This window comes from Aeromonas sp. ASNIH4 (assembly GCF_002934425.1).
Lineage (GTDB): Bacteria > Pseudomonadota > Gammaproteobacteria > Enterobacterales > Aeromonadaceae > Aeromonas > Aeromonas hydrophila.
On sequence record NZ_CP026217.1, the window covers coordinates 3,238,728 to 3,352,769 of the forward strand.

A 114,042-nucleotide genomic window follows, 5' to 3' on the forward strand; every position below is an offset into this window, starting at 1 on the left:
AAAAGTGGTAACGCCATCTGCCCGCCGGGAGATGGCGACCAAAGCCGTGACTCACTACGCCATATCCATCCGTCTGGCTTGCCGGATCTTCAAGGTCAGTGAAAGCTGCTATCGCTATCAGCCCGTGCTGGTCGATGAAAACCAGGAAATTGCCGATTGGCTGCTACGTATCACGGCCAGCCAGCGCAACTGGGGCTTCGGGTTATGCTTTTTGTACCTGCGCAACGTCCAAGGCTTTGGCTGGAATCACAAACGGGTATACCGGATCTATCGGGCGCTGGAGCTCAATCTGCGGATAAAACCCAGGAAACGGTTGGTTCGGGCTAAGCCAGAGCCGTTGGCGGTTCCCGACCAGCCTAATCAGTGCTGGTCGATGGACTTTATGCATGACCAGCTCAGCGATGGCCGCTCGGTGCGGCTGTTTAATGTGATCGATGACTTCAATCGTGAAGCGCTGTGCATCGAGGTGGATTTCTCCTTACCCGCCTCACGAGTCAAACGGGCGCTGGAGCAGGTGATCACGTGGCGAGGTAAGCCCGCCATTATCCGATGTGACAATGGCCCGGAATACATCAGCGAAGAGCTCAAGCGATGGGCGAAACAGGAGGGGATAACCCTGGGCTATATCCAGCCAGGAAATCCGCAGCAGAATGCCTACATCGAACGGTTTAACCGCACGGTGCGCTACGACTGGCTGGGCCATTACCTGTTTGAGTCACTGAATGAACTACAGGAGTTTGCCACGAACTGGCTGTGGGTTTATAACCATGAGCGGCCCAATATGGCGCTGGGTGGCTACACGCCGAAACAGCGTCTGGCACAGGCCGCATGACCTCTACTTTTGAATGCCCCTAAAAATGGGGGGATTACCATGTCAACCTGCTCACCGGACTGCATTGGCATACCATCAAGACCATCGACATACGCCGACTCCAAGCCAGTGTTGGCACCTTTGAACCTGGCGCTGTGCGACGGCTGGTGATGGACGAGTTCGCCCTGCATAAAGGCCATCGTTATGCCACTGTGATCATGGATGCTGAACGGACTCGTGTGTTGTGGGTGGGCCACGGTAATAGCCGGGAGGCCATTCGCCCCTTTTTCAAGCTGTTGGGCGAACAATGCCAACAGATTGAAGCCGTTGCCATGGACATGAACTCCGCCTTCGATCTGGAGGTGAAAGAGCACTGTCCGCAAGCCGAGGTGGTTTATGACTTGTTCCATGTCGTGGCGGGCTACGGTCGGAAGGTGATAGACCGTATCCGGGTGGATCAGGCCAACGCATTGCAGCATGACAAGCCAGCTCGCAAGGTGGTCAAGCAAGCGCGTTGGCTGCTGCTGCGCAATCGGGAGAACCTCAAGGAAGGGCAAGAGGTGCAATTGCAGGAACTACTGGCCGCCAATCAGCCCTTGGCCACAGCCTATGTACTCAAGGATGCCTTGAAGGAAATTTGGTACGCCCCCGACATCCGGGAAGGCTGGCGACGGTGGAGGGGCTGGACGCGGCACGCCAGGGAAAGTGGTCTGGCACCCTTGAAGGATTTTGCCAGAAACCTCCGGCGTTACATCCGAGGCATCTTAGCGAGCGCCCTCTTTCCAATGCACACCAGCCAGTTGGAGGGGGTGAATAATCGAATCAAGGTGATAAAACGCATGGCCTATGGGTTTCGGGACTCAGAATACTTTTTCCTGAAAATCAAGGCCGCCTTCCCCGGAAAGACGCGATGAACCAAAATTTATCTATCAACTGAGCCCTAGCCATGGATTTGCAGCTCAGCTCTAAACTTGCGTCTGTTTAATCGTTTCATTGCGACGTTTACCATGCTGTCTTCAAGATCATGAATCGGTGTAAACTCAAGCGGATGATTTTGCAGCCTGGGTTTCAGAGGCTGTGTTGGGCTGTATTTTACGACTTCCGATGATATGATTTTGTGCAATCAACGCATGCTGGAGAGCACGATGAACAAACAAAAAGTAAAACCATCTGCGCCTACCAAAGCGCGATTGCTCAGAGCAATTGCCAGCTCTACCGCTATTGAAACAGGCCAGTCCATCAACATGTTGGAGCTGAAGCTCAAACAACCCAACCCCAAGTTCAAATCGCTTGAGCTCGCTTAAACTAGCGCCAGATCCACAAACGTCTGCATCGGGCGATAATCGCATGCTAAACCGGCATGAATAGCGGCAATATAGTTCTGTTTTTGTTGTTCCCAGCCTGAGTAATCCAGCGGTTCATACCCTGCCTGCACCGCCATGACATCAGCCAGTAATCGAGCTAGGCGGCCATTCCCCTCCCGAAATGGGTGGATCAGGATCAATTCAACATGCACCTCGGCAATCGCAGCAATGAGCTCAGCGCGACTCATGCCAAAGCAAGGTGTCAATCGTGACATCTGGTTAGCATCCAGTTCGCTAAGCAGCTTGGGGATTCGTGGTGCTGCGGCAAAGTTAAACCCTCCTTTGCTCATATTGACGGTCCGAAGTTCCCCTGCCCACTTATAAACCTTTCCCAGCCAGCGTCTATGCCACGCCATCAGCGTTGAACTAAGAATTGCCCCCATCGGTAAACGACTGGTCAGGACTTCGTCATACAGCTTTGATAGAAGCAGTAACTCGACATCATTGATTTCATCTGGATCAACAATATCGAGCAGATTAGCAAGAACCAGCTCATTCGAACCGGGCTGGTACTCTGTCTGCTCACCGCCTACCCAATACTTGTTCACTATGACTTCCCCTCGAACCTATACGGGTGGCTATCGCTTCCCGAACTGGACTGTCACAACATTTGACGGATGTTGAGCAACCGCATTGGGATTAGCCGCAATATTTTGCGCCACAAACTCTCCCCAACGTAAAAACAGCGCTCGTAACTTTTCAGGATTACGCAGAGCCCCAGCTTGGTAGGTCCTCAGCAACTTATCGCTGATCTGGTGATTTAACATATGTTCGATTTCGAGCGGACCAGCACCCAGCTCAATACCACAACAGTTGGCAACGCTGCGCCGAAGGTCATGCACACTGAAGGATTCAAATTCAGCCATTTTTCGCTTTTGTAGCCGGTCAAGCGCTCGCATTAACGCATCCCCAGTGATGGAATGACCAAGCTTCGTGCTCGATTCAAATACGTAGGGGCTGATTGGTGAACAGATCATCCTCTGCTCCTCAATAATGGCTTGGGCCAAGGGAGACAGCGTCACCACATGAGGACGTCCACTCTTGGTCTCGGGGATAGTCCAGCGATCGCCATCCAGATGTGCCCACTGCATCGATATCACTTCACCCCGTCGAACGGCGGTCAGGATAATCATCTTGATGGCATTGGCAACACTGCCAGAAAGAACGGTACTGGCGGCAACACCGCGCCCCCCAGCAGCCAAGGCACCGCCTCCTGTAACGCCCTCCTCCAGAGCTGACCACAAGGCTTGTAGCTCCCCAATCGGCAGCCATCGCTCTCTCGGCGGGTTAGGAGTTGCATTATAAATCTTGGGCTTGAGGGCCAGAGTTGGGCTCATCTCCACCAACTGGCGTCGCATGGCCTCCTCCATCACCTGGTTCATGATCCCCATCGCTTTACGCAACCCTTCCAGGCTTACTCTTTGCAGTTTCTGGTAATGGCGATGCAAGACCGCCATGGAGATATCACAGACCCGCTGTTTACCAAGAGCTTTTTCCAAATGAGCCTGGTAGATACGACGATAATCTGATGCCGTTCTAGGACTGATCTCGGTTTGTACGCCATTACGGCGTTTAACCGTGGATTTATGGGTTAGCCATTGCTCGAACAGCTCATCCAGGATCAGCATTTGCTCATTCTTTTTCTTGGTATCAGCCACCACCTGGCGAGGGTCAATACCCTGTTTAACCAGAAGCGCAGCTTGAGAATGGGCTTCTCTGGCTTGCGCCAACCCCATTGATGGATAACTACCGAGAGTCATCTTGTGCTGTTTCTGCGCAATGTAGTAGCGATACAACCAGCTTTTGGACGCGGCCCCAGCTCTAGCCTCCAAACAGAGTCCCTTATTGCCTCCACTGGAAACAGCCATCACAACCCGGAGCTTTCCTTCTGGGGGCGCCAAGGAGCTACACTCTCTATCTGTCTTGATCATGCCATTCTCGCGTACTTGCTCGCGTACTTAAAAAGCATTGTATAGGGGCAAATCGCATCGGACAACATTGGATGAGCTCGATCGACAAACAATATAAACATCAACATCTTACACGCAGAAAATCGGACGAAACTGGACTGCATTGGATTGCAAAAACAGGGCTTCGTAATGCGAAGGTCGGGGGTTCGACTCCTCTTACCGGCACCAGATTTTATCAACTAAAACTGTGGGTTGGTTGTTGCAATTTGATGCGTTACTGAGCGTTGGAATGCAGCATTTAGCTTGTCCAGTGTGGCAAAATTGTGGCATGCCACACTGGCCTCATAGCGGCGAATGGCGCTTGCCAGTGCATGACATAGCAAAACACTGCTGGTAGACTTCATTTCGTTTCGTCACGTAACATCGGACGACAGGCACTAATTCTTTATACCCTCAAGGCTGGGTACGGTGCCGCTCAGGTCAATTACCGATTAGCTAACCGGCACAGCTATTGGATGACCCTTGCCGCCTTGATGGGTTATGACCATGAAACAAACCTCTATGTTACCACCTCCAGCGTGGTGCTTTTGACTGTTGAGCAATTGGCTCTCTGTCTGCATAAATCCGTTGCTAGCATCCGTAGTGACGCGACTCGCAACCCTTGTTCACTTCCCCCTATCTGCCGTTTACCAGGAACCAAGCGTTTGCTCTGGCGTGCTGAAGATGTTGAGCTTTGGCTTGCTGAACATGTCATTAGCCAAAGTTTGGATGACCGAGCTGTTAAATCGGCAGATATGCCTCGGCATGGCCGGCCAACCAAAGCCGAGCAGCTAGCACGACAAAAGTCACAGAATTCAAACGCTAAGAGGTAAGCCATGGCTCTTGACCTACTAGCTGCGTTTGAACAGGAGCCGCCGGCTCTTGACTTCATATGGTCTGGATTTTTGGCCGGTACCGTGGGAGCACTGATCGCACCAGGAGCAACAGGTAAAAGTTTGTGGGCATTGCAGGCCGCAATGGCTGTGGCTTGCAAAGAGTCTGATGGCGATCTGTTGCAACTACGCCCGACCCGTTCGGGCCGAGTAATCTATATGGCTGGTGAAGATCCGGCTGCAGTGCTTAGTCATCGCGTCCATGCGCTTGGCAAACATCTATCGCCCAAAGCGAGGGCCTCTATTGCCACAAACCTCGCATTGGAACCGATGATGGGTGTGAGTTGAGATCTCATGAATCCGGACTGTTTTCAGGCTCTGGTGCATAAGGTAGATGGATATCGCCTTGTTGTTCTCGACACCCTCAGCCGTATGCATCAGATGGACGAAAATAGTAACTGAGACATGTCTCAGCTGATTACCCTAGACTGACCCCATCCCAATAGACGATTCTGCCCTAGAGTTTGAGCATAGGAGGAGCGTATGGGCACACCGCGATTTACACCTGAATTTAAAGAGGAAGCGGTACGTCAGATCACTGAACGTGGTTATTCAGTGGCAGAAATATCTGACCGGCCGGATGTTTCTGCACACAGTCTCTATAAATGGTTGAGGTCCATTAAACCGGATAATAGCGAGCAGCATACCCGCGATTTACTGGAAGCCAAAAGTGAAACTGAAGCTACGGGCGCAGCTAAAACACACCCAAGAAGAGCGGGATATCCTGAAAAAGTTAGGGGCGTGATAGCCCCTTCGCATAGAGACTCATAGATATTGGAATTCAGAACATAACCTCACCATTGGTCAAATAGGCTCAGTTTTTTTAAACTCCATTAAATCACTGAGACTTCTTACAGTTTTCCAACCACATCGCCGCATCAATTTTTCCATTTTGCAGATAACGCTGCTGGCTTGCCCAATGAGTTGCAAGAAATGGTCTAAGTCCATTCAGCTTTTTGTTAATTGTCAGCATTTGATTAAAAACTGATACTTGCTCTTTAATTGGGCCCTCACCATACATGGATGCAGACTCAACCAAACCACTGGCGTAATAGCCCGTAAGCTGGCTCAGTCGTTCTTTTTGCTCATCCAGTTTGGTCTTGCGAGCTGCGCAGTTTTGATCTGCTTTATCACTGCAGAGCAGCTCATAGTTGGAGCTAAGAAAATCCAAGAATTTGCCATCATCTTGTAACTTGGTGCAAAGAAAGGCACCGAGGTTAAGGCTGGCGCGAATCGACTGTGCACGCTCTTCCTGCTGCTTTTGGTTGCTAGCCCTGAGCTGGCCTTCCAGGTTTTTCAGTTTCTGCTTGAGCGCCTTATCGTCAACCCCGGAGGCCAGTGTGTTCAGCTCGCTGACCGCATCCTTCTTATCACTGGCCTCCCCTGCCGGTTTGTTTGCTCCCAGTTGCCGCCAGCTGCTCTCGATGCTCTTGACCCGCTTGGTCGAGGTCATGGTGGGAGAAACTAGCACCAGTCGTAGTCCGGTACTCTTGCTGGTAAAGTGACGATCGTCATCGTAGTAACTCACCTCTTTGCGGGCCGCACTGCGCAAGGCGGCCTGCTCGGTAAGGTAATTTCCACCTCGTACCACATAACCACCTGCCTGACCATGCTGACGATCGAGCTTGTTGAGGTAGAAAGGTTCAAACATCATCTCGTCCACGTTGCCCAACATGTCGTGCAAGCCCAACGGGTTAGGAGCAAGCAGCCCCACTAGTTGCAAACGACCATTGGCTGACTGAGCCCCGGCAAACCATTCATGCTCTTTAAGGTCATTCATTGGATAACGAATATCACGAAACTCAGCGCTGTTGACCTTGAGCCCGCCACGAGCGGCAAATTCCCACTCGATTTCGGTCGGCAAGCGTACAAACCCCGCTTTACCATCTTCTTTAGGGATCAGGTCAGCGGCATGCTGTCGCAACCAAAGATTGTATTTATCGGTTGCCGCGACCCCATCAAACCAGCTTATGCCGCTCGCCGGCAGGCTAAGCTTCTTCGATGGTGTAGGGCAGGTATCTGCGGTAAGTGCCTGATATTGCAGCTGGCTCAGCTCATATTTAGCCATCAGGTAATAGCGGCCCTGCTCCTTAGCTGACTGAGTGAAACTACCGGCAATGAAAGCAGGATGAGTGTGCTCGACAAAGCCCCAGTCGCCGCCGTCTTGACCTACCTGAATGGGTAAGTCTTCCAGCGGGCCGCTGACTGGCACCTGCACTCGCCGAAAGGCCATGGATCCCTCGCATGGCATCGGCAGGATCACATCTTCTGCATCGGGTTTGGGATTGTAATGTTTCTCTGGCCATGGCTCAGCAAATGTACTACCGCTGGACAGGGCACATCCCATGACGATGAGCCGGGATAAGGTCTTCTTAGAGTTCACGCAGACTCTCCGCAGGTTGAATGGCAATGGCTCGTCGCGCGCCAATCATGGTCACCAGAATGGCCACTGTCAGGGCCAGAATTAGGGCCAATAAGCTATGAAATGGGGTGATCCGGCAGATCATCTGTTCGGTACTCTGGCTGCTAGCCAGCGTCCGATTAAACAATGCACTGCCGCTCAGATAGAGCAAAATGCCGCCCCCATAGGCAAGCAGCGTCAGGATCACCCCCTGAAAGATGATGTAGAGGCCCACCGCCGGGCTGGTGAAACCGAGTAGGCGCAATACTGCAATGTGCTTGCGTTTGCGATCCACGTTCGCGAGGAAAGCGCCGATCAAGGAGGCAATACAGCCGATCAGCGCGGTGCCAGCGATGACGTTGAAGATGAGGCTAAGTACCCTGTTGATACTCTTTATGTTCTCGATCTCTGCCAGCCGGCTCACTGTCTCGATGCGTTGCTGCTTGAGCCAAAGATCAAGCGCCGCCACCTGGTCAATGCTGTTTGCATAAAGGCGGGCGCGGGCAAACATCGGGGGTTTACCCGTTAACGGCTGACCTGTGCTGATCCCCAGCATAGGGATACGATAGCCATCACGAAATGACTCCAGCGCCAAGAGCAAGGGCTGCTGCACGAACAGGGCGGGACGGTTGAAATAAGTGGGTGCCAGAATCGCCCCCACGGTCAGGGTTCGCTCTCCCCATTCGCGCCGAGTATCTAGCTGGCGCATGACGCGCAAGCGGATAGTATCACCCTCACGAACGGCCAAGCGGCGCGAAGCCTCAGCACTGAGGATCACCTCATCCTCCCCCCCCAACTGCAATGCCCCAAGCAGCGGGTCACCAAAATCGGTCGGGATCACCTCTGCATTTTCAATGAAATGGCTCATATCTTTCAGCAAATCGGCTTGAGTATTGAGAGATCGGGTTTGGCCGATGGCAAAACCTACCTCCGATTTTTGCTGCAGGGCAGCGATCCATTCTGCTGAATAGTGGCCACTGCTCACCATGCGGATCTCCAGATTACGTGGATCTCTCGCAAGCTCCTGCTGCAACTGGCTTACTACCCCATAACGCAGCCCAAACATCAGGAGTAAAGGGGCGATGACGGCCACCAGCGAGGAGATAATACAAAACGATACCGAGCGATCATGCCAAAGATCCTGCATGGCCAAGCGCAGCAGTAGTCCGCGATTAGGAGAGCGCAAAATGAGTTTCTCCCCGCGTCAAATTAGCTTTGAGACAGGGCAAGCCAAACGTCTTGACCAGCCCCCAATCATGGGAGGCCACCAGCGCCGCGATGCCCCACTCTTGAACTAACTCGATAAAGAGCGCAAAAAGCAACCTAGCAGTATGGGGATCAAGCGACGCCGTAGGCTCATCGGCCAGTAGCAGCTTAGGTCGATGCGCTATCGCCCGTACAAAAGCAACTCGCTGGCGCTCCCCGATAGAAAGCTGTGCCGGTTTCTTGTGCAGCAATTCAGCTAACTTGAGGGTCTGGACGGACCGCGTGAGTAACCGTTCATCTTCTGCGATGCCTAGCAGTTGGCAGGGCAAGCGGATATTGTCTCTCACCGTCAAAAAGGGCAGCAAGCCGCCACTTTGCAACATAAAGCCTATTTTGGCTGCGCGAATAGCGGCTAATGCGGGTTGATCGTTGTTCGCCAGTAAACGGGCAATATCGACCACAGCTGGGGTAGAGTCAGTAAAGTCCATCTCGAATCGGCCTACACGGTTGGGGGTGAGTAAGAGCCCTATCACCTCAAGCAGGGTACTCTTGCCGCAGCCACTTTCCCCTGTCACTGCGACTACCTGCCCCAGAGGCAAGTTCAGTGAGGGCAAACAGACCCTGTGGGCCAGTTCACCGCTGCCCCGCACTATGCTCATCGTTTCGATACAAAGCATCAGGGCATCATTTCCAGAGGTACCGGATAGACATGATCACGGGGATCGCTATCCTTGGCCAGCGCCACCCAGCGACTGACATCCGCATTGTATCGCTGGTAATGGCGCAACTTGATCGCTAGGGTGCGGATAAACTTCTCCTGTGCCAACCCATCCCAACTCTTCCAGGTCTCCTCATCCAGATTGAGCACATCACTGCGATAAGGCAGATCGGCAAGGTATTCCCCCATCATCCCCAGATCCGTGATGCTGGTGTTATCCAACTGCTTGAGCTGATTGGGATCAGCCCCCATGGTCGCAGCTACCGAGCGCAAGCGCTCGAACATCTTGGCCGGTGAGATCATTCCTTCATTAGCCGCATCCAAAATCTGTTTCACCACATCGCTAAGATCACTAAGCTGGCCCTTGGTGAGCAACACCCTGACCTCGGTGGTCGGGAGATTCTGCTTGATCAGATCCCGGTCGCTGATCCAGGCCTCGAACACCAAGGGAGCCTGCGTTCCGCTCTTCTTGCCGAGGTAGGAAAGCTGCATGGCATGACCGATTAGCGCGGTATCTTGCAGCAATTTTTGCTCCGGGGTGAGCGAATCATCCTCCTTGGCGTTACTGGCACTGCCGATGGCAGGTTCGCCAAAATAGGAGGCTTTTACCTGCTCGGTGATGGCGGTCGCCAATGCATCAACCTTGCCACCAAACTCGTTCACATCGCCAGCATTCACCGGATAGTAAAGCGAGGTATTGGTACCACTGTAAGTCGATAACTCCTGATATTGGCTCGCAGCTTTGGCGTGATCTTTCTTGCCCGCCGCCGTTTTCAGGTGCAGGGTATATATTGCCACACCAGGGTTGGCAGCTTCCAAGCGGATTTGCTTGGCATCCAATCCTGTTGTAGATAGCTTGTTATCCCCCTCTATCGCACCTGCATCGGTGATCAGCACCACATAACGGGCTCCAAAATGGCTCCAGTCGACCTGATCTATCGCCTGCATCACTCCTGCATACGCATCCTCATTGAACAGCTTGCTCGACACAGTCGCCTGTTTGAGGTCGGCCACTTTTTTCAAAAAGTCGGCACCGTCTTTGATTTCATTAGGATCGGCATACATGCGGGTGGTGTACTCCAGACCTGGCACCGCCTTGGCGTTGGAACGAAAGGAGATCATGCCAAATTTTACCTGCTGACCCAGATTTTCCTTGTTGATCCGTTCATAGACCTTACGCACGGCCTCGCGGGTACGCTCGATATAAGGCCCCATCGAGATGGTTGAATCCACCACAAACACCACAGCGGCATTGAACTCCTTGAGCTGGCTTACCTTGGCACTGGGTTCAACACTGGCCGCATCGGCCTTGCTAACCGAGGCTACATTGAGCAAACGGGTGTAGAAACCATCCTCGGTCATGACCTCCTCACCACTGAGGATGGGTAACAGATAGAACTGTTGCTGCAGATCAACAAAGTACTCGGGTTCTTGCGCCAGCACCCCGCCAGCATTGCCCTGCTTCTTCAGCGCAGCGCGCAGCGGAGCCACCTTGGCGACCGGATCTGCCGCTTCCAGGATCTGGTTGAGTTGATCTCGCTCCTTGAAAAAGAGCAGGCGATCCCGGTTAGCCGGATTGGTAAACGCCAGAGTCAACTGCATCTTCCAATCCACGGTACACGACTTGGGTAGCCAACCGATGCTTTGACCATAGCTATCGGGACCGACCTTGACCCAACCTGCCCCCTTGGCATTGACCTGCTCATAGACATAGAAGCTGCTGAAGGCGGGTTGCAGCACCCCAGATGTCTGACCTGCCTCGGCCACCAGTTCGCAGCCAGGGGTGGTCAAAACTCGCTGATAGAGGCTTTTTTTCCCTTCCTGTAACAACGGGCGAGGCCCCGATGTCGTCTCGGTCGCCGCCACACCTGCGCTCCCCAACAGCAGCAGGAGTGTTGTCGAGTAACGCAATAACCTGGTTGTTGCCATCACTTGCTTAACTCCTCATAGCGCTGTTTGGCCTCGTCATTGTCGGGTTCAACCTGCAGTACCGTGTCATACCAATAAGCGGCCGTGGCGTTGTCAGCCTCTTTGAAACAGTCGTTCGGCTGGTGAAACTTGGGATCATATTCACGGGCATAGGCCAAGGCCACCTTACTATCCCCCCCCTGTGCACGGTTGGCATAAAGACGCTGCGCTACACCACACTGTTGAGCAGACTTGGCACGCTGGATCACTGCCAATAAGGTATCGGTTGGCGGCTGCTGTGCAATACAGGCCTGTACAAACTCCAATTCGCTATTCGTTGCCAAGTTAGCCGCACTGCAACCATCCTCCGGTGCCTCGCCGCTGGCTTCATTAACCACGGGTTCTGCCGCCACCGGTTCGGCAGCCGTTTCAGCAATAGGATCGGCCACGGGTACCGCTGCTGAGCGACTAAACCAGAAGATAAGGGCGCCAATCAGCAGCAACAGCACCACCCCACCCAGGATCAGCGGCATCTTCGATTTAGGCGCAGCCGTAGTGGCTACCGGTGAGGGGGTCACCACCAGTACTGGTTCTGGTTCGACCTCAGGTTCGGCACTGAAGGTTAGCAATTCAATCTCAACCGGCTGCTCGATGGGAGCAGGTTCTGGCACTGGGGACACATCAACCACGGGTGAGTGAATGACGCTGCTACCACCATATTCACCCACTTCTCCTCGGGCGCTGGAGGGAAATAGCGCCTCGCGCGCCATTTGCAACGTGGTATGACGGATTTCACCAGAAGCCAGCTTGACGTTGATCTGCGTGGGGCTGGCGTTGGCCAGTAAGGGATCCACGATCGCAGCCCCCACCCGAAAACCACTGCCGCTTTGTAGCGGATAACCGCCGCGGATACCGAACCAGTGGGGTGCAGGGCTCCACTGCCCCCCCTCTTGCAAATAGTTCTGTTGATTATTGAGTAGAGAAAATTCGAGCCCCTCGACCAGTTCGGCAATGCCCCGCAACCGGATCAGTAGTTGGGCTTCACCCGGCACGGCGGGGTCGGTTGCAATTATTTTGGCTAGCATGGTGCTTACTCTTGTTTTAATTGATGGATGATTTGGCCCAAACGCTGATTCTGATCGTGAGAAATATCCCGCGTGGCACTATGACCCGCGTTATCTTGGGTGATCAGAACCAGGGAAGAGAGCCAGTCCCCCAAATATGCCATGGCAGGATTGAGCGGCATCGCAGGCAGACAAGGCAACGCGTTCTGGCCTATTTCTGCGCCACGGGCAAATAGCTTGCCCTTAGCGCCCGTATAGCTGTGTGGCACCTTCTCGGGTGGCATGGCCAAATAACCAAACCAGGCCACAAAGTCACGCAAGGTGAACTGCGCCTTCATCACTTGCCGTGCCAGCTGTTGTTCTCGCCGTACCCCCGCCTGCTCCTGCCCCGCCAGGGCTCGCTTCAACGTCCCCTCCAGATCTAAACGGTTAGCGGCCGTGATCACCTCTTCGGTGAGCAAATCGATCAATTCGCTCTCGATACCGAGTTGAGCCGCCAGGTTTTTTTGAGTGGACAGATCACGCAAATGTGCGACCCAAGCCTTGAATACCTCACGGGCGAAACCATCATCCTGGCCTACCCGCTCTTTAGCCTTGATGGCGGTCTCCGCCACGGCGATATCTGCCTGATCGCAAGACGTGCTCGCAAATGGGCTGTTACCAAAGGGACTGGCACCAAAGGGCATCTGCCCAAATGGGTTGGCAGGGCTACTGCCATAAGGCGAGATAGTGGCTGCGTCCCCCCCCTCATCCTTGGGGGCATCCTCGCGGATGCTGAGGTAGATATTGCCCAGTTCTGCTGCGGGCAGTTCCAATTGACCGATCAGCTCACCCAGAGAGCCAACTCGAGCACCCAGCCCATTCCAAAGCTGATTAGCTATCTCCCGCTTTTTCGCCAACTGCCCATCACCATCTTGTTCATACCAACGCCCCAGCAGGTGCTCCGCCAGCTCTTTGCGCTTGGCATCCAGTTGCTGCTGGAGTCGATCAAGTTTGAATTCAAGATTTGCCACGCCCCTCAGCGCGTGTCCAAGCCGGGCCATACCACCATCGTTGAGCGACATCATGGCGGTCCATGCTGCGTGGGGATCAGCAACATGTTGTGCCACACCTTTTCCTGCCGCAAAAGAGCTCGCCATCTGTTGCAACATCTCAGCATATTGAGGTGCAACAGCCACTTCTCTTTCACCTTCCATGCTCAAAAAAGGGACCGGCATGCCGGGTTTGCGCACCAAGAAACAGTTGTTAAATGGATGTCCAGGTGTCCATTCCTGGATCCAGTCATACTGGCCAAAACGCTCCAGCAGGGTTTGTTGCATCAAGCCATCCGCCCCCTCCTTGAGCTGGTTCGGCGTAAACCCAAGTCCATCCTGAATCCGCTTATCGAACATGGTCAGCGCCCAAAACAGACCCGGTTTACGACTCTGTCGCTCACTGGCACTCTTGCCCTGGGTCTTTTCGACCCAGCGAGTCAGCACGGGCCCCACACTGGTCACGTCACTCTGTTTGGCGGCGCTGGCACACACCACCAAGGCATTCATCTCCTGATTGTCGGTATAACGCTCGAACAGATACGCGACCTTGCCACGCAGCAACAGCTGAGAAATCGGACTACCGCCTGCGCTGGCGGCCTCTTCCAGTTTGCTAATCGCAAGACGACCGCGGTAGCCGGGGAAATCAAGCAAATCCACCTGCTCCACCAAACTCTGCGCAGGCCCCTCGATCATCGGAAAGATCAACTCGGTGGTCAGGGCTGCCAGCTGGGCCTGGGCAATCGAGGCCGGTGAGTGCCGACCATCAGCGTCCAAGTAACAGATCTCGACGGTTCTGTCCTTGGCTGACCCCAGCAAGCCGAGGCTATCCACGTTCATAATGCTGACACTGCCATTACCTTGATTCAGCAGACAATCCAGAGGAGCATAGACAGTCTTGGCGTGGCCCAGCCGGGCAAGGCTGCTCGCCAGATTGCAATAGAGCTCGGTGAGCTCCGCTTGTTCACCCCACAACAGGGAGAACAACTCGGCCCGCTCAACGGGCGTCAGCGTGGGGGCCAGTTGCAATACCCGCGGCCAGTAGCTATGTTCAAGCTTTTCCACCGACTTTTTAAAACTGCCGTTCAAATAGTCCCACAAGGCCACCACATCATCACGGCTGACGCCGTTGTTGGCCACCGGGGTGATAGGGCACTGTTCAAATGGCTGCAGCCGCGCTGCGATACAAGTCTCATCAAGCTGATAGCTCAGTCGCTCATGGTCAAAATCGTTGAACCAGGTGTTGGCCAAGATCTTGGCCAAATCGATCTCGCTAAACAGTTGCAAGGGCACCGGGTAATTCGCCGGCGCAGCGCTCTTGGCACGGGTAAACCTAGTGACCAAACCGGTAGCCTCTTTGCCGCCGCCCACTGGGTTAACCTCTTTGATAAAGTCAACCTGACGCGCCCCATAACACCCCTCCAGCGCACCATTACCGCCAGCGGCCAAGGCTGAGATCAGATAGGATTTACCCGCTTGGGAAATGCCAAAAAAACCCACCGTCATGGGCGTACCGGCCACCCGCTTGAGGCTGCAGGCCATATTGCGAGCCCGATGCAAACTGAGGTTAAGCTTATCCGCCTCATTATCGAGACGGTGGGAGTCATGGCGCACGGCATCGACCCAGCCAAGTGCATCCAGGGCACTGTGCTCGATGGTCGCCCAGCCCTGACTTAAGATCTCCTGTTGAGGCTTCATTGTTGTTTTACACTCCCGCTATCCAACCAGTGTCTGCTATCAATGAGTCCGGCATCTGGCATGGTGTTGAGCTCCAGCTCGAGATCCCGTTTATTGAATGTTTTGTCGGTATTACTGCTCACCTCGCTGACGATCAGCTTGTCACTGATAAGCCCCAATGCCCTGGCACGGTTATCCTTGCCGATGGCCAACTTGACCTCCAGATAGGGTGAACTGCCATCCAAGGACTTGGCCTGAGTATACTTGGCTCGCCCCTCATCACTGAAATGCAAGGTATAGAAGGGGGCCGCAGTCCAGCGTTCAGCATCGAGCTGACGATAGCCCAAGCGCAAATCACCGCGCATGATCCAGACTGGGGTATCCGTCTCTTCACTCCCCACCCTGGGCAATCTGATCTGGCCCTCATACGACTGAATGTCGCGGTAGGTCACATCGTGATCGCGGATGATATTTTGCAGATCGATGATCCCCATATGGCGAATGGTGGAGTAAGGCTTGAGCGCTGCAGTGCGAAAATGGAAGTTAGGAATACGGTGATTGGCACACAACAAGGTGATCATGGCCCCCACCGAAGCGGTGCTCTTCGGATCATCAATTTGACCATTCTTGTGGAACGGATACCACGTGCCGGTGTGATAACCATGTAACGGTAAAATGCGTCCTGGTGGTAATGGCAGACACGTCCGAATGAAGGCCTGAATACCCGGTAGCAAGGAGGGGCGCCCGGTTAGCAGTAGCATGTCGCAATGGTAATGGGCCATCACCTCACACAATGCGGCCAACACCTTGCAGATGTTGAAACGACCCGACAGCAACGCCTGATGCACGCGCGCCAAATTGAAGGTAATGGGCACCTCGCGCAGCGTGAAGTCACTGCCGCCACCCGCTTTTTGCACCTCCCGCTGTACAAACGCCTCGACCGCCGCACTGATGTTATTGGCTGGCACCAAGTCGCCATAACGCAGGCTCTCACTCATGTTCGCGCCCAGGCCTTGCGGATCGTAATGTTCATACCGGCCGAGTAAAGCAAGGGCTATCGGAACAAATACCTGCAAGTTGAGCTGCTGGCGCAGCACCGCTTCCGCCGCACTCACATTATTAGCGCCACAAAGCTGCGACATCAGGGTATCAACCGAACCAACACCGCACAACTTGAACGCGCTCTCCAGCGCGGGCAGTACCCACAGCTGGATAACATCGAGCAGGACATCGTCCCCCGCTATCTTGAAGCTGTCCCGAAAGCGCTGCTGTGGCACGATATGGGCATTGACTCCGGCCCCCTGTTGCCCGCTACGATCGAGGGCATAATCGGTGATCACCAGATCCGTGGTACCGCCGCCAATATCGATGGAAGCAAGAGTAATACTTTCCCGATCCTTTCTATCGGGACGGCCCAACGCGGCAAAAAACTCCTCCGGATGACCGGCGAAGTTCTGGTTTATCTCGGTATAGAGGTAGACCAGCTGAGCACAGGAAGCCTCGTCCCATTCCACCCGGACCCGGGGCAGCGGCACTTGGAGGTGATCCCGCACCTCCCCATCTTCCTGACGACGATAAGGATCCTGTTCCCCCTGATGCCAGCGCAGCGCCTTCCACACCAACCCCACAGCCTGGTGCATCCGCTCATCAAGAATACAACGTTCGGCCATCGGCATGCCGGGCGGCACGGTGAGAATGATGTTGCGCAACTGACGCGGAATACCGGAATGCCCCTGGCGAGTGCGTTGCGCCGGGCTGTTGATCTGGGTCAGCGCCTGGGTCAATACCTCTGCCAGCATAAAGGTCATCAGGGCGCTGCGCGAGTAGCGGGGTGTAAACACCGGGATGCGATCCATCTCATCCTCTATGGTGTGCAGCGCTTCCCCTTTTTCATTGATAAGGTTTGCAAAAGGGGCCGCCGTTGCCAGCGCATGGGTATCATGCTGCTGATACGCCGAGTTGAAGCGCCAGCCCTGACCATAAAATTTTTCATCCCACAGGTAGCGCTTTGGACTAGAAAGACCCGTTGAACCTTCACTGCCGCGACGGCGGCTGGCCAAGCGACCCGCCTCGTTGCCGATCCGGGCGATGGTCGGCCATTGAAACGCATCATGGCGACCACTGCGAACCGAGCAGTGATCCTTGCCAAAGAAGGCCTGAGAAAATTCGATGCGACTCTCGAAAGGCTGGCTATATACCTGTTCAGGGGCGTTTAGATCCCGCAGTTGCAACACATAGTTGTGCATCAGGCCAGAACCGGACTGACCATGATCCTCAATCAAAATGCCGCAGGTACGAGAGTTACCCACATCGAGTACCAGATCTACCGGGATCGGCTTGATGGCATTGGTCTCGCCGTTAGCGATGATCCGAAATTGCGGGATCTCGACCCTTGGCGGCTCTTTGCTTTGCTGATCAGCGACCGGCTTCGCCAACAAGGAGAGCAGATTAAGGTAATGTGCAACTGGGTATTGTTGCTGTATCTCGCTATCCCGTTCCTCTCTATCACGTCCTTGGCTTGCATCATTAAAGACCTCAAGCAGCCACTCTTTTAGCCAAGGCTGGGTCAAATACCAACCAAGGGCATAGGTCGAGGTGGCAAGTTGGAAGGTGGCCCCTGCACTGACATCTTCTTGATTGGGCCCCAGATCAGCTGAGCCGTGCAACTTGGCCATGATCCGGGTATCAAAAGCCAGAGTCAGACGATGGGTATGACCATCCAAGTCCGGCTCTTGCAGTTTGACCAACCGAAAACGTGCCCAGTTGATGGGTCCCTCGTTGTAGAAATGGGGAGAATTAAACCGGAACAGCGGCAGCGGTAGCCAGGTCCCGTCTAGCAACTCGAGGCTGCTCTTGAGTGCGATATCATACTTCGCGCGCGCCTTTTCGATGGCGTCGGGCCCTGGCTGGAAGAAATGGAAATCCTTCTCTTCGTTGTACAGCAGACGAGTGAGCACGCCGTTGGCCAGCTCAACAAACTCACCTGCCTGCTCGCGCCCCAGCGTCAGACCGAAATCCATAAACTGGATTCCGGAATCACCCACCAGGGTGACCTGACGATCAAATGATTTTATTTCTGGCAACATGATTATCTCTTCCTGCCCTTAGGGATTTTGCTGGCGCATCTTAATGGGGAACTGCTGCTCACCCTCATTGCGGCCCACACAATCGGTACCATTGTCCGTTCCTGGCTTACATTCGATTTGAGGGATCATATAGCTGGATCCATCTGCACACCGCGCTTGCCCCAGATTATTAATACTCAATTGGCCGTCTGTAATTACGCCGCTAGCCGCGCCCCGACACACAACCCCATTGGACTGGCGCAAGCTAACTTGACCTTTACCCTCTTTGAAGCTGTATTGCAGTTGCAAAGGCTTGCCGGTCTGGGTGTCCTGAATACCCCCGTTAACTTTCCAGTCACCGTCTAAAAACTGGGCGGGTCCATTGGCAATGGTCGGCGGTATCGTCAGCTCCTTACCTTGAGATACCTGATGTGCGACATCAGTGCTAGGGGGACTTGCTGGCGGTAATGTGGGCGGCTCTAGGTCTGCAGCTGCGCTAGGCATCGAAGCTTGCGGGGAGCTTGCTGACACAGGCTCCTCACCGCTAGCCAAGGGGGCTGGTGGAGGCGTAGGCGGATCGTCTGACGCTAAAGCGGCGCTGTCCACCGTGGTATGCGACTCTGATGCTCGACTAGGTACTGTCGCTGCCACATCAGCAGGACCATGCGCAGCGGGCAGCGCTTGCCCTGATGCGGGAACAGCTACTGCACTATCCCTGAGTATTGGCAAGCCCATCGATGATACGCCAGGCAGCGAAAAGCTGGGGGCACAGGATCGCAAACCAAACAGCAATAATGCCAACAGAGCCAGCAACAACAGCGGCCAGAGCAACCAGCTCCAACGCCAGCGACTCCACCAACTCGCGCTCTGGATTGTCGGTGTTACCGGCTGGGCATACATGGGGATTGCCGGCACCGCGCCTGTTGTTGGCACTATCTCACACGCAGGTGCAAGCTCTGCGACGGGGGCACTCGCGGCTACTCCCGGCGTAGTCAAGCTCGGGCTCACAGGCTTTAGCCAGTGCATCGGGTCACGTTGTTCGTCGTTATCGTGCACAAACCCCCAAAACGTGATTACCAATACCCCATCAACCAGATAGACAAAATCCTGATCCGGAAAATTGACTACCTGTTTGAGCAAACTTGCAAAGACCCGTTTATCACCCCCCCTATCCTTGTTATCAGTGGTCAGCAGTTGCTCGCTCAGTGCCAGCACAGCTAACTTGAAGGATTCAAGCTGCGAATAAGCAGCCGCTCGCTCAGACTCCGTAGCACTGCTCCATGGGATCACATCTCCCGCAAAACTACTGTACCAATCGGTTTTATCCCCCCCTTGATGGTTTTGCGGAATGGCCAAATGGCGTGCAAGCTCCTGCCCCGTATCCAGACGACGGATGGTCTCCCGTAATTGAATGGCCATACGGTAGACAGGGAAACCGGTCTCACCGAGCGCCTTAAACGCAGAATTATGACCACTGCGCAGTAATGGACCCTGGATGGAATCCTGCATCTGTAAACCCTCAAAAAATCTAATTATGTTATTGCGAGACTCAGCCCTTGTGACAGCAGGACGGCTTAACCTTTACCCTTGGTTGAATGCCACTCCAACCCCCATCCAAACGCCTTATCGATGTTCTTTCGATCGTCAAAATACTGGTTTATCCGTTCAACTTTGATGGCGCCATCAACATTAATTAACCGAGCGATGACACTCACAGGCATGTCTTCATCCCCTTCGGTCAAGTGCGTCGTAATGGGTGACTGACCGGGAATATGTATGGTGATGGTGGCCTGAGTATTTTGCCAATTGGAGGCACCGCTATAAATGAAGGCATAAATCAGCACCTCATCGATCTGCTGCCAATGAGAGCCGTTAATTAGCAACCACTCCCCATGACTGTTGTCCCCACTACGATCATCTCCCTCCAACGCCACATAAGGCACGTTGTCATAATCACCAAACAGACGACTGAGCGCTTCAACCCCGGTTTTTTTCTGATTTTTCAGCCGAACAAACGCAGCGACATCCAGATCGATCGCATTGTCTGGGTTAGGGTTAGTCCAATTGAGATTGACCCGAATACGGCCATAATCGTGTTGCTTGACTAGGCTGACGTTGGGCTGTTCTTTGGTCAACTCGGTTAGCGGCTTGCCGCCAGAGGGGAGATCAACGGGGAATAACGCAGGCCAGCAACTCAGCAGCAGGCTCCCTAGTAGCAGCGCCAATAATATCGCAGCCAGACAGCCATAATGCCTGGCGGTAATCCGGTGCCCCTTGTGAAGCCTCGGGGTGGGTTCTTCTGGCAGAATTGGGTCTGCAGGCTGTTGCGGGATCCCCCAGTGAACCAACACCGGCTCACCATTGATGCCGTAGCACGCGAGTTGTGGTGTCTGCTTGAGCAAGTTATGCAGTCGCTCGGCAGGAACTGGCTCACCACGGCGAACAAGCTCTTCTGCCAGTTGACGGATCGCCTCTTGGCGAAGCAGACATTTCTCCTGCAGCATGGCTTGTTCTGTAGCAGGGAGCGCATTCAGCAGTACGGGTTGCCCTTCACGCTCGCTCCACCACTCCAGATTACCATCGCGGCTACGACGCGCCGTCGCAAACAGGCTGGTAATAAGGGGAGGAAAATAACGACAGAGTACTGCAAGGCTCTGCTCATAATTTTCGAGTGCTTTTTCGTCAATCGGAAAATCCGATATTATTCGCTGCATAAAGAGACTTCATATCCAAAAGCGCGCTAAAGAGTGCTTGCTAACAAACACTCTGCTACCAAGATGGCCTTAAGCTAGGTCGAAAAAATCAGCTCTAATAACCCAGACTTTGATTCAGCTCTTTAACCTTGGCTTCAAGGAGCGCAGCCTCTTCCCGTCTTGCTGCAACTTGAGCTGCATTATCATTTGAGGAAGGAGTGAACTGCTGTTCGGCCTGGGTCAGAGCACTGATTTGCTGCTGCAGCCCGACTTGGTTACCACCTTTAACTTTTAGTTGGGCAACCAGTTGACTCAATGAGGCTTTCAATGCCTGCTGATCAGCCTGCTCTTGTGCCAATGTTGTGTTTGAACGCAGCTTACGGCTTTCCATGTCGGTCAAAACTTGATGCGATAGTGCATTGAGTTCCTGGTTTCGTTGCAGCTGTTGCTCTTGGTCGTTGACCTTTTGGCGGTATCCTCCAGAGGAATCACAACTCATTTTTGTGAAGATGCTAGCGCTACGGTTGGAAGGATCACAATCCGCGGGAGTTGTGGCACAACCAGTTAATACCAGCAAGCTACTCAGATAGACGGCTCTAAATTTCATAATATTTTCCTATCAACATCCAGATAGACCCGAGATATTGACGATTCCCTTAACGACAATGATGTAATGATTGATACTTAACCAACTGTGATGGCGCTGCGCTGGTCATAAAGGCCATTAACCTCTTTCTCTAATACGGCAATCTGCTTGTTCAGCTCAAGCACTTTAGTATTGACCATTGCCAACTCAGTCTCGGTTGCCTCACTCTGCTCGCTTTTGGCCACTTGCTGATACTCAGTCGCCTTCTTACGCATATTTGTCAACTCTTTGTTGAGTTGAGCCAGATCAGCATCGACTTTGCCAAGCTGGCGCTGTGCTACCGCCTTGTCAAAGCCCGCTTTGTCTTTATCCTGAGCAATTTTGGTCAACGTTTTACTATTATCAGCAATGACCTGCTTGGCAGTATTCGTGCGAGCGACCACAACCTCGGTGTCTTTTTGAATGTCATTATTCATCGCTTGCAAGCGTTCTGTGGTATTCGCATATTCGGCACGACGAGTATCAAGATAGTAGTTAGCCCCCATCGCCACACCACATGCAGCTATGCCCGCTTTAATCGCACACTGAGTTTTTTCTTCTGACTTCAAAAGCATGCAAGCCGCAACCCCCATACCTGCCGCAACAGCACATGCCTGAAATCCAGACGCACTAAAAAATTCAGCCTCTTGGCCATTAGTGAGCCTTGAATCTGTTACCGGTTGATTCCCTATCGCCGAGCTCCCAGTACTAGCACAACCAGAGAGAGTAAAACTGATGGAAACCATTAAACAAATAGCAGTGCGTCTAGCAGTGATTATCATCTTCAGAACCCCGAAAAGTTGTACAAAAAAATGAATCTACGCTTCTGAAACCCAGTACTAACTCCGTTTGGCACCAGATTCTATAGGAGCTCAATACTACTACAGCTGCACACTTTCCAACACACCTCAATTCAGCTTTGACAAACGAAAAACTTGAGTATGATCAAATTCCTAGATGGATAGGACCAAGCTTGTTAGTGAAGTAAACTGTGTTACACCGTATGAATGAACGCCTCTGCATTATAATGGTGGGTTACAATTTGTAGTGGTCTAGTTATCCCGGACTGTTTCACTCCGACCAGGGCAGCCAATAAGTCGGGTATTTCGGCAGCTGCTGTGGTGCTATTGTATGACCCAGAGCATGAGCCGGCGTGGCAACTGCTGGGATAACGCGCCGATGGAGCGGTTGTTCAGGAGCTTGAAGACGGAGTGGCTTCCGGCAACGGGTTACATGAGCCTTCGAGAAGCGAAGCGGGATATCAGCTACTACCTGATGAATTACTACAACTGGCGGCGTCCGCATCAACACAATGACGGGATACCGCCAGCAAAAGCCGAGGATCGGCCTAACCAAGTGTCCGGATTTAGTTGAGCATTACACACCAATCCTATAAACAACAACGCCGCATGTCTTATGCAGCGTTGTTGTTTATAGGATCTCCGGGCTCTGCTGCATTGGGCTGGCAGGCTTGAACCGGCTCAAGCCTGCCAACCTCTCGGTTCATAGCAGCAACAGATTCTCCTGTTGACGGGAGGCGGTCACCAGCACCGGGATGGACTTGGAGGTGGGGGTGAACGAGCCTGCCCCTATGCTGTCGATGGGCACCAGCGGGTTGGTTTCCGGATAGTAGGCCGCGATGTTGCCACGCGGGATCTCGTAGATCACCACCACAAAACCGGTCACGCTACGCTCGCGCCCATCGTTGCAGATGGCCGCCATGTCGACCCGATCCCCTTCGGCAAAGCCAAGCTGGCGGGCATCCGCCTCGTTCATGAACACCACGTTGCGCTGGCCCTTGATGCCGCGATAGCGGTCATCCATGCCGTAGATGGTGGTGTTGTACTGATCGTGAGAGCGCAGGCTCTGCAGCAACAACACCGGCTGATCGCTCATCTGCTCGGCATGGCGGGTACACTCCGGCAACACTGATTGCGGCAGGGTGCTGGCACGAAACTCGGCCTGGCCGCTGGCGGTATTCCAGGTCAGCAGCGCCGCGGAGTTATCGAGATGAAAGCCGCACGGCTGTTGGATGCGGGCATTGAAATCGGCAAAGCCGGCAATGGTCTGTTCGATGAGATCGCGGATGCGGCCATAGTCATCGCGCAGGGCCAGCCAATCGACCCGCTCGCTGCCCACGGTGGCATGAGCCATCCGCGCAACTATGTCGGTCTCGGAGAGGCAGAGGGGCGATACCGGCTCGGCCGCACCGGTCGAGGCGTGCACCATGCTGAAGGTGTCCTCCACCGTGATCTTCTGGTTGCCGCTGCGCTGGATATCGAGCTCGGTGCGGCCGAGACAGGGCAGGATCAGCGCCGCCTTGCCCACCTGCAGATGGCTGCGGTTGAGCTTGGTGCTGATCTGCACGTTGAGCTCGGCTTTTTTCATCGCCCCGTAGGTGAAGTCGGTATCGGGTGCCGCTGCCGCCAGGTTGCCACCCAGGCAGATGAGCACCTTGCTCTTGCCCTCGTCCAGCGCCTTGAGCGCTTCGTAAACATTGTGACCACGGGCCCGTGGCAGGCTCACCTGCAGGTGACGCTCAAACCGCTCGATAAAGGCGGCGGTCGGCTTTTCGTTGATCCCCATGGTGCGGTTGCCCTGCACGTTGCTGTGGCCCCGCACCGGGCAAAGCCCCGCCCCCGGCTTGCCAATCTGGCCGCGCATCAGGTGCAGGTTGACGATTTCGCGAATGGTATCGACCGAGTGCAGATGCTGGGTCACCCCCATGGCCCAGCAGCTGATGATGCGCTGGCTTGCGGTAAACACCCGGGCAGCCTGCACGATGTCGGCGCGGGTCAGGCCGGATTGCTGCTCGATCGCCGCCCAGTCGGTGGCATGCACCTGCACCTCGTACTCGGCAAAGTGGCGGGTGTGGCGGGCGATGAAGTCGCGATCCACCGCCTCTGGCGCCTCTTCCAAAATGTACTTGGCCATGCCACGCATGGCGGCCATGTCGCCACCCAGTTTCGGCGTCAGGTACTGGTGGCTGATGGTGGTGGCCGCCGGGGTCAGCAGCTCCAGCGGGCTCTGCGGGCTGGCAAAACGCTCCAGCGCCACCTCTTTCAAGTTGTTGAAGCTGACGATCTTGCAGCCGCCGCGCGCCGCCTGGCGCAGGGCATTCATCATGCGTGGGTGGTTGGTGCCCGGATTCTGGCCATAGACAAACACCGCATCGGCCTGGTCGAAGTCATCCAGCACCACAGTCCCCTTGCCGATGCCGACCGACTGGATCAGCGCTACCCCGCTCGCCTCATGGCACATGTTGGAGCAGTCGGGGAAGTTGTTGGTGCCAAACAGGCGGCCAAACAGCTGATAAAGGTAAGACGCTTCGTTGCTGGCACGCCCCGAGGTGTAGAACTCCACCTCGTCCGGGCTATTCAGCCCCTTGAGGGTGTCGGCAATCAGGGCGAAGGCGTCGTCCCAGCTTATCGGCTCATAGTGATCGGTCGCCGGGTTGTAGCGCATCGGCTCGGTCAGCCGCCCCTGATACTCGAGCCAGTAGTCACTCTGGGTGGCCAGCTGGCGCACCGAGTGGGCGGCGAAGAACTCGGCCCCCACCGTCTTGCCGGTGGATTCCCAGGCCACCGCCTTGGCGCCGTTCTCACAGAACTGGAAGGTGCCGTGGTCGTTGTCACCCCAGGCACAGCCCGGGCAGTCGAAGCCGTCGGTCTGGTTGACCCGCAGCAGGTTCTTGATGTTCTGACGGGTCTTCTGGCTGCGCAGCACCTGTTTCATGGTGGATTGCAGGGACGAAAAACCGCCGGCTTTGGCGGGCTTTTCAATATGACTCATGGCACTCTCCGATGGGATCCGCCGGGCGATAGCTCGAATAGCTGACCGGGGCATCAAACTTGGGAATATGAACGACGTTGAGGTTGTATTTGAGGGCCAACCTGACCGCCAGCTGACTGGGCGATGCCAGACAGATGAGGTGACGGGCACCGAAACGGGCGGCTTTTTGCACCAGCTCGCTGCCGCAGCGGCTGGTCACCACCAGGGTGTCACACGCACTGTGCCGGCGCAGCAGCAGGCCAATCAGCTTGTCGAGGGCATTGTGGCGCCCGATATCTTCCCGGCAGTGCAGGATCCGGCCCTCGGCATCCAGCGCCAGCGCCGCATGCAGGGCGCCATGCTGCTGCCCCTTGAGCTGCCACTGGGCAATCTGCGCACGCAGCCCCGCCAGCAAGGCCCCATCCAGCGGCGGCGTCAGTGGCAACACCGGCAGTGCGGGCAGCGCCTGCTCCACCGCCGCCACGCCGCAGATGCCGCAACCGGTCGCCCCGGTCAGCCGGCGTTTGAGCTGGGCCAGAGCAGCCAGGGAACGGTTGGCGATGGTGATGTCCAGCACCATCCCCTGCTCGGCCGGCGCAATCTGGATGTCGTGGACCTCGTGGTTGTGCCGGATGATCCCCTCGCCAAACAGAAAGCCGACGGCAAAGTCGTCGAGATCGTCCGGGGTCGCCATCATCACCGCATGGTTGATGCCATTGATGTTGATGGCGACGGCTACCTCCTCCACCAGATGATCCAGTGCGGGCGAGGCAGGCAAATTGACGGGGATGTCGACGGGCGTGTAGGCAGGCATGCAGGTTGGCCTAAAAATGCAAACTGCATTCAAGTTTAGAGAGGCGGCAGACGCAAAACCAATGAAATAAATCTATATGGCAATAGAGTTGTTCTATTGACGGCGTTTTTTCAATTGATTAATTTTTAGGTTCATCCTCGCCTCCCGAATGATCATGAACATCAAGCAGCTGCACTATTTCCACGAACTGGCCAAACACCAGCATTTTGCCAGGGCGGCCAAGGCCTGTCACATCACCCAGCCGACCCTCTCGGCCAGCATCACGGCACTGGAGAAGAACCTCGGCACCGATCTGGTGGTGCGTACCAGCCAGTTCGTCGCCCTCACCGAAGCGGGCGAGCTGGTGCGCCAGTATGCCGAGCGGATGCTGCTGGAGCAGGAGGCACTCAAGCAGGAGCTGGCGCTGTTTCATGGCGAGCTCTCCGGCACCCTGCGCATCGGCATCGTGCCCCAGTCCAATGTCGACATCATGCCGCTCATCGCCCGCTGCAAGCAGCGCTACCCCGACATCGTCATCCGTCTCTCGGTGCTCAGCAACGAAGCCCTGCTGTCACAGCTGGAGCTGCACCAGTGCGATATCGGGCTGGGGTTTGACGAGCCGCTCACCGGCGCCGCCAGACAGACCTTCCACCTCTATCCCCAGGGGCACAACCAGATGGCGGTGCTGATGAACCGCGACGAGGCGGATCAGCTCCTCTCCGGCGACGAGCTGACCCTGACGGCACTGCAGCAGCGGCCGCTGGTACTGCCCAGCCGCACCATGCAGTTTCGCAAGTACCTGGACCGCGCCGCCGAGCGGGCCGGCATCCGGCTTGACGTGGTGCTGGAAACCGACTCCCTGTTTCACCTGGTGAGCGCCGTGCGCCACCGGCTGGGCTGGGCCATCGTCAGTGCCGGCCTCGCCCGCTCCGCCAGCAAGCTCTCGGATCTGGTCTGCCTGCCGCTGGCGCCGCAACGCGACATCGGCCATACCGCCTTCATCACCCGCCAGCACAGCGTCACCCCCGTCATGCGCGCCTTCCTCGAGCTGGTGAGGGAAAGTGAGCAAATCAGTACATGGGGCTGAGCACTGGCGAACGCAAATGCCGCTGGGATTTATCCACCATTGTCTATTTAAAACGGCTCACACAAATCCAATCCAAAGTTAGGATGCTGACCGTGTTGAGGAGATGAGGAGCAAGCTGCGCTAGGTATCCCTATAATGCAAGAGGCCCAAGCTGGCTGGCAGCTTTGGCCTTGAAGATGGCGGAGAGACAGGGATTCGAACCCTGGGTGGCATTGCTGCCACAATTGATTTCGAGTCAATCCCGTTCGGCCACTCCGGCATCTCTCCACGGGGCATCATTGTTACCGGAGCCGCCTCTGGAAATCAACTTGAATCTCTTTAAAGATCAAACGACTGCACATAAAACCAGCAGATGAGCGCGCCCGGTGGCGAGATGTTCTCTGCTATCGTGCCTGCTGTCGATACACTACCGACGCCGAGACACGCCCCTGCATGGGTGCCGCCGGCGCTACTCACCACTCATCCCCTCTCCCACCACCCGCCAGGCATGCTGTTCATTGCAGGTTATGCTGCCTTGCATTAAAAACGGGCAAGAAACGGTCAAAATGATGGATTGCCATGTCGGGACCCGGCTGTAACCCTGGCTGACCAAGCTGGCAATCGTCACCCGTTTGACTGACAATTTCCCCCTTTTACCCAGGGCGGTCGCCTCGCGGCCCCCTCATCTCAATCAGACAGGAAGTACATGTTAATAGCACGAACCCTCTCATTGCTGGCGCTGGCCGCCAGCCTGCTGACGGCTCCGGTCCTCGCCACCACCTATCCGCTGCCTCCGGCAGGCAGCCGCCTGATCGGCGAGCTGGAGGACTACATAGTCCAGCCAGATGAACATCTTGAGCTCATCGGCAAGCACACCCAGATTGGTTTTCTGGCGCTGCTCGAAGCCAATCCAGGGGTCGATCCCTATTTGCCCAAGCCGGGCACCCGGCTGACCCTGCCGACCCAGATGCTGCTGCCGGACGTGCCTCGCGAGGGCATCGTCATCAATCTGCCGGAACTGCGCCTCTACTACTTCCCGAAAGGCAAAAACGAGGTGATGGTGCTGCCCATCGGGATCGGTGACATAGGGCGAGAGACGCCGGAGATGACCACCACGGTGATCGCCAAGAATCCCAATCCGACCTGGGTGCCCGGCCCCATGGTGCGCAAGTCCTGGCTCGAGCAAAAGGGGATCACCCTGCCGGCGGTGGTGCCGCCCGGTCCCGACAATCCCCTCGGCAAGTTCGCCATGCGCCTCGGGTATGGCAAGCAGGACTACCTCATCCACGGCACCAACAAGGACTTTGGCGTCGGTCTGCGGGTCAGCGCCGGCTGCATTCGGCTGCGCCCCGACGACATCGAGGCCCTGTTCAAGATTGTCCCCATCGGCACTCAGGTGCGGGTCATCAACCAGCCGGTCAAAACCGCCATCGAGCCTGATGGCCGCCACTGGCTGGAGGTGCACTCACCGCTATCTCGCACCGAACTGGAGCTGGAGCAGGGCGCCCCGCTGATCCTCTCCCCTGAGGTGGAAGCCTTCATCGCCAAACCGGAAGTCGATGGTGACAAAGCCGCCAGCGTGCTAAACAGCAAGAACGGTATCCCCCGTCCCGTCAGCGGCTGATGGCCAACCATGTTCACGAGGATCTTCATGAGCTACCGCATTTTTTGTCTGCTGGCCCTGCTGCTGAGCCCGGCGGTATCGGCCGACATCCTCTGGATGGACAACGGGGACCGGCTGACCGGCACCATAGAGGAGATAGGTGACCAGCAGGTGCGCATCGCACTCCCTTACAGCGCCCCCGTCACCGTCAAGCGCGAGGCGGTCAAGCGCTGGCGCATCGAGAAGCAAGACAAACCCAAACCGACCGTCAAGACTGGCATTACCCTGCTGGCCCTGACGCCGGATGACCAGAAAGCCTGGTTGTGGAGCGGCAGCAGCGATCTGAACGTCAAGCTCAAACACAGCGACAAGCAGACCAACAACGTCAACCTGAAAGCCTCCACCGAGGTGGCCAACCTCGACTGGCGCTATACGCTGGATGGGGAGTACATCTACGAGACCGCCAACAACGTCACCAACAGCCATGAGTACCGACTCAAGCCCATGCTGGACTTCTTCTTCGATCAGCGCTGGTTTCTACGCTCCGCCGTCGACTTTGAATACCAGATGCTGAGCCCCGAATACATGGATGTGGGTTATGTGGCAGGACCCGGTTACCGGTTCTGGAACGACAAGCGGCGACGGCTGGAGCTGATCAGCCAGGCCGGACTGGAGCGTTCCTACGTCAGGCCGGGTTATTGGGACGACTTCATCATCCCCGATATTTTCAACGACAGGATCATCAGCTATCCCTTGATGGGCCTTGGCTGGGACTACCGCCAACCCATCGAGCTCTGGTCGGAGCAACTGGAGCTGTTCAGCAAGGGCACCTACAAGCGCTATCTGGACCAGCCATCCCCCTACATCACCCGGGCGCAGGCCGTAAAAGGCAGCCTGGGGATGCGCTACTACTTCAATGACCACCTGCGCCTCTCCTGGACGAGCGAACTCGACTGGGAAGATGCCAGATTGGACTATCAAGGTGTGCAGACACCCTTATCAGACAAAGAGTGGCGCCACCTGATAAGCCTGGGGGCCAGCTTCTAGCACTCAGGGCAAGCCATGGATCCGTGAGTGGCGCCTACATAGAGGCAACATAGGCAAGTGCAACAAACGCCATCAACAAAACAGGCTCACCGAGGTGAGCCTGTTTTTTTCAATACGGTTCATGCCAGCGGGTGACACCGTCACCCCGTCAGAAGTAGATACGGGTGACCGATTCAATGACGCAGCCTGGGCGACGAATGCCTTCGATCTCGACCTTGATCTCCTTGAGCAGCTCCAGCCCGCCCTTGATCGGGGTAACCCGAGCCAGCTTGGTGCGGGCGCGGATGTTGCTGTCCACCTTGATGGGATACGGGAAACGCACCTGATCCAGGCCGAAGTTCACCACCATGCGGGCGGTCGGAAACTCGGGGGCGGCCTCGTTGATGCTACCCGTCAACCGCGGCAACAACGCCAGGGTCAGGAAGCCATGGGCAATGGTGGTCTTGAACGGTGACTCGGCCGCTGCGCGCTCCGGATCGGTGTGGATCCACTGGTTGTCACCGGTCACGGCGGCAAACTCGTTGATCATCTGCTGGTTGACCAGCAGCCACTCACCGACATGGGTCTCTTCGCCGATGCGCTCCTGCAAGGTGGCAAACAAGGCTGCAGCCTCGCCGCTGAGTTCGACGGCAGGAGTATCCAGCAGCATAGGCTGGCCGTTGACGGCTTGCGCCGCGCCCTGCTGTTGCTGCGTGGACTGGCTATCGCTCTGCAAATCCAGCACCCGGCCCAGCAGAGGGTGGAGGTGTGCCTTTTGCTGAAACTCACGCCAGTAGTCGCGGATCGCCGGAGAGAGCCAATCCTTGAGCTCAAAGGGGTGCTGCGCCAGTATTTCGCGCTTGCGCTTCAGAAAATCGACAACTTTCATGTACCGATCCCTATTCGATTCAAAGCATGTAAAGAGGTCTAACCAGTCCTATTTTATGAAAGTTTCAACTGCAAGTGCAAAAAAATCTCAGCGTACAACTGTACCGAGGATGAAAGTGATCACTAACATGCAGGCGCCAGCCCATATGCCACAAGGGGAAAAACGATTGTCATGGGTGCCGGGTATCGACCCAGACTGGCCACTGGCGCTCCCCAAAAAACAAGGGGCATACCATCGGCATGCCCCTTGTCGTTGTCCCGCTTCAGCCGGCTCAGGTGTTATCGTGCGCCATTGGCGACCACCACTGCCTGCTGGCAGCATCGTCTTGGAAAGACCAGGCCAGGACCCGGCTGATCTTGTTGCCCTGGGTCATTTCGAGCACCCGCACCTGACGGGCCCCGACCCGGCTCAGCCCCTGCTTCGCCGCCGGCAAGTTCTCTTTTTTTGAGACCAACGAGCTGAACCAGAGGCACTGGCTGGCGAATGCTTTGCTCTGAGTGATCATGTTGGCCAGAAAGGCGGCCTCCCCCCCTTCGCACCAGAGCTCGGCCTTCTGACCGCCGAAATTGAGCACCGGCTTGGCCGTCGCCGCCTTGCCCAGGTTGCGTAGCTTGCGCTCCGTTCCCTTGCTTGCCTCTGCCAGTGAAGCATGAAAGGGAGGATTGCAGAGGGTTAGCGCAAAACGCTCGCGCGGCGCCACAATCCCCTGAAAGATGTCGCCAGCCTTGCCCTGCAGACGGCATTCGATCTGGCTGCCCAGCCCGTTGCTCTTGGCCAGCAGGGTAGCGGCCTTGATCGACACCGGATCGATGTCGGAGCCGACGAAGCGCCAGCCATATTCGCGGGCCCCCAGCAGCGGATAGATGCAGTTCGCACCGACCCCGATATCCAGCACCCGCACGCTCTTGCCGGTCGGCACCTTGCCGGCACTCTCGGCCAGCAGATCGGCCACCCGATGCAGATAGTCCACCCGTCCCGGAATGGGTGGGCAGAGATAGTCGGCCGGCAGATCCCAATGCGCAATGCCATAGTGCAGCGCCAGCAACGCCTTGTTCAGCGCCTTGACGGCGGCCGGATCGGCAAAGTCCAGGGTCTGGGTGCCGTGCTCGTTGACGAACACGAAGGGTTGCAGCTCGGGGGTACGCTGGCAGAGCGCATCGAAATCATAGGGAGCCTGATGGCGATTGCGTGGATGCAATCCGGGTTTGCGGTCGGAATGGGTCTTCATGCTGAGCCTGCCGAGGAAAACGGGCCCACACTATAGTGACTTGGCCCCGGAAAGTCTAAATGACGGCCATAAAAAACCGGGCTGTCGAGCCCGGTTTAAGTGAGGTTGGAAAAACAGTCCGTACTGCGAGCCGTTTGTCCAGCCTGACTCAGATGTCGATCCGGCGTGCCTGCCAGAATTTGCTGCGCCAGTAGGAGCTGTCGAGCTTGGAGCGCGTCACCCCGGCGCGGGTGGAGGCGTGAATGAATTCACCATTGCCCACATAGATGCCGACATGATTGAGACGGCGATTGATCTTGAAGAAGACCAGGTCACCTTCGACCAGATCCTGCTTGGAAACACGGGTGCCTTCATGGACTTGGGAGCGGGTATCACGGGGAAGTTCGATGCCGACGGCGTTGCGGAACACTTCACGGGCGAAGGCGGAACAATCGATGCCGCGCTGGCTGCTGCCACCCATGCGGTAAGGAACACCGCGCCACTCTTTGTATACTGTCAGGATTTCGTTTACATCTGGGGTTTGCGAAGCTTCCGGTTCAATAACGGGTTCCATCATGGAAACTTCGATCTTGCTCGCGACCTCGGGCTGGGGTGCCGAGGCACAACCCACCATTCCGAGCGCGACCAGCAGTAGCATCAGGTGGCGCAATCCTTTATCCCCGCAAAATAGTAAAACTTGTTAAAATACGGCCCGAACGGGCAATTTATAAGGCAACAGCACCCGACTATATCCAAGAATTCTATCGAGGCAAGCGAAAATCCCTATCGACATCACATTTTTGCAAGGAAATGCATTATTTTTCCTGATTAATGTGATCGTGGCCAAACAATATACAATCTCGAAAGGGGCCACCCAGGCCGGATCAAACTGACTTTTATCGCTGTTTCAGCATGCTTTTTAAGTGAAAAATTATGATCTCTGTGGATCTCTATTTGTTAAAACCGGCAAACACGGACGCCGACCAGCTGAGCCTGCTGCAAACTCTGCTCTCCCCCGAAGAACGGCAGACATGGCAGGCCATCGGTCAGCCGGCACGCCGCCAGGAGTACCTGCTCAGCCGTGGCTTGCTGCGACGGCTGCTGGCCGAGCGCCTGCAGTGCCGGCCCGATGCGCTGCAGTTTTGCAGCAACCCGCATGGCAAGCCGGCGCTGAGCGACGGGCGCTGGCAGTTCAACCTCAGCCACAGCGGTGACTGGCTGGCGATCGCCCTCTGTGCCGCCGGCCCGCTCGGAGTGGATATAGAGATGGGTCAGCGGCGCCGCCAGATTCTGCCACTGGCCCGCCGTTTTTATGCGCAGAGTGAATATGAGTGGCTGCTCGCCCTGCCCGAGGCGGAGCAAGAATCGGCCTTCTATCGGTTCTGGTCGCGCAAGGAGGCGGTATTGAAGGCCCACGGCGCCGGCATCGCCGCCGGCCTCGACAAGGTGCGCTTCGTGCCAGAGGCAGCGTGGCGGCTCGACAACCAACTCGATGAACAGGATTACCAGATACAGGATTGGCCCATCGGCCGGGGCTGGCTCAGCCTGGCCGCACCGACCCTCGCCGTCAACGGCTGGCAGCTCGACAGCAGCTTGAATTCTGTGCCCATCAACCCCATGTTAACTCACACCATTTTCCAAGAGTCAGCCTCATGATCGTCGACATCCATCCCCAGAATTTCCAAAGCGCCCTGATCGATGCTTCCATGAAAAAGCCGATCGTCATCTATTTCCACGCCCCCCAGATGCCGGAGTGTCAAACCATGACCCCGCAGGTGGAAGCGCTGGTCGGCCCGGCCAATCCCCAGGTGACCCTGGCCAGGGTGGACATGAACGATCCGCAGCTGCAACCGCTGGCTGGCCAGCTCGGCCTGCGCGCCCTGCCGGCGCTGGTGCTGTTCCACCAGGGCCGCCCTGACGAGCAGGCCATTCTGGAAGGCCCGCAGGACGAAGCCACCCTGCGCCACTACTTTGCCGCCTTCGCCCCCAAGGAGGAGGAGTTGCTGTTCGAACAGGGACAGCAGGCGCTGGCGGAGGGTCAGGCTGACCTTGCCTATGCCCATCTCGGCAAGGCCCATCAGCTGGCACCGGAGCGCCACGACATCAGCCTGTGGCTCATTCAGGCGGCGCTCGATCTCAATCTGCTGGACGAAGCACAGGAACGACTGGGCAAAATCCCGATGATCGCCCAGGACGATCACTACCAGACCCTGACATCCCGGCTGGCACTGGCCCAGCAGGCCGCCGACAGCCCGGAGCTGCGGGCGCTGGAAGCCCGTCACCAGCAGGAGCCGGACAACTTTGCTCTGGCCCAGGAGCTGGCGGTGCAATACAGCCAGGCTGGCCGGCAGGAAGAGGCGCTCACCCTGCTGTTTACCATCCTCAAGCGGGATCTCGCCTTCGGCGATGCCAAGAAGACCTACCTCGACATCCTGACCACCATGGGCAGCAACCCGGCGGCGCAGAGCTACCGTCGCAAGCTCTACAGCCTGCTCTACTGATCGATGCGGAAATGAAAAACGGGGTGATGCCGAGTGTTCGGCATTGCCTTGTCAGGCGGGTATCAGAGGGGAAAACGCGGGAATTTGACGAATTTCAGGCAAAAAAAAATGGCGCATAACTGCGCCATTTTTTTCGCATGGATTACTTCTTGTAGGAAGTAGCCATGTTGTCGATGCGCTGGTTAGCACGCATAGCTTCTTGCTTGGCTTCTGCAACATCAGCAGCGATCTTGGATTGATCAGCACGAACAGCGCTAACATCTTGAGCCAGTTGGTCAACTTTGTTAGACAGATTCTGAACGGAAGTTTCCAGTTCGCTGGTGTTTGCACAACCGCCCAGCAGAGCGGACAGACCAACAACACCTACCAACAACATTTTTTTCATTTTAAAAGCTCCCTTTAACTCGCCAGACGTTTAGCAAGCGGCGTGATTATGGCACAAAAAAATCATAGTTTGGATAGGCCCCATCACAGATAAATGCATTAAAACCCTCATTTTTTTTTAAACGTACACTTTTTGTGCAAAGTTAAGCCAAAAATGAGGGTCTCTGGATGAGGTTCGCACAAAGCGTAACCAAATTTTGGGCTTATTACAATTTCGTATGAGGCTCAGGCTGAACGTTCTGACAGCAATTGACGATATTGCACCAGATCCTCGATGGTCAGCACCGGCATCTGATGCTGGCGACCGAATGCCACCAGATCCGGCAGCCGCGCCATGGAACCATCTTCCTTGGTCAGTTCGCACAACACCCCGAACGGTTTGAGTCCGGCCAGCTGCATCAGATCGACCGTGGCTTCGGTGTGGCCACGACGGGTCAACACCCCGCCGGTGCGGGCCCGCAGCGGGAAGACGTGGCCCGGGCGGTGCAGGTCGGACGGTCTGGCGCCGTCGGCGATGGCGGCCCGAATGGTGGTGATGCGATCGGCCGCCGACACGCCGGTGGTCACCCCCTGCGCCGCTTCGATGGTCACGGTGAAGGCGGTCTGATAATGGCTGGAGTTGGCCTCCACCATCATCGGCAGTTCGAGCTGGCGTACCCGCTCGTCGGTCAGGCAGAGGCAGACGATGCCGGAACACTCGCGGATCATCATCGCCATCTGTTCGTTGGTCATGGATTCGGCGGCGAAGATGAGATCCCCTTCGTTCTCCCGATCTTCATCGTCGGCCACCAGCACGCCGCGACCGGCACGCAGAGCTGCCAGCGCCGCTTCGACACGGGCAATGGGATCACCAAATTCACTGAGAAGAGACTGATTCATGGTAAGACTCCTAAACAAGACAAGGACCAGAATCAGGGCATGGAAAGGCAGACAGAGATAGGTATGCAGCGGCCGGCCCATGGGGCTTGCCTGCAATATCTGTCTTATCCTCTTTCATCCGGACTATTACCGTCGGCTCCGGCATCTCACCGGATCTGCTGACCCCGTCCCGGTGCAATACCGGGTCGGGCGCTCGCGGGCTCCCCGAGTCACATCGGGATACCGCCGGTGGGGAATTTCACCCCGCCCTGAGAATAAGCGCAGACAGCGTAAAGAAAAAAAACGCCGGATACCAGCCCAAAACCCATCAAAGATGAATAGCGTACCGCTTGTGGCCGCATTGCATCAGGGCGCACGGCGCACTGTCTTTTCTGATTTTGTTTGTGGCATAGTGCCTGAAAAAACGCGCAGCCTGCGCAGACTCAGGCGCCAACAACACAAACGGAATCATGACAGAGATGGAAAAGAAAATACTGCTGACGGACTGTCCGGACGCCAAGGGCCTCATCGCCAAGATCACCAACATCTGCTACAAGCACCAGCTCAACATCAACAAGAACGACGAGTTCGTGGATCACGAAAACGGCCGCTTCTTCATGCGCACCGAGCTGGAGGGACGCTTCAACGACGAGACCCTGCTGGCCGACCTCGATGATGCCCTGCCCGCCGGTGCCCAGCGCCGCCTGGTCAAGGCCGGCAAGAAGCGCATCGTCATCCTGGTAACCAAGGAGACCCACTGCCTCGGCGACATCCTGATGAAGAACTACGCCGGTGCGCTGGACATGGACATAGTCGCGGTGATCGGCAACTACGACACCCTCGCCGAGCTGACCGGCAAGTTCGACATTCCGTTCCACACCGTCAGCCATGAGGATCTGAGCCGCACCGAGCACGAAGAGCAGGTGCGCGCCATCATCGACGGCTACCAGCCCGACTACGTGGTGCTGGCCAAGTACATGCGGGTGCTGACCCCGAGTTTCGTCGAGGCCTATCCGCGCAAGATCATCAACATCCACCACTCCTTCCTGCCCGCCTTCATCGGTGCCCGCCCCTATCGCCAGGCCTTCGATCGCGGGGTCAAGCTGATCGGCGCCACCGCCCACTTCGTCACCGACGATCTGGATGAGGGCCCCATCGTCGAGCAGGACGTGATCCACGTCGATCACACCTTCAGCGCCGACGACATGGCCAAGGCTGGCCGCGACGTGGAGAAATCGGTGCTGAGCCGGGCACTGGAGCTGGTGCTGAACGAGCGGGTGTTCGTCTACGGCAACAAGACGGTGGTATTCAAGTAATCCCGGCCACTGAAAACAACAAAGGCTCCCGCGGGAGCCTTTGTTGTATGTGCACGAAAGCAACGTCAATCAGAGCGGCAGACCATTGACGGTCATGGCACCCTTGTCGAGCTTCAGCTCGGCCGTCAGCTGCTCCTTGTCCGCCTTGAGGTAACCCATGGCGGCGAACTGATCCAGCATGGGCGCCAGCTGCGGCACCGCCTTGCCCAGCTTGCCGCTCAGGTTGGCGTGCAGCAGGCCGGAGAGGGCGTGCATCCCCTCTTCGCTGTTGAACAGCTGCTCGAGCGAGGTGGCCGCCAGCTTGATGTCGCCCTTCATGGCCACCGGCTCGCCATTGAGGTGGGAGCTCAAGTCCACCAGCTCCAGCGTGGCGCCACGCTTGAGCATCTTGTCCAGCGCCTGCTGGATCGCCTCCTCTTCCACGCCCTGGCCGCTGGAGGCCTGCAGCGCCTGATAGCCTTCCAGATCCAGCCCCTTCAGATTGAGGGCCAGCTTGCTCTGGGTCAGCGCCAGGTTGTCGGTCTCGTTCTCCAGATTGAGGGTGTCCACCTTCATCTGGTAGCTGCTGGAGAGGGTCTGGGCATCATCCCCCGCCAGCTGGGTTTCGGTGGTCAGCCCCTGCAGGGAGACCTTGACGCTGTCAGGCAGCTGTACCGACAGTGCGGAGAGGGTCATGTCGCTGCGGGGAGAGAGCCAGATGCCGCTGATCTCGGCCATGTCGGCACTGCCCTTGAGCTCGGCCAGCACCATGTCCATCTTGTTCTGCTCTTCGTGCACCGTCATGCCCTGCCAGTGGAAGGTGACGTGACCGTTGCCTTCCAGATCGCCGTGATAGTCGCCCTTCATCGGCAGGAAGTTGAACTCGTCGAGCCCCTGCTTGATCTTGAACTCGTTGGCCCAGAAGCGGCTGCTGTTGCTGGCGGTCCACAGGCTGCTGACCGACTCGATGCCGAACTGCCACTGCTCCATCTTGAAGGCGTTGAACACCGGCGCCAGCGAACCCTGCTTGGTGTCGAGCAGCATGTGGCTCTTGATGTAGAGCGGCAGGATGCGGCTGTTGACGATGAACTGCGCCTCGACCGGCTCGCTCCCCTCCAGCTGACCATCCAGGCTGGCCAGGGTCTGCGGGGTGACGACCACCTTCAGCACGCCATCGCGGGCGAACAGGTGGCTCGAGCTCGGCTGCCAGCTCAGTTCGACGCCGCTCTCCTGTTTCACCTTGGCGATCTGCTCGGCCATGATGCGATCGAACGTGTTGCCCGTGTACCAGCAGGCACCCAGCCCACCCACCACCAAGGCCGCCGTGACGGCCAGCGCTACTCGCTTCTTCATCTTCTTCTGTTTCTCCAGGGAGTGATTGCCGCACTCTACGGGGCCAGCTTGGGGCTAGGCAAGCGCAATTCGGCGCCTGCCGCAATTAAGTGATGTCACAACAAGGGGCTGAACAGGTAGAACATGTTCTCCATCACCTTCTTGTACCAGGGGCGTGCCCGCCACTTGGCCAGCGACATGGGGGTCGCCTCTATCATGTAGCCCTGCACCAGCTGGGTCATCTCGGCGACGAACACCGGGTTGTCGATGAGCAGGGTCACCTCGAAGTTGAGCCAGAGGCTGCGCCGGTCCAGGTTGACCGTGCCCACCAGGGCGAAGTCGTCATCCACCAGCACGCTCTTGGTGTGCAGCAGGCCGGCGTCGTAGCGATAGACCTCCACCCCCGCCTCCAGCAGCTCCTCCATGAAGGCGTTGCAGGCGTAATTGGCCATCAGGGAGTCGTTGCGCGCCGGCAGCACCAGCTGCACCTGCACGCCGCGGGCCGCCGCCGAGGAGAGCGCCGCCGCCAGCGGATCGTCCGGCACGAAGTAGGGGGTGGTCAGCACCAGATGGTGGCGAGCCTGGTAGATGGCCAGCAGCAGGCTCTGCTGGATGCAGTCGCCGCCGACGAAGGGACCGGATGGAATGAGCTGGGCCCGGTAGTTGCTCTGGGGCCAGGCCTCCGGCTCGTGCTGCAGGCTGTCGAGCAGCCGCTCGCCGGTCTCCATCTCCCAGTCCCAGACGAAGATGGACCACATCAGCGGCACCATGGGCCCCTGCACCCGGATCATGATGTCGACCCACTGGCCGACCCCGGCGTTCTGCTTGAAGAAGCGGGGATCCACCATGTTCATGGAGCCGGTGTAACCGACCCGGTCGTCGATCACCACCAGCTTGCGGTGCATGCGCAGGTCCTGGCGCTGGAACGGGATGCGCCAGGCCCCGACCGGCAGCACCTCCACCAGCTTGACCCCGGCCTTGCGCAGCTTTTTCGGCCAGGACGAGCGGAAGAAGGTCTTGCTGCCCATGGAATCGAGCAGCAAGCGACAATCCACGCCGCGCGCCGCCACTTCCATCAAGGCTTCACACACCTCGTCGGTGTCACCGCCCGGATGCCAGATGTAGAACTCCAGGTAGCAGGACTGGGAGGATTGGCGGATGTCGCGCACTATCTCGCGCAGGATGGCTTCCGGCTTGCTCAGCAGCGTCATCCGGTTGCCGGAGAGCATGGGCATGGCCAGCCGGCCCTGGATCAGATCGTGCAGCGGCTGGGCCTTCTCCCCCACCTCGCAGCAGTGCTGGGGGAAGAGCCGGGCCAGCTGGCGGATCCAGATGGCATAAGGGCGGTACATGGCCTGCGCCCGCTCGGCGCGGCGCCGGCCGAGGCGGATCTCGCCGAACAACACATAGAAACCGACCCCGGCAAACGGGATGGCATAGATGAGGGCCAGCCAGGCCAGCGAGACCCCGATGGGGCGCCGCTTCATCACCACTCGAAATGAGACCCCCGCCACGATCACGGTGTGAAACAGCAGCAGCAACCAGCCGAGGAACTGGGAAAACAGCAGTTGGATGTCGTGCTCCAGACCGTTGATCACGAGAACTCCTTTTACAGACGAGTGAAATGCGGTGGGCAGATCCCGCGAAGCCAGGATGGTATGCTGTAAAACACACCCATTCTATCAGGTCGTTAGCATGATCCTGCAATCTATGCTGCTCAGTCTGGCCATGCTAGGTCAAGGCTCATATGACATCAATGAGCAACAGATAAACCAGTACCTGCAATCCCAGGTGCAAGTGAACAAACAGCTGGAGCTGCCCGGCATCATCAAGGCCCATGTGCAGCTCGAACAGAGCGATGTCCAGATCGGGCGCCAGAGCCCGGACACCGCCCGGGTCTATGGCAAGGGCAAGCTCAAGATCGCCCTGCCGGATCAGACCGAGTACGACGCGCGGTTGAACATGACCTATGAGGCGAGACCGCGCTACGACAAGGCGCAGAGCGCGCTGTTCCTCGACAACATGAAGTTGATTGAATACAAGCTGGAGCCGGAGGCGGCGCAGCAGAAGTTCGGCTTCATGCTCGGCATGCTGCTGCAGAGCATGGAGAAGCGGCTGGAGACCCAGCCGGTCTATCGACTCAACGACAAGGATCCGAACCAGGCATGGCTGAAGGAGAATCTGTTGGGGCTGGAGCTGTCACCGGGCAAGATCCACCTGTTGACCAAGCCCCAGTGAGTCGTCAGTTGTAGACCGGGGCCTTGGCCTGGCGCACCAGCAGCTCGATCTGGTAACCCTGTTCGCGCTGCTGGTCATACAGCGAGAAGAGCGGCCCCTCCAGTTCATGCAGGGGCAGGTCGGCGAAGCCGGCCTTGAGGTAGAACGGCTTTTCAAACGGCAAGGCCTGACACACCACAGGTTTGTCCTGCAGATCGTTGCAGGCGTGCTGCAACAGGCGCGAACCCAGCCCCAGCGACTGGTAGTGGGGCAGCAGACGAAAACCGCACAGGTGGTAGTAATCTTGTTCGTCGCGCAGGCGCACGGCTCCCACCAGCCAGTGGGCGTCGCGTACCACGAAGATCCGCTCGGCCAGATCCGGCACATAGTGGGAGAAAGTGGTTTCGTAGTAATCCCTGATCAGGGAAAGGTCTGCATCACAGTACTCTTCGAACGTGAGTTCCATCGCCCGCTTGCCTATCACACCCGTTCCATCCATGGCCATTCGGCCCGGTCCTCATACATTGATGTCGGTCGCAGAGATCCGACCAGATTGACGATATCACGGCTTTTAATAACAAAAAAGCCAATAACCACACCGGGTTGCATAATTTTTAACATGCCGTCAGCCGGTCTGGCCAGCGGCGATCCTATCACGGCAAGCCAGTGGCAGACACTGTTTGCGCCTCTTCCCCGCCCTTTACGGCAGCCCGCCATTTCATGGCCCGCAACTCACTGATTTGGCTCTACAAACCCTTTTCGTAAACATTTGTTAACAAACAAATGCCGCTATCCTTCCGCATAAAAAGCCCCATTTGAATAGCAACTTTGGCATTTGCCCCTATGGTGAAGCCTTGGCATAGCCTCGCGCTGTTGTTGCCCGCGTGGGTCCATCCCCACACCGACACCTCACCACTTTGCCAAGGAGTTATCATGTCCAGACCGATCCCCTCCCTGCTGATGCTGGCCCTGCTTCCCGCCGCCGGCTGGGCCGGCGACATCCATGCCCCGCTTGCCCCCTATCACTTCACGGCGCAGCAGCTTGTCGCCAGTCAAGCCCCTGTCCTCCCACTGGATGAGGCCCACTTCGTGTTCGGCGAGGCGGCCATGGCCTTCGATCTGCACGACTTTTTGCAGCAACAGGCGCCCCACCTGCTGCCCAAGGAGGAGGTGATCCTGCACTGGAGCGGTATCACCAGCCTCAACCCCCAGTTGCTGCTGGTCCTGATGGAGGCGAGCAGCCAGCTCATCTCGGCTCCCTCCGAGCAGGCCATGGCGGCGCCGTTCGCCAGGCTGGTCAAGGCCAGGGGCTTTGACAACCAGCTGGAGCTGATGGCGCGCCAGCTCTCCGAGCGCTTCTATCAGGCCCGCGCCCAGCAACAACTCATGCAGCGCAGCGCCCCCGCCCTGGCACCGCAGGCTGCGCACCAGGCTGCCCTCGCCAGTCTGCTGAGCGTGTCAGTGCAGCGCCAGCTCGGTGAGCAGTGGCGGACCCTGTTCGGCCAGGACGCCATGACATCCCCCAGGGGCGGCGCAATCGCCCCCGCCGCACCGCTGGCTGGCGGTCAGTTCCAGCTGCCGTGGCGCCAGGGCTACAGCTGGAAGGCCAATGGCGCCCACTCCCATACCGGCTCCGGCTACCCCTACTCCTCCATCGATGTCTCCTACGACTGGCCGGGCTGGGGCGGCGCCACCTACACGGTCACCGCCGCCAACAGCGGCACCGTCACCGTCTTCTCCCGCTGCCAGGTGCGCGTCACCGCCCCCAACGGCTGGGCCACCAACTACTACCACATGAGCGGGATCTCGGTGCGAAGCGGCGACTACGTGGCCGCCGACACTCCCATCGGCACCTATGCCGGCAACCGCAACGAGGCGCTGTGCGAGGGCGGCTCCTCCACCGGCCCGCACCTGCACTTTTCCCTGCTCTACAACGGGGTGTTCCAGTCCCTGCAGGGGCAGCGGCTGAGCAGCTATGCCGTCAACGTCGGCGCCAGCAACTACGACGACAACTGCAACCGCTTCTGGCTCTACAACCAGCGCAGTGGCCAGCGCTACTGCGCCTGGCAGCCACTCTACAACAACGGGATTGACTGAGCCGAAAACAGCCCGGTGAAGTGATTGAAAAGTCAGTAATGGCGCGGCCTGCGCGGTTTTTTGCAAGCCGTCACAGATCCGCACAGTCCGCTTTGAAAGTGCTCACAAAATCGCCGCCCGGTGATTGCTGGCAAGACAGGCCGGTGTGAGGCTCTGGGTGCCCATCTGGGCACCCAAAACAAGGACTGACAATAATGAAACACACAGCGGGAATCTGGGCGATCGCAGGCATGCTGATCGCTCCTTTGGCACATGCCGACGTCATACTGCACGCCTTCAACTGGAAATACAGTGAAGTCACCGCCAAGGCCGATCTCATCAAGGCCGCCGGCTACAAACAGGTGCTCATCTCGCCGCCCCTCAAGTCATCGGGCAACGAGTGGTGGGCACGCTACCAGCCGCAGGATCTGCGCCTCATCGACACCCCCCTTGGCAACAAGCAGGATCTGGAGCAGCTGATCACCGCCCTGCAGGCGCGGGGCATCGCCGTCTATGCGGACGTGGTGCTCAACCACATGGCCAACGAGAGCTGGAAGCGCAGCGATCTCAACTACCCCGGCAGCGAGCTGCTGCAAAGCTATGCCGCCAACCCCGGCTACTTCGAGCGGCAGAAGCTGTTTGGCGATCTGGGCCAGAACTTGCTCGCCGGCCAAGACTTCCACCCGGAAGGGTGCATCAGCGACTGGAACGATCCGGGCAACGTGCAGTACTGGCGGCTGTGCGGCGGCGCGGGCGACAAGGGGCTGCCGGACCTTGACCCCAACAACTGGGTGGTGAGCCAGCAGCAGGCCTACCTCAAGGCGCTCAAGGGGATGGGGATCAAGGGCTTTCGGGTCGATGCGGTCAAGCACATGAGCGATTACCAGATCAACGCCGTGTTCACCCCCGAGATAAAGCAGGGGATGCACGTGTTCGGCGAGGTGATCACCACCGGCGGCGCCGGCAGCAACGATTACGAGCGCTTCCTCAAGCCCTATCTCGACAGCAGCGGTCAGGGGGCCTATGACTTCCCGCTGTTTGCCTCCCTGCGCGGGGCGCTCGGCTATGGCGGCAGCATGAACCAGCTGGCGGATCCGGGGGCCTACGGCCAGGCGCTGCCGGGCAGCCGGGCGGTCACCTTCGCCATCACCCACGACATTCCTACCAACGACGGCTTTCGCTACCAGATCCTGAACCCGACCGACGAGAAGCTGGCCTATGCCTACCTGCTCGGCCGCGACGGTGGCTCGCCGCTGGTCTATTCGGATCACGGCGAGACCCAGGCCAAGGACGGGCTGCGCTGGCAAGATTACTACCTGCGCAGCGACCTCAAGGGGATGATCCGCTTCCACAACGCGGTGCAGGGCCAACCCATGCAGCTGGTCGGCAGCGGCGACTGCTTCGTGCTGTTCAAGCGCGGCAAGCAGGGGCTGGTCGGCATCAACAAGTGCGACTACGAGCAGGAGTACTGGCTCGATACCGCCAAGTTCGAGATGAACTGGTATCGCAACTACCGGGACGTGCTCGACCAAAACGCCGTGGTCAACGTGCAGAGCCAGTGGGTGCGGGTCGCCATTCCCGCCCGCAGTGCCCGCCTCTGGCTGCAGGAGTAAACCGGCAGTCGCCGCGCGAGGCCGCCACCGGACGGCCTCTCTATTTGGTCTGCTGCTGCTATTTTCTCGGCCGAGTGCACGGGTCGGTCAGGGCGGGCTTGTTCTGCCCGCGCCGTGATGCTTTACTCAACAAGGCTAACGAGGCTGAAGGAGCAAGCCGTTGAAAGCATGGATGTTGATGGGATTGATCCCGCTGTTCTCCTCACCCGGCTGGAGCCAGACACCCGTCCCGGCCGAGGTGGTGATCCTCACCGCCGAGCCACCGGCACCGCCCCCCGCGGCGCCCCCCGTCACCCTGCACACCCCGGGCGTGCTGCCTCCCCCCGAGCCGGCCAGCCCCCCGCTGCCACCCGGCACCCGCCAGATCCAGGTCTACAAGTCAGTGCAGAAAAACGGCGTGGTGCGCTACTCCGACATGATGCCGGAGCAGGGTCACTACGAGCTGCTGCTGTTCAACGACTGCTACGCCTGCGACCCCGACTCCAAGGTCAACTGGCACACCACGGGGCTGTTTCTCTATGACTACGCCAGCACCATCCAGGCGGCGGCCAAGGCCTATCAGGTGGAGCCGGCCCTCATCCGGGCGCTGATCCACGCCGAGTCCGCCTTCAACCCGCTGGCTGTGTCCCGCAAGGGGGCCATGGGGCTGACCCAGTTGATGCCGGCCACGGCGCGGGAGCTGGGGGTGGGCAACGCCCTGCTGGCGGAGCAGAACATCTTCGGCGGGGTGAAATACCTGGCGGGGCTGCTCAAGCAGTATGGTGGCAACGTGGCGCTGGCCACCGCGGCCTACAACGCCGGTGCCGGCGCGGTGCAAAAGCATGGGGGTATTCCCCCTTATGCTGAGACTCGTGCCTATGTGGAGCGGGTGCAGCTGCTGCGCCAGCGCTACAAAGACATGCTGAGCGCCAAGGGGTTGTAAGCCTCTCCCCTCTTGCCGGCGACCAAGTTACCCTGCGGGCCCTTGCGGCCCGTTTTCGTGCCCGCCAGAAACAAAAAAACACGCCCGGGGGCGTGTCGATACCACACTTTGTTGCCCTGACGGATCAGGCTTTGGTCGCGATCGCGCGATAGGCCAATGCACCCAGAATGGCACCGACGATGGGCGCAACCCAGAACAGCCACAGCTGGCCCAGTGCCCAGTCCCCTACGAAGAAGGCCACGCCCGTACTGCGCGCCGGGTTGACCGAGGTGTTGGTCACCGGAATGCTGATGAGGTGAATGAGGGTCAGGCACAGGCCGATGGCGATGGGGGCAAAACCGGCCGGGGCCCGGCTGTCGGTGGCGCCCATGATGACGAACAGGAAGAAACCGGTCATCACCACTTCACACACCAGCGCTGCCAGCATGCTGTAGCCGCCCGGGGAGTGCTCGCCATAGCCGTTGGAGGCAAAACCCGCCGCCAGATCGAAACCGGCCTGACCGCTGGCAATCACATAGAGCACCGCCGCTGCCGCAATCCCGCCCAATACCTGAGCGACCATGTAGGGCAGCACGCCGGAGGCCGGGAAACGACCGCCGGCCCACAGACCAACGGTCACGGCCGGGTTCAGGTGACAACCCGAAATATGGCCGATGGCGTAGGCCATGGTCAGCACGGTCAGGCCGAACGCCAGCGCCACGCCGAGCAGGCCGATGCCGACGTTCGGAAAGGCGGCGGCCAGCACGGCGCTGCCGCAGCCCCCCAGCACCAGCCAGAAGGTGCCCATGAATTCAGCTGCAAAAGGTTTCACTTCTCAACTCTCCCAATGATGGATGAAGCGGGAGCCTGCGGCTCACCGGGCCGCACCACGCGGCCGGCGCACATTATGGGAGTCCCGATCGGGCAAACGAAGGGAAGCGATGAAGGCCTAAAAACGTGACTTGCATCACAAGCTGTTGATTAACTGAGAAGATTATCGTTAGCGCCCGGACGAGCTGCACCTTGCGGCAGGCAGGCAGTGCGACAGCTTGTGACTCTGTTGAGGCTTTTGCCGACAGCCGCCGCTGCCAGAGGGGCAACCAGCCGGCACATGGCCGCTTGCCTGAGATTGCCGGTATCAGACCGGCAATCTCAGCTCAGCGGTAACGACCGCGCACCGATCCCGTGCTGCGCCCGGCCATCTTGATCAGGATCTGGCGGGTATGGAAGTGACAGAGCGCCACCCCGAGGGCATCTGCCGCATCCGCCTGGGGGGTGGCCGAGAGCTTGAGCAGATGGGTCACCATGTGCTGCACCTGCTCCTTGGCGGCGCCGCCGGTACCCACCACCGCCTGCTTGATCTGGGTGGCCGAGTATTCGCTCACCGGCAGCAGGGCATTGACCGCCGCCACGATGGCGCTGCCGCGAGCCTGACCCAGCTTCAAGGCAGAATCGGCATTGCGTGCCATAAAGACCCGCTCGATGGCGAACTCGTCCGGCTTGAACTGGGTGATGATCTCGCTCACCCCGTCATAGACCTGCTTGAGGCGCGACGGCAGCTCGCCCAAGTCGGTGCGGATGCAGCCCGAGCCCAGGTACTCCGCCTTGCCCGCCACGATGCGAATGACCCCGTAACCTGTGATGCGCGAACCCGGGTCTATCCCCAAAATGATGCTCATGGACGGGCCACCCTGGCCATCATGGCGGGGATCTGCTCCCGTTTGGCAAAGGCAGCCAGCCGGCCACCCCGTTTCAATAGCTGGTTCATCACACTCTGTCGCTCTGCTGGCAGTTCATGGCCGCCAAGATAGCAAACAAGCGCCCGCTTGGCTTGCCCGGCAGCGCCCCCGCCAATCAACTGCGCAGGGATGCGCCATCTCATACAGTGGTCCGGCGATTTTTTCGCCCGCGGCTCCGCCCATGGCCCGGGCAAACCGGCGCGGTGATCACCCTCACTCCCCCGCCAGGGCCACCAGTTGCTCTGCCAGCCGGTGGCCGTGCAGGTAACTCTCAATCAGCGCCCCGTCGGCCCGTCCCGTCTCAATCTGCTGATACCAGTGGGCCAGCATGGCAACGAAGCCCCGGCTCGCCAGCACCGACTGCCAGTCGCCCGGCGCCAGGGTCTGCACGGTTTTATCGCGGGCCATCGTGCCCCGGGTGCAGTTTTCGATATGCAGGGAGAGGTTGTCGCCATAAGCATCGATACGCTCCTCGGTGAGGCCGGCGCTGCGGTTCATGCTGCCGCTCACCGCCACCTGCCCGCTCTGCCAGGCCACGCTCACCCCGGCCAGCAGCGCCGGCTGGCGGGTACAGCGCCGCAACACCGCATGCAGATCTCCATCAGGCGCGCCGCCGTAGTAGCAGAGGCTGTCGAGCACATGGATGAAGTCGTCAAACAGAAACGAGCGCGGCGCCCCCGGCAGGGCGTGGCGGTGCTTTTGCCAGTTGAGCTCGGTAAGCAGCTGGCCGCGGGCCGCGCTCATGGCGGGCAGATAGCGGCGGTTGAAGCCAACAAACAGCGGACGGTTCTGCGCCAGCGCCAGGTTGGCGAGCTCCTCTACCCCGGCAAAAGTGTCACACAGCGGCTTGTCGACAAAGGTGGGGATGCCGGCGCGCAGGCACTGGGCAGCAAGCTCAAGGTGCACCGCGGTGGCGGCGTGTATCATCACCGCATCCGGGTGGCTTGCCAGCAAGTCGCCCAGCTCGGTGAAGCTCTCGGCGATCCGGTACTGGCGGGCCAGCTTATCCAATACCGCTGGATTGCGGGTACAGAGCAGCGGGGTGACTCGCTCATCACTGGCAAGCAGCGGCAGATAGGCTTTCTGGGCGATATCACCAAGACCTACGAGGGCAATGCGCATGGGGACTCCTTGTGGCGGCGGGTTATGGGCGCCGTTTTATCCGGCAACGGCTGACAGGGTAGCATCCCCGCCGACCCGGACACAGCCGGTGGCTGGCCCAGCCCCTCCCTCTTCCCGGGGAGTGTTCTTTTTGGCTCCATCTGGCTAAGATGCCCGCTTTTGGACATAAGAAACGCCAAGGAGTGCCATGCCAAGCTCAACCCTGCTCTCGCTGTTTCGCTACAAGGCCTGGGCCGATGGCGAACTGCTCGACGCCCTCGCCACCCTGGATGCCGCGCAAGATGGCGAGGCCCACCACACGGCCCTGCGCATCTTCAACCATATCCATGTGGTCGATGCCATCTTCAAGGCCAATCTGCTGGGGGAAAGCCACGGCTTTAGCGCCACCAATACCCCGGAGACGCCGACCCTGGCGATGCTGCGCAGCGCCATTGGCAAGCTGGATGCCTGGTATCTGGATTACGTTGCCGACCTGAGCCAGGCAGATGGCGAGGCCGTGCTCTCGTTCAACTTCGTGGATGGCGACAAGGGACAGATGAGCCGCGCCGAGATGCTGCTGCACCTGGTGACCCACGGCGGCTATCACAGGGGGGCGATTGGGCGGATCCTGGTGCAGTGCGGCATCACGCCGCCGCGCGATACCCTGACCACCTTTTTGCATCGCAGCGAACCCGGGCGGCGGGGCGATGCCACCCTTGCAGATGACAAGGCCCGCCCATGAAGCGCGCCTGTCTGCGGCTCATACCGCTGCTGCTGATCGGGCTGCTAAGCGGCTGCGCCGCCGCCATCGATCACTACTCGGGGCGCTTTCGCAACACCCTGGCAGCGGGGGAGACCCGCACGACCATTCGCGCCGAGCTGGGCGATCCCCAGCTTTGCCAGCAGGCCGCCTTTCTGACCGAGGACAAGGTGCAGGGCTGCGATCGCTTTACCGTGCTCGGCAAGATCCACAAGCGCGCTGACGGCAATGGCCAGGCTACGGCGAGCGCCGTGACTATGGGGCTAGGGGAGCTGATCCTGATACCCATGACAGTGGCCGGCGTGGCGGCGGATTACACCCAGCGCCACACCCTCACCGTCTATTACAACCGGGACGATCACTATCTGTTCCACACCCTGCTCAATGCCAAGGGGCAGGAAGTGTGGCAATAAGGGGCAATAAAGTGGAACGCTTTGCTGCCCCCTGGCCAGGTGACAGCCGTTTACCTGATGACTCGGGAGATCCCGTCAAGTCTGCTCTCTGCGATCCAGCCACTTGCCCACTCTGGCCCCCAGCTCGGAGCAGACCAGCGCCGTCACGGCGGCCCAGAGCATCTGGTTGCCATCAAAGCCCGCCTGCTTTTCAAACAAGAAAGGCACCAGCAGATTGAAGCCGATGATCCCGAGCAGCAGCCCAAGGCCGCTGCCAATCTTCTCTCTTCTGGATCGGACTTTCACCGCCATCTGATTACTCCTGATTCGGGGACGCTGCAATATCTATAGGGAGAGACCGCTATGCCTCCCCTACTCTGTTACCAGCCGCCAAGATAGCAAAACCATCCCCGCCTGACTGCTTTGCTCGCCTACTCCCAAGCGCTTTGATGATGTAGCTCAAAAAACGATAACTTTCTGATGCTTGTGTCAGTGCTGATGCTCGCCTTAGCAGTCTCGTTTGGCTTACCATGACCATCAGAACCTGTTGAGCTGCGATGGGTTGCTGCCCTCGTCGGTCAATGGAGCATATTGGAAGCTGTAATCCACGGGCGGTAGCGTGGGATTTTGTGGTCTGACGTCTCACACCGAAAGGTGGGTGTCCCAGTTTCCCCAATTAATTTTATTACTTAGATGTATCCCTTAATTATTTGAGCGAGTTTATTCAATGAATTTCATTCAAGAACCTTCATCAGAAGAGCCATTATCTCAAGGAGATATAATTTTATGGCGTGATAGTAGCGCATCTTTTGAAAAATTAGGTATTGTTGTAACCGCAGATTGTGATTTGGTTAGGAATAAGCATTGGGGACGGGTAAGTGTCGTGCCAGTTCTCTCAATAGATAAATACTTCTCAGATTTGTTCATTCCAAACCAACTGGGAATTTTAGAAAGAAAGTTAATTGAAAAGTTCAAAGAGCATATAAAACATGCAATTAATGAAAATGGTGAAGAGCCAGACGAGAGCCTTATATCATCATTAATAGGATTAGATGCCCTGCCAGAAAAAATCCTGACCAAGGGTAATGGAAAGCTTCAGGAACTACACGAGGTAATAAGAGAATCTCAAGATCTATCTAAATGCAATGATATTATGAAAACTTATGAAAAGGCACTGAAAAACTCAAACCCAAATGCCAGTTCAATTGATAGAATATCTTCTTTCTTAAATTCCCCTCCTGGAGATTGCATGATACTCCCTCCTTTTTCTGGTCTAGAATCAGTCCCACATGTGGCATATATTAGAATGCTACGCGAAATCGATGAGACAAACATAGCATTAAAAAATAGTGATTCATCCACCGAAAAAGGCCAGCGAATAGGCCGCCTCATGCCAGAAATAAAATATCGCCTAACACAGATGCTGGCTCAGGTATTCTCTGACATTGGATTACCAGAAGAATATGAAGATTTATTAAAAAAAGAGAGTAAGATGTTCATAGATAAAGCAAAAGAGAGCAAGCAAGTTATATTGGTGGGGGAGTCATGATTAAGTATTATCTTGTTTCAGAAAATGCAGCAGAGAAATTAGCTTTATGTGCAAATAGTCTTTTGGTAGAGACTCTATGTGTCCCCCCCCCCGCTGAAATATACAGCCACACAAAGGAAAACATAAGATACATCTGTTCACTCAAAGATGATATAAACTCTAGATTTGCTATACTATCTGCCAGCTCATTGAGTCTCTTTAATGATGGCATTGAAATGTCTGAGGTTTTTGCACGTATTTTCAGGGCAATTAAGGCCTCTGAAAAATTCCCCATTAGACTCCCAGTTTCATGGTGTGAATATCATTATAAGTCACTGCTTTCATTTTTTGCAGTTAAGGATTCTACTGTATATTACAGATGGATTGTGGAAGTAAATGCGCAACAGAGAGCACTTATTTTTCATGAGCTAACATCATCTGAAAAAATATTAACTTTAGAAACCTTCAAAACGCCAAAAACACCTAACTTCAGAACTTGCTTCGATGAAATAATAACCTCTCATCAAAGTAAATATAATGTGAGCATCAATGATTTTAAAGGAGTAGTTGATTTTGACTCAATAGGTTCGGTAGCTATTTCAGCGATGAAAACCTATGAGGAATGGCTGCCTCTCCTCCACAGCAGACAGAATGATGTGTTAGAACTCCCCCAAAATACCAGTGTAAGTATTGTTGGGCCCGCCGGTAGTGGGAAAACACTGACCCTGTGCTTGAGAGCACTGCAAGAGATTAAGTCTGCAGAAAAAGAAGGCCGAAGTGTAAGAGTATTATTTGCTACTCACAGTTGGGCTATGGCAGAGAGAATTGATGACACAATAATTGCATTAAATGCGGGTCAACCCGTTAATGGAATTACAGTATATCCATTATTGCAGATATTAAATGATATCCTTGGTGGATCCATGCTCCAAGGATTAAAACTGCTCGGTGCTGATTCAACAGAAGGACGGAACTTACAGGTTTCATATTTAGAAGAGTCATTGCATTCAATAAGTGAGATAGACAAAGAAATTATTAGAACGCAAAAAATCTCCTCATATATTGAGAAAGCGCTTCAGGGAGAAACTGCAGAAAAAAATGAGCTCATTGAGAACATATATGAAGAAATAAATGGCATATTGTTGGCAGAAAATATAATGCCAGGGGACAGAAGAAAAGAAGACGAGTATTTATCAAGATATAGAGGCGATGATTTACCCCCCTTTGAATTCAGAGGTGATCGGTGCTTAGTTTTACTTATTTACAAAAAATTCCTGTACCGTTTGATTGAAAGGCAATATATAACAACAGATCAACTTGTTAGTGATGCAACAAAAATTCTTGAGACCTTCTCTTGGGGACTAAAGCGAGAGAGTGAGGGTTATGACATAATCGTTGTTGATGAACTTCAATTATTCGATGCACAAGAACGGTTCTCTTTATCTCTGTTATCATCCTCTTTGGATACTACCACATTTATAACTGCTGAGGATCCTAGCCAAGGATTATTCTCTAACATAATGCCTAATTGGAGAAATGGCATACCATCATATCGTAGTGATAGAAAAAGCATCAGACTAAATAAGTCTGTTCGATTCACCCCCAGCATATTGCAACTTATATATAAATTGTATTCCGCATTCCCATTAAACGCAGAAAAACTAGAAATAGATGAAGAAATTAATCCCAACACAGATAAGCCCTTCATTGCATTGGAAGCCTCGCCAGAAGCAGCCATAGAAAAATCTTGTTCAATAGTGAGTGAACTTAGTGGTCAGCTAGATCCAGAGTCGCGTCTAGCCGTTATAACCCTGAATAATTCATTAGATGAAGTTATCCTAAAAATGAAGAATAAAGGTATACAGAACATAACTAGAATTTCAGGGCTTGATGATGTAGAAAAGTTAACTTACTCAAAGAGAACTATAGTTGTAGGTGAATGGCAGTATTTAGGAGGAACACAGTTCACACATGTCTTGATTGTTGCACCTGAGGGGACTACAGCTTCTAGTGCTTTTGCTAAAATTAGAGAGTTGACTGCACTTTATGTAGCAGCAAGTAGAGCATCTAGATGGCTCAGAATAGTTATTTCTGGAGAAATACATCAGGAATTAAAAAGTGCGATAAAAGATGGTATAGCACTATGTCCTAACTATGAAATATCCTATTGATGACATGCTAAAATATTATTATCTAAACTTCTCATAAAAAAGGCGACCATCCGGTCGCCTTTTCTATTTCTATCGTCTTCCAATCAGAAAATATTACCGCGCCGGTCGCTTGGCTCCATTGCCTTTGGCCGCAGGCTTGCCGCCCTGAGTGGCAGGTTTAGCCCCCGGCTTGGCGGAGCCGGCGCGGGTCGGCGCCTTGCCTTTGTGAGCGGGTTTCCCCTGCCCTGCCGGTTTACCCTGACTTGCGCCCTGTCCAGCACCCTGTGCGGCAGACTTGCCGTTGCCAACCCCTTTCTGGAGCTGAGAGCCCACCGGTTTGCCATTGCCCGCCTTGCCGCCGTTTCTGCTGGCCGCCGGAGCATTGGCTGCACCAGCCTCGCTGCGGGCGGCCTTGTTGCCCGTCCCGTTGCTGCGCTGATGGGTGATGGCACTGTGGCGGGTCAACGCGGGCTTGAGGCCCTTGCTGCGGCTGCGTTCGGCCTTGGCTTCGCCACGGCCTTCCGGCGGCACCAGGCAGTCAGGGCCGTTGCCAATCAGGTGACCCTTGCCCATCTCCAGCAGGGCCTCGCGGATCATCGGCCAACCGGCCGGATCGTGATAGCGCAGCAGCGCCTTGTGCAGGCGACGGCGACGCTCCCCTTTCACCACGAACACGTCCCCGCCCTGGCGGCTCACCTTGTTGAGCGGGTTTTTCTCGGTGTAATACATGGTGGTGGCGTTGGCGAGCGGCGACGGGTAGAAGTTCTGCACCTGATCGAGCTTGAAGCGGTTGGACTTGATCCAGAGCGCCATGTTCACCATGTCTTCATCCGTGGTGCCCGGGTGGGCCGAGATGAAGTAGGGGATCAAGTACTGCTGCTTGCCCGCCTCTTTGGAATACTTGTCAAACAGCTCCTTGAAGCTGTAGTAGCTGCCCATGCCCGGCTTCATCATCTTGGAGAGCGGGCCCTCTTCGGTGTGCTCCGGCGCGATCTTGAGGTAACCGCCGACGTGGTACTTGGCCAGCTCCTTGATGTAGCGCGGATCTTCCACCGCGATGTCGTAGCGCACGCCGGAGGCGATCAGGATCTTCTTGATGCCCTTGAGGTCGCGCGCCTTGCGATAGAGGTTGATGGTCGGGCTGTGGTCGGTGTCCATGTGCGGGCAGATGGTCGGCCAGACGCAGGAGGCGCGCCGACAGGTCTGCTCGGCCTTGGGGCTCTTGCAGCGCAACTTGTACATGTTGGCGGTGGGGCCGCCCAGATCCGAGATGACGCCGGTAAAGCCCGGTACCTTGTCGCGGATCTCTTCGATTTCTTTCAAGATCGACTCTTCCGAGCGGCTCTGGATGATGCGCCCCTCGTGCTCGGTGATGGAGCAGAAGGAGCAGCCGCCGAAGCAGCCGCGCATGATGTTAACCGAGGTCTTGATCATGTCGTAGGCCGGGATCTTCTCGTTGCCATAGGCCGGGTGCGGCACCCGCTGGTAAGGCAGGCCGAATACCCCGTCCATCTCGTCGGTTTCGAGCGGGAAGGCGGGCGGGTTGACCCAGATGATGCGATCGCCGTGCGCCTGCGACAGGGCGCGGGCGCAGCCCGGGTTGGTCTCGTGGTGCAGGATGCGGGACGCATGGGCGTAGAGCACCTTGTCTTCCTTCACCCGCTCGAAGGCCGGCAGCTTGACGTAGGTCTGCTCCCACGGCTTTTGCTTGGCCGGCTGTACCAGGATGGGCTTGGCCTCCTGCTCCACCGGCGCGGTGCCTTCGTCATCGCTGCAGGGCGCCCCTTCCATATAGGGGTTGGGAATGGGATCGATGCGGCCAATCTGGTCGAGCTTGCTCGAATCCACCCCGCGCCAGCCCGGCAGCGGCTCCTTGCGGATCACCGCAGTGCCGCGAATGTCCTGCATGGTGTCGATGGTCTCGCCACCTGCGATGCGGTGCGCTACCTCGATCAGCGGCCGCTCGGCGTTGCCGTAGATGAGGATGTCGGCCTTGGCGTCGATCAGGATCGAGCGACGGATGGTCTCGGACCAGTAGTCGTAGTGGGCGATGCGGCGCAGGGATGCCTCGATGCCACCGATGACCACCGGGACCTCTTTATAGGCCTCTTTGCAGCGCTGGGTATAGACCAGGGTGGCGCGGTCCGGCCGCTTGCCACCCACATCCCCCGGGGTATAGGCGTCGTCGTGGCGCAATTTTTTGTCGGCGGTGTAGCGGTTGATCATGGAGTCCATGTTGCCCGCCGTCACCCCGTAGAAGAGGTTCGGCTTGCCCAGGCGCATGAAGTCATCTTTCGATGACCAGTCCGGCTGGGCGATGATGCCGATCCGAAAGCCCTGGGATTCGAGCATGCGGCCAATGACCGCCATGCCGAAGCTCGGGTGATCCACGTAGGCGTCGCCTGTCACCAGCACGATGTCGCAGCTGTCCCAGCCGAGCTTGTCCATCTCCGCGCGGGACATGGGCAGGAAGGGCGCAGTGCCGTAGCACTCGGCCCAGTAACGGGGATAGGAGAAGAGGTTGGTAACCGGCTGCATTTTGACCACCTGGAACAATTCGGGTCGCGCATTATACCGGCAGAGCAAGGCGGGGGCGACGGCTTTTTGCCCCTACGATAGATGCGGAAAAGGCGAGCCATCGGGGCTCGCCTGAAAAGTGCGGGTCAATTGTTGGCTCAGGCCAGGACGCGGGCCAGCACGATGCGATTGTAGTGGCGCTGCAGCAACTGATAGCCGCCCAGCAGGCACCAGACCAGGGCGGGCGCCAGGAAGACCGGGTGGGTGGCCAGGCGCAGCATCAGCAGGCCCAGCAGGATCAGCGCGAACGGCCGGCTCTCGTAGAGCCACAGCGGCCAGCCCTGCTTTCGCAGTTGCTGCTTGTCGGGCCGGCGATAGGCGCCGCGTCGAAACCAGGCCAGCGAACCGGCCAGATAGAATGCCAACCCAGCCAGCAACAGCCCCGGCTGATCGGCAATCCCCAACAACAGCAAACCGCTGCCCATGTAGGCAAAGGGCAGCGGTTCATAAATGGCTGATGGCAACATAGCTCACCTCAACATTAAACTGGCTATATATTAACCCGCTTACCCGAGGATGCCATCAGCTTGCAGTGCTTTTCACCTATATGGGTGTAGGCATCAGGCCGCCGGTTTGTCCTGCTGCGAGGCGGCCTCGCTGGCCGCCAGCGCCTCGTCCACCAGCTGATCCCGTGCCCCGGTCATGCCGGCCCGCTTGGCCAGCAGATGGTAGATGGCGGGCACCAGCAGCAGGGTCACCAGAGTCGCCAAAGAGAGGCCGAAGAAGACCACGGTGCCCACCGACATCCGGCTCTCATAGCCCGCCCCCATGGAGAGCATCAGCGGCACGGCCCCTATGATGGCGGTGAGCGAGGTCATCAGGATCGGGCGCAAGCGGCGCACCGAGCCTGCGATGATCGCCTCGTCGAACCCCTCGCCGCGCTGGCGCAACTGGTTGATGAACTCGACGATGAGGATGCCGTTCTTGGTCACCATGCCGATCAGCATGATCATGCCGATCTGGCTGTAGATGCTCATCTCCTGCCCCGTCAGCCAGAGGCCGAGCAGACCGCCAAAGATGCCGAGCGGCACCGTCACCATCACCACCGCCGGGGTCAGCATGCTCTCGAACTGGGCCACCAGCACCAGATAGACCACCAGCAGGGCCAGAGCGAACACCATCACCATCTCGCCCTGGTTGTCGCGATAATCCTTGGACTCGCCGGCATAATCCACCGTCATGCCGCTTGGCAGGTTGGCGCTGGCCCAGCCGTCGAGGTAATCCAGCGCCTCGCCCAGGGTGTGGCCCGGCGCCAGATCCGCGGTTAGGGTCACTGCCTTCTGACGCTGGTAGTGGTTGAGCCGCTGCGGGCTCGCCACCTGCTTGACGGTAGCCAGGGTCGAGAGGGTCACCATCTCGCCGTTGGCCGCCTTGAGGTAGATGCGGCTCAAGTCGGAGACGCCGTTGAAGTCGCGCTGGTTGGCGCGCAGGTAGACGTCGTACTCCTCCCCTCTGTCGACATAGGTGGTCTGGCTGATGCCGCCGAGCAGGGCCTGCAGGGAGCTCGCGACGGTGGAGACCGGGATGCCGAGCTGGTTGGCCCGATCCCGCTCTATGGTCACCTGCAGCTCCGGGGTCTTCTCGGCATAGTCGAGATCCGGCGTTTCCATCAGGCCACTCTGGGCTGCCGCCTCTTTCAGGGCCAGCCCTTGCTGATAGAGCTCGGCGTAATCGGAGCCCTGCAGCACGAACTGCACCGACGCGGTGGAGCCGCCGCGAAAGCCCGGCTGGAAGGTGCGGATCATCACGTCCGGAATGCCGGCCAGCCGCCCGCTCAGGGATTTGGCGAACTCGGTGGCGGTCTCATCCCGCTCGGCCCAGTCGGTGAGCTGGATGATCGCCATGCCGGTCTGATCGCCGCCGCGGCCGAAGGCCGGGGTGCTGAAGCTCATGGCCTGCACCACCCCCTTGCCGAGCAGCGGCATGATGGCCGCCTCCACCTGCTGCATGTTGCGCTTCATCCGCTCGATGCTGGTGCCCTCGGCCCCCTTGACGAACACGTAGAGCACGCCCCGGTCCTCGGTCGGGGTCAGGCTGGTGGGCAGCTGGGCAAACAGGGCGCCGATGCCGCCAAGGCAGAGCACCAGCACCAGCGGGGTCCAGCGCGAGTGGTGCAGCATCCAGCCGAGCAGCCGGCGGTAGTGGGCCTCCACCCAGCCGAGGCCGCGATCGAGCGCCGCCGTCAACCGATTGGGCCGATCCACCGAGCGCATCAACCAGGAGCCCATGGCCGGGGTCAGGGTGAGCGCGATCAGTGACGAGAAGAGCACCGCCAGCGACAGCAGGATAGCGAACTCGGTAAAGAGCCGGCCCACCATGCCATCCATAAAGGCGATGGGCACGAACACCATCACCAGCACGGCGGTGGTGGCGATCACCGCAAAGCCCACCTCGCGAGTGCCGTGCCAGGCCGCCAGCAGGGGGGGTTCACCCCGTTGCAGATGGTGGTGAATGTTCTCCACCACCACGATGGCGTCATCCACCACCAGACCGATGGCGAGAATGAGCGCCAACAGGGTAATGAGGTTGATGGAAAAACCGAGATACCAGGCCCCGATAAAGGCGGAGATGAGGGAGACCGGCACCGTGATGGCCGGAATGAGGGTGGTACGCCCCTGCCCCAGAAACAGGTAGAGCACGGCCACTACCAGCACGGCGCAGATGGCGAGCGTTTCGTACACCTCGTCGATGGCCTGCTTGATGAAGATGGTGGAGTCGTAGTCGACCTCCAGCGTTGCCCCCTCCGGCAGGAAGCGCTGCATCTCGGCCATCTTCTGCTCGACCCCCTGCGCCACCGCCAGCGGGTTGGCGGTGGACTGGGCAACGATGCCGATCCCCAGGCTCTCGCGGCCGTTGCGCTGGTAGGCGCTGTCTTCGTTCTTGGCCCCCACCTCGACGTCGGCGATGTCGGCCAGATAGATGCTCTGGCCGTTGGCGGCGGTGCGCACCTGCAGCGCCTGGAAATCGGCGGCGGTGTGATAGAGCCGGGCAATCTGCACCGCCATGGTCATGCTGTTGTTGCGGATCTCGCCGCCCGGCAGCTCGATGTTCTCGCGCTTGAGGGCATCCTGCACATCCGCCACCGTGACGCCGCGCGCCGCCATGTCGGCTGGGCGCAGTCGCACGTACATGACCTGGGTCAGATCGCCGGAGAGCGACACCTCGCTCACCCCGTCCACCAGGCTCAAGGGATCCACCAGTACCCGGTTGGCGTAGTCGGTCATGGCGGTGCGGTCCATCTGGGTGCTGCTGAAGTTGAGCCAGACCGCCACGTCACCGTTGCCGTTGTCCTTGGTGACCAGGGGTTCATCCACCTCGTCCGGCAGCTTGGGGCGGGCGCGGGAGATGGCGTCGCGCACATCGGAGATCCCCTCCACCATGTTCCAGCCGAGCTTGAACTCCACCGTGATGACAGAGCGCCCCTTGCGGGTCACCGAGTTGATGTTCTTGATGCCGCTGATGCCGGAGAGCTGATCCTCGATGGGCTTGGTGACCTGGCTCTCCATGACGGCGGGGGCGGCCCCCTCGTACATGGTGGTGATGGAGACGGACGGCGTCTGCACGTCCGGCATCTCCCGCACCGTCAGCTTGGAAAACGCCACCAGACCGAACACGGTGAGCAGCGCGCTCAGTACCACCGCCACCAGCGGGCGGCGCACGGAAATATCGGAGAGCCACATCAGCCTTTGACCTCCGCCAGATCGTGCACGCTGACGCCATCACGCAGGTTGACCAGCCCCTCGACCACGATGCGATCGCCTACCTTGAGCCCTTCGGTCACCCACACCTCTTCGCCATGGGTATCCCCCAGCACCACCGGCACCCGCTTGACCTTGCCATTGGGTTCGAGACGATAGACGAAGCGCTGCTCGCCGGCATACTCCACCGACTGGGCCGGGATCAGGGTCATCTTCTGTGGCGGCAGGGAGAGCTCGACGTTGAGCAGCATGCCGGGGCGCAGCTGGCCGTCAGGATTGGGGATGATCACCCGCGCCTTGATGTTCTGGGTATCGTTGGAGACGCGGCTGTCCAGCGTCTCCAGCACACCGCGGAAAGATTGATCCGGCCAGGCCGAACTGGTCGCCGTCACCGCCATGCCGGGGCGCAGCAGCGAGAGGTAGCGCTCAGGCACCGCCAGATCGAGCCGCAGCTTGGCCAGTTCGTCCAGGTGGAGCAGGGTATCGCCGCTGTTGACCAGGGCCCCTTCGCTCAGATCGATGAGGCTGACCGAGCCGTCGAACGGCGCCAGCAGGGTGCGCAGGGAGAGCTCGTACTTGGCGGCATCGGCGCGGGCCTGAGCCTGGGCGACCGTGGCCTCCTGCCCCTCCAGCTCCGAGGTGGTGATGGCACCGCGCGCCACCAGCCGGCGCATGTCCCGCAGCTTGCGGCTCTCGTCGCGCACGCTGGCGCTCTGCTCGGCCAGCTCCGCCTGCTGCTTGCCGGCGTCGAGGGCGATCAGCACATCCCCCTGCTTGACCTGCTGGCCGGAGCGCACCGCGATCTTGACGATGCGGCCGGTTACCTCCGGGCTTATCACCACGGAGCGGTTGGCGGCCAGCTTGCTCACCAGCTTGATGGAGGGCTCGGCCAGGCTCTGGCTGACCGTCTGCGCCCTGATGTTGACCTGACGTGGCTGGGGTTTGCCGGCAGGGGCGGAGTGGCGGTAATACCAGCCGGCGGAAATCAGCAGAGAGAGGCAGGCAAGCACCAGCCATATACGCATTTTCATCAAGCAATCCATGAAATTAAGAGAAAAGAGGGCACTTCATCAATGATGGTCACCATGTTACCCCCTGACTATGCCGTGACTATGTATAAATGTGACAAAACGTAACAGAAACGGCGATATTTGATTGAAATAGCAGTAGCAGAAGACGGGCTTCACGATTGTGCCCTAAACTGATGCTCCGAACCTGTCCGGATCCCGCCTAACGCCTATGCCTGAACCCAGATCTCATTTTGTTACCTGTCGTCTGCAATGGCTGCTCTGCGCCTTCGTCGCCCTGCTGCTGGCCATCACTCTCAAGCTGACCCTGACCCAGGTCACCGACCATTATCAGAGCGACACCCTCAGCACTGCCTCCCGTCTGAAATCCCAGTTTCAGCAGATGGAAACCTTTCTCGAGGCCATGCGCGGTCAGGCAGAGGAGCGGCTGCGCAGCAACCCGCAATCCGCCCTCACCCAGCAGCTCTACGGCGCCCTGCGGGAGAATGGCGACCAGGGCTTTGCGCTGGATCGGGTGCCCGCCAACCTGCCCAAGGGGCTGAGCGGCAACCTGACCGGACTGGGGCCACTGCCGGCCCCCGGCAGCCCACGCGCCGCCAGGCTGCACCTGGCGCTGAGCCTCTCCCCCCTGCTCTCCACCGCCAGCAAGCTGCTGGGGGACAAGGTCGGCTGGCTCTACTTTACCGGAGTCGATGATTTCGTCTATCTCTACCCCTGGGTCCCCGCCAGCCAGTTTCACTTTCGGCGCAACATCTATCTCAAGTCCTACTGGCAGGATGCCCTCAAGCAGAAGGAGAAGAGCCTGCACGCCACCGTCTCGCGCCCCTACGAGGACTTTGCCGGCGCGGGCCAGATGATCACCCTGTCACAGCCCATCGTGAAGGATCAGGTGCTGGTGGGCGTCATCAGCATCGATGTGCTGCTCTCCCGGCTGGAGCAGCTGCTGCGCGAGTCCACCCCCGGCATAGGCACCCTGTTTCTGGTCAACCAGCATCAGCAGATCCTCGCCAGCAGCAATCAGGAGGTCGACTTCGTCCCAAAGCCGTCAAAGACTCGGGATGGCTACCGCTGGCAGCAGGGGGCGTTTCAGTTCCAGTACGCCATTCCTGACACCGAGCTCACCCTGCTCCACCGCATCCCCCTGCCCTCCCTGCTGTGGGCCCTGCTCTGTCAGTCCGCCCCGACCCTGATCGCCCTGTTCTTCATGGCCTGGGCCGTGCTTGCCAATCTCAAGTCCCGTCGCCTGAACCGGCAGCTGGACTATCTCTCTCGCCACGATGCCCTGACCGGCGCCTTCAACCGCCACTACTTCGACGAGTTTGAGCGCCGCCATCAGCAGCGCGGGGGCAGCCTCGGGGTGATCATGTTCGACTGCGATCACTTCAAGCAGGTCAACGACCGCTTTGGCCACGAGGTGGGCGATCAGGTGCTGATCCAGCTGGTGCGCCTGTGCCAACAGCACCTGCGGCGGGAAGACGCCCTGATCCGCTGGGGCGGCGAGGAGTTTCTGCTGCTGGCGGCCAAAGGGGGCGAACCACTCGACCAGCTGGCCGAACAGCTGCGTCTGCGCATCGCCCGCCACCCCTGGCAGGAGCTGGCGCCGGCCCTGGCGGTGACCGTCAGCCTGGGTTACCACCACAGCACCACCGATACCCAGTTGCAGGAGGCCATTCGGCGGGCCGACGTGGCGCTCTATCAGGCCAAGGCCAACGGCCGCAATCGCAGCGAACGCTGGCAGGATGACGGCGCCGGCAACTGCGGGTAAGCTGGCTTTCTCACTCACTCCTGGAGAGACAAAGTGGCACGAAAACCCCGTGTGGGACTGGCTCTTGGCAGCGGCGCGGCCCGTGGATGGGCACACATCGGCATCATACGGGCGCTGGAGCGGCTCGGCGTCAAACCGGATCTGGTGGCGGGTTGCTCCATCGGCAGCTTTGTCGGCGCCGCCTATGCCGCCGGTGAACTGGACAAGCTGGAGAGCTGGGTACGCGGCTTCAGCCGCTTGCAGGTGGTCAGCCTGCTCGATCCTGCCCTCTCCGGCGGCCTGTTTCGCGGCGAGAAGGTGTTCGGCATCGCCGCCAACCACCTAGGCGATCCCGCCATCGAAACGCTGCCGCTGCCCTTTGCCTGCGTCGCTACCGAGCTCGACACCGGCCGCGAGATCTGGCTGCAGCAGGGGCCGCTGCGCCAGTGCGTGCGCGCCTCCTGCGGCATGCCCGGCATCCTGACCCCGACCCGGGTCGAGGATCGCTGGCTGGTGGACGGCGCCGTGGTCAACCCGGTGCCCATCTCGCTGGCCCGCGCCATGGGCGCCGAGGTGGTGCTCGCCGTCAACCTCAACGCCGACATGCACCAGCCCTGGACTGACGAGCCGGATGAACCGAGCGGCGGCAACCGCTTCAGCCAGTGGTTCAACCGGGGCGACAGCCCCAACACGCCGGGCATGTGGAGCGTGATGACCGGCTCCATCAACATCATGCAGGAACGCATTACCCGCGCCCGGATGGCCGGCGACCCGCCCGAGATCCAGCTCTGCCCGCGCCTTGGCAGCTTCTCCATCATGGATTTCCACCGCGCCAGCGACGCCATCAACGAGGGCGAGGCCTGCGTCGAGCGCAACCTCGACCAGCTCAAGGATGAACTCGGCCGCCTCGGTGTGCTCTAGCGCGGTTCACCATCTGCAAGACGGGACATCCCCAATAAAAAGAGCGCCTTGCGGCGCTCTTTTGCTGTGGGAACTGTGGGCCCAGCACGGCTGGCTAGAACAGCCCCAACCCTTTGAGCATCACGATCAGGATCAGCAGCGGCGACACGTAACGGATGATGAAGAACAGCGGCTTGAGGATCGCCAGCTCCAGCTCACCGCCGTTGGTCAGCGCCTCCTTCATCCGCTCGAAGCCCCACACCCAGCCCACGAACAGGCAGAGGAAGATGCCGCCAAGAGGCATCAATACGTTGGAGGAGACGAAATCGAACAAGTCGAAGAAAGTCTTGCCGGCGATATGAACGTCCGCCAGCGAGCTGTTGGAGAGCGCACAGGTCGACCCCACCGCACCCAGCACCAGCAGGTTGAGCAGGGTCGCTTTGGGGCGGCTCATGCCAAATCGCTCTGACACCACCGAGACCGGCACTTCCAGAATGGAGAGCATGGCGCCGGTGGCGGCGATGGCGGAGAGCACGAAGAACAGCACCATGAACAGGTGGCCGAACGGAATGCTGGCGAAGACCGCCGGAATGGTGATGAACAGCAGGGAGGGACCGGCAGTGGGCTCAAAACCGAAGGCGAATACCGCCGGGAAGATGGCGATGCCGGCCAGCATGGAGACGAACAGGTCGGCGCACATCACCCGGAAAGTGGTCAGCGGGATGTTCTGATCATCCCGAAAGTAGCTGCCATAGGTCATCATGCAGCCCATGCCGATGGAGAGCTTGAAGAAGGCCAACCCCATGGCGGTCAGCACCACCCCGGCCGTTATCTTGGAAAAATCCGGTGAGAACAGAAAATGCAGCCCCTGGCTCGCACCCGGCAGGGTCAGACTGCGGATGCCGATAACGAGCAGCAGGATGAAGAGTACCGGCATCAGCTTCTTGGTCACCGCCTCGATCCCCTTGGAGACCCCCATCAGCAGGATGCCGCCCATCAGAGCCAGCACCAGCCACTGCCAGAGCAGGCTCTGCAGCGGGTCGCTTATCAGCGCCCCGAAGGCCGCCCCGGTCACCTTGGGATCGGTCGACAGGATGGAGCCGTCAACGGCCTTGAAGATGTAGGCAAAGACCCAGGCCGCCACTTCGGAATAGAAGGACATGATAAGGAAGGCGGCCAGCACCCCCATGGCCGCGATCAACCACCAGGGCTGCCCCTTGGGAGCCAGCTTGCTGAGGGTGGTGACGGCATCGGACTTGCCTTTGCGCCCCAGCATGATCTCGGAGATCATCACCGGCAGCCCGACCAGCAGCGTCGCGATGACATAGACCAGCAGGAAACCGGCGCCGCCGTTTTCGCCCGTCAGGTAGGGAAACTTCCAGATATTTCCCAGCCCGACGGCTGAGCCCAGGGTGGCGGCAAGGACGCCGAATTTGCTGGTAAAGCCATCTCTGGCCTTGGGGGTGATTTGACTCATGCTTGTCTCACTGTGCGCATCATGCGAGGGATACCGCTAATTTTAGCGGTCAGAATTTTCTGAGGATTAATCCGGCTTGCCAAGGTATTTTCGTGAAAAGCCTTGGTGAGAGCACAATTAGCCAAATTTAATTAATTTCGTGGGTTATTTGATGGATAAAAAAAGGTTCTTCGCGCAAGCGTGGGGAAAGGTAAGTTGACAGACAGGGATCGGGTAAACTGGTAGTCGCCAAACAAACCGGTTCCTTCACCCTGCTGTCACTATGCATGATATTAATTTTGCCTCGTTCTGGCCAGGCTACGACGTTTCTGTCCATAGCCGCTGTGCCACACAAATTACTTTCGCTCTTGAACCTCGTTCTAACCACCTGCCTCTTTGTGGCAAGTGTCATCAGCCCTGCCCATTGGTCCACGATCGTCGCACCCGCCTAGTCCGTGACCGCGATCTGTTTGAACTGCGGGTTCGCCTGCAAGTCCCCATCCGTCGCGTTGACTGCCTGCACTGCGGCCGGGTGTCTGAACATATCGCGTGGTTGCCTCCCAGTTCACGCATCACACAACGATTGCAGAGCTGGGTTGAGGCCTTGCTTGAGTTGATGCCCATCAGTCATGTCAACCTGCTCACCGGACTGCATTGGCATACCATCAAGACCATCGACATACGCCGACTCCAAGCCAGTGTTGGCACCTTTGAACCTGGCGCTGTGCGACGGCTGGTGATGGACGAGTTCGCCCTGCATAAAGGCCATCGTTATGCCACTGTGATCATGGATGCTGAACGGACTCGTGTGTTGTGGGTGGGCCACGGTAATAGCCGGGAGGCCATTCGCCCCTTTTTCAAGCTGTTGGGCGAACAATGCCAACAGATTGAAGCCGTTGCCATGGACATGAACTCCGCCTTCGATCTGGAGGTGAAAGAGCACTGTCCGCAAGCCGAGGTGGTTTATGACTTGTTCCATGTCGTGGCGGGCTACGGTCGGAAGGTGATAGACCGTATCCGGGTGGATCAGGCCAACGCATTGCAGCATGACAAGCCAGCTCGCAAGGTGGTCAAGCAAGCGCGTTGGCTGCTGCTGCGCAATCGGGAGAACCTCAAGGAAGGGCAAGAGGTGCAATTGCAGGAACTACTGGCCGCCAATCAGCCCTTGGCCACAGCCTATGTACTCAAGGATGCCTTGAAGGAAATTTGGTACGCCCCCGACATCCGGGAAGGCTGGCGACGGTGGAGGGGCTGGACGCGGCACGCCAGGGAAAGTGGTCTGGCACCCTTGAAGGATTTTGCCAGAAACCTCCGGCGTTACATCCGAGGCATCTTAGCGAGCGCCCTCTTTCCAATGCACACCAGCCAGTTGGAGGGGGTGAATAATCGAATCAAGGTGATAAAACGCATGGCCTATGGGTTTCGGGACTCAGAATACTTTTTCCTGAAAATCAAGGCCGCCTTCCCCGGAAAGACGCGATGAACCTAAAAAAATGCCGCCTCGATGGCGGCATTTTTGTCAAAGCTCAATCAAATCAAGCCTTGGCAATATCGTCCGGGCCGATCTGACCGATTTCGGCGACTTTTTTGTCAGCCAGCAGCCAGAGGGTGAACTTGTGCAGTTCCGGGTGATGAGCCAGTGCCACCAGGAAGGCGCCACCAACTTCACGATAACCCAGTTCGTAGTTCTTCAGGGTGGTCGGGGGAACGCCCAGCAGATCTGCAAACTTGGGACGGCTCAGGCCGACCGCTTCACGGATCTGACGGATCTTCTTGCCAACAGTTACGATATTTGAATTCATGTGTTCCATACTCCGTACGGCGGATTGACTCCACCTTTATTTTTCGCGACGACTCGTAGTCAAGTGTATCAGTTTTGAACGGACTCGTTATGGTCGAGCCTCTATCTTTAATCAGCGTCTTTCGACGACAACCCTTGCAAACATCGGGGATGGTAATCGCTCAACCGCCTCAGGTAAACAGTCTCGAAAAGAAACCTTTATTGTTGCCACAGGAATAACTCGTATAATTCGCCGGCTATCCCTTAGGAGTAAGAACTCATGGCGCTTCCCGGCATAATCTCCTGTTTACACCCAGTCACCTCCCCCGCAGAACTCGCTCGTCAACTGCAGCAAGGCCAGCAGACTCGTGCCGAAGCCTTCTGGTTGCCCACAGCGCTGCACGATCAGGCGACAGCAGTTTTGGCTGCGCTCGATGACAAAAGCAGCCTGTTTCTTGAGCGGCTCGCAACCGGGCTGCCATTGCGCACTCACGACGGCGTCATGCAGGAAGATGGCACCCTGCTGCTTGGCAATGGTCAGCACCTGGCACTGGCCAAAGAGCCGGGCGATGGCGGCCTGGTCCCCGTCAACGGGCTGGCCGAGATGGCCGACTGGCTCGAAGCAGGCCACCTGCATTTCTGCTGTTCAGCTGCAGTACAGCCTGTGGCGCGGGCCATCCTCAACATCTGGCCGCTCGATCCCTACCTGGCCCGTCATTTTTTGTGCAGTTTTACACCCTTACTGTGCGAAGCAACCGAGGCCGATTACCTGGCCGTGTTCCAGGCGAGGGAATTTCCCGCCATGGCGCAATCTGACTGGGTTCAGGCCTATATGAAACTCGAGAAGAGACTGCACCGAGCCTATTTGGATCACTAATTAATTTGGATAAACAGCCAGTTATCCACACGACACAATTTGCCATATGGATTATGTGTGAGCTTGATCATGTTTTGAAATCGGCATAGAGTGCGCCACGTCATCGGAATGACATCGGCTGTTCGTGAAGGGTTGAAGGCATTGCTTACGCTGCCACCCGCTCGCTTGTGCACCAGGAATGTGTGCCTCCCGGATGGATCCGGGATCCCTGCCAGACTCAACGCTGTTGTTCGGCAGAGCCTGCAGCTTACATAAATTAAAAAGTGCGAAGCACGTGAACAACGTGCCATCTCAACGAGGATTTTTTTATGATGAAAATGGCTCCTTCCCTGATCGCCATCGCCATGGCTGCCATGGGTGCAACTGCAGCTCACGCCGCTGACGACATCTACTTCGGTGCCGGTGCAGGTGCTGCCCACTTCAACGGTCTGAACAAGATCGGTGGTGGCGGTTACGCTGGTACTGAAGACGCTGCTGCTGCCAACGCCTTCGTCGGTTACAACTTCACCGAAAACTTCGGTACCGAGTTCGGCTACCAGTACGCTGGTCGCGGCAACACCGACGGTCTGCGTTACGAGAACCAGGGTGCCACCCTGTCCGGTATCGCTCGTCTGCCGCTGGGCGGCGACTTCTCTGCCTTCGCTGAAGGCGGCGCCTACTGGGCTCACACCGATGGTCTGGGCACCAGCGACACCAAAGTATCCCCGCTGGCCGGCCTGGGCGTGACCTACAAGGTTAACGACGCGCTGGATCTGCAAGCTCGTTACCGCTACATGTGGGACGTGGCTGACCTGCACGCAGGCGATGCCCCGGACGACGTACGCTACAAGTCCAACCAGAGCGTTGCGACCCTGGAAGCCGTTTACCACCCGTTCCGCACTTCCTATGTAGCCCCGGCTCCGGCCCCGGTTGTTGAAGAAGCGCCGGCTCCGGCTCCGCAAGTTGTCGAGAAGAGCTTCGCCCTGAACTCCGACGTGCTGTTTGCCTTCGGCAAAGACAGCCTGAAGCCGGAAGGCGTTGCTGCCCTGAACGGTCTGTACCAGCAAATCGTTGAATTCCAGCCGAAAGATGGCAACGCTGTTGTCGTTGGTTACACCGACCGCATCGGTTCCGACGCTTACAACCAGAAGCTGTCCGAAGCCCGCGCTCGCACTGTTGCCAACTTCCTGGTCAGCAAAGGCATGGCCGCCAGCAAAGTTGCTGTTGAAGGTCGTGGTGAAGCCAACCCGGTTACCGGCACCAAGTGCAACGGCGTGAAAGCCAAAGCTCAGCTGATCTCCTGCCTGGCTCCGGACCGTCGCGTTGAAGTTCGCGTATCCGGCGTACAAGAAGTTCAGAAGTAATCTGACTCCGTTCAGATAATGCGAAAAGGGGATGCCACGGCATCCCCTTTTGTTTGTCTCCCCGCCACCAACTGACCAAAAACAGAGCAAGGCGCGTCACTTTCTGTCAAATCATTTCCCTCTTCCGGCTTTCTGCTACTTCGTGCAGAGCCGCGCCAGCGCTGGATATCTGTACAGAAACTTGATCAACACGAGTCAAAAGAATACAGTAACTCCGCTTGTAAGGCATTGGATGAACTATTAAAAGTGCTTCCGGCCCGGTTAGTTGTCCATGGAGCCAAGGCTTCGTGAGTATCCAGGATCCATCTCTTTTTTCATTCAGGCCAACCGTGGTTCACCATGGAGGTCACAGCTGAATTGTCACTTGTGACCGGTATAACTGAAGAGTGCGCAGTACGCCCTAGCACGGCAAACTCAACGAGGATAAAACGATGAAAATGAAAATGGCACCCGCCCTGATTGCTCTGGCCATCGCGGCCATGGGGACTTCCACCGCTCAGGCTGCCAACGACTGGTACACAGGTATCGGTGCTGGTTGGGCTTATGGCCACGACCTGAACGACTTTGGCAAAGATGCCGACAAGGATGCCACCGCGCTCTCCCTGTTTGGCGGCTACAACTTCAACGATAACTTCGGCGCCGAGCTGGGTTATCTCTACGCCGGCAAGGGTGGCGTCGATGGCGTTGACTTCAAGACCCAGGGCGCAACCCTGTCCGGTCTGGCTCGTCTGCCGCTCGGCGACATCTTCTCCGTGTTTGCAGAAGGCGGCGCCTACTTCAACCACGTCAACGGCAACGGCAGCAGCGACAACGGTACCGCGCCGCTGGCCGGTCTGGGCGTGACCGCCAAGCTCTCTGATCTCATCGATCTGCAGGCCCGTTACCGCTACATGTGGAACCTGGGTGACGAGCAGAAGACCTGGGAAACCAACATGAGCGTGGCCACCCTGGAACTGGTGATGCACCCGAACCGCTCCACTTACGTGGCACCGGTAGCAGCCCCGGCTCCCGAGCCGGTTCCTGAGCCGGTCGTGGTCGACAAGAACTTCGCCCTGAGTTCAGACGTGCTGTTTGCCTTCGGCAAATCCACCCTGAAACCGGAAGGCGTGGCTGCCCTGAACACCCTGTATCAGCAGATCGTCGACGTACAGCCGAAAGATGGCAGCGCCGTGGTCGTCGGTTACACCGACCGCATCGGCTCCGATGCCTACAACCTGAAGCTGTCTGAAGCCCGCGCCCGCACCGTGGCAGACTTCCTGGTCGGCAAGGGTCTGCCTGCCGGCAAGGTAGCCATCGAAGGTCGTGGCGAAGCCAACCCGGTCACCGGCACCCAGTGCAACGGCATCAAGGCCAAGGCCCAGCTGATCGCCTGCCTGGCCCCGGATCGTCGCGTAGAAGTGCGCGTCACTGGCGTACAACAAGTCACCCAGTAAGTCACCTTGGTGACCGAAAAGGAGGCCATCCGGCCTCCTTTTTTATTGCCTGGCGCTCACCCTGAGTACCTCGGCTAACCAGCAGATCCCCGCTCATTGCCATCCTCGATACCACCTAAGTGGTTAAAAACCCTGCATCGCCTATAAATAGTGGTGGTTGTACACAACAGGGCTTGCGCCCTACTACACCAGACATCGACGAGGATACGCGATGAACATAAGAGTAAAACCTGTTTGGATTGCATTGGCACTGGCAGCCACGGGCGTACAGGCGGCGCCGGACAACGACTGGTACGCCGGGGTGGGAGGTGGCTGGGCCATCGCTCACGATCTGGGTGACTTTGGCAAGGATGCGAGCAAGGACGCCACCGCGCTCTCCCTGTTCGGCGGCTACAACTTCACCGAGAATCTGGGGGCTGAGCTCGGCTACCTGTCCACCGGTGACTGGGACGTGCAGGGCAACGACTTCAGCAGCCAGGGCGCCACCCTGTCGGTGATTGGTCGGTTGCCACTGGGGGATATCTTCTCGGTGTTCGCCGAGGGCGGCGGTTATGTCTACCACGTCAAGTCCATCAACGGCGGCGACAACAACCTGGCTCCGCTGGCCGGTCTCGGCCTCACCGCCAAGCTGCACGACTGGGTCGATATCCAGGCCCGCTACCGCTACATGGTCCGGGTCGGCGACGATCCCGACAATGACAAGGTGGGCAGCGGCACCCAGCGCTGGGTCAGCGACATCAGCACCGCCACCCTGGAGCTGGTGATCCACCCCAACCGCAGCAAACCGGTCGAACCGGCCCCCGCCCCCATGGTCGTTCCCCCGCCACCGCCCGCTCCCGAGCCGGTGGATCAGACCTTCAACCTGAGTTCGGACGTGCTGTTTGCGTTTGGCAAGGCGGAGCTGAAACCGGAGGGGATGCAGGCGCTGGAGTCGCTCTATCAGCAGATAGCCGACGTCAAGCCCAAGGATGGCAATGCCGTGGTGATGGGCTACACCGACCGCATCGGGTCGGATGCCAACAACCAGGCGCTGTCGGAGGCCCGCGCCAGCACGGTCGCCAACTTCCTGATCGGCAAGGGGCTGCCCGCCGACAAGGTGAGCATCCAGGGCAATGGCGAGAGCAACCCGGTCACCGGCAGCCAGTGTGATGCCATCAAGGCCAGGGCCGCCCTCATCGACTGCCTGGCACCGGATCGCCGGGTAGAAGTCAGGGTCACCGGCACTCAGGGTACCCCTGAGGCAGCCGCCGCCCCGGCCGAGCAGTAATTCCAGCTACGAAGAGAGCACAGCGCCAGACGTGTGAAGAGGTGCAGATAACAACAGGTGGTGAGCAAGCCCACCCACAACGCGATGCACAAAAAAGGGATGCCGAGGCATCCCTTTTGCTTTGCGCCTTCCTGCAGAAATCAGAAGGAGGTGCGGCGATAGCGACGATACTCGGGGCGCCAGAAGTTGGCCTCGATGGATTGATCGATCACCTCGTCCGGGGTCTGTACCGCCTTGCCCTGCAGCATGGCGGTCTTGGCCACCATCTTGGCGATGTAGCGGGAGACCTGGTGAATGTCCGCCAGATCCGGCAGCAAGGAGCCCTCCTCCCCTTTCACCAGCGGCGAGCACTCTGCCAGCGCGCGGCTGGCCGACATCAGCATGGCATCGGTCACCCGGGTGGCACCGGCGGCGATGACGCCAAGGCCGATCCCCGGGAAGATGAAGGAGTTGTTGCACTGGGCGATGACGTAGCGCTTGCCCTTGTACTCCACCGGTGCAAACGGGCTGCCGGTTGCCACCAGCGCCTGGCCGTCGGTCCAGCGGATCAGATCTGCCGGCGTCGCCTCTACCCGGGAGGTGGGGTTGGAGAGCGGGAAGATGATGGGACGGGCACAGTGCTTGTGCATGGTCTTGACCACCTCTTCGGTGAACAGCCCCGGCTGGCCGGAGACCCCGATCAGGATGTCCGGGCGACCGTGCTCCATCACCTCCAGCAGGGAGATGTTGTCCCCCACCGGCCAGTCGGCAATGCGCTCCACCGGCTGGGAGAGACGGCGCTGGAAGTCGAGCTGGTTGGGGATCTTGTCGGTGATGAGGCCGAATCTGTCCACCATGAAGACCCGGCTGCGGGCCTGGGCATCGGTCAGCCCCTCGGCTTTCATCTGCGCCACGATCTGCTCGGCGATGCCACAACCGGCGCTGCCCGCGCCGAGGAAGGCGACCCGCTTCTCGGAGAGCTTGGTGCCGGAGGCCTTGCAGGCGGCGATGAGGCTGCCCAGGGTCACGGCGGCGGTACCCTGAATGTCGTCATTGAAGCAGCAGAGCTCGTTCTTGTAGCGATTGAGCAGCGGCATGGCGTTGTTCTGGGCGAAGTCCTCGAACTGCAGCAGGATGTCGGGCCAGCGGCGCTTGACCGCCTGAATGAAGGCGTCGACGAACTCGGCATACTCTTCACCCGAGATGCGCGGATTGCGCCAACCCATGTAGAAGGGGTCATTCAGCAGCTGCTGGTTGTTGGTGCCCACGTCCAGCACCACCGGCAGGCAGTAGGCCGGCGAGATGCCACCACAGGCGGTGTAGAGCGACAGTTTGCCGATGGGAATGCCCATGCCGCCGATGCCTTGATCGCCGAGGCCCAGGATCCGCTCACCGTCGGTGACCACGATCACCTTGACGTTCTGCTTGGTGGCGTTCTGCAGCATGTCATCGATCCTGTCCTTGTCCGGATAGGAGATGAACAGGCCACGGGCGCGGCGGTAGATGTTGGAAAACTCCTCGCACGCCTTGCCGACGGTCGGGGTGTAGATGACCGGCAGCATCTCGGTCAGGTGGTTGGTCAGCAGCCGGTAGAACAGCGTCTCGTTGGTGTCCTGGATGTTGCGCAGGTAGATGTGCTTGTCCATGTCGTTGCCGAACGCCATGAACTGACGGTAGGCCCGCTCGGCCTGCTCTTCGATGGTCTCGATATTCTGGGGCAGCAAACCTTCGAGGTTGAAGTTGCTGCGCTCTTCGCTGGTGAAGGCGCTGCCCTTGTTGAGCAGCGGGGTCTCCAGCAGGGCCGGACCGGCATAGGGGATGTAGAGGGGACGTTTCTGGTTATTATCTTCAAACATGGATCGGGTACCTAAACGATGACCTGGACGAAGGAGTCCGCCGATCCTATGGGCTTGCGCCATTAATTTCAAAGAGTTTGCACATCCGTTGCAAAAGGTTTGCGACCCAGGCGACGAAAGGCGCCGGGGGTCAGACCAGTGAGCCGGCGAAAGCGGTTGGCAAAGTTGGCGCCGTCGCTGTAACCGACCCGGCTGGCCAGCTCGCCGAGGGGCCAGTTGGTGTAGAGCAGCAGCTGGCGCGCCTTGTTCATTCTGAGTTCGGTCACCTTCGCCATGGGCCCCATGCCGAACGCCTGCTGGCAGAGCCGATGCAGATGGGGCACCGAGCAGGCCATCTGATCGGCCAGCAACGCCACGCTCCATGGCTCGTCGAGGCGTGCCTCCACCCGCCGAAACAGCGCCTGCAACCTGAGCTCCGGGGTGCCACGCACCTCTCCTTGCAGGGGGCGCTCCAAGAGCGCCAGCAGCAGGCTCAGCAACTGGGGCTGCAGCGGTGAACGCGTGCCCTCCCCCTGCATCAGGCTGAGCAGGTAGTAGAGCTGCTCCCCCTCCTCCCCCTGCCAGATGCGGTGGCCGAGCCGGTGCAGGTGCTGCCAGCGCGGCACGTCATCCAGCAGGATCCAGCTGGTGCGCCACTGCGCCCCCACCAGCTTGAGACCACCGGGCACTGCCGCCGGCAGGAAGATGAGCGAACCGGCCGGGATGAGCTGCTCGCCGCCATCGGTGAGCAGGGCGCCCCCCTCGTCGTGACTCACCATCAGGATGTGGAACTCCGGCCGGTTGCGACGGATCAGGTAGTGATCGCGGATGCTCGAGAGCCCGGTCAGGAAGATGCCCGCCTCGCCGAGCAGCGGCAACCCTTCACGCCCCAGCATCCGCTCCTCACAGGCCGGGGCGATTTCCAGACACTCGCTGACAAACGGCATAACACCTCAACAGGATAGTTTTACACAAGAAAGCCGAGAGAGGCTCACAGTGAAGCCGCCCGCCACTCCTCCTATCATACCCATGACAAACCTTGCTTTTTATCTACCCGGTTAACATAAATGAATTATTGGCAAGCGATTTTAAAACAAACCACCGATCGTGAGTTCATGACCCGATTGTGGCGGCTGGCCCTGCCGGTCTCGCTGCAATCCATGATGTTCTCCCTGCTCGGCCTCATCGACATCATGATGGTGAGCCAGCTTGGCACCACGGCTGTGGCGGCGGTCGGCTTGGGTAACCGGGTCTTCTTCTTCAATCTGCTGGTGATAGCGGGACTCTCGGGCGGGGTCTCGGTGTTGGCGGCACAGTATTACGGTCGTGGCGAGATGGCCGGGGTGCGCCGCTCGCTGGCGCTGGCGCTGGTGGGGGCCCTGCTGGTGAGCCTGCCGTTTGCCCTCGTCTACGTGCTCTCACCGGGCAGCGTGCTCGGCTTTGCCAGCCAGGAGCCCGCGCTGCGCGCCCTCGCCGATCAGTTTCTGATGATCACCGGCGCCACCATCCTCTGCACCGCCGTGGTGGTGCCGCTGGAGTCGGCGCTGCGCTCGGTCGGCAATGCCGCCGCCCCCACCCGCATCGGCATCATCGCCATCATCGCCAACGTCATCCTCAACTACGCCCTCATCTTCGGCCATTTCGGTTTCGAGGCGATGGGGGTGGCCGGCTCGGCCTGGGGCACCACCCTTTCACGGCTGCTGCAAACGACCCTGCTGCTGCTCTACGTGAGACGCTACGAGGCGCGCCTGATCCCGCGAAAAGATGACTGGCTGGCCGCCTTCAAGCGCAAGGAGGTGGTGCGCTTCACCCTGATCGCCCTGCCGCTCTTGTTCCACGACGGGCTCTGGGCCTTCGGCATGCTGCTCTACGGCTTTCTTTACGCCCACCTTGGCACCGATTCGCTGGCCATCATGACCACCCTCGGCACACTGGAAAGCATCCTCATCTCCCTCTTCTTCGGGCTGGCGGTGGCCTGCTCCACCCTGCTCGGCCACCGACTCGGGGCGGAAGAGTACGAGGTTGCCTGGCAGCACTCCCAGCTCTTCCTGCTGCTCGCCCCCATCGGTGCCCTGCTGGTGGGGATCGCGGTCTGGCTGCTGCAGACCCACCTGCTGCAGTGGGTCGGCAACCTGCCGGGCGAGCTGATGACGGAGGCCGGCCAGGTGCTCGCCATCATGTGTCTGGGCATGCTGCTCAAGGTGTTCAACATGGTGGGCATCATAGGGGTGCTGCGCTCGGGCGGGGATGTGAACTACAGCATCTTCATCGACATCGTCGGCATGTGGTGCATCGGCCTGCCGCTCGCCTGGGGCGCAGTCAACCTGCTCGGCTGGCCCCTCTCCTGGGTGGTGGCGGTGGTGTTGCTGGAAGAGCTCAGCAAGGTGTTGCTGGTGCAACGCCGCATTCGCCAGCGCCGCTGGCTCAGAAATCTGGTGCTGGGATAAGGGAAGAGAGCAAAGCGGGAAAATGCGGGGTCATATCAATGACAGAAAATCCCTGTTTGCAGTATGCTGGCCCCCTCTTCAATCAGAGGCAGGGCGCACCGCGTGCACCGACATTATGCCCCTGCCCAGTAGTCGTTTAAGGAGACGAGCATGCAACCACAAAAAGAGCTGATCACCGAGACTGCCCTGCTGGAGATGGCCAACAAGATCATCAAGGAACACGAAGACTTCATCCACGGCATGCGTGCCGATTCGGTGGAGCAGAAGGGGGAGATCCTGGTGTTCAAGGGGGAGTTCTTCCTGGCCGAAGATGGCACTCCGACCGGCAAGACCATGGCGGTGTTCAACATGTTCAAGCTGCTGGCCCAGCAGCTCTCCGGCAAGTACCAGCTGGGCTGAGCCCGCTCAATCCCGCTCAAGCAAGATGCCGCCCTCAGGCGGCATCTGTCTGTATGGCGGCAGGCAGAGCCTGCTTGCCACCCAGCTCCCCCACCACGCAGTTGCGCCCGGCCATCTTGGCCATGTAGAGGCACTCGTCGGCCCGATTGAGCAGATCCTCCACCCCCTCGCCGCGCAGGGCCAGAGTCAGGCCGATACTCACCGTCACTTCCAGCAATTCGTCGGAGGTGGGGCTCTTCACCAGCCGCGCCTCCACCGCCACCCGCAGCCGCTCGGCCACCCGCTTGGCCTGGGCCAGCTCGGCGCAGTTGGGCAGCAGGATGGCAAACTCCTCGCCGCCGTAGCGGCCCAGCACCATGCCGGGCTCCAGCTGCTCCGCCAGGGTAGCCGCCACCTCCTTGAGCACCGCATCCCCCGCCAGATGGCCGAAGGTGTCGTTGATGCGCTTGAAGCGGTCCAGATCCAGCAGCAGCACCGCGAACGGCGCCTGCTTGCGGATCATGCTCATTCTCGCCTTCTCCAGCTGTTTCATCAGCAGGCGGCGGTTCATCATGCCGGTCAGCTCGTCGGTGGTGGACTCCCGGTAGAGCTGCAGCAACATGTTGAGCTGGCCGCACTGCACCCAGCTGCTGGCCAGGGCGAACAGCCCCAGCAGCCAGATCTGGTTGAGGGTCTGCACGCTCCAGAGTGGCTGCCCCACCAGCAGCCAGTTGCCGGCCAGCATGGTGACCAGAATGCCCCCCGCCAGTTGCAGGCCGAGGGAGAGCGGAATGGGGAAGATGGCGAACAGGCTGATGAGCAGGTAGGGGAAGGCCATGTATCCCGCCTGCAGCTCCTGATCCGCGCCGAAGCTGTGCAGGCAAATGAGGGAGAAGAGCATCATCACCGCCATCAGGTAGCCGAGCGCCAGCTTCATGCGTTCACGTCTGAAATGGATGAGGTAGGAGAAGGGGATGAGCGGGGAGAGGGCGAGCAGGCAGAAGATCCGGGCCTGAAACAGTTCATCGAACTGGGCGGAGGGCAAGGTCAACCAGTCCACCACCGCCCAGGCAGGCAAGCCTACCATCAACAGACAGGTGAGCAGCCGAAGACGCACCGTCATAAAGCCCATGCGGGTCAGGGTAAAATCTTCGGAGTGGGCACGGGCACTCCAGAACTCCGACAGCTTCAGCATCCAGAGCCTCCAAATCGCAACAGAGGGCTCATTCTACGCCGTGCGGCGGCAAAATCCTATGCAACCGGCGCCATTTCCGGGCGAGCGCCGTCACACAAACCGGCGGATCATAATCGCCATGCGCAAACGTTTCAACCCATCAAAAAATAAACCCGTTGCAACCCGAATTAGCGCTGGTCAGCCCGTTCTCAATCACTAAAATAGCGCCCAATTTTCTGCCCCCTCCCCCACACATTCGAGGTATTTATGGAACAGGCTGCCGCCGTACGCGCAACCCGAGAGGCCCATCCCCCCAGGCGAGCCCATAGCGAACTGGTCTATGGCATAGAGGATGTCCCGCCCCTGCCCCAGACCCTGTTCGCCGCCCTGCAGCATATGCTCGCCATGTTTGTCGCCATCATCACTCCGCCCCTCATCATCGCCAACGCCCTCGGCCTCCCTGCCGCCGACACCCGCTATATCGTCTCCATGTCGCTGGTCATGTCCGGCATCGCCTCCTTCATCCAGACCCGCCGCTTCGGCCCCCTCGGTTCCGGCCTGCTCTCGGTACAGGGCACCAGCTTCAACTTCCTCGGCCCCATCATCGCCTCCGGTCTCGCCCTCAAGCAGGCGGCCATGCCCACCGAGGATCTGCTGGGCGCCCTGTTCGGCACCATGCTGGCGGCAGCTCTCACCATAGTGGTGATGAGCCGCTTCCTGCACCTGGTCAAACGGATCATCACCCCGCTGGTGACCGGCATCGTGGTGCTGCTGATCGGCCTGACCCTCATCAAGGTGGGCCTCATCAGCATGGGGGGGGGCTACGGCGCCCTGGCGGACGGCAGCTTCGCCAGCCACACCAACCTCTTCCTCTCCCTGCTGGTGCTCGGCCTCATCGTGCTGCTGCAGCGTAGCCGCAACCCCTGGCTGCGCCTCTCCGCCATCATGATCGCCATGCTGGTGGGCTATGCGGTGGCGCTGCTGCTGGGCAAGGTCAACGCCCCCACCTTCGACGGCCCGCTGCTGATGGTGCCTATTCCGCTCCACTACGGGCTCGGCTTTGACTGGCAGCTGTTCGTGCCGCTCGCCATAATCTTCGTGGTGACGGCGCTCGAGGCCATCGGCGACATGACCGCCACCTCCGACATCTCCGGCGAGCCGCTGGAAGGGCCCGTCTACATGGAGCGGATCAAGGGCGGCGTGCTGGCCGATGGTGCCAACTCCATGCTGGCGGCGGTCTTCTCCACCTTCCCCATGTCCACCTTCGCCCAGAACAACGGCGTCATCCAGCTGACCGGGGTGGCCAGCCGTCACGTCGGCCTGTTCATCGCCGCCATGCTCGCGCTGCTCGGCCTATTCCCGGCGGTGGCGAGCCTGGTGCAGCAGATCCCCGAGCCCGTGCTGGGGGGCGCCACCATCGTCATGTTTGGCACCATCGCCGCCGCCGGCGTGCGCATCATCTCCCGTGAGGAGCTCGACCGCCGCGCCCTGATGATCCTGGCGGTATCGCTAGCCATGGGCCTCGGGGTGGCACAGGTGCCGGAAGTGCTGCAGCACCTGCCGGATCTGGCCAAGAGCGTGCTCTCCTACGGCGTCGCCACCGGCGGTCTTACCGCCATCATCATGAACCTGCTGCTGCCCAAGCGCGCCGCTGCACAGGCCTGACACTCCGCCATCCTTGTACCAAAGCCCCGCCATGCGGGGCTTTACCTTGTTTGCCCCCGCGCGTACTGTGCTTGGCAGCCTCTGCCAAAGGATGCCTTTCATGCCTTATACCCTGCTGCCCCCGCCAGCCGCCCACCAGACACCCGACCAGATCCTGGCCGAGGAGCAGCGCTGGCTGCGAGAGTGTGCCCATGACCGCCAGCCCCGCGCCCACCTCTGGCAGGCGCCCCAATGCCTCATCGTCACCCGCAAGGATACCCATTTGCCCCGCTTCCAGGTCGCCTGCGATCAGCTTGCCGCCGAGGGCTGGCCCGTGCATGTGCGCGACAGCGGCGGCACCGCCGTGCCCCATGGCGCCGGCATCCTCAATTTGTCGCTCATGCTGCCTCGCACCACCACGGATCTGGCTCACTACTACCGGCTGCTGGGGGCTCCGCTGCTCGCCCTGCTGGGGGAGTACGGTCTCCCGGGCAGCTATGACTTCGTGCCCGGCTCGTTTTGCGATGGCCAGTACAATCTGGTGATCGGGGGTCGCAAGGTAACCGGCACCGCCCAGCGCTGGCTGGCGCCGGGTCAGGATCACGGTGGTGCCGTGCTGGCCCAGGCCATGCTGCTGGTGGCCGGCAATGTGGACCAAGGCACCCGGATGGCGAGTCGCTTCTACGAGCTGGCGGGCGGCGAGCTGCGCTTTCTCCCGGGTACCTCCACCACCCTGGCGCAAGCCATAAACTGGCAAGGGAGCGAGGACGAACTGGTGGAGAGGGTGCGAACTCGGCTCACCGCGCTGCTGACCCAGGAGTGAGCCCAGCGCCCTGCTGCCGGGCACCACAACCTGCCCCTCATCAAAAACGCCCACAAAAAAAGCCACGACCCGGGTCGTGGCTTTTCGTTGGAATGGATGATCGCAGCGTCAGGCCGTCTGCGGCTCGGGCTCGGACTCCGTATCCCGGTCCCGGCTGAAGTAGGCACGGGTCTCGGCGATCACCACGTGGCGCAGGCCGATGAGACCGATGAGGTTGGGCACCGCCATCAGGCCGTTGACGATGTCGGCCAGCAGCCAGATCAGGTCCAGATGCAGGAAGGCACCGCTCGCCACCAGCACCAGATAGATGAGGCGGTAGGGTTTGATCGCCTTCACCCCGAACAGGTACTCGGTGCAGCGCTCGCCGTAGTAGTTCCAACCAAGGATGGTGGTAAAGGCGAAGAACAACAGGCCGATGCTCACCAGGTACTGGCCGACATGGGCATCGAGCCCCTGGGCAAAGGCCAGACTGGTCATGGCCGCGCCGCTCACATCGCCGCTCCACACCCCGGTGACCACCAGGGTCAGGCCGGTCATGGTGCAGATGATGATGGTGTCGATGAAGGTACCGGTCATGGAGACCAGCCCCTGCTCCACACAGGAGTCGGTCTTGGCCGCCGCCGCCGCGATGGGCGCAGAACCCAGTCCCGACTCGTTGGAGAAGACCCCGCGCGCCACCCCGGACTGGATCGCCAGCATGATGCCGGCGCCGACGAAGCCACCGGTGGCAGCATGGCCGGTGAAGGCGCTCCCGATCACCAGGGCGATCGCCTCCGGCAGGGCACTGGCATTGTTCACCAGCACACCGAGGCAGGCGACGATGTAGAAGATGGCCATGAAGGGCACCACCTTGCTCGACACGCTGGAGATGGACTGGATGCCCCCCAGGGTCACCAGCGCCACGATCAGGGTCAGCACCACGGCGGTCACTTCACGGGGTACCGAGAAGGAGAGGCTCATGGCGTCACTGATGGCGTTGACCTGCGGGAAGGTGCCGATGCCAAAAAACGCCACGCCGATGCCGAACAGGGCAAACAGCTTGGCCAGCGGCCTGGAGCCGAGCCCCTTCTCCAGATAGTACATGGGGCCGCCGGCCATCTGTCCGTTGGCGTCCTGCTGGCGATATTTCACCGCCAGCAGGCACTCGGCGTACTTGGTGGCCATGCCGAACAGGGCGGCCATCCACATCCAGAACAGGGCGCCGGGGCCCCCCAGCTTGATGGCGGTGGCCACACCGACGATGTTGCCGGTACCTATGGTGGCGGAGAGGGCGGTGCAGAGCGCGCCGAAGCTGGAGACATCCCCCTGCTTGCCCTGACCCTGATCGCGGCCAAAGACCAGCCGCAGGGCAAGCGGCAAGCGCACCACCTGAAGCAGACCCAGACGCAGGGTAAGATAGATACCGGTCCCGACCAGCAGGATCAACAGGGGTGGACCCCAGATAAAGCTATCGATGGCGGCGAGCGCCGATTGAATTGATGACATGCATCCTCCTTAAGAAACAGAAATTAAGGAGGAGAAGGATGATCTTCCCATAGGTGTCGCGATCGGCCAAAGGCGATCGGATGCGGGCCAAGAACCTGTTCACACTCTTGCTGCGAGGTCGTGATCAAGGCTCATGCGCGGCTCGGAAGCCTCATGTATTTACATACACTCCGGTTCCTGCGCTGCTCTTTACCTTGCTGACGACCTCTCGTTACCGATCGTGAACAGTTCCAAGCTCAGGTACAACCATCCCATCCCCTCTGTCCTTTTGCCTGAGAGTTTCCGGCGCCAGATTGCGATGCAATCACGGTGCCTTGCTCCTTCGGCGCCCGATTCAACGGGTCTCTCCAGAGTATCGTCCAGTAGCAGTCCACACCGGTTGCCCGGTACCTGAAAGATTCACTTCTTCGGTGGATGGTTGCCCATCGCTCTCCTGCTACCTTCATCCGAACTAGTTTGGATTAGGAAGCGGGCATGGTAATCCAAAAAGTGTGAGCTGTCTCCCACTCAGCCACCCCGGCCGCCGTTTTTTTTCGCACCGAACCATCTGTTATTTGTTCGTTAACTATCAATAAGTTATTCCCACTTGCCACAGATGACCCAGCTTCACTAGCCGATACGGCCGCCATATCAAGATGATATTTCGTCTCGACCAGAAAAACTTGCCGACATATCCAATCAAAAGGGTTGCACACAAACGCAATAAGCCGATAATTCCGCGCATAACTAAGCACTTTGCAATGGAGTTATGCAATGTGCCTGGTTGGTCCCTCCGGACCGCTCGCCTGAGCCGGCCGTCGCCGGTTCAACCCCATATGGCTTGGGCATATCACGCCCCCTAAGGATGACCAAAAGAGAATGAACGAGACCCTGGTAGCACAAGATTACCGTCAGCTGGTTGAACAGTTCGGCTCCCCCCTGCTGCTGCTCGACAAGGCAGCCGTCCGCAAACAGTATCGGGCCCTGGCGGCCGCCCTGCCCGATGTACGATTGCACTATGCACTCAAGCCCCTGCCCCACGAGGCTGTGGTCTCTGTCTTGAAGGAAGAGGGGGCCTGTTTCGACCTGGCCACCAATGGCGAAGTGGATCTGGTGCGCAGTCAGGGTGTCCGCCCGGGACGCTGCATTCATACCCATCCCATCAAGCGCGACAGCGACATTCGCTATGCGCTGGAGTACGGCTGCACCGTGTTTGTCTACGACAACCCGCTGGAGCTGGAGAAGTTCATCCCCTACAAGGATGAAGTGAAATTGCTGCTGCGGGTCAGCTTCCCCAACCCCGAGACCAAAGTCGACCTTTCCAAGAAGTTCGGCTGTACCCCGGAGCAGGCGCTGCCGCTGCTGCAACTGGCCCACGCCAAGGGGATCAAGGTGATGGGGCTGTCATTCCACGTCGGCTCCCAGGTGCCCCACGCCCGCCGCCACGTGCAGGCCATCGACGCCTGCCGCGAGATCATGGAGCAGGCCTGGGAGCTCGGCCTCAAGCCCTGGGTACTGGATATCGGCGGTGGCTTCCCGGTGGATTATGAGGGCGGTGAGTTCGACATCGACGGCTTCTGCGCGCCGATCCGCGAGGCGCTGGCCAAGCTGCCGGCCACGGTGCAGAAGATTGCCGAGCCGGGCCGCTTCATCAGCGCGCCGGCCATGACCTCGGTCTCCAGCGTGATGGGCAAGGCCCATCGCGGCGACAAGATCTGGTACTACCTGGATGACGGTCTCTACGGCAGCTACAACGGTCAGCTCTACGATCACGTCACCTACCCGGTGAGCACCCCGCTGGTTCGCGGCGAGCTGCACAACTCGGTGCTCTCAGGCCCCACCTGCGACAGCGTGGACGTGATCCGTGACGGCATCATGCTGCCGGACCTGGCCATCGGCGAGCTGGTGGTGGGCCGGGTGATGGGGGCCTACACCTGGGCCTCGGCCTCCACCTTCAACTTCTTCCCCAAGGCGAGCATCCTGATTCTGGACAGCAGCCAGAAAGGGCAGAAGCTGGTGGCGGTCGCCTGACAACAGGCCGGATGCAAAGAGGGGAAGCCGCGGCTTCCCCTCTTTCGTTTCATCCAGCACAAACGGCTAGATGAACTGGCTGGCCAGCAACCAGCCGGTGTAGCCGACGAAGCAGGCGAGCAGCAGGCCCCCCTCCAGCCGGTTGATCCGCCCCTGCCCCTTGCGGCCCAGGCACATCAACAGCAGCAACAGGGTCAGCCCCATCATCACGCTCCAGTCGCGGGAGAGCACTTCCGGTGCCACCTCGAGCGGGTGGATCCCCGCCGCGATCCCCACCACCGCCAGGGTGTTGAACAGGTTGGAGCCGAGCACGTTGCCAAGGGCCAGATCGTGCTCGTTCTTGCGAATGGCGATGAGGGATGAGGCGAGCTCCGGCAACGAGGTGCCGACGGCGACGATGGTGAGGCCAATCACCAGATCGCTGATGCCAAGCGCCTGGGCGATGGTCACCGCCCCCCACACCAGCAGGCGGGAGGCCGCAATCAGCAGCACCAGCCCGACGATGAGCCAGCCGATGGCCGCCTTGAGGGACATCCCCTCGCTGTCGATGCTCTCCTCGGTTTCCGCATCCAGCGCATCCCCCTTGCCGCGCATGCCGGCCCGGATCGACCAGCCCATCAGGCCAACGAACACCACGCCGAGGATGACGGCATCCGTGCGGTCCAGATGACCGTCCAGCAGCAGGGCGCCGGAGAGCAGGGTGATGCCGAGCAGGATGGGGATCTCCTTGCGCACCACCTGAGAGGCCACCGCGATGGGGCTGATCAGGGCGGTCAACCCCAGGATCAGGGCGATATTGGTGATGTTGGAGCCATAGGCGTTGCCGAGCGCAAGGCCGGGGTTGCCCTGGGAGGCCGCCAGCGCGGAGACCACCATCTCGGGGACCGAGGTGCCAAAGCCGATGATCACCATGCCGATCAGCAGCGGCGGCATGCCGGCGTAACGGGCAGTGGCGGCGGCGCCATCGACAAACTTGTCCGCACTCCAGACCAGCAGTGCCAGTCCGGCAATCAGGGCAACAAAAGCCAGGGTCATAACATCTCCATTCCATCGCCAGCAAACGCAAGAGCCAGGCGATGGCCCGGCTCTTTGCAGAAGTGGGCCCAGTGTAGCGGGCCGACTTTCCATTTCAAGGGAAAATCAAACGACGATTGATATTTTACAGCGCCGCCAGCAGGCTCTGGGCATCCGACACCTCGAACTTGCCGGGCGCCTCCACGAACAGCTGCTCGACCACGCCATCGTTGGCGATGAGTGCAAAGCGCTGGGCGCGCACGCCACCAAAGGCTCCGGTCTCCTTCGCCAGACCCAGTGCCCGAGTCCAGCTGCCGTCGCCGTCGGCCAGCATGGTGATGGCCTCGGCGTTCTGGGCATCCTGCCACGCCTTCATCACGAAGGCGTCGTTGACCGACAGACAGCAGATGGCATCGACGTCCTTGGCCTTGAACTCGTCCGCCAACACCACATAACCCGGCAGGTGGGCGTTGGAACAGGTGGGGGTAAAGGCGCCGGGCACCGCAAACAGCACCACCCGCTTGCCGCCAAACAGGCTTTGGCTATCCCGCTGCTGCTTGCCCTCGGCGGTGATGAAGGTGAATTCGCCCGCGGGCAGGGCTTGGCCAATCGCTATCATGATCTCTCGTCCTCAACTGGATGGCAGGGGCTCCAGTCTACCCCACTCCCGTCATGTGACACAGACCCCGATCCCGTTCACCTTTTGGGCTAACCTTGAGCAGGATCAGCCGACCAAGGAGGCCTCATGCAGCACTATTACGATGGACTGGAAATTCGCCCCTCCGCCTTGCGAGAGCAGCAACAACTGGATCAACTCAATCACCTGCTTACCCATGTCGGCCAGTACTGCGCCGGTTATTCCAGTGCCTACCGCCAGCGCCGCCTGCAGGATCTGGGCGAGCTGACCAGCCTGCCCCTGCTCAACGCCAGCGAATTGTTCGCCGCCCAGCAGGCTCATCCGCCCTTTGCCGGCCTCACCGGCCGCCCCGCCAGCCAGGCGCTGCGGGTCTTCGCCTGCCCGGGCCAGCTGGCTATTCCCGAGTACGCCGGTGCCGACTGGTGGGGGGCGGCGCGCGCCCTGTTCGCCGCCGGTTTCAAGGCCGGGGAGGTATTGCTCAACGGTCACGACTACCACATCAGCCCCACCGCCTTCATCTTCGACAACGGCGCCCGCCAGCTGGGTGCGCCCGTGGTGCCCTGCGGCCCCCACGATACCGGGCGCCAGCTGGAGGCACTGCAGCGCTATGAACCGACCGGGTTCGTCGGGCCGCTGGCGGTGCTGCTGGATCTGCTGGAGGCGGCGGAACGGGCCGACGTGCCTAGCGACAGCCTGCGCTGCGCCCTGCTGTGCGAATCCTCCCACCCCGATACCCGGCCGCTGCAGGCGGTGCACGGCATCCGGGCGCTCAACTGCCTGCTGCTGCAGGATGCGGGGGTGATCGCCTATGAGAGCCAGCCCGGCCACGGCTTCATCGTCAACGAAAGCTGCCTCATCGAGATCATCGATCTGGCCAGCGGCGAGCCGGTCATCGGCGATGGCGTTGGTCAGCTGGTGGTGACCCGGCTCGATCTGGAATACCCGCTGCTGCGTCTGGTCACCGAGTGGCAGGGCCACTGGCTCGCCGGCGCCAGTCCGTGCGGGCGCACCAACCGCCGGCTCAGGCTGGTCTAACATCCCCCGCCCCGAAACAAAACGGGCAGCCAGTGGCTGCCCGTTTTGCATGCTGGGTGTGCGTCAGCGCCGCGCCTGCCAGGTGGCGATGGCGAGCAGGGAGTCGGGGGTAAATTCGGCGGCCCGCGCGGCGATCTCCGCCTGGCTCATCCAGCACACCTCGCTCACCTCTTCGACCTGCAGTTGCAGCGGTCCCTGATAGCGGCAGCTGAAGAGACCGCCCCAGACCCGATACCCCTCCCCTTCGGCATAGAAGTCACCGAATGCCTCGAGCGGCACATCGCAGATCCCCAGCTCCTCGGCCAGTTCGCGGCGGGCGGAGGGCTCCATCTGCTCGCCCGTGGTGACCACGCCACCGGCGCAGGCATCCAGCATACCGGGGCAGAAGTCCTTGCTGAGGGTGCGGCGCTGCACCAGGATGCGGTCAGCCTCGTCGAGCACCAAGATATAGCTGGCGCGGTGGCAGAGGTTCTCCCGCCGCACCTTGGCACGCTCGGCAACCCCGACCACCTGATTGTTTCCATCCACCACATCCACCCATTCCACACGCAGACCCTTCTTGTTCATGGCGTTAAACTGCCCGCAGTATATCGGGGTAACGGCTTGTCATGGCAGCCTTTTTTCACTCCCACTCCACATGGACGGCCAATGCGGGTAGAGGACAAGCCGGATTCATACAAACCTCTACAAACTGTCACATCCGTGTCACCTGGCAACGCCATAGTGTGCCCTGTCCACGCAACAGGTGTTTTGTGATGAAGGTGTTCAAGAACTTGTCTCCCCGCCAGATTGCCCGCTACATCAAGAGCTTCCATCACGGCAGCTTCATGGTGGAGGCCCACGGGCGGTTCGAGTTCAGCGGCGGTGAGATCAATCTGGAGAGCCTGACCTGCCGTCAGACCCTGAGTCTGGCCCGGCAGATCAATCTGGAGGTTCGCGGCCTGCGTCACACCACCCTGCTGTTGGGGTAACTTCCATAGTCCTTTCTGTTTTGTAGTCTGCGTCCATGCACGTCTTTGCCCGCCGGCTACTCGCCGCGCGGGCCGTTTTCGATGTCGGTGATCACCCCGTTGCGCACGGTGACGAAGCGCATGAACTCGTTCTTGCCGAAGTTGTAGGTCCAGCGCTCCCCATACTTCACCTGCATCAGGTTGCCGAATTGATTCTCCTCGTTGCGGGTCAGCTCCTCGCGCAGCATGGGTTCGCCGCACTTGAGCAGCATCTCGGCGGTGCTGTCCCCTTCGGTGATCAGCGCATTCTTGCAGCGCATGGCGCCGGCACTGGCCGGCAGACTCAACAGCAGGGCCAGCAGGGCCCCGCCAACCAGCTGTAGTGACTTCATCGGTGGCTCCATTTGAACAGGGCACTGCCCAGGGTGATGCAGCAGAGCGTAAACAGCAGGACCCAGCCCAGTGGCGCCGCCACCTCGGCCCAGCCTGCTCCTTCCAGCATGACGGCGCGGGCCGCCGCGATGATCTGGCTGAGCGGCAGCCAGGCCGCCAGCTGCTGCAGCCAGGCGGGGGCCCCTTCCAGCGAGAACCAGACGCCGGAGAGAAACATCATCGGCATGCTGATGACGTTGAGCAGCCCGCTCGCCAGCTCCTCGTTCTGGATGCGGGCCGCCACCAGCAGGCCGAGAGACGCCATGGACGCCCCGCCCAGCAGGGCGATCAACAGCAGCAGCCAGCCCGAGCCCAGCAGCGGCACTCCGAGCAAGAAGTAAGCCACCAAAAACACCAGCAGGCTCACCACCAGGGTGATCAGGATGCGCGACAGCAGCTGGGCACAGAGAAACTCGGCGGCCGAGAGCGGGGTGGCCCGCAGCCGCTTGAGCACCCCGTTCTTGCGGTAACGAACGATGACGAAGCCCACCCCGAACAGGCCGGAGAACATCAGGTTCATGCCGATCACCCCGGGCAGCAGCCAGTCGCCGTAGCGAATGGCCCGCCCGCTCAGGGTCTCTCGTGTGAGCTGCGCCGGCACGGCCTGGCGCAGCAGATACTCGGCCATGGCTCCCTGGGGGGCGTCCGGGTTGATCCAGTAACGGCCCGTGCCGGGCGAGAGCAGCAGATCCAGCTGATGGTGGCGCACCTTGAGTCGGCCCTTCTCCTCCTCGTCATAAGGGATGAGCTTGAGCAGCGGCACGGCGCGCAGCGGGGCATAGGCTGCGGGCAGCTCCCCCACCACCCCCATCTGCACCAGCGGCTTGGGCGGGCCGGAGAAGATGAGGGTGAACCCCAGCACCAGCAACAGCGGAAAGGCCAGGTTCCAGACAAGCGCCGCCCGATCCCGCACGAACTCCAGGTTGCGGGCATAGAAGAGCGCCCCGATGCGCTTGAGGGATCCGGTCATCTGGTGCTCCTTGGGCTGGCAGGCTGGGGCGACATGCCGGCAGATACCGCTGCGGGGTACCACGGGGCCGCCTTCATGCGCCGCTCCGCAGGCTGTGGCCGGTCAGGTGGAGGAAGAGATCCTCCAGATTGGGGGAGCGCACCTGCATGCCGGTCAGTGGCACGCCCAGGCTCAGCAGCCGTGGCAGCAAGTCCGCCACGTCAGGACAGCTCAGCTCCACCTGCTCGCCAAGCGGGCGCAGGGGATAGCCGAGACTGGCGAGGGCCGGATGAGCCGCAAGGCGCACCAGCACGCCGTCAAAATGCTGGGCCAGCAGGGCGACCGGGGTATCCAGGCTGAGCAGATGGCCGTGATCGACGATGGCAATCTGATCGCACAGCTGCTGGGCCTCGTCCATGTAGTGGGTGGTGAGCACCACCGTCTTGCCCTGCGCCTTGATCGCCTCGATGCGCTGCCAGAAGTGATGGCGGGCCTGGGGATCGAGCCCCGTGGTGGGCTCGTCCAGAAACAAAAGCTCTGGGTCGCCGAGCAGCGCCAGCGCCAGCAGCAGCCGTTGCCGCTGACCGCCGGAGAGCTTGCGACTGTCCCGATCGATAAATTCCCCCAAGGCACACAGCTCGATGAGCTGGGCCTGGGGCAAGGGGGCCGGGTAGAGGCTGGCAAACAGGCGCAGGGTATCGCGCACCGTCAGGAAATCCTGCAGCGCCGTGTGCTGGAACTGGATGCCGATGCGGGAGCGATAGTCGGGGCCGCGGGGGGCACCGTGGAACAGGATCTGGCCGCTGTCCGGGGTGAGGATCCCCTCCAGCAGTTCGATGGTGGTGGTCTTGCCTGCCCCGTTCGGGCCGAGCAGGCCGAAACAGCTGCCGGCAGGAATGGCAAAGCTGAGCCCATCCACCGCTTTCACGCCGGGGAAGTGCTTGACGAGATCGACGACTTCAATGATGGCAGCCATGGGCGCTCTCCCAGCAGGAGCCATGACTATATCCAAAAGCGCAGGCGCTGCCCATGCCCCGCCGTGCGCGGCGCAAAAAAACGGTTCTTCGCGGGATCTTGGGGAAGTGGAAGTTGACAGACAGGGTGCTGGTAAACTGGCTGTCTCCAAACACACCACCACCATCACCCTGCTGTCGCCGTGCATCATATTGATATTGCCTCCTTCTGGCCAGGTTATACCGTCATCGCCCAAGCGCTTTCTGCCAACCATCACACCCTGTTTACCCTTGAGCCTCGCGCCGACTTCTTGCCCCGTTGTCGCCGATGCCTGCAACCCACGCCATTGATCCACGACCAACGTATCCGCCGGGTGCGTGAGCGAGACCTATTTGACCGACAAGTCTGGTTACAACTGCCTGTTCGCCGCGTCGACTGTCTGCGCTGTGGTCGCGTCAGTGAACATATCGACTGGCTCCCCTCTGGCTCCCGCCTCACCCGGCGCATGCAGTGCTGGATTGAAGCGCTCGTTCAGTACCTCCCCATCCGCCATGTCAGCCAGCTCACCGGGGTCGGTTGGCACACCATCAAGGAGATCGACAAGCGCCGTTTGCAGACCAGTGTGGGCACCATCGAACTTGGGGAGGTGCGGCGGCTGGTGATGGATGAGTTTGCCCTGCACAAGGGACACCGCTATGCCACCGTGATCATGGATGCCGAGCGAACCCGCGTCCTGTGGGTGGGGCACGGCAACAGCCGGGCCGCTATCCGTCCCTTCTTCGAGCAGCTCGGCGAGCGATGCCAGCAGATTGAAGCGGTGGCGATGGACATGAACACGGCGTTCGACCTGGAGGTGAAGCAACACTGCCCGCAGGCGGAGGTGGTCTACGACCTGTTCCACGTGGTGGCTCGCTATGGCCGAGAGGTGGTGGACCGGGTGCGAGTGGAGCAGGCGAATGCACTGAAAAGCGATAAACCGGCGCGAAAAGTGGTCAAAAGTGCGCGTTGGTTGCTGCTACGTAATCGGGCGAAGTTGAGTGAAAAACAGGATGTGAAGTTGCAGGAGCTGTTGGCGGCGAATCAACCGCTGGCGATGGTGTACGTGCTGAAAGAGGGGTTGAAGGGCATCTGGTATGCGCCGAGCGTGTGGGAAGGATGGCGACGATGGCGGAGCTGGATGCGGCAGGTGAAGGAAAGCGGGCTAGCGCCGCTGCAACGATTTGGTCGAAATTTATCGAAATATATGCGGGGGATCCTGGCGAGTGCAAACTACCCGATGCACACGAGTGTGCTGGAAGGGGTGAACAACAAGATCAAAGTGATAAAGCGTATGGCATATGGATTTAGGGACTCAGAATACTTTTTTCTGAAAATCAAGGCGGCCTTCCCCGGAAAGCCGCGATGAACCAAAAAAACAGACGGCGACCCGAGGGTCGCCGTCCGTATCAATCAAGCCAGCCGGATCACAGGATGTCCAGCAGCTCCACTTCGAATACCAGCGCGGAGTACGGCGGGATGGAACCGGCACCGCGTGCGCCGTAGGCCAGATCCTGCGGAATGTAGAGCTTCCACTTGGAACCAACCGGCATCAGTTGCAGCGCTTCTACCCAGCCGGCGATCACGCCAGTTACCGGGAATTCGGCCGGCTGGCCGCGGGCGACGGAGCTGTCGAACACACCACCGTGGGTGAAAGTACCGTGGTAGTGCACACGGACGGACTGACCGGCTACCGGTACGGCACCGTTGCCTTCCACCAGCACTTCGTACTGCAGACCGGACTCGGTGGTCTTCACTTCGGCGCGCTTGGCGTTGTCGGCCAGGAAGGCTTCGCCTTCGGCGGCGGCAGCCTTGGCAACGGCTTCCTGCTCTTCCTGCATACGGGCAGTGATGACCTGGAAGGCATCGTTGATATCGTCACGGCTGACCGCGAACTCCAGACCATTCAGGGCATCTGCCAGACCTTGCTGCAGGGCCGGGATATCCAGACCGGCGAAGGCTTGCTGCGCCAGTTGATCACCCATGTTGCGGCCGATGCCATAGCTGGCCTTCTGTTCGATAGAGTCGTATTGGGACATTGAGAAGTTGCTCCGGGTCCTGAGGGTAAAAGAGACGGGATAATATCAGACTTTTGCGCCGGGTGCTGCCGGCCTGGCGCCTGATTTCCCCCACCGTGGGAGAGAGTTCACACTAGCCGGCAGAGGGGCGCCGACACGCGGCGCCCTTCTGTTTCGTAGGATTATCTCCTTCGCCGAGCCGGTATCAGGCCCTGTCCAGCAGAGCCCGTACCGCGGCAACTTTGGCGCCGTCGGTAATATTGACCCGGCCATCGTCCGAAGTGCCCATGTTGATGCCCCATGACGAGACATCCTGTCGCCGCTCGGTCCGTATCAGGCCTTGTCCAGCAGAGCCCGCACCGCCGCCACCTTGGCGCCGTCGGTAATATTGACCCGGCCATCGTCCGAGGTGCCCATGTTGACGCCATGGGGCACCATGCCGCCGCGCCAGCCCATACCGGACATGTGTACCTCGTTCACCCCGGTGAACTCCACTATGGTGCGCACGTTGTCGGTATTGACCCCGGCGCCCGGCATCAGGCTGGCCCGCCCCGCCAGCGCCTGCTGCATCGCCTGCAGGGTCTCCAGCCCCGCCAGCGCGGTCGGCGCATGGCCCGAGCTCAGAATGCGCTCGCAGCCGGCGGCGACTATGGTCTCCAAGTCGAGGCGCCAGTCGGAGGAGAGGTCGATGGCGCGGTGGAAGGTAACGCCAAGAGGCCCTGCCGCCTCCACCAGCTGGATGAGTTTGGCGGCAGGTACCCGTCCCTGCTCGTCCAGCAGACCGACCACCACCCCTTGCAGGCCGGCGGCGCGGGCCGCCGCGATATCCTGCAGCATCATCTCGAACTCCCCGTCGCCAAAGCAGAAGTCGCCGGCCCGGGGCCGGATCATGGCGTAGACGGGAACGGTGGCATGGCGCGCCGCCAGCTGCATGAAGCCATAGGAGGGAGTCAGGCCGCCCAGCCCCAGCGCAGAGCAGAGCTCGATGCGATTCGCGCCAGCCTCCTGGGCGGTAAACAGGGATTCCAGATTGTCGATACAGATTTCAAGAGAGGTCATGATGGACTCCTTTATTGGGGAGATCAGACCCCGGATCTGATCTCATAAATTGAGCAAGGCGGCCCCGCGCACCCCGCCGGCGCCGCCGAAACGGGCCTCGCGGATCTCGGGCAGGGCGACCCCGGGCAGCAGATGGCCAGGCAGGCGCAGCGGCAGCTGTTCGTAGAGCGCCGGCAGGCCGCTCAGGCCGCCCCCCAGCACCACCACGTCGGGGTCGACCACCGAGATGGCGGTGGCCAGCCCGGCAGCCATGATCTCGAGCCAGCAGTCGACCGTGGCCACCGCATGGGGCTCATGCGCCTCGAAGCGCCCCACTATCTGGTGGCCGCTGGCACGCTGACCGTGGAAGTGATGGTAGAGCCGCTCCAGCCCGGTGCCGGAGGCATAGGTTTCAAAACAGACCAGACGGCCGCAGCCGCAACGGGGACGAGGCAGGTCGGGGTACTTCATCAGCATGGTGGCCGGCAGCGGGTAGTGGCCTATCTCCCCCGCCAGCCAGTTGCGGCCCTGGATGAGCTTGCCCGCCAGATAGACGGCGCCACCGATGCCGGTGCCGATGGTAACGCCGAGGGCGCTGTCGGCCCCTGCCGCCGCCCCCTGATGTACCTCGGACCAGAGGAAGCAGTTGGCATCGTTGTCCACCTTGACCGGGCGCTCCAGCAGTTCGGCCAGATCGGCGCCCAGGTGGCGACCATTGATGGAAGGCAGATTGGCCGCCACTATGCTGTGATCGTGCCGGTTGAGAATGCCGGGGAAGCCGATACCCACCGCACCACGGGCGCCGAAACGGGCATCCGCCTGTTCGACCCGCGCGCGGATCAGCTGCTGCAGCCCTTCGTAATCATTGCCGGGAGTGCTCATGCGCTCCTCGTGACAGAGATTCAAGGCGCCGTCATACACAGCGAACGCTATCTTGGTGCCACCAATATCAAAGCCGTAATACATGCCACACTCCCTTGTCGATGAGTCGCCTCACCTCAGCCTGTCCAGAGGGGGACATTGTATTAATTCGCAAAAAAAATAAAGTGACCAGAGGCGAAAAACGGGAGAGAGATCAAAGCAAACGAAACATTTGTCGCTGCAGGCAGGGCTGGCCGAGGCTCATCAGGGTGCGCTCCTGACCATCGAACATGAAGCCGCGGCGCAGGTAGAACCCCTCGCCGATGTGGTTGCCATCGAGCAGCCACAATCTGACGCCTTCACAGCCGGCGCGCCGCATCTGCATCGCCACCGCCTGCCATAGCCGCTTGCCGTGGCCCTGACGCCAGTGGTCGGGGTGCAGGTAAAAAGCGCGGATCCAGGCGGTGGGGTACTCCCCCGTCGTCTCCGGCTGCCAGTAGAGCAGGCCGATCACCACTTCGTCCTGACACAGCAGCATGGGCCTTGGGCCTGTCTCCGCCAGCCGGCGCTGCCAGATCTGTAGATGCTCGGTCACCGCCAGCTGGGCCAGCATGTCGGCACCGAGCACGCCGCCGTATGCGGCGAGCCAGCTGGCCCGCTGCATCACCGTCATGGCGGCGGCGTCATCGGGCCACGCCATGCGCAGGCTTATGCCTTGCATTGGGGTACCAGCCCGGAGGCGCGGGCCTGCTCGTAGAGCGGCACGGCTTCAGCCTGCTGGGTCTGCAGCTCGGCGATCCGGTTCTCGTTGCTGGGGTGGGTGGAGAGCAGCTGGGGCGGTGCATTGCCGCCCGCGGCCGCGCTCATGTTCTGCCACAGGGGAATGGCTTCGGCGGGATTGAAACCGGCGCGGGCCATCAGATCCAGCCCCAGCCTGTCCGCCTCGCTCTCCTGCTCGCGGCCATAGGGCAGCATGACGCCGACCTCCACCCCGAGCCCCAGCGCCGCCATGGTGGCACCGCGGTATTCGCTGCTGCCCATGGCGATGTCGGCCGCCGCCAGGCCAAGGCCGGTCAGCTGGCTGCGGGAGAGCCGCTCGTTGGAGTGCTGGGCCAGCACGTGGGTCAGCTCGTGGCCGATGACGGTGGCGAGCTGATCCTGGTTCTTGGCTACCTTGAGCAGGCCGCTGTAGACCCCGATCTTGCCGCCGGGCAGGGCGAAGGCGTTGACCTGCTTGGAGTCAAACACCACCACTTCCCAGCTGGTGATGCCGTACTGGCTCGGCACCTGGGCGGTCACCGCCTTGGCCACGCAGGAGACATAGGCGTTCATCTTCGCATCCGTGCTCACCTTCTCCTGCTTCTTCATCTCTTCGAAGGAGTCGGCCCCCAGCTTGCTCATCTGCTGGGGCGAGAACAGCAGCATCTGGCTGCGGCCGGTGGGAGACTGGGCACAGCTGGCGAGCAGGGTGGAACAGAGTGCCGCCAGGCCAAGCTTGAACAGGGGAGATGTCATGGAGGTGTCCTTCACCATAAAGATGCCCTATTTTCGGAAATGCGGGCGTCCGGTGCAAGTCGACAAATCACCCGGTCTGGCGAAAGCGGTCACATACCGCAATCGGACTGCAACCAAAAAACAAAACGGGCCCCGCAGGGCCCGTCTGGCAAAGGAAACCGGCTTACATGATGCCCAGTTTCTTCAGGTCGGCTTCGACCACCTTGGCCGGTACCGGTACGTAGCCATCTTTGGCAACGATGTTCTGGCCCGCCTTGGAGAGCACCATCTTCAGGAACTCTTGCTCCATCGGAGAGAGCGGCTTGTTCGGGTGCTTGTTCACGTAGACGTACAGGAAGCGCGACAGCGGGTATTTGCCGGTGATGGCGTTGTCAGAGGTCGCTTCGATGAAGGTCTTGCCATCCTTGGAGAGCGGTACGGCGCGCACGCCGGAGGTGACGTAACCGATACCGGAGTAGCCGATGCCGTTCAGGGAGGAGGAGACGGACTGCACCACGGAGGCAGAACCCGGCTGCTCGTTCACGCCGCTCTTGAAGTCACCGTTGCACAGGGCGTGTTCCTTGAAGTAACCGTAGGTACCGGACACCGAGTTGCGACCGAACAGTTGCAGATCCTTGGAAGACCAGTTGCCGTCCAGACCCAGATCAGCCCACTTGGTGGCGGCCTTGGCTTCGCCGCACTTGAGGGTGCTGGAGAAGATGGCGTCCAGTTGCGGCATGGTCAGCCCCTTGATGGGGTTGTCCTTGTTGACGAACACCGCCAGGGCATCGACCGCGACGCGGATGGCGGTCGGCTTGTAACCGTAGCGCTTCTCGAAGGCCTCTTCCTCGCCGGATTTCATGGCGCGGCTCATGGGGCCGAACTGGGCAACGCCTTCGGTCAGTGCGGTCGGCGCGGTGGAGGAACCGGCGGCCTGGATCTGCACGTTGACGTTGGGGTACATGCGCTTAAATTCTTCGGCCCACAGGGTCATCATGTTGGCCAGGGTGTCCGAGCCGACAGAGGACAGGTTGCCCGAGATGCCGCTGGTCGGAGTGTAATCCGGCAGGTTTTTATCCACACCGGCAGCCAAGGTGCTGACGGAAAACAGGGTAGCTGCGGTGAATCCGATTACACCAGCCAGTTTGTTGAGTTTCATCCAATCTCTCCAAGGTTGCAGAACGCAGTCCATCAAAACACGGGTTAACTTGGCTCACCGCCGGCCACGCCGGACGATGCGCTGAGTGTCATTTCCTGCCCTCTTCCCCCAGTCCTGTGGTGGCAGAAGGCAAGCGTCAATCTGAGGCCGAAAGTGGTCACATCCCGAGCACTGCGATCGGCTGGTCGCGTTTCGTACTCTCCCTGCGCCAAACCGGCGACAGGTCCGTTCTCAAGACGGCGCCAGTATCTGACCTGGCAGTGACAAATTTATGGATTTAATGTGACACTTTAATGACATGGCGGGCTTGTTTAACAAATGAAAAAAGGGCCGCCATCGCCGCCCTCTTTTGATGCCAACCCCTTGCCGGAAAAGACTATTTCACCACCACCATGCGGCCGGGGATGAGAAAGCTGAAGCGGCTGCCGAGGCCAACCCGGCTCTCGATGTCGAGCTGGCAGTCGTGGTGACTCAGGGCATGCTTGACGATAGCAAGCCCCAGCCCCGAGCCGCCGGTATGGCGGGAGCGGGCCTTGTCGACCCGATAGAAGCGCTCGGTGAGCCGCGCCAGGTGCTCGGGCGGGATCCCCTCCCCCTCATCCTGCACCGCAAACAATGCCATCGCCCCCTGCTTGCGCCACTCCACCGTGATCTTGCGCCCCGCCGGAGTGTAGTGGATGGCGTTGTAGACCAGGTTGGAGACGGCGCTGCGCAGCTGATCCTGATCGCCACGCACCAACAGATTGGGCTGCACCATGAACTCGATCTGGTGGGCCCGCTCACCGGAGAGCGCCCGCGCCTCCTGCTCCAGCAACCCCAGCATGGCGGGCATGTCCACCAGGTGGGAGAGATCCACGCTCGGCGCCGCCTCGATGCGCGACAGGGTGAGCAGCTGATTGACCAGATTGTCCATGCGGATGGTCTGCTCCATCATCACCTTGTGCGCCTTGGCCCACATGGCGGGCGGCGGCGGCTCCTCGGTCATCTCCAGATAGCCCTTGAGCACGGTGAGCGGGGTGCGCAGCTCGTGGGAGACATTGGAGACGAAGTGCTTGCGGGTCTTCTCCAGGCTGCGCAGCCGGGTCACGTCCCGCACCACCAGCATGGCCTGATCCTCGGCGTAGGGCATGATGCGAAACTCGAGAAACTTCTCCTCGTTGATGGGCGAGGTCATCTCGAACGGTTCGTCATACTGCCCCTTGCCGAGGTAGGCGCCGAAGGCGGGATTGCGAATGAGGTTGCCGATATGCTGACCGGCATCTTCCGGCCAGCGAAAACCGAGCAGCTGCTCGGCCAGCCGGTTGCACCAGAGGATGCTGCCGTCGGTGCGAAACACCACGGCCGCGTCGGGCAGTGCCTCCGCCCCTTCCCGAAAGCGGCGGATCAGCCCCGCCAGCTCGCGGCGGCGGGCCCGGTGGCGCTGCTGCAACTTGTAGATGCCGTTGAAGATGTACTCCCAGCTGCCGCTGCCGTTGGGGGGCACCAGGCTGCGATCGTGCCACAGCCAGTCCGACAGCCGCTTCTGGAAGCGATAGTGCCAGCCCAGGTGCAGCACGGTGGCCGCCAGCAGGCAGAGGGCGAGGGTATTCGTCAACCAGCCGACCAAGGCGAAGGGCGCATAGAAGAACGCCATTCGCCACAACTGGCGCCGCCAGGCATAAGGTTGCAACATAACTTCCTCTACAGACGGGTTGAGAAGCGATAGCCTGCGCCGCGCACCGTCTGGATCAAGCGATCGTGCCCCGTCTCTTCAATGGCCTTGCGCAGGCGACGGATGTGCACATCCACGGTTCTGTCCTCGACGTACACATTGGTACCCCAGACATTGTTGAGCAGCTGCTCGCGGCTGTAGACCCGCTCCGGGTGGGTCATGAAGAAGTGCAGCAGCTTGAATTCGGTCGGCCCCATGTCGAGCGCCTTCTCCTCGGCGCTGACCCGGTGGGAGACGGGGTCCAGCTTGAGCCCCTGCACCTCGATCACCTCGTCCACCGAGGTAGGGGAGACGCGACGCATCACCGCATGCAGGCGGGCGGTGAGCTCCTTGGGCGAGAACGGCTTGGTGATGTAGTCATCGGCCCCCGCCTCCAGCCCGCGCACCTTGTCCTCTTCCTCGCCGCGGGCGGTCAGCATCACCACCGGGATCTGGCGGGTCACCTCATCCTGCTTGAGCTGCTTGATGAACTGGATGCCGCTGCCGCCTGGCATCATCCAGTCCAGCACGATGAGTTCAGGGTAGGGTTCGCGCACCTTCGCCAATCCGTCGGCAAAATCTTCAGCTTCTACTGTTTCATATCCCTTCTGCTCGAGCACGAAGCAGAGCATTTCGCGGATCGGTGCTTCGTCCTCGACCACCAGAATTCGCTTAGCCATATCCCTTCTCTCTCCTCTGTGAAGATGGGTGCGCCAATTATTAGAACTTTCTGTGACACTTTTATGACTTTATGACAGGCGGGATGATAAACGTTTTCAGATTCAGTTGGCAGCAGCGAGTTGCAGCAGATCCCAGCGGTTGCCACTGATGTCCTCGAACACCACCACGGTGCCGTAAGCCTCGATACGCGGCTGTTCACAAAAGTGGACACCGTACGCCTGCATGCGCTGGTAATCATCCCAGAAGTCGTCGGTCTCGAGGAACAGGAAGACCCGGCCGCCCCCCTGCTGGCCGATGGCGGCCCGCTGCTCCGGAGTGGCGGCCCGCGCCAGCAACAGCGCGGAACCCGGGACCCCCTTGGGGGCAACCCGCACCCAGCGCTTGCCCGGTTTGCCCGGCTCGTCGAGGGGCGTGTCTTCCAGCAACTCGAACCCCAGTCCCTGGGTAAAGAAGGCGATGGCCTGGTCGTAATCGGCCACCAGCAGGGCCAGGGCGCCAATGTGTTGTGCCATGGGAAGTTCCTCAACAGATGAATGGACGGGGCGCATCATAGCGGGGGACGGCCCCGGGCTCCAGCACCGGGGCAGATGAGAGGACATAAGGGTAGAAGGGGGGAGCATCCTACCGGACAGGCGCGACTTCCCCGCCTAAAGCAACCGGTTCAGCCCTGCCCGAGCCAGTCGCGCAGCACGCTATCCCGGTCCCCGTCCAGCGCCGGCGAGGCGCGCCCGTAGCGCACCGGGGTGGCCGACAGATGCAGCGGATTGGCCAGGGTGGGCAAGGGCTGCTCGCCGCGCTGCACCTGCTGCACCCAGCCGCGCACCGCCCCCTGCTCGAGGGCAAACAGGGCATCCAGAGTAAGGATGGGGCCGCCCGGCACCCCGGCCGCCTCCAGCATGGCACTCCACTCGGCGCTGCTGCGCGCCAGCAGCCGCTCGGCAATCAGGGCATTGAGCCGATGGCGCTGGCGCACCCGGGCGCTGTTGCTGGCAAAGTCCGGGTCCGTCACCCAGCCGGGTTCCCCCAGCAGGGCCGCCAGCGCGGCAAACTGGCCATCGTTGCCCACCGCGAGGATCAGATGGCCATCCCGGGTGGGGTAGACGTCGTAGGGGACGATATTGGGGTGGCCGTTGCCAAGGCGTCCTGGCGCCTGACCAGTGGCGAGATAGTTCATCGCCTGGTTGGCCAGCACCGCCACCGACACGTCGAGCAGGGCCAGATCGATCTGCTGCCCCTCCCCGGTTCGCTCCCGGTGGCGCAGGGCCGCCTGGATGCCGATGGTGGCATAGAGGCCGGTGAGGATGTCGACGAGCGCCACCCCCACCTTGACCGGCCCGCCGCCGGGGGCCTCGTCCGGCTGGCCGGTGATGCTCATCAAGCCGCCCAGCCCCTGGATCAGCAGATCGTAACCGGGTCGCTGGGCCCAGGGACCGTCCTGGCCAAAACCTGTGATGGAGCAGTAGATGAGCCCCGGGCGGCGGGCCTTGAGGCTTGGGTAATCGAGGCCGTAGCGCGCCAGTCCCCCCACCTTGAAGTTCTCGATCACCACGTCGGCACAGTCCACCAATGCCAGCAGGGTGTCTCTGTCGCGCGCTAGATCCAGGGCGATGGAGCGCTTGCCCCGGTTGGCGGCATGAAAGTAGGCCGCCTCCCCCGCCACCAGCTCGGGCGGGCCCCAGTGGCGGGTGTCGTCACCGCGCCCGGGGGCCTCCACCTTGACCACGTCGGCGCCGAGATCGGCAAGCAGCTGGCTGGCCCAGGGGCCGGCCAGCACGCGGCTGAGATCCAGCACGCGCACGCCGGCAAGGGGCCCCATCACTCAAACGCCTGCAGGTCGGTCTGGGCCCGCCCCAGGATCAGGGCGTGGATGTCGTGGGTCCCCTCGTAGGTATTGACCGCCTCCAGGTTCATCACGTGGCGAATGACGTGAAACTCGTCGCTGATGCCGTTGCCGCCGTGCATGTCGCGGGCGACACGGGCTATCTCCAGCGCCTTGCCACAGCTGTTGCGCTTGATGAGCGACACCAGCTCCACCGGGCAGCGCCCTTCGTCCATCAGGCGCCCGGCCTGCAGGCAGCCCTGCAGGCCGAGGGCAATTTCGGTCTGCATGTTGGCCAGCTTGAGCTGAAACAGCTGGGTGGCGGCCAGCGGGCGGCCGAACTGCTGGCGATCCAGCCCGTACTGGCGGGCGGCGTGCCAGCAGAACTCGGCGGCGCCGAGCGCCCCCCAGGCGATGCCGTAGCGCGCCTTGTTGAGGCAGCCGAACGGCCCCTTGAGGCCGCTCACCCCCGCCAGCCGGTTCGCTTCTGGCACGAAGACCCGCTCCATCACTATCTCGCCGGTGATGGAGGCGCGCAGGGAGAACTTGCCCTCGATCTTGGGGGCAGAGAGCCCGGCCATCCCCTTCTCCAGCACGAAGCCGGTGATCTCGCCATCCAGCTTGGCCCACACCACGAACAGATCGGCGATGGGGGAGTTGGTGATCCACATCTTGTTGCCGCTCAGCAGATAGCCGCCGTCAACCCGCTCGGCCCGGCTCTTCATGGAGCCAGGATCGGAGCCCGCATCCGGCTCGGTGAGGCCGAAGCAGCCCACCAGCTCGCCCCGGGCCAGCCCCGGCAACCAGCGTTGGCGCTGAGCCTCGTCGCCATAGGCGTGGATCGGGTGCATCACCAGGGACGACTGCACGCTCATGGCCGAGCGGTAGCCACTGTCGACCCGCTCCACCTCCCGGGCGATGAGGCCGTAGGCCACGTGATTGACCCCGGCGCAGCCGTACTGCTCCGGCAGGGTGGCGCCGAGCAGCCCCAGCTCCCCCAGCTCGTTCATGATGGTGCGGTCAAACTGCTCGCGGCGGTTCGCCTCCAGCACCCTGGGCATCAGCCGTGCCTGGCAGTAATCGCGGGCGGCGTCGCGGATGAGCCGCTCCTCTTCGCCGAGCTGGCCGTCGAGAAAGAAGGGGTCTTGCCAATCAAATCGGGTACGCGTCATAAAGCACTCCATGCCATGCAAAAGAATCATCAAAGGGTCTCTTGTGGACCCATCTTAACCACGAAAAAGCTCAGGCAACAAACCCCTCAGCCTGCCTCCCGCAGCGCCCGATAGAGGGTGGTGCGGCTGATGCCGAGCCGGCGCGCCGCCTCGCTCACGTTGCCATCGCACTCTGTCAGGGTCTGCTGTACCCGTTGCCGGTTCTGCTCGCGCAATGTACTGCCCGCCACCGCCGTGGTGGCGGCCGGCGCCACGGCCACGGTCGGCAGATGCAGGTGGGCAGGCTCAATCCAGCCCTGCCCCTCCGCCAGCACGCAGGCCACTTCCAGTGCCTGCTTGAGCTGGCGCACGTTGCCGGGCAGCGGGTGGGCCAGCAAGTGGCGCTCGGCCTCATCGGTCAGGCGCAGGGCAGGATCCATCTCGGCCAGCAGCAGCCGGACCAGCGCCTGCCGCTCGCGGGTCGGCCAGTCGCGCAGCGGCGCCAGCAGTTGCCGCCAGCCGCAGATACGGTAGTAGAGATCCTCGCGAAAGGTGCCAGCCGCCACCATGGCCGCCAGATCCCGGTGGCTGGCGCTGACCAGCCAGAAATCCACCGCCTCAGGCTTGTGGCTGCCGACCGGGGTAACGGCGCGCTCCTGCAACACCCGCAGCAAACGGGTCTGGGCCAGCAGCGGCAGCTCACCGATCTCGTCCAGCATCAGGATGCCGCCGTGGGCGGCGCGCACATACCCCTGGCTGCCCTGGCTGCGGGCACCGCTGAAGGCCCCGCCGACATAGCCAAACAGCTCGGCCTCCACCAGCTCCGCCGGCAGGGCGCCGCAGTTGACGCACACCAGCGGTTGCGCTCGCCGGTTCGACTGCCCGTGCAGTTCGCGCACCAGGTACTCCTTGCCGCTGCCGGTCTCCCCCTCGATGAGCAGCGAGATGCCACGCTCCAGCATCTTGAGCGGCACCTGCTGGCCGAGCGAGCCGCCAGCATCGGTCGGCAGACTGGGCTGGGTCGCCACGGGAAGAACCTCCGGCACCAGCCGCAGTCCGCGCCGATCCCGCAGCAGCTGCTTGCCGTCGAAGGGGTGCTGGCCAAGCCAGAGCCGACCGGCCCGGTTGGCCCCGAGCAGCTCGCCCTCCTCCCCCAGCAGCAGACGGGCGGACCAGAGACTCTGGGGCTCGAGATCCACCAGCCAGCCCGGCTGGCGCGCCAGCAGCGCGTTTTCCAGGGTCATGGCCAACAGCCGCACCGTGCCCAGCATGTCGCCATCGTGATGGGCCGCGTCGGTGGAGATGTCGAGCACCCCGAGCAGTTGCCCGTCTGGCCCGAGCAGCGGGCAGGCGCTGCAGCTGAGAAAGCTGTGCTGGGCGAAGAAGTGCTGATTGCCGAGCACCTGCACCTCGCTCTGCTCGGCCAGCGCGGTGCCGATGGCGTTGGTGCCCTTGCTCGCCTCCCCCCAGCGGGCGCCGCTGCGCAAAAAAATGCGCTCGGCGTGGCGGGCGAAGCCGTCGTCACCGCTGGCGGCCAGGATGGCGCCCTCACCGTCGCACAGCAGCAACCGACAGGGGCGCCCTGCCAGCAACTGGCCAAACAGCGGCAACACGAAGCGCTGGAAGCTGGCGATCAGCACCCTGTGCTGCTCCTGACGGGCCGACAGCTCCCCCTGGGGCAGCAAGTCCAGCTCGGCGCTCTGCCGGCGGCTCAGCCCCTGATGCAGACAGCGCTGCCAGGAACGCTCGATCGGGCTGGCACTCGATTGAGATAATTCGCTCATCACGCCTCCTGTTCACAAACAGCACGACTGTCACGGTCACTGTCCAGAATCGGCACAGCTTCCTCACCTTCGCCCTGGTCATTGGTTAACCAAGATACGCTGCCGCACCCCGTTTGATAACGTTTTTGTAACTTTTACTGTGCTGGTCGGACCCTCTGGCACGTCCCTTGCGATACACAGCAGCAACCGGGTTGCCCGCCAGCCCGGTCAGGACCACACACATAAAGGATGATGAGATGATTTATACCGCTCCCGGTCAGGCAGGTGCCCTGGTCAGCTTCAAGTCCCGTTACGACAACTTCATCGGTGGTGAGTGGGTGGCGCCGCGCGCCGGCCGCTACTTTGAGAACATCTCGCCGGTGGATGGCAAGGTGTTCTGCGAGGTGGCCCGCTCCGACGCCGCCGACATCGAGCTGGCGCTGGACGCCGCCCACAAGGCATTCGCCAGCTGGAGCAAGACCAGCGTCACCGAGCGCAGCAACCTGCTGCTGCGCATCGCCGATCGCATCGAACAGAACATCGAGGTGCTCGCCATCGCCGAGACCTGGGAGAACGGCAAGGCGGTGCGCGAGACCCTGGCCGCCGACCTGCCGCTGGTGGTGGATCACTTCCGCTACTTCGCCGGCTGCATCCGCGCCCAGGAGGGCTCGGCCGCCGAGCTGGATCAGAACACCGTCAGCTACCACTTCAAGGAGCCCATCGGGGTGGTCGGCCAGATCATCCCGTGGAACTTCCCGCTGCTGATGGCGGCCTGGAAGCTGGCCCCGGTGCTGGCGGCCGGCTGCTGCAGCGTGCTCAAGCCCGCCGAGCAGACCCCGGTCACCATCATGCTGATGATGGATCTCATCAAGGACATCCTGCCTGCCGGGGTGGTCAACGTGGTCAACGGCTTCGGCGCCGAGGCGGGCCAGGCGCTCGCCACCAGCAACCGGATCCAGAAGCTCGCCTTCACCGGCTCCACCGAGGTGGGCGCCCATATCCTGCGCTGCGCCGCCGACAAGCTGATCCCCTCCACCGTGGAGCTGGGCGGCAAGTCCCCCAACATCTACTTCGCCGACGTGATGCAGCACGAGAGCAGCTACATCGACAAGGCGGTGGAAGGGATGCTGATGACCTTCTTCAACCAGGGCGAGGTGTGCACCTGCCCCTCCCGCGCCCTGGTGCAGGCCAGCATCTATGACGACTTCATGGACAAGGTGCTGGCCCGCGCCCGCACTATCGTCCAGGGCAACCCCCTCGACACCGCCACCCAGGTCGGTGCCCAGGCGTCGCGCGAGCAGTTCGACAAGATCCTGAGCTACATGGAGATCGGTCGCGGCGAAGGGGCCAAGATGCTGATCGGCGGCGGCCCGGCCAGGGTGAGCGGGCTGGAGGGGGGCTTCTACATCCAGCCCACCATCTTCTCGGGTCAGAACAAGATGCGGGTGTTCCAGGAGGAGATCTTCGGGCCGGCGCTCGGGGTCACCACCTTCAAGGACGAGGCGGAGGCGCTGGCGATTGCCAACGACACCCAGTACGGGCTGGGGGCGGGCCTGTGGACCCGCGACAGCAACCTGGCCTGGCGCATGGGGCGCGGTATCCAGGCCGGCCGGGTCTGGGTCAACTGCTACCACGCCTACCCGGCGCACGCGGCCTTTGGCGGCTACAAGAAGTCAGGGATCGGCCGCGAGACCCACAAGATGATGCTGGACCACTACCAGAACACCAAGAACCTGCTGGTGAGTCACGACATCAATCCCCTCGGCTTCTTCTAAACCCCTCCCGTGATCAACAAGGGCGCCTGCGGGCGCCCTTTTCATTGCTTAGAGTGGTCGCAGCTAGAGCGCTGCCTGCCCGGCACCTATGCCCAGCTGCTGGCGATAGCGCTGGGGCGAACAGCCCAGCTCCCGGTTGAACATGGCGATGAAGGCCGAGGTGGAGCCGTAACCGAGCCGCCAGCCAATCTCCTGCACCGGCAGCTCCCCCTTGAGCCAGGCCAGCGCCTTGAGCAGCTTGAGCCGGGCCCGCCACTGGCCGAAGTTCATCCCCAATTCCCGTACGCAGCGCCGGGCCAGGGTGCGCTCGGTGGTGTGCAACTGCTCGGCCCACTGGGCCAGGGTGCGCGGGTCGGCGGGGTCGCTGTAGAGCGCCGCCAGCATGGGGGCCAGCAGCTTGTCCTGGCTCATGGGCAGGTAGCTGTCCTGGCAGCGGGTGCGGGTCAGCTTCTCCACCAGCAGCTCGGCCTGGCGCACGTCCCACTCATCCGCCATGTGGCCCAGCTTGCGATCGCAAAAATCGGCCAGGATGGCGCGGATCAGCGGGGTCATCTGCAGCAGCCTGGGTTCGGCCGGCAGCCGCGCCGCCAGGGCGTGATTGACGTAGATGGAGGTGTAGTCGAGGGCCTGCTGGTTGTAGGAGGCGTGCTCCAGATCCGCCGGCACCCAGATGAGGTAGTCAGCCGGCGCCACCAGCCGGTGATCGTCCAGCACTATCTCCATCACCCCCAGGCTGATGAGGCTGAGCTGGCCCCAGGGGTGGCTGTGGGGCGCACATGCGCTCTCGGCCTGGATCTGCTGGTAGCGCAGATAGAGCGGATTGGGCTCTGGCAGATGCAGGTCCGTCGGATGGTAGTGACGTATGGCCATGGCGGGCGGATTGTCCTTTGCGCGGGATGATTTGTCAGTTTTACGTTACTTGATAACAGAAAGACAAGGGTAGACTGATCACCTCGATAATAAGGAGTCTTTGATGCGTATCTTCTACCCGCTGATGTTTCCGCTGCTCGCCGTGCTGATCTGGGCCACCAATACCGTGGTGTCCAAGGCCGCCGCCGACGTGCTGGATCCCGCGGCCATCTCCTTCTACCGCTGGGTGATCGCCGCTCTGGCACTGACCCCCTTCTGCCTGCCGCAACTGTGGCGCCGTCGTGGCGAGATCCGCCCCTGGCTCGGCAAGCTGCTGTTACTGGCGGCCCTTGGTATGGTGCTCTACCAGTGCCTCGCCTACTACGCCGCCCACACCACCTCGGCCACCAACATGGGGGTCATCGGCTCCCTTATCCCGCTGCTAACCCTGCTGCAGAGTGCCCTCTTCTTCGGCCAGCGGCCGGGCAAACAGGCGCTGATCGGCATGAGTATCTCCCTGTTCGGGGTGTTCTGGCTGCTGAGCCTGGGTCAGCCGCTGGCGCTGCTGCACGACGGCATCAATCAAGGCGACGGCCTGATGCTGCTCGGCTCCGCCAGCTACGCCCTCTATGGCCTGCTGATCCGCCGCTGGCAACTGCCGTTCGGCCCCTGGCTCAACCTCTACCTGCAGATCCTGCTGGCGGTCTTGCTGCTGATCCCGGTGGCCCTCTGCGCCGAGTCGCTGGCGGTGCCGGCCGAAGGCTGGGGCCTGGTGCTGTTTGCCGGCATCGCCTCCTCCCTCTTCGCCGCCTACTGCTGGATGCGCGGCCTCGCCTGCATGGGGGCCGAGCGCACCTCGGTGTTCATGAACCTGATGCCGCTGTGCACGGCGCTGATCGCCGTCATCAGCCTGGGGGAGCCGATACACGGCTACCACCTGCTGGGGGGTGGTCTCATCCTGGCGGGGGTCATGCTCTCCCAGTTCAAGCCGAAGGCCCGCCCGGCCCTGCTGGAAGAGGCCTGAGCGGCCGGCAGCACCGTTTTTTGCACTCAAATGGCAACAAAAAGGGAGCGCAAGCTCCCTTAACTGTATCTTAAGGATACCGAAGTAGATTCAAGAACAATAAACGGACACTTAACCATCAGCAGGTGCTTTATGGGTACAAACACCGTCAACTTGCTCAACAAAGTGCCAGAGGTCACCTTGACATTCTGGTTGATCAAAATGATGTCGACGACTGTTGGGGAAACAGCTGCAGACTTCTTGATCTTTAACCTGCATCTGGGTTTAACGGTTACCTCCTTGCTGATGGGGGTCCTCCTCATCGCGACACTCTTGATACAAGTTCGAGCAACTAGCTATACCCCCTGGAAATATTGGCTAGCTGTTGTGCTCGTGAGTATTTTCGGCACCTTGGTGACGGATAATCTGACCGACCAAGTTGGAGTACCGTTGGCGATCTCAACCAGTGTGTTTACGGTTGTGCTATTGGCCACCTTCCGGGTTTGGTATGCACAAGAAAAAACCTTGTCCATCCGTTCTATCGATACCCGCAAACGCGAACTATTTTACTGGGCAGCCATTCTCGTAACCTTCGCATTGGGCACAGCTGCAGGCGACTGGGTATCAGAGGGACTGAACATGGGGTATATGAATGCCACATTGCTTTTCGGATCGCTGATCGCAGTCATCGCAATCGCTCATTATTGGTTCAGAATGAATACCGTGTTAGCATTTTGGATCGTTTATGTACTGACTCGTCCACTTGGTGCTTCAATAGGTGACTGGCTATCACAATCTGAAAAGCATGGAGGCCTGGGATTTGGTGTCACTAGTACCAGTTTGGTTTTTTTTGCCTGCATCATCATGCTGGTTATTTATCAGTCACTGCCGCAGCGAATGCCTAAAGGTGGTTGAAAGATGCGATGTGAATAAATTCATGCCATAACCCAGTTCATCAATAATATATTTTAGGATGCCATCAGCACATCACTACCAGGGGCCTTTGGCCCCTTCATCTTGATAGGAGGATTGGATGGGGTATGGGGACGTGGCAATTAAGGCTGTGTTGATGTGTAAATCAGATGACCAATATAATCCCTGTGACGCCTGGGTACTTGCGGCACAAGAGCACTATCCCTCAAGCCAGTCAGCTCAGTTAAAGGGGTGTCCAAAAGGGGCATTCTTGGGATTGTGCAGTGAAGGCCTGGTAAGAGGCATATCGAGACAGCGTTATTCACGTGCGATTCAAAGTGGAAGCTATGCTGTCAAAGCAATACGTGTTCTTCAACACTATGAAGCTCAACATACTGAATTACTTAGCGCAGTACAACTTTGGGATGTGGTAATGAGGAAAGTTGGAAAAGAGATTGTGCACAATGGCCAGATGGATGTGGTTTTAGCTCTTTGGAAAAAAGAGCTGATAATAAAAAAGACTGTTGATTCCATATAGGCAAAAACAAAATCAACCCATAAAATTGGAGGCCGAAGCCTCCAATATCGAACAAGGTCATAAATGACCTGTCTTATGCCGTCGTATCAACCATGTATCCGCTACCAGGGGATTCTTGAGGCAACTTGCTTTCCAGTGAACTCAAAAAATCCTGAAGTGATACCTTGTTACCATTTTGGCCTGCACCACTGCCAACAATCGAATTGAATTGATCCTGCAGTGTATTTAAAACAGGGTCAGAGCTGTTGCCGTTGCTCAATGTTGATATCAGTGTATCAAGCCCCTGCTTCATAGAATTACTGCCACTACTCGATTGCAAAGAGACTGCTTGTGCTTGGCCACTTTCGTCGCCGTCATTATCATTACCGTCCTCTTTTCCAGAGGCACCTCGTACAGCCCCCATCAAATTGTGCATGAAAGATGATAACGCTGACTTTGTATCGCTATTAGAGGTATCGACGTTCACTCCTAGCGATGACAATGCAGACTTTACATCCCCCATCATTTTATCACCCCCACCCTCTCGATCATGGTGATGGTGGTGTTTTGCTGGTTGAGCACTGGCGGAAGACGCTGCGTTATTGTACGAGGCAGAGAGAGAAGAGCTACCGATTGAACTGACATCCGATGACATACGATGTTCCTTTCAAGGTTGAATAAACCCAGTGGCACTCATTGCCACTTTGACCATAGTGCATATACCTTGCCACTGTTTATCCATGAGAAAGATGCAGATAACTTATTGATATAGTTACATCGTTTAATGACACACGGTGAATTAGCCTCGGCAAAAATCAACCTGTGGCAACCTGGTATTGCCACAGGTTGCCAGGCCGACGAACAAATCGGTTCCAACAACGATCCTGTTTAGGATTGAGTTGCAAATTCAGACACAAAAAGCGCCTTCAACGGAGCTTTTTGGAAGAGCCATGATGACAGATGCGGCTCAACTGCCCCGCCGCCAGTGGTAGCGGCGCTCGGGCCGGCCGCGCTGGCCGTAGTTGAGATCCACGTCCACCCTGTCCTCCGACTCCAGATACTCCAGATAGCGGCGCGCCGTGGTGCGGCTGAGGGACAGGCGCAGCGCCACCGTGTCGGTGGAGAAGGCGCTGTCCGGCTCGCCCGCCAGCAGCTCCAGCACCTGGCGCAGGGTGATGGCGTCGATCCCCTTGGGGGTATCACGTACCTCGCGCCCCTGGGGTCTCACCTTGCCCATCAACCGGTCCAGGTCGCTCTGCTCGAGGGAGCCGCGCTCGCAGATGCGCCGGTGCAGGGTGAGGATCTCGTCCAGGCTCTGCTGGATGCGAAACAGCCGCAGCGGCTTGATGATGTAATCCTGTACCCCCTGATTGAGGGCCTGCTGGATAGTTTCCACGTCGCAGGAGGCGGTCACCATGATGACGTAGGCTTCGCGGTTGTGGCTGCGCAGCCGGTTCACCCACTCCAGGCCTGAGCCATCGGGCAGCGAGATGTCCACCAGCAGCAGTTGCGGCTGGGCCGCGCGCATCATGAGATCGGCCTGGGTCAGGCTCTCGGCCCGACCCAGCAGGGAAAATCCGGGGGTGGAGGAGACCAGCTCGGCCAGAATGGATCCTATCCGTTCGTCATCCTCGATCACCAGAGTGAAAATGGGCTCCATAGATCACACCAATTGGTTTTTATTCAAGTAGATACCGAACAGCGTCGTCTGTTCGGCGGTGCGGCGCCATTCTATCACACCCCCTCGCCTGGCCACCGTCTCCTTGACCAGGAACAGACCGACACCGTGATCGCCGGTCTGGCGACTGATGCCGTAATCAAACAGATGATCCGCCAGCGCCTCGTCCACCCCCTCACCGCTGTCCTCCACCTCGATCACCAGCCGGCGCCCGAAGTCATTGAGGGAGATGAGCACCCGTGGCGGACACTGCTTGCGCCGGGCCCAGGCGGCGCGGATGCCGTTGTCCAGCAGGTTGCCGATGAGGGTGATGAGATCCGCCGACACCGCCGCCGGGTACTCGCCCAGCGCCGAATCGGGATCCAGCACCAGCTCCACCCCGAGCTCGCGGGCCCGGCTGAACTTGCCGAGGATGAGCCCGGCCACCGGCTTGTCCTCGATGGCCCGTAGCAGATCGTGCAGCATGGTCTGGCACGCTTCGCTCTCCTGCTGGATCAGCTCCACCGCCTGCTCCACGTGACCCAGCTGCAGCAGGCCGGAGAGGCTGCTGAGCTTGTTGGCGAACTCATGGGTCTGCATCCGCAGCATCTCGGCATACTGGCGCAGGTGAGTCACCTGCATGCCGAGGCTGCCGGTCACCTCGGGGCGGCTGAAGATCAGCAGCCGACCGGGGATCTTGCCCTCCACCGCCTGCCAGCGCCCGATGAACGACTCGCCGTGCACGGTGAAGCCGAGCTCGGTCTCTAGCTGGGTCAGGGCGGGGGCGAGCGGCGGCGACAACTCCGCCAGTGGCTGGCCGAGCAGGGAGTGGCGGCCGGTGCCGGGCAGGCGCAGCTGGTAAAAGGCGGCGCTGTTGAGCATGCGGATGTGGCCCTGGCTGTCGAGGGCGATCACCCCCTCCGAGATGTGCTCCAGCACCAGCTCCTGCAGCACGAAGCGGTTGACGATGGTCTCCGGCTCCAGATCCAGCAGGGTGCGCCGCAGCCGATGCTGGATCCAGAGCGCCAGCAGCAGGCCGCAACCCAGCACGGCGCCGATGGCGCTGATGAGCAGGGCGATCCGATCCAGATAGATGCCCTCTACCGTCTGCATCAGATAGCCCACCACCACGGCGCCGATGGCGCGCCCGTCCGCCCCGATCACCGGGGCGAAGCAGCGAATGGCCGGCCCCAGGGTGCCCACGTCCTTGGAGCAGTAGCTGCTGCGCTCGTTGAGGGAGGGCCAGATATCCTCGCCGCGAAACAGGCCGCCCACCAGCTCCGGGGAGGGGTGGCTCAGCCGGCGGGCGTGCTCGTCGGTCACCACCATGTAGGCGGCGTCGGTGCGGCTGCAGATCCCCTGCACATAGTCACGCAGACCCGGATCGCTGCCCCACTCCAGCGCCTGCACCACCCGCTGGTCTGCTGCCAGCACCCGCGCCAGATCCCCCCCCTTCTCCTCCAGGTTCACTTCCAGCAGGTGGCGGATAAAGAGCGCCAGCAGGCTGCCCAGGATGACGATCAGGAGCAGTGACAGGCCCAGGGAGAGGGTGACCAGTTGGTGACGCAGTTTCATCGATTAGCCTTGCAACATCAGGACGCGGACCAATAGTGCGGGCGCCACCAGGTCTGGTCAATCAAAGGTGCGGGATCGCCGGCAAAATCGGCCAGCCCCTCGGCACGGGCACAGAGTGCCACCGCCCTCGCCACGGCGCGGGCCACCTCCCCCACCTGCTCGATGGGGGGCAGCAGCCGCCCTTCGGCCAGCGGATAGGCGCCCACCGCCTGCACCGCCGCCCGCAGCATGCCGTCGCTGATGCGCCGCGCCTTGACCGCGCAGGCCCCGAGGCCAATGCCCGGAAACACATAGACGTTGTTGCACTGGGAGACCACCCGCGCCGCCCCGTCCACCGTCACCGGCGGGAAGGGGCTGCCGGTGGCGAGCAAGGCGCGCCCGCCGGTCGCCTGCCACACCAGGGTTGGGGTCGCCTCGGCGCTGCGGGTGGGGTTGGAGAGCGGCAGGATCACCGGCCGCTCGCACACCTCCCCCATGGCCGTCAGCTCCGCCTCGTCAAACAGGCCGCCCTGACCGCTTACCCCGATCAACACCCCGGGGCGCAGCCGCTCGATGAGCGCGGCCAGGGAGTGGCACGCCTCCGCCGCCGGGCGGGCAAACGGCTGCTGGGCCGGGGTGAGCCCGGCGCGGTCCTGGCAGACCAGGCCATCCTGATCGAACAGCTGCACCCGCTCCGTGCCGCCTGCCAGCTGGGCCAGCATGGCGGCAATGCCACAGCCGGCCGAGCCGGCCCCGACGATCAGCACCGGGGTATCGGCCAGTGTACTGCCCGCCTGCTGCAGTCCCGCCAGCACGCAGGCCGATGCCACCGCCGCCGTGCCCTGGATGTCGTCGTTGAACATGCACAGCTCATCGCGGTAGCGGGCCAGCAGATTGGCGGCATGCTTGCCGGCAAAGTCTTCAAACTGCAGCACCACCTCTGGCCAGCGTTTGCGAATGGCGGCCACCACCTTGTCCATGAACTGGTAATAGGGCTCGCCATCCACCCGCGGCGCCTGCCAGCCGAGGTAGGAGTCATCTTCCAGCAGCTCGGAGTTGTTGGTGCCCACATCGACACACAGCGGCAGGGTGCGCGCCGGGTTGATGCCGCCGGCGGCGGAGTAGAGCGCCAGCTTGCCGATGCAGATCCCCATGCCGCCGATGCCGAGATCGCCTAGCCCCAGCACCCGCTCGCCATCGGAGATGACGATGACGTCCACCTCCTGCTCCACCGCCGCGAAGATGTCATCCAGCTCGTCCCGGTCGTGCCAGGAGAGGTAGAGGCCGTGGCTGCGCAGATAAAGGTCGCTGTGGCGCTGGCACGCCTCCCCCACCACCGGGGTGTAGATGATGGGCAACAGCTCGGGCAGATGGTGGCGCACCAGCTCGTAAAACAGTACCGGGTTGTCCTCCTGCAGCTGGCGCAGCAGCAGGTGCTGATCAAACGGGCTCTGCATGGCCGAAACCAGCCGGTAGATGCGGCGCCGCTGCTGGGCCAGCGACTCCTCCTTGTGGGGCATGCGCCCCATCAATCCCTGTCGCTTGCGTTCGGCATAGGGCAGGCTGGTGCCCATCATGATGTCGTTCATTATCTTGTTCCTTATGCCAGCAGCGAGATGAGCAGGGTGGCCAGGATCAACATGACGGCGCCCCCGAGACGAGAAGAGATCTGGGCAAACGGCATCAGGGTCATGCGCTGGGCCGCCGAGAGCACGGCCACATCGCCGGTGCCCCCCATGTTGGCCATGCACAGGCCGCCGGTGATGGCCGCCTCGATGGGGTAGAAGCCGATCATTCGCCCCACCAGCGCCGCCCCCAGGGCACCGCCAACCACGGTCACCAGCACCAGCACGAAGTAGCTGACGGAGAAGGCGCTGATGAGCTCGGGAATGCTGGTGTAGGCGACACCGATTCCCACCAGCAGGGAGGGAGTCAGGTTGCTGACCACGAACTGGTACCAGTCGGCCGCCGCCTGCTCGTAGCGACGGGGCAGCAGGCCGCTCACCTTGATGACGGCCACCGCCAGGATCATCAGGGCGAAAGGGTGCATGGGGATGAAGTTGCCGAGCAATGAGCCCAGCACGAACATGCTGGAGCTGATGAAGAGCCCAAGGCCAAGGCTCTCCAGCGTCGGCGCCTGCACCTTCTCTTCGGCCACGTCAGCGGCACTCTCTTTTATCATCAGCTTGCCGTTGCCGGTCAGGGAGGGGTAGCGGCGACCGAGGCGGGCCAGCAAGGTCCCCACCAGGATGGCCAGGGTGTTGGCGATCACCACCGCCGGCACCATCCGCGAGAGCAGATCGGCGCTCGACATCTGCAGCGGTCCGGAGAGGATCTCCACCAGCGGCACGGCGCCGGCCCCCATGCCGCCCCCCATGATGGGCAGGCCGATCAGCAGCACCGCATTCTTGAAGCCATACCCCATCAGGGCGCCCACCAGACCGACGCTGAGCAGCGCCAGCGCGACGCCCCCCAGGATCACCGGCAGGTAGCGCATGGCGGCGTTTTTCAGCAGGGCGCCGCTCATGCCGAACACCGAGCCGGTCACCAGGCTGGCGATGAAGAAGTTGAGAAAGCCCCCCTCCTTCATGAAGCCGATGATCACCTGGCCCGCCTCGACAGGCAGGATCCGGTATTCAAACAGGGCGGCGCCACCGAAGATGGCGAGGATGGTGCCACCACCCAGGTATTCGCGGATGGGAGTGATGCGCTCGCCCAGCTCGGTCAGCAGGGTGCCGAGCACGAACATCAAGGCCAGCGCGCCGACCATGCCGAGTGGCAGAGAGCCGTTCCAGCCCGAGAAGAGTACGCAGGTGGCAAGCCCGAGGAAGATCATCATGGGCATGCCGGCAATCTGTCGGTCGCCAAACAACGCGATCCGGGTCTGTGGGGTAGAGAGGTTTTTCATTGTTATGCTCCAGCGTGTGGTGTGGCGCCACTCTAGCCATCTCTCTCGCCCCTGTCGGTTAGCCTGTCTGCAAAGGCATATAAAAACATTAAATTCTTAAACGTTATGGCTGGCAGAGGATGTCGCCCAGCCTGTCATTGGTATTATTCAGGCGCACTATTGTGCCGTGCCAATCAAACCGGTGGGCACTCATCTCTCAATGCCATCAGGCTCTTGATGGGGCCATTATCAAATAACGATTAAATAACAGTCGGCATGCTTCTCAATAATGGGAAACCATGCTTGCCCCGCTCGATGCTATTTTGATTGATCACCGGCAAGGATTGAGTGGCGATCTCAAGATCAGTAAATCCCAATCGAACAAACTGCCGCAGACTGGAAGAGACACCAGAAGGATTACGGACAGGCGATCACGCCGAGGCCCGCAAAGAGGAGCTGCCCATGGCAGGTCGTGCCTGCCTCAGGGGAGCGTTTGAGCCGATACAAACGGGCCCTGCAACAGACCGTCAGATGATGATGACGGCCTCATGACACCAACCGAAAAACTATTCGGCTAATAACAGTGGAATATTGGCAGGGTCAAATTCATGACAGGTTTCGGTACTTTCCAGGCTGAGCCCATAATGGCCATCGGCAACATATTCCGCCTCCACCAACAGGCTCTCGATGGAGAAATGGGGGTCACCCGATTCATATCGTTC

98 protein-coding genes, 1 tRNA gene, 4 pseudogenes and 2 riboswitches (2 of these 105 running past the window's edge) are annotated in these 114,042 nt (G+C 59.9%); of the genes and pseudogenes, 39 read left to right on the top strand and 64 right to left on the bottom strand.

Annotated features, from left to right (window positions below; translation table 11 throughout):
- The 3 genes and pseudogenes from C2U40_RS14865 to C2U40_RS26550 form a co-directional block, all read left to right on the top strand.
- Positions 1 to 832 (top strand): IS3-like element ISKpn10 family transposase gene (locus C2U40_RS14865; protein ID WP_099368947.1) (it extends 256 nt beyond the left edge of the window). Within the gene, positions 1 to 832 belong to an annotated coding region that runs on past the window's edge; the region does not span the whole gene.
- Positions 833 to 870: 38 nt separating this feature from the next.
- Positions 871 to 1,725: pseudogene (locus C2U40_RS14870) on the top strand (ISL3 family transposase); the annotation flags it as partial.
- A 231-nt stretch (positions 1,726 to 1,956) separates the two neighbouring features.
- Positions 1,957 to 2,115 carry a hypothetical protein gene (locus C2U40_RS26550; RefSeq protein ID WP_181014913.1) on the top strand — a complete coding sequence of 53 codons (159 nt, stop codon included), beginning with the start codon at positions 1,957 to 1,959 and terminating at the stop codon, positions 2,113 to 2,115.
- Here the strand turns inward: C2U40_RS26550 and C2U40_RS14875 are convergent.
- Together C2U40_RS14875 and C2U40_RS14880 are read right to left on the bottom strand one after the other, a co-directional pair.
- Complete coding sequence (locus C2U40_RS14875; protein ID WP_103828668.1) at positions 2,112 to 2,723, bottom strand: Fic/DOC family protein; 612 nt, start codon at positions 2,721 to 2,723, stop codon at positions 2,112 to 2,114. The two genes, C2U40_RS26550 and C2U40_RS14875, sit on opposite strands and share 4 nt — an antisense overlap.
- A gap of 30 nt (positions 2,724 to 2,753) precedes the next feature.
- The gene (locus tag C2U40_RS14880; RefSeq protein WP_103828669.1) at positions 2,754 to 4,106 is read right to left on the bottom strand and encodes a tyrosine-type recombinase/integrase; all 1,353 of its coding nucleotides are present in this window, start codon (positions 4,104 to 4,106) and stop codon (positions 2,754 to 2,756) included.
- 854 nt (positions 4,107 to 4,960) lie between these two features.
- On the opposite strand from C2U40_RS14880, the gene C2U40_RS14890 reads away from it, so the two are divergent.
- The gene (locus tag C2U40_RS14890) at positions 4,961 to 5,305 is read left to right on the top strand and encodes an AAA family ATPase (protein ID WP_103828670.1); all 345 of its coding nucleotides are present in this window, start codon (positions 4,961 to 4,963) and stop codon (positions 5,303 to 5,305) included.
- Positions 5,306 to 5,500: 195 nt separating this feature from the next.
- A pseudogene (locus C2U40_RS14900) lies at positions 5,501 to 5,750 on the top strand (transposase); the annotation flags it as partial.
- A gap of 105 nt (positions 5,751 to 5,855) precedes the next feature.
- Here C2U40_RS14900 and C2U40_RS14905 read toward each other — a convergent pair.
- From C2U40_RS14905 to C2U40_RS14960, 11 genes are all read right to left on the bottom strand, one after another.
- Positions 5,856 to 7,400, bottom strand: coding sequence for a formylglycine-generating enzyme family protein (locus tag C2U40_RS14905; protein WP_103828671.1), 1,545 nt, complete (start codon positions 7,398 to 7,400; stop codon positions 5,856 to 5,858).
- A complete protein-coding gene (locus tag C2U40_RS14910) occupies positions 7,390 to 8,565 on the bottom strand; it encodes an ABC transporter permease (protein ID WP_103828672.1) in 1,176 nt (391 codons plus the stop codon). Before C2U40_RS14910 ends, C2U40_RS14905 begins: the two co-directional genes overlap by 11 nt.
- Before the next feature lie 25 nt (positions 8,566 to 8,590).
- Positions 8,591 to 9,301, bottom strand: coding sequence for an ABC transporter ATP-binding protein (locus tag C2U40_RS14915; protein ID WP_103828673.1), 711 nt, complete (start codon positions 9,299 to 9,301; stop codon positions 8,591 to 8,593).
- On the bottom strand, positions 9,301 to 11,271 hold the full coding sequence (locus C2U40_RS14920; protein ID WP_181014917.1) for a vWA domain-containing protein: 1,971 nt from the start codon (positions 11,269 to 11,271) through the stop codon (positions 9,301 to 9,303). Before C2U40_RS14920 ends, C2U40_RS14915 begins: the two co-directional genes overlap by 1 nt.
- Complete coding sequence (locus tag C2U40_RS14925) at positions 11,271 to 12,335, bottom strand: hypothetical protein (protein ID WP_103828675.1); 1,065 nt, start codon at positions 12,333 to 12,335, stop codon at positions 11,271 to 11,273. The genes C2U40_RS14920 and C2U40_RS14925 overlap by 1 nt, the downstream gene beginning before the upstream one ends.
- A 5-nt stretch (positions 12,336 to 12,340) precedes the next feature.
- The gene (locus C2U40_RS14930) at positions 12,341 to 15,043 is read right to left on the bottom strand and encodes a putative virulence factor (protein ID WP_103828676.1); all 2,703 of its coding nucleotides are present in this window, start codon (positions 15,041 to 15,043) and stop codon (positions 12,341 to 12,343) included.
- Positions 15,040 to 18,108: a virulence factor SrfB gene (locus C2U40_RS14935; RefSeq protein WP_103828677.1), complete on the bottom strand. Its 3,069-nt coding sequence runs from the start codon at positions 18,106 to 18,108 to the stop codon at positions 15,040 to 15,042. Before C2U40_RS14935 ends, C2U40_RS14930 begins: the two co-directional genes overlap by 4 nt.
- 18 nt (positions 18,109 to 18,126) lie before the next feature.
- Positions 18,127 to 19,596: an SrfA family protein gene (locus C2U40_RS14940; protein WP_103828678.1), complete on the bottom strand. Its 1,470-nt coding sequence runs from the start codon at positions 19,594 to 19,596 to the stop codon at positions 18,127 to 18,129.
- Between the two features lie 65 nt (positions 19,597 to 19,661).
- The gene (locus C2U40_RS26135) at positions 19,662 to 20,801 is read right to left on the bottom strand and encodes a tellurite resistance domain protein (protein ID WP_146054383.1); all 1,140 of its coding nucleotides are present in this window, start codon (positions 20,799 to 20,801) and stop codon (positions 19,662 to 19,664) included.
- A 94-nt stretch (positions 20,802 to 20,895) separates the two neighbouring features.
- Positions 20,896 to 21,387: a hypothetical protein gene (locus tag C2U40_RS26140; RefSeq protein ID WP_146054384.1), complete on the bottom strand. Its 492-nt coding sequence runs from the start codon at positions 21,385 to 21,387 to the stop codon at positions 20,896 to 20,898.
- A gap of 77 nt (positions 21,388 to 21,464) precedes the next feature.
- Entirely contained in the window at positions 21,465 to 22,187 is a 723-nt protein-coding gene (locus C2U40_RS14960) for a hypothetical protein (protein WP_103828680.1), read from the bottom strand.
- A 284-nt stretch (positions 22,188 to 22,471) separates the two neighbouring features.
- Between C2U40_RS14960 and C2U40_RS14965 the strand changes: the two are divergent.
- Positions 22,472 to 22,779 (top strand): annotated as a pseudogene (locus C2U40_RS14965) (integrase core domain-containing protein); the annotation flags it as partial.
- A 129-nt stretch (positions 22,780 to 22,908) separates the two neighbouring features.
- Here the strand turns inward: C2U40_RS14965 and C2U40_RS14970 are convergent.
- Positions 22,909 to 25,197 carry an FdhF/YdeP family oxidoreductase gene (locus tag C2U40_RS14970; RefSeq protein WP_103828681.1) on the bottom strand — a complete coding sequence of 763 codons (2,289 nt, stop codon included), beginning with the start codon at positions 25,195 to 25,197 and terminating at the stop codon, positions 22,909 to 22,911.
- A complete protein-coding gene (gene fdhD, locus C2U40_RS14975; RefSeq protein ID WP_181014914.1) occupies positions 25,184 to 25,990 on the bottom strand; it encodes a formate dehydrogenase accessory sulfurtransferase FdhD in 807 nt (268 codons plus the stop codon). The genes C2U40_RS14970 and fdhD overlap by 14 nt, the downstream gene beginning before the upstream one ends.
- A gap of 148 nt (positions 25,991 to 26,138) precedes the next feature.
- On the opposite strand from fdhD, the gene C2U40_RS14980 reads away from it, so the two are divergent.
- Positions 26,139 to 27,056, top strand: coding sequence for a LysR family transcriptional regulator (locus C2U40_RS14980; RefSeq protein ID WP_103828683.1), 918 nt, complete (start codon positions 26,139 to 26,141; stop codon positions 27,054 to 27,056).
- 177 nt (positions 27,057 to 27,233) lie between these two features.
- Here the strand turns inward: C2U40_RS14980 and C2U40_RS14985 are convergent.
- Positions 27,234 to 27,323, bottom strand: a tRNA-Ser gene (locus C2U40_RS14985).
- 418 nt (positions 27,324 to 27,741) lie between these two features.
- On the opposite strand from C2U40_RS14985, the gene C2U40_RS14990 reads away from it, so the two are divergent.
- Together C2U40_RS14990 and C2U40_RS14995 are read left to right on the top strand one after the other, a co-directional pair.
- On the top strand, positions 27,742 to 28,659 hold the full coding sequence (locus C2U40_RS14990) for a L,D-transpeptidase family protein (RefSeq protein ID WP_103828684.1): 918 nt from the start codon (positions 27,742 to 27,744) through the stop codon (positions 28,657 to 28,659).
- Between the two features lie 27 nt (positions 28,660 to 28,686).
- Positions 28,687 to 29,685 carry a DUF481 domain-containing protein gene (locus C2U40_RS14995; RefSeq protein WP_103828685.1) on the top strand — a complete coding sequence of 333 codons (999 nt, stop codon included), beginning with the start codon at positions 28,687 to 28,689 and terminating at the stop codon, positions 29,683 to 29,685.
- 148 nt (positions 29,686 to 29,833) lie between these two features.
- Here C2U40_RS14995 and C2U40_RS15000 read toward each other — a convergent pair whose 3' ends face one another.
- From C2U40_RS15000 to C2U40_RS15010, 3 genes are all read right to left on the bottom strand, one after another.
- Positions 29,834 to 30,553, bottom strand: a complete 720-nt coding sequence (locus C2U40_RS15000) for a MaoC family dehydratase (RefSeq protein WP_103828686.1) — start codon at positions 30,551 to 30,553, stop codon at positions 29,834 to 29,836.
- 271 nt (positions 30,554 to 30,824) lie between these two features.
- Complete coding sequence (gene rlmF / locus C2U40_RS15005) at positions 30,825 to 31,781, bottom strand: 23S rRNA (adenine(1618)-N(6))-methyltransferase RlmF (RefSeq protein ID WP_103828687.1); 957 nt, start codon at positions 31,779 to 31,781, stop codon at positions 30,825 to 30,827.
- A 148-nt stretch (positions 31,782 to 31,929) separates the two neighbouring features.
- A complete protein-coding gene (locus tag C2U40_RS15010) occupies positions 31,930 to 32,418 on the bottom strand; it encodes a C40 family peptidase (protein ID WP_005298673.1) in 489 nt (162 codons plus the stop codon).
- Positions 32,419 to 32,693: 275 nt separating this feature from the next.
- Here C2U40_RS15010 and C2U40_RS15015 point away from each other — a divergent pair, with 275 nt between their 5' ends.
- Both C2U40_RS15015 and C2U40_RS15020 read left to right on the top strand, forming a co-directional pair.
- Entirely contained in the window at positions 32,694 to 33,416 is a 723-nt protein-coding gene (locus C2U40_RS15015) for a 4'-phosphopantetheinyl transferase family protein (protein WP_103828688.1), read from the top strand.
- Positions 33,413 to 34,261, top strand: coding sequence for a tetratricopeptide repeat protein (locus tag C2U40_RS15020; protein ID WP_103828689.1), 849 nt, complete (start codon positions 33,413 to 33,415; stop codon positions 34,259 to 34,261). Before C2U40_RS15015 ends, C2U40_RS15020 begins: the two co-directional genes overlap by 4 nt.
- A 142-nt stretch (positions 34,262 to 34,403) precedes the next feature.
- On the opposite strand, the gene C2U40_RS15025 is transcribed toward C2U40_RS15020, so the two are convergent.
- Together C2U40_RS15025 and ribB are read right to left on the bottom strand one after the other, a co-directional pair.
- On the bottom strand, positions 34,404 to 34,646 hold the full coding sequence (locus tag C2U40_RS15025) for an Lpp/OprI family alanine-zipper lipoprotein (protein WP_010634682.1): 243 nt from the start codon (positions 34,644 to 34,646) through the stop codon (positions 34,404 to 34,406).
- A 224-nt stretch (positions 34,647 to 34,870) separates the two neighbouring features.
- Positions 34,871 to 35,524: a 3,4-dihydroxy-2-butanone-4-phosphate synthase gene (gene ribB / locus C2U40_RS15030; RefSeq protein WP_011705223.1), complete on the bottom strand. Its 654-nt coding sequence runs from the start codon at positions 35,522 to 35,524 to the stop codon at positions 34,871 to 34,873.
- 102 nt (positions 35,525 to 35,626) lie between these two features.
- A riboswitch (FMN riboswitch) is annotated at positions 35,627 to 35,784 on the bottom strand.
- A 198-nt stretch (positions 35,785 to 35,982) separates the two neighbouring features.
- Here ribB and purU point away from each other — a divergent pair.
- Complete coding sequence (purU, locus tag C2U40_RS15035; RefSeq protein ID WP_011705222.1) at positions 35,983 to 36,819, top strand: formyltetrahydrofolate deformylase; 837 nt, start codon at positions 35,983 to 35,985, stop codon at positions 36,817 to 36,819.
- Positions 36,820 to 36,888: 69 nt separating this feature from the next.
- Here purU and C2U40_RS15040 read toward each other — a convergent pair whose 3' ends face one another.
- On the bottom strand, positions 36,889 to 38,151 hold the full coding sequence (locus C2U40_RS15040) for a DUF945 family protein (RefSeq protein ID WP_103828690.1): 1,263 nt from the start codon (positions 38,149 to 38,151) through the stop codon (positions 36,889 to 36,891).
- Positions 38,152 to 38,246: 95 nt separating this feature from the next.
- Positions 38,247 to 39,728, bottom strand: a complete 1,482-nt coding sequence (gene cls, locus C2U40_RS15045; protein WP_011705220.1) for a cardiolipin synthase — start codon at positions 39,726 to 39,728, stop codon at positions 38,247 to 38,249.
- 97 nt (positions 39,729 to 39,825) lie between these two features.
- Between cls and C2U40_RS15050 the strand changes: the two genes are divergently transcribed.
- The gene (locus C2U40_RS15050) at positions 39,826 to 40,368 is read left to right on the top strand and encodes a DUF1439 domain-containing protein (RefSeq protein WP_026080151.1); all 543 of its coding nucleotides are present in this window, start codon (positions 39,826 to 39,828) and stop codon (positions 40,366 to 40,368) included.
- A gap of 4 nt (positions 40,369 to 40,372) precedes the next feature.
- Here the strand turns inward: C2U40_RS15050 and C2U40_RS15055 are convergent, their stop codons facing one another.
- Positions 40,373 to 40,852: a GNAT family N-acetyltransferase gene (locus C2U40_RS15055; protein ID WP_011705218.1), complete on the bottom strand. Its 480-nt coding sequence runs from the start codon at positions 40,850 to 40,852 to the stop codon at positions 40,373 to 40,375.
- Between the two features lie 428 nt (positions 40,853 to 41,280).
- Between C2U40_RS15055 and C2U40_RS15060 the strand changes: the two genes are divergently transcribed.
- The 3 genes from C2U40_RS15060 to C2U40_RS15070 all read left to right on the top strand — a co-directional run bounded on the left by C2U40_RS15060 (position 41,281) and on the right by C2U40_RS15070 (position 44,958).
- A complete protein-coding gene (locus C2U40_RS15060; RefSeq protein WP_103828691.1) occupies positions 41,281 to 42,444 on the top strand; it encodes a M23 family metallopeptidase in 1,164 nt (387 codons plus the stop codon).
- A 194-nt stretch (positions 42,445 to 42,638) separates the two neighbouring features.
- Positions 42,639 to 44,036 carry an alpha-amylase family protein gene (locus C2U40_RS15065; RefSeq protein WP_181014915.1) on the top strand — a complete coding sequence of 466 codons (1,398 nt, stop codon included), beginning with the start codon at positions 42,639 to 42,641 and terminating at the stop codon, positions 44,034 to 44,036.
- Between the two features lie 172 nt (positions 44,037 to 44,208).
- Positions 44,209 to 44,958 carry a lytic transglycosylase domain-containing protein gene (locus tag C2U40_RS15070; RefSeq protein ID WP_199773247.1) on the top strand — a complete coding sequence of 250 codons (750 nt, stop codon included), beginning with the start codon at positions 44,209 to 44,211 and terminating at the stop codon, positions 44,956 to 44,958.
- Positions 44,959 to 45,082: 124 nt separating this feature from the next.
- Here C2U40_RS15070 and aqpZ read toward each other — a convergent pair whose 3' ends face one another.
- The 3 genes from aqpZ to C2U40_RS15090 form a co-directional block, all read right to left on the bottom strand.
- A complete protein-coding gene (gene aqpZ / locus C2U40_RS15075; RefSeq protein WP_103829146.1) occupies positions 45,083 to 45,769 on the bottom strand; it encodes an aquaporin Z in 687 nt (228 codons plus the stop codon).
- Between the two features lie 325 nt (positions 45,770 to 46,094).
- Complete coding sequence (gene ruvC, locus C2U40_RS15080) at positions 46,095 to 46,616, bottom strand: crossover junction endodeoxyribonuclease RuvC (protein ID WP_005298649.1); 522 nt, start codon at positions 46,614 to 46,616, stop codon at positions 46,095 to 46,097.
- Between the two features lie 273 nt (positions 46,617 to 46,889).
- Positions 46,890 to 47,798: a Gfo/Idh/MocA family protein gene (locus tag C2U40_RS15090; protein WP_103829148.1), complete on the bottom strand. Its 909-nt coding sequence runs from the start codon at positions 47,796 to 47,798 to the stop codon at positions 46,890 to 46,892.
- 187 nt (positions 47,799 to 47,985) lie between these two features.
- On the opposite strand from C2U40_RS15090, the gene C2U40_RS15095 reads away from it, so the two are divergent.
- Positions 47,986 to 48,519 carry a DinB family protein gene (locus C2U40_RS15095; protein ID WP_103829149.1) on the top strand — a complete coding sequence of 178 codons (534 nt, stop codon included), beginning with the start codon at positions 47,986 to 47,988 and terminating at the stop codon, positions 48,517 to 48,519.
- Positions 48,516 to 48,950 carry a hypothetical protein gene (locus C2U40_RS15100; protein ID WP_039215533.1) on the top strand — a complete coding sequence of 145 codons (435 nt, stop codon included), beginning with the start codon at positions 48,516 to 48,518 and terminating at the stop codon, positions 48,948 to 48,950. Before C2U40_RS15095 ends, C2U40_RS15100 begins: the two co-directional genes overlap by 4 nt.
- Positions 48,951 to 49,025: 75 nt before the next feature.
- Here C2U40_RS15100 and C2U40_RS15105 read toward each other — a convergent pair whose 3' ends face one another.
- The gene (locus tag C2U40_RS15105; protein WP_103829150.1) at positions 49,026 to 49,241 is read right to left on the bottom strand and encodes a hypothetical protein; all 216 of its coding nucleotides are present in this window, start codon (positions 49,239 to 49,241) and stop codon (positions 49,026 to 49,028) included.
- 415 nt (positions 49,242 to 49,656) lie between these two features.
- Between C2U40_RS15105 and C2U40_RS26145 the strand changes: the two genes are divergently transcribed.
- Positions 49,657 to 50,478 carry a hypothetical protein gene (locus C2U40_RS26145; protein WP_146054385.1) on the top strand — a complete coding sequence of 274 codons (822 nt, stop codon included), beginning with the start codon at positions 49,657 to 49,659 and terminating at the stop codon, positions 50,476 to 50,478.
- Positions 50,475 to 52,628 (top strand): UvrD-helicase domain-containing protein, encoded by a 2,154-nt coding sequence (locus tag C2U40_RS15115; RefSeq protein WP_103829152.1) that lies wholly within the window; start codon positions 50,475 to 50,477, stop codon positions 52,626 to 52,628. Before C2U40_RS26145 ends, C2U40_RS15115 begins: the two co-directional genes overlap by 4 nt.
- Before the next feature lie 93 nt (positions 52,629 to 52,721).
- Here C2U40_RS15115 and C2U40_RS15120 read toward each other — a convergent pair whose 3' ends face one another.
- The 4 genes from C2U40_RS15120 to C2U40_RS15135 all read right to left on the bottom strand — a co-directional run bounded on the left by C2U40_RS15120 (position 52,722) and on the right by C2U40_RS15135 (position 59,913).
- On the bottom strand, positions 52,722 to 55,145 hold the full coding sequence (locus C2U40_RS15120; protein WP_103829153.1) for a YgiQ family radical SAM protein: 2,424 nt from the start codon (positions 55,143 to 55,145) through the stop codon (positions 52,722 to 52,724).
- A gap of 137 nt (positions 55,146 to 55,282) precedes the next feature.
- Entirely contained in the window at positions 55,283 to 55,651 is a 369-nt protein-coding gene (locus C2U40_RS15125) for a hypothetical protein (RefSeq protein WP_011705202.1), read from the bottom strand.
- 93 nt (positions 55,652 to 55,744) lie between these two features.
- Entirely contained in the window at positions 55,745 to 58,864 is a 3,120-nt protein-coding gene (locus C2U40_RS15130) for an efflux RND transporter permease subunit (protein ID WP_103829154.1), read from the bottom strand.
- Entirely contained in the window at positions 58,864 to 59,913 is a 1,050-nt protein-coding gene (locus C2U40_RS15135; protein ID WP_024944721.1) for an efflux RND transporter periplasmic adaptor subunit, read from the bottom strand. Before C2U40_RS15135 ends, C2U40_RS15130 begins: the two co-directional genes overlap by 1 nt.
- Positions 59,914 to 60,121: 208 nt before the next feature.
- Between C2U40_RS15135 and C2U40_RS15140 the strand changes: the two genes are divergently transcribed.
- Positions 60,122 to 61,675: a sensor domain-containing diguanylate cyclase gene (locus C2U40_RS15140; RefSeq protein ID WP_103829155.1), complete on the top strand. Its 1,554-nt coding sequence runs from the start codon at positions 60,122 to 60,124 to the stop codon at positions 61,673 to 61,675.
- Positions 61,676 to 61,708: 33 nt separating this feature from the next.
- A complete protein-coding gene (locus C2U40_RS15145; RefSeq protein WP_103829156.1) occupies positions 61,709 to 62,575 on the top strand; it encodes a patatin-like phospholipase family protein in 867 nt (288 codons plus the stop codon).
- Positions 62,576 to 62,669: 94 nt separating this feature from the next.
- Here the strand turns inward: C2U40_RS15145 and C2U40_RS15150 are convergent, their stop codons facing one another.
- Positions 62,670 to 64,031 (bottom strand): sodium-dependent transporter, encoded by a 1,362-nt coding sequence (locus C2U40_RS15150; RefSeq protein ID WP_011705197.1) that lies wholly within the window; start codon positions 64,029 to 64,031, stop codon positions 62,670 to 62,672.
- 262 nt (positions 64,032 to 64,293) lie between these two features.
- Between C2U40_RS15150 and C2U40_RS15155 the strand changes: the two genes are divergently transcribed.
- Complete coding sequence (locus tag C2U40_RS15155; RefSeq protein WP_158656423.1) at positions 64,294 to 65,493, top strand: ISL3 family transposase; 1,200 nt, start codon at positions 64,294 to 64,296, stop codon at positions 65,491 to 65,493.
- A 52-nt stretch (positions 65,494 to 65,545) separates the two neighbouring features.
- Here the strand turns inward: C2U40_RS15155 and C2U40_RS15160 are convergent, their stop codons facing one another.
- Entirely contained in the window at positions 65,546 to 65,812 is a 267-nt protein-coding gene (locus C2U40_RS15160; RefSeq protein WP_005298604.1) for a helix-turn-helix domain-containing protein, read from the bottom strand.
- Between the two features lie 258 nt (positions 65,813 to 66,070).
- On the opposite strand from C2U40_RS15160, the gene C2U40_RS15165 reads away from it, so the two are divergent.
- The 4 genes from C2U40_RS15165 to C2U40_RS15180 all read left to right on the top strand — a co-directional run bounded on the left by C2U40_RS15165 (position 66,071) and on the right by C2U40_RS15180 (position 70,710).
- Entirely contained in the window at positions 66,071 to 66,667 is a 597-nt protein-coding gene (locus tag C2U40_RS15165; protein WP_103829328.1) for a hypothetical protein, read from the top strand.
- Positions 66,668 to 66,975: 308 nt separating this feature from the next.
- On the top strand, positions 66,976 to 68,010 hold the full coding sequence (locus C2U40_RS15170; RefSeq protein WP_103829327.1) for an OmpA family protein: 1,035 nt from the start codon (positions 66,976 to 66,978) through the stop codon (positions 68,008 to 68,010).
- Positions 68,011 to 68,441: 431 nt separating this feature from the next.
- Positions 68,442 to 69,443: a porin OmpA gene (gene ompA / locus C2U40_RS15175; RefSeq protein ID WP_016349943.1), complete on the top strand. Its 1,002-nt coding sequence runs from the start codon at positions 68,442 to 68,444 to the stop codon at positions 69,441 to 69,443.
- Between the two features lie 211 nt (positions 69,444 to 69,654).
- On the top strand, positions 69,655 to 70,710 hold the full coding sequence (locus tag C2U40_RS15180) for an OmpA family protein (RefSeq protein ID WP_104467490.1): 1,056 nt from the start codon (positions 69,655 to 69,657) through the stop codon (positions 70,708 to 70,710).
- Positions 70,711 to 70,850: 140 nt separating this feature from the next.
- Here the strand turns inward: C2U40_RS15180 and C2U40_RS15185 are convergent, their stop codons facing one another.
- Positions 70,851 to 72,545 carry an NAD-dependent malic enzyme gene (locus tag C2U40_RS15185; protein ID WP_103829162.1) on the bottom strand — a complete coding sequence of 565 codons (1,695 nt, stop codon included), beginning with the start codon at positions 72,543 to 72,545 and terminating at the stop codon, positions 70,851 to 70,853.
- Positions 72,546 to 72,613: 68 nt separating this feature from the next.
- Positions 72,614 to 73,471, bottom strand: a complete 858-nt coding sequence (locus C2U40_RS15190) for a helix-turn-helix transcriptional regulator (RefSeq protein ID WP_181014962.1) — start codon at positions 73,469 to 73,471, stop codon at positions 72,614 to 72,616.
- Positions 73,472 to 73,591: 120 nt separating this feature from the next.
- On the opposite strand from C2U40_RS15190, the gene C2U40_RS15195 reads away from it, so the two are divergent.
- Complete coding sequence (locus tag C2U40_RS15195; RefSeq protein WP_049048342.1) at positions 73,592 to 74,971, top strand: MATE family efflux transporter; 1,380 nt, start codon at positions 73,592 to 73,594, stop codon at positions 74,969 to 74,971.
- Between the two features lie 150 nt (positions 74,972 to 75,121).
- Complete coding sequence (locus tag C2U40_RS15200; RefSeq protein ID WP_005298586.1) at positions 75,122 to 75,370, top strand: YciN family protein; 249 nt, start codon at positions 75,122 to 75,124, stop codon at positions 75,368 to 75,370.
- A gap of 34 nt (positions 75,371 to 75,404) precedes the next feature.
- Here C2U40_RS15200 and C2U40_RS15205 read toward each other — a convergent pair whose 3' ends face one another.
- On the bottom strand, positions 75,405 to 76,544 hold the full coding sequence (locus C2U40_RS15205) for a GGDEF domain-containing protein (RefSeq protein ID WP_049048344.1): 1,140 nt from the start codon (positions 76,542 to 76,544) through the stop codon (positions 75,405 to 75,407).
- Positions 76,545 to 76,790: 246 nt separating this feature from the next.
- Between C2U40_RS15205 and C2U40_RS15210 the strand changes: the two genes are divergently transcribed.
- Both C2U40_RS15210 and C2U40_RS15215 read left to right on the top strand, forming a co-directional pair.
- Positions 76,791 to 78,188, top strand: a complete 1,398-nt coding sequence (locus tag C2U40_RS15210; protein ID WP_103829163.1) for a nucleobase:cation symporter-2 family protein — start codon at positions 76,791 to 76,793, stop codon at positions 78,186 to 78,188.
- Positions 78,189 to 78,288: 100 nt separating this feature from the next.
- Positions 78,289 to 78,990, top strand: a complete 702-nt coding sequence (locus tag C2U40_RS15215) for a lipoyl protein ligase domain-containing protein (RefSeq protein ID WP_103829164.1) — start codon at positions 78,289 to 78,291, stop codon at positions 78,988 to 78,990.
- A 108-nt stretch (positions 78,991 to 79,098) separates the two neighbouring features.
- Here the strand turns inward: C2U40_RS15215 and C2U40_RS15220 are convergent, their stop codons facing one another.
- The gene (locus C2U40_RS15220) at positions 79,099 to 80,475 is read right to left on the bottom strand and encodes an alanine/glycine:cation symporter family protein (protein WP_102989148.1); all 1,377 of its coding nucleotides are present in this window, start codon (positions 80,473 to 80,475) and stop codon (positions 79,099 to 79,101) included.
- A 250-nt stretch (positions 80,476 to 80,725) separates the two neighbouring features.
- Positions 80,726 to 80,836: riboswitch (glycine riboswitch) on the bottom strand.
- Positions 80,837 to 81,333: 497 nt separating this feature from the next.
- On the opposite strand from C2U40_RS15220, the gene C2U40_RS15225 reads away from it, so the two are divergent.
- Positions 81,334 to 82,485, top strand: coding sequence for a type III PLP-dependent enzyme (locus C2U40_RS15225; protein ID WP_045528471.1), 1,152 nt, complete (start codon positions 81,334 to 81,336; stop codon positions 82,483 to 82,485).
- Between the two features lie 66 nt (positions 82,486 to 82,551).
- On the opposite strand, the gene C2U40_RS15230 is transcribed toward C2U40_RS15225, so the two are convergent.
- Both C2U40_RS15230 and C2U40_RS15235 read right to left on the bottom strand, forming a co-directional pair.
- Positions 82,552 to 83,520 (bottom strand): calcium/sodium antiporter, encoded by a 969-nt coding sequence (locus C2U40_RS15230; protein ID WP_103829165.1) that lies wholly within the window; start codon positions 83,518 to 83,520, stop codon positions 82,552 to 82,554.
- A gap of 124 nt (positions 83,521 to 83,644) precedes the next feature.
- Positions 83,645 to 84,118: a peroxiredoxin gene (locus C2U40_RS15235; RefSeq protein ID WP_103829166.1), complete on the bottom strand. Its 474-nt coding sequence runs from the start codon at positions 84,116 to 84,118 to the stop codon at positions 83,645 to 83,647.
- A gap of 126 nt (positions 84,119 to 84,244) precedes the next feature.
- On the opposite strand from C2U40_RS15235, the gene C2U40_RS15240 reads away from it, so the two are divergent.
- Positions 84,245 to 85,171 carry a phenylacetate--CoA ligase family protein gene (locus tag C2U40_RS15240; RefSeq protein WP_103829167.1) on the top strand — a complete coding sequence of 309 codons (927 nt, stop codon included), beginning with the start codon at positions 84,245 to 84,247 and terminating at the stop codon, positions 85,169 to 85,171.
- A gap of 63 nt (positions 85,172 to 85,234) precedes the next feature.
- Here the strand turns inward: C2U40_RS15240 and yfcD are convergent, their stop codons facing one another.
- The gene (gene yfcD, locus C2U40_RS15245; protein WP_103829168.1) at positions 85,235 to 85,738 is read right to left on the bottom strand and encodes an NUDIX hydrolase YfcD; all 504 of its coding nucleotides are present in this window, start codon (positions 85,736 to 85,738) and stop codon (positions 85,235 to 85,237) included.
- Between the two features lie 188 nt (positions 85,739 to 85,926).
- Between yfcD and C2U40_RS26150 the strand changes: the two genes are divergently transcribed.
- Positions 85,927 to 86,142, top strand: coding sequence for a DUF1107 domain-containing protein (locus C2U40_RS26150; RefSeq protein ID WP_016349931.1), 216 nt, complete (start codon positions 85,927 to 85,929; stop codon positions 86,140 to 86,142).
- A gap of 56 nt (positions 86,143 to 86,198) precedes the next feature.
- On the opposite strand, the gene C2U40_RS15255 is transcribed toward C2U40_RS26150, so the two are convergent.
- The 3 genes from C2U40_RS15255 to C2U40_RS15265 form a co-directional block, all read right to left on the bottom strand.
- Positions 86,199 to 86,525 (bottom strand): DUF2845 domain-containing protein, encoded by a 327-nt coding sequence (locus C2U40_RS15255; protein ID WP_181014963.1) that lies wholly within the window; start codon positions 86,523 to 86,525, stop codon positions 86,199 to 86,201.
- The gene (locus C2U40_RS15260) at positions 86,510 to 87,523 is read right to left on the bottom strand and encodes an ABC transporter permease (RefSeq protein WP_077096204.1); all 1,014 of its coding nucleotides are present in this window, start codon (positions 87,521 to 87,523) and stop codon (positions 86,510 to 86,512) included. The genes C2U40_RS15255 and C2U40_RS15260 overlap by 16 nt, the downstream gene beginning before the upstream one ends.
- 73 nt (positions 87,524 to 87,596) lie before the next feature.
- A complete protein-coding gene (locus tag C2U40_RS15265) occupies positions 87,597 to 88,478 on the bottom strand; it encodes an ABC transporter ATP-binding protein (protein ID WP_039216056.1) in 882 nt (293 codons plus the stop codon).
- 180 nt (positions 88,479 to 88,658) lie between these two features.
- Here C2U40_RS15265 and C2U40_RS15270 point away from each other — a divergent pair, with 180 nt between their 5' ends.
- Entirely contained in the window at positions 88,659 to 89,861 is a 1,203-nt protein-coding gene (locus C2U40_RS15270; RefSeq protein WP_081000878.1) for an ISL3-like element ISAeme19 family transposase, read from the top strand.
- A gap of 58 nt (positions 89,862 to 89,919) precedes the next feature.
- On the opposite strand, the gene C2U40_RS15275 is transcribed toward C2U40_RS15270, so the two are convergent.
- From C2U40_RS15275 to C2U40_RS15335, 13 genes and pseudogenes are all read right to left on the bottom strand, one after another.
- On the bottom strand, positions 89,920 to 90,531 hold the full coding sequence (locus tag C2U40_RS15275; protein ID WP_005298548.1) for an FKBP-type peptidyl-prolyl cis-trans isomerase: 612 nt from the start codon (positions 90,529 to 90,531) through the stop codon (positions 89,920 to 89,922).
- A 184-nt stretch (positions 90,532 to 90,715) separates the two neighbouring features.
- A pseudogene (locus C2U40_RS15280) lies at positions 90,716 to 90,808 on the bottom strand (copper homeostasis protein CutC); the annotation flags it as partial.
- Between the two features lie 35 nt (positions 90,809 to 90,843).
- A complete protein-coding gene (locus C2U40_RS15285; protein WP_103828591.1) occupies positions 90,844 to 91,569 on the bottom strand; it encodes a copper homeostasis protein CutC in 726 nt (241 codons plus the stop codon).
- Between the two features lie 42 nt (positions 91,570 to 91,611).
- Entirely contained in the window at positions 91,612 to 92,514 is a 903-nt protein-coding gene (locus C2U40_RS15290) for an ROK family protein (protein ID WP_017408554.1), read from the bottom strand.
- Between the two features lie 109 nt (positions 92,515 to 92,623).
- Positions 92,624 to 93,130 carry a GNAT family N-acetyltransferase gene (locus C2U40_RS15295; RefSeq protein ID WP_103828590.1) on the bottom strand — a complete coding sequence of 169 codons (507 nt, stop codon included), beginning with the start codon at positions 93,128 to 93,130 and terminating at the stop codon, positions 92,624 to 92,626.
- On the bottom strand, positions 93,118 to 93,924 hold the full coding sequence (locus tag C2U40_RS15300; protein WP_103828589.1) for a M48 family metallopeptidase: 807 nt from the start codon (positions 93,922 to 93,924) through the stop codon (positions 93,118 to 93,120). The genes C2U40_RS15295 and C2U40_RS15300 overlap by 13 nt, the downstream gene beginning before the upstream one ends.
- Positions 93,925 to 94,087: 163 nt before the next feature.
- Positions 94,088 to 95,062 (bottom strand): PstS family phosphate ABC transporter substrate-binding protein, encoded by a 975-nt coding sequence (locus C2U40_RS15305; protein ID WP_011705170.1) that lies wholly within the window; start codon positions 95,060 to 95,062, stop codon positions 94,088 to 94,090.
- Positions 95,063 to 95,438: 376 nt separating this feature from the next.
- Entirely contained in the window at positions 95,439 to 96,734 is a 1,296-nt protein-coding gene (gene phoR, locus C2U40_RS15310) for a phosphate regulon sensor histidine kinase PhoR (protein ID WP_024944739.1), read from the bottom strand.
- An 8-nt stretch (positions 96,735 to 96,742) separates the two neighbouring features.
- Complete coding sequence (gene phoB, locus C2U40_RS15315; RefSeq protein ID WP_005298527.1) at positions 96,743 to 97,432, bottom strand: phosphate regulon transcriptional regulator PhoB; 690 nt, start codon at positions 97,430 to 97,432, stop codon at positions 96,743 to 96,745.
- A gap of 102 nt (positions 97,433 to 97,534) precedes the next feature.
- Entirely contained in the window at positions 97,535 to 97,945 is a 411-nt protein-coding gene (locus tag C2U40_RS15320; protein WP_181014895.1) for a VOC family protein, read from the bottom strand.
- A gap of 149 nt (positions 97,946 to 98,094) precedes the next feature.
- A complete protein-coding gene (locus C2U40_RS15325; RefSeq protein WP_103828587.1) occupies positions 98,095 to 99,249 on the bottom strand; it encodes a CaiB/BaiF CoA transferase family protein in 1,155 nt (384 codons plus the stop codon).
- Positions 99,249 to 100,424: an acyl-CoA dehydrogenase gene (locus tag C2U40_RS15330; RefSeq protein ID WP_103828586.1), complete on the bottom strand. Its 1,176-nt coding sequence runs from the start codon at positions 100,422 to 100,424 to the stop codon at positions 99,249 to 99,251. Before C2U40_RS15330 ends, C2U40_RS15325 begins: the two co-directional genes overlap by 1 nt.
- Before the next feature lie 86 nt (positions 100,425 to 100,510).
- Entirely contained in the window at positions 100,511 to 102,187 is a 1,677-nt protein-coding gene (locus C2U40_RS15335) for a sigma-54-dependent Fis family transcriptional regulator (RefSeq protein WP_103828585.1), read from the bottom strand.
- A 236-nt stretch (positions 102,188 to 102,423) separates the two neighbouring features.
- Here C2U40_RS15335 and exaC point away from each other — a divergent pair, with 236 nt between their 5' ends.
- A complete protein-coding gene (gene exaC / locus C2U40_RS15340) occupies positions 102,424 to 103,941 on the top strand; it encodes an acetaldehyde dehydrogenase ExaC (protein WP_005343899.1) in 1,518 nt (505 codons plus the stop codon).
- 63 nt (positions 103,942 to 104,004) lie between these two features.
- On the opposite strand, the gene C2U40_RS15345 is transcribed toward exaC, so the two are convergent.
- Complete coding sequence (locus C2U40_RS15345) at positions 104,005 to 104,811, bottom strand: AraC family transcriptional regulator (RefSeq protein ID WP_044799451.1); 807 nt, start codon at positions 104,809 to 104,811, stop codon at positions 104,005 to 104,007.
- A 103-nt stretch (positions 104,812 to 104,914) separates the two neighbouring features.
- Here C2U40_RS15345 and C2U40_RS15350 point away from each other — a divergent pair, with 103 nt between their 5' ends.
- The 3 genes from C2U40_RS15350 (at position 104,915) to C2U40_RS26155 (ending at position 107,243) form a co-directional block, all read left to right on the top strand.
- Positions 104,915 to 105,814 carry a DMT family transporter gene (locus C2U40_RS15350; RefSeq protein ID WP_103828584.1) on the top strand — a complete coding sequence of 300 codons (900 nt, stop codon included), beginning with the start codon at positions 104,915 to 104,917 and terminating at the stop codon, positions 105,812 to 105,814.
- Between the two features lie 132 nt (positions 105,815 to 105,946).
- The gene (locus C2U40_RS15355) at positions 105,947 to 106,708 is read left to right on the top strand and encodes a COG4705 family protein (protein ID WP_039216049.1); all 762 of its coding nucleotides are present in this window, start codon (positions 105,947 to 105,949) and stop codon (positions 106,706 to 106,708) included.
- 118 nt (positions 106,709 to 106,826) lie between these two features.
- Entirely contained in the window at positions 106,827 to 107,243 is a 417-nt protein-coding gene (locus C2U40_RS26155; RefSeq protein ID WP_146054393.1) for a DUF6979 family protein, read from the top strand.
- 73 nt (positions 107,244 to 107,316) lie between these two features.
- Here C2U40_RS26155 and C2U40_RS26160 read toward each other — a convergent pair whose 3' ends face one another.
- The 6 genes from C2U40_RS26160 to C2U40_RS15380 all read right to left on the bottom strand — a co-directional run.
- Positions 107,317 to 107,877: a hypothetical protein gene (locus C2U40_RS26160; RefSeq protein ID WP_146054392.1), complete on the bottom strand. Its 561-nt coding sequence runs from the start codon at positions 107,875 to 107,877 to the stop codon at positions 107,317 to 107,319.
- Between the two features lie 312 nt (positions 107,878 to 108,189).
- Positions 108,190 to 108,882, bottom strand: a complete 693-nt coding sequence (locus C2U40_RS15360; protein WP_011705161.1) for a response regulator — start codon at positions 108,880 to 108,882, stop codon at positions 108,190 to 108,192.
- 3 nt (positions 108,883 to 108,885) lie between these two features.
- Positions 108,886 to 110,454 (bottom strand): ATP-binding protein, encoded by a 1,569-nt coding sequence (locus tag C2U40_RS15365; RefSeq protein WP_044799450.1) that lies wholly within the window; start codon positions 110,452 to 110,454, stop codon positions 108,886 to 108,888.
- 17 nt (positions 110,455 to 110,471) lie between these two features.
- Entirely contained in the window at positions 110,472 to 112,022 is a 1,551-nt protein-coding gene (locus C2U40_RS15370; protein ID WP_103828583.1) for an NAD-dependent malic enzyme, read from the bottom strand.
- 11 nt (positions 112,023 to 112,033) lie between these two features.
- Positions 112,034 to 113,341 (bottom strand): 2-hydroxycarboxylate transporter family protein, encoded by a 1,308-nt coding sequence (locus C2U40_RS15375; protein WP_103828582.1) that lies wholly within the window; start codon positions 113,339 to 113,341, stop codon positions 112,034 to 112,036.
- A 545-nt stretch (positions 113,342 to 113,886) separates the two neighbouring features.
- A protein-coding gene (locus C2U40_RS15380) for a hypothetical protein (RefSeq protein ID WP_103828581.1) crosses the window boundary here: on the bottom strand, positions 113,887 to 114,042 show its 3' portion. It continues 36 nt past the right edge of the window; 156 of the gene's 192 nt are visible here — the last part of the coding sequence; its start codon lies beyond the right edge, outside the window; the stop codon is at positions 113,887 to 113,889.

What these genes read in the sequence shown, in the direction of transcription:
- C2U40_RS15290 (WP_017408554.1), bottom strand. Translation starts at nt 92,514, where the DNA reads ATGTATTACGGCTTTGATATTGGTGGCACCAAGATAGCGTTCGCTGTG.
- C2U40_RS15025 (WP_010634682.1), bottom strand. Translation starts at nt 34,646, where the DNA reads ATGAAAAAAATGTTGTTGGTAGGTGTTGTTGGTCTGTCCGCTCTGCTG.
- C2U40_RS15185 (WP_103829162.1), bottom strand. Translation starts at nt 72,545, where the DNA reads ATGTTTGAAGATAATAACCAGAAACGTCCCCTCTACATCCCCTATGCC.
- C2U40_RS15260 (WP_077096204.1), bottom strand. Translation starts at nt 87,523, where the DNA reads ATGACCGGATCCCTCAAGCGCATCGGGGCGCTCTTCTATGCCCGCAAC.
- ribB (WP_011705223.1), bottom strand. Translation starts at nt 35,524, where the DNA reads ATGAATCAGTCTCTTCTCAGTGAATTTGGTGATCCCATTGCCCGTGTC.
- C2U40_RS15330 (WP_103828586.1), bottom strand. Translation starts at nt 100,424, where the DNA reads ATGACGCGTACCCGATTTGATTGGCAAGACCCCTTCTTTCTCGACGGC.
- C2U40_RS15180 (WP_104467490.1), top strand. Translation starts at nt 69,655, where the DNA reads ATGAACATAAGAGTAAAACCTGTTTGGATTGCATTGGCACTGGCAGCC.
- C2U40_RS15215 (WP_103829164.1), top strand. Translation starts at nt 78,289, where the DNA reads ATGCCTTATACCCTGCTGCCCCCGCCAGCCGCCCACCAGACACCCGAC.
- C2U40_RS15350 (WP_103828584.1), top strand. Translation starts at nt 104,915, where the DNA reads ATGCGTATCTTCTACCCGCTGATGTTTCCGCTGCTCGCCGTGCTGATC.
- C2U40_RS15050 (WP_026080151.1), top strand. Translation starts at nt 39,826, where the DNA reads ATGATCCTGCAATCTATGCTGCTCAGTCTGGCCATGCTAGGTCAAGGC.
- C2U40_RS15160 (WP_005298604.1), bottom strand. Translation starts at nt 65,812, where the DNA reads ATGAATTCAAATATCGTAACTGTTGGCAAGAAGATCCGTCAGATCCGT.
- C2U40_RS15275 (WP_005298548.1), bottom strand. Translation starts at nt 90,531, where the DNA reads ATGTCCCAATACGACTCTATCGAACAGAAGGCCAGCTATGGCATCGGC.
- C2U40_RS14930 (WP_103828676.1), bottom strand. Translation starts at nt 15,043, where the DNA reads ATGAAGCCTCAACAGGAGATCTTAAGTCAGGGCTGGGCGACCATCGAG.
- C2U40_RS15150 (WP_011705197.1), bottom strand. Translation starts at nt 64,031, where the DNA reads ATGAGTCAAATCACCCCCAAGGCCAGAGATGGCTTTACCAGCAAATTC.
- C2U40_RS15370 (WP_103828583.1), bottom strand. Translation starts at nt 112,022, where the DNA reads ATGAACGACATCATGATGGGCACCAGCCTGCCCTATGCCGAACGCAAG.
- C2U40_RS15015 (WP_103828688.1), top strand. Translation starts at nt 32,694, where the DNA reads ATGATCTCTGTGGATCTCTATTTGTTAAAACCGGCAAACACGGACGCC.
- C2U40_RS15155 (WP_158656423.1), top strand. Translation starts at nt 64,294, where the DNA reads ATGCATGATATTAATTTTGCCTCGTTCTGGCCAGGCTACGACGTTTCT.
- C2U40_RS15355 (WP_039216049.1), top strand. Translation starts at nt 105,947, where the DNA reads ATGGGTACAAACACCGTCAACTTGCTCAACAAAGTGCCAGAGGTCACC.
- C2U40_RS14980 (WP_103828683.1), top strand. Translation starts at nt 26,139, where the DNA reads ATGATCATGAACATCAAGCAGCTGCACTATTTCCACGAACTGGCCAAA.
- C2U40_RS15225 (WP_045528471.1), top strand. Translation starts at nt 81,334, where the DNA reads ATGAACGAGACCCTGGTAGCACAAGATTACCGTCAGCTGGTTGAACAG.
- C2U40_RS15140 (WP_103829155.1), top strand. Translation starts at nt 60,122, where the DNA reads ATGCCTGAACCCAGATCTCATTTTGTTACCTGTCGTCTGCAATGGCTG.
- C2U40_RS15325 (WP_103828587.1), bottom strand. Translation starts at nt 99,249, where the DNA reads ATGGGGCCCCTTGCCGGCGTGCGCGTGCTGGATCTCAGCCGCGTGCTG.
- C2U40_RS15170 (WP_103829327.1), top strand. Translation starts at nt 66,976, where the DNA reads ATGATGAAAATGGCTCCTTCCCTGATCGCCATCGCCATGGCTGCCATG.
- C2U40_RS15190 (WP_181014962.1), bottom strand. Translation starts at nt 73,471, where the DNA reads ATGCCGTTTGTCAGCGAGTGTCTGGAAATCGCCCCGGCCTGTGAGGAG.
- C2U40_RS14995 (WP_103828685.1), top strand. Translation starts at nt 28,687, where the DNA reads ATGAGCTACCGCATTTTTTGTCTGCTGGCCCTGCTGCTGAGCCCGGCG.
- C2U40_RS14925 (WP_103828675.1), bottom strand. Translation starts at nt 12,335, where the DNA reads ATGCTAGCCAAAATAATTGCAACCGACCCCGCCGTGCCGGGTGAAGCC.
- C2U40_RS14960 (WP_103828680.1), bottom strand. Translation starts at nt 22,187, where the DNA reads ATGATAATCACTGCTAGACGCACTGCTATTTGTTTAATGGTTTCCATC.
- C2U40_RS15305 (WP_011705170.1), bottom strand. Translation starts at nt 95,062, where the DNA reads ATGAAACTCAACAAACTGGCTGGTGTAATCGGATTCACCGCAGCTACC.
- C2U40_RS15365 (WP_044799450.1), bottom strand. Translation starts at nt 110,454, where the DNA reads ATGAAACTGCGTCACCAACTGGTCACCCTCTCCCTGGGCCTGTCACTG.
- C2U40_RS15125 (WP_011705202.1), bottom strand. Translation starts at nt 55,651, where the DNA reads ATGTTGCCATCAGCCATTTATGAACCGCTGCCCTTTGCCTACATGGGC.
- C2U40_RS15265 (WP_039216056.1), bottom strand. Translation starts at nt 88,478, where the DNA reads ATGGCTGCCATCATTGAAGTCGTCGATCTCGTCAAGCACTTCCCCGGC.
- C2U40_RS15100 (WP_039215533.1), top strand. Translation starts at nt 48,516, where the DNA reads ATGAAGCGCGCCTGTCTGCGGCTCATACCGCTGCTGCTGATCGGGCTG.
- phoB (WP_005298527.1), bottom strand. Translation starts at nt 97,432, where the DNA reads ATGGCTAAGCGAATTCTGGTGGTCGAGGACGAAGCACCGATCCGCGAA.
- C2U40_RS15230 (WP_103829165.1), bottom strand. Translation starts at nt 83,520, where the DNA reads ATGACCCTGGCTTTTGTTGCCCTGATTGCCGGACTGGCACTGCTGGTC.
- C2U40_RS15165 (WP_103829328.1), top strand. Translation starts at nt 66,071, where the DNA reads ATGGCGCTTCCCGGCATAATCTCCTGTTTACACCCAGTCACCTCCCCC.
- C2U40_RS26550 (WP_181014913.1), top strand. Translation starts at nt 1,957, where the DNA reads ATGAACAAACAAAAAGTAAAACCATCTGCGCCTACCAAAGCGCGATTG.
- C2U40_RS14890 (WP_103828670.1), top strand. Translation starts at nt 4,961, where the DNA reads ATGGCTCTTGACCTACTAGCTGCGTTTGAACAGGAGCCGCCGGCTCTT.
- C2U40_RS26145 (WP_146054385.1), top strand. Translation starts at nt 49,657, where the DNA reads ATGAATTTCATTCAAGAACCTTCATCAGAAGAGCCATTATCTCAAGGA.
- C2U40_RS15065 (WP_181014915.1), top strand. Translation starts at nt 42,639, where the DNA reads ATGAAACACACAGCGGGAATCTGGGCGATCGCAGGCATGCTGATCGCT.
- C2U40_RS14915 (WP_103828673.1), bottom strand. Translation starts at nt 9,301, where the DNA reads ATGCTTTGTATCGAAACGATGAGCATAGTGCGGGGCAGCGGTGAACTG.
- C2U40_RS15345 (WP_044799451.1), bottom strand. Translation starts at nt 104,811, where the DNA reads ATGGCCATACGTCACTACCATCCGACGGACCTGCATCTGCCAGAGCCC.
- C2U40_RS15210 (WP_103829163.1), top strand. Translation starts at nt 76,791, where the DNA reads ATGGAACAGGCTGCCGCCGTACGCGCAACCCGAGAGGCCCATCCCCCC.
- fdhD (WP_181014914.1), bottom strand. Translation starts at nt 25,990, where the DNA reads ATGCCTGCCTACACGCCCGTCGACATCCCCGTCAATTTGCCTGCCTCG.
- C2U40_RS15220 (WP_102989148.1), bottom strand. Translation starts at nt 80,475, where the DNA reads ATGTCATCAATTCAATCGGCGCTCGCCGCCATCGATAGCTTTATCTGG.
- C2U40_RS14970 (WP_103828681.1), bottom strand. Translation starts at nt 25,197, where the DNA reads ATGAGTCATATTGAAAAGCCCGCCAAAGCCGGCGGTTTTTCGTCCCTG.
- C2U40_RS26150 (WP_016349931.1), top strand. Translation starts at nt 85,927, where the DNA reads ATGAAGGTGTTCAAGAACTTGTCTCCCCGCCAGATTGCCCGCTACATC.
- ruvC (WP_005298649.1), bottom strand. Translation starts at nt 46,616, where the DNA reads ATGAGCATCATTTTGGGGATAGACCCGGGTTCGCGCATCACAGGTTAC.
- C2U40_RS14910 (WP_103828672.1), bottom strand. Translation starts at nt 8,565, where the DNA reads ATGCAGGATCTTTGGCATGATCGCTCGGTATCGTTTTGTATTATCTCC.
- C2U40_RS15300 (WP_103828589.1), bottom strand. Translation starts at nt 93,924, where the DNA reads ATGACATCTCCCCTGTTCAAGCTTGGCCTGGCGGCACTCTGTTCCACC.
- C2U40_RS15095 (WP_103829149.1), top strand. Translation starts at nt 47,986, where the DNA reads ATGCCAAGCTCAACCCTGCTCTCGCTGTTTCGCTACAAGGCCTGGGCC.
- C2U40_RS15195 (WP_049048342.1), top strand. Translation starts at nt 73,592, where the DNA reads ATGAATTATTGGCAAGCGATTTTAAAACAAACCACCGATCGTGAGTTC.
- phoR (WP_024944739.1), bottom strand. Translation starts at nt 96,734, where the DNA reads ATGTTGCAACCTTATGCCTGGCGGCGCCAGTTGTGGCGAATGGCGTTC.
- C2U40_RS26140 (WP_146054384.1), bottom strand. Translation starts at nt 21,387, where the DNA reads ATGAAATTTAGAGCCGTCTATCTGAGTAGCTTGCTGGTATTAACTGGT.
- C2U40_RS14920 (WP_181014917.1), bottom strand. Translation starts at nt 11,271, where the DNA reads ATGGCAACAACCAGGTTATTGCGTTACTCGACAACACTCCTGCTGCTG.
- purU (WP_011705222.1), top strand. Translation starts at nt 35,983, where the DNA reads ATGGAAAAGAAAATACTGCTGACGGACTGTCCGGACGCCAAGGGCCTC.
- C2U40_RS15090 (WP_103829148.1), bottom strand. Translation starts at nt 47,798, where the DNA reads ATGCGCATTGCCCTCGTAGGTCTTGGTGATATCGCCCAGAAAGCCTAT.
- C2U40_RS15205 (WP_049048344.1), bottom strand. Translation starts at nt 76,544, where the DNA reads ATGCTGAAGCTGTCGGAGTTCTGGAGTGCCCGTGCCCACTCCGAAGAT.
- C2U40_RS15120 (WP_103829153.1), bottom strand. Translation starts at nt 55,145, where the DNA reads ATGCAGCCGGTTACCAACCTCTTCTCCTATCCCCGTTACTGGGCCGAG.
- C2U40_RS15040 (WP_103828690.1), bottom strand. Translation starts at nt 38,151, where the DNA reads ATGAAGAAGCGAGTAGCGCTGGCCGTCACGGCGGCCTTGGTGGTGGGT.
- C2U40_RS26160 (WP_146054392.1), bottom strand. Translation starts at nt 107,877, where the DNA reads ATGTCATCGGATGTCAGTTCAATCGGTAGCTCTTCTCTCTCTGCCTCG.
- ompA (WP_016349943.1), top strand. Translation starts at nt 68,442, where the DNA reads ATGAAAATGAAAATGGCACCCGCCCTGATTGCTCTGGCCATCGCGGCC.
- rlmF (WP_103828687.1), bottom strand. Translation starts at nt 31,781, where the DNA reads ATGAAGACCCATTCCGACCGCAAACCCGGATTGCATCCACGCAATCGC.
- C2U40_RS14990 (WP_103828684.1), top strand. Translation starts at nt 27,742, where the DNA reads ATGTTAATAGCACGAACCCTCTCATTGCTGGCGCTGGCCGCCAGCCTG.
- C2U40_RS15240 (WP_103829167.1), top strand. Translation starts at nt 84,245, where the DNA reads ATGCAGCACTATTACGATGGACTGGAAATTCGCCCCTCCGCCTTGCGA.
- C2U40_RS15285 (WP_103828591.1), bottom strand. Translation starts at nt 91,569, where the DNA reads ATGACCTCTCTTGAAATCTGTATCGACAATCTGGAATCCCTGTTTACC.
- C2U40_RS15055 (WP_011705218.1), bottom strand. Translation starts at nt 40,852, where the DNA reads ATGGCCATGGATGGAACGGGTGTGATAGGCAAGCGGGCGATGGAACTC.
- C2U40_RS15020 (WP_103828689.1), top strand. Translation starts at nt 33,413, where the DNA reads ATGATCGTCGACATCCATCCCCAGAATTTCCAAAGCGCCCTGATCGAT.
- C2U40_RS15115 (WP_103829152.1), top strand. Translation starts at nt 50,475, where the DNA reads ATGATTAAGTATTATCTTGTTTCAGAAAATGCAGCAGAGAAATTAGCT.
- C2U40_RS15200 (WP_005298586.1), top strand. Translation starts at nt 75,122, where the DNA reads ATGCAACCACAAAAAGAGCTGATCACCGAGACTGCCCTGCTGGAGATG.
- C2U40_RS14935 (WP_103828677.1), bottom strand. Translation starts at nt 18,108, where the DNA reads ATGTTGCCAGAAATAAAATCATTTGATCGTCAGGTCACCCTGGTGGGT.
- C2U40_RS15320 (WP_181014895.1), bottom strand. Translation starts at nt 97,945, where the DNA reads ATGGCACAACACATTGGCGCCCTGGCCCTGCTGGTGGCCGATTACGAC.
- C2U40_RS15010 (WP_005298673.1), bottom strand. Translation starts at nt 32,418, where the DNA reads ATGCTACTGCTGGTCGCGCTCGGAATGGTGGGTTGTGCCTCGGCACCC.
- C2U40_RS15235 (WP_103829166.1), bottom strand. Translation starts at nt 84,118, where the DNA reads ATGATAGCGATTGGCCAAGCCCTGCCCGCGGGCGAATTCACCTTCATC.
- C2U40_RS14880 (WP_103828669.1), bottom strand. Translation starts at nt 4,106, where the DNA reads ATGATCAAGACAGATAGAGAGTGTAGCTCCTTGGCGCCCCCAGAAGGA.
- yfcD (WP_103829168.1), bottom strand. Translation starts at nt 85,738, where the DNA reads ATGAACAAGAAGGGTCTGCGTGTGGAATGGGTGGATGTGGTGGATGGA.
- C2U40_RS14940 (WP_103828678.1), bottom strand. Translation starts at nt 19,596, where the DNA reads ATGCAGGATTCCATCCAGGGTCCATTACTGCGCAGTGGTCATAATTCT.
- C2U40_RS26155 (WP_146054393.1), top strand. Translation starts at nt 106,827, where the DNA reads ATGGGGTATGGGGACGTGGCAATTAAGGCTGTGTTGATGTGTAAATCA.
- exaC (WP_005343899.1), top strand. Translation starts at nt 102,424, where the DNA reads ATGATTTATACCGCTCCCGGTCAGGCAGGTGCCCTGGTCAGCTTCAAG.
- C2U40_RS15130 (WP_103829154.1), bottom strand. Translation starts at nt 58,864, where the DNA reads ATGTGGCTCTCCGATATTTCCGTGCGCCGCCCGCTGGTGGCGGTGGTA.
- C2U40_RS15000 (WP_103828686.1), bottom strand. Translation starts at nt 30,553, where the DNA reads ATGAAAGTTGTCGATTTTCTGAAGCGCAAGCGCGAAATACTGGCGCAG.
- C2U40_RS15360 (WP_011705161.1), bottom strand. Translation starts at nt 108,882, where the DNA reads ATGGAGCCCATTTTCACTCTGGTGATCGAGGATGACGAACGGATAGGA.
- C2U40_RS15375 (WP_103828582.1), bottom strand. Translation starts at nt 113,341, where the DNA reads ATGAAAAACCTCTCTACCCCACAGACCCGGATCGCGTTGTTTGGCGAC.
- C2U40_RS15070 (WP_199773247.1), top strand. Translation starts at nt 44,209, where the DNA reads ATGTTGATGGGATTGATCCCGCTGTTCTCCTCACCCGGCTGGAGCCAG.
- C2U40_RS15105 (WP_103829150.1), bottom strand. Translation starts at nt 49,241, where the DNA reads ATGGCGGTGAAAGTCCGATCCAGAAGAGAGAAGATTGGCAGCGGCCTT.
- C2U40_RS15295 (WP_103828590.1), bottom strand. Translation starts at nt 93,130, where the DNA reads ATGCAAGGCATAAGCCTGCGCATGGCGTGGCCCGATGACGCCGCCGCC.
- C2U40_RS26135 (WP_146054383.1), bottom strand. Translation starts at nt 20,801, where the DNA reads ATGCAGCGAATAATATCGGATTTTCCGATTGACGAAAAAGCACTCGAA.
- C2U40_RS15255 (WP_181014963.1), bottom strand. Translation starts at nt 86,525, where the DNA reads ATGGAGCCACCGATGAAGTCACTACAGCTGGTTGGCGGGGCCCTGCTG.
- C2U40_RS15135 (WP_024944721.1), bottom strand. Translation starts at nt 59,913, where the DNA reads ATGAAAATGCGTATATGGCTGGTGCTTGCCTGCCTCTCTCTGCTGATT.
- C2U40_RS15335 (WP_103828585.1), bottom strand. Translation starts at nt 102,187, where the DNA reads ATGAGCGAATTATCTCAATCGAGTGCCAGCCCGATCGAGCGTTCCTGG.
- C2U40_RS15060 (WP_103828691.1), top strand. Translation starts at nt 41,281, where the DNA reads ATGTCCAGACCGATCCCCTCCCTGCTGATGCTGGCCCTGCTTCCCGCC.